At 39.1% G+C, this 115,343-nt stretch carries 75 protein-coding genes, 2 tRNA genes and 1 riboswitch (1 of these 78 running past the window's edge); of the genes, 30 read left to right on the top strand and 47 right to left on the bottom strand.

Annotated elements, in window-relative coordinates:
* Nucleotides 1–4,383: the 3' portion of a hypothetical protein gene (locus tag ABXG83_RS00385; protein ID WP_353549542.1), read on the top strand. 657 nt of this gene lie to the left of the window's left edge; 4,383 of the gene's 5,040 nt are visible here — the last part of the coding sequence; its start codon lies off the left edge, out of view; it ends in the stop codon at nucleotides 4,381–4,383.
* A gap of 51 nt (nucleotides 4,384–4,434) precedes the next feature.
* On the opposite strand, the gene ABXG83_RS00380 is transcribed toward ABXG83_RS00385, so the two are convergent.
* The gene (locus tag ABXG83_RS00380; RefSeq protein ID WP_353549541.1) at nucleotides 4,435–5,499 is read right to left on the bottom strand and encodes a branched-chain amino acid aminotransferase; all 1,065 of its coding nucleotides are present in this window, start codon (nucleotides 5,497–5,499) and stop codon (nucleotides 4,435–4,437) included.
* 63 nt (nucleotides 5,500–5,562) lie between these two features.
* On the opposite strand from ABXG83_RS00380, the gene ABXG83_RS00375 reads away from it, so the two are divergent.
* From ABXG83_RS00375 to ABXG83_RS00360, 4 genes are read left to right on the top strand one after another with little or no spacing between them, the layout of a single operon-like run.
* Nucleotides 5,563–6,093: a hypothetical protein gene (locus ABXG83_RS00375; RefSeq protein WP_353549540.1), complete on the top strand. Its 531-nt coding sequence runs from the start codon at nucleotides 5,563–5,565 to the stop codon at nucleotides 6,091–6,093.
* A 1-nt stretch (nucleotide 6,094) separates the two neighbouring features.
* On the top strand, nucleotides 6,095–6,682 hold the full coding sequence (gene rdgB, locus ABXG83_RS00370) for an RdgB/HAM1 family non-canonical purine NTP pyrophosphatase (protein WP_353549539.1): 588 nt from the start codon (nucleotides 6,095–6,097) through the stop codon (nucleotides 6,680–6,682).
* Nucleotides 6,679–7,113, top strand: a complete 435-nt coding sequence (locus ABXG83_RS00365) for a thioesterase family protein (RefSeq protein WP_353549538.1) — start codon at nucleotides 6,679–6,681, stop codon at nucleotides 7,111–7,113. The genes rdgB and ABXG83_RS00365 overlap by 4 nt, the downstream gene beginning before the upstream one ends.
* Before the next feature lie 13 nt (nucleotides 7,114–7,126).
* Nucleotides 7,127–9,829 carry a glycoside hydrolase family 3 N-terminal domain-containing protein gene (locus ABXG83_RS00360; RefSeq protein ID WP_353549537.1) on the top strand — a complete coding sequence of 901 codons (2,703 nt, stop codon included), beginning with the start codon at nucleotides 7,127–7,129 and terminating at the stop codon, nucleotides 9,827–9,829.
* Between the two features lie 4 nt (nucleotides 9,830–9,833).
* On the opposite strand, the gene ABXG83_RS00355 is transcribed toward ABXG83_RS00360, so the two are convergent.
* The 3 genes from ABXG83_RS00355 to ABXG83_RS00345 all read right to left on the bottom strand — a co-directional run bounded on the left by ABXG83_RS00355 (nucleotide 9,834) and on the right by ABXG83_RS00345 (nucleotide 12,837).
* Nucleotides 9,834–10,565 (bottom strand): shikimate dehydrogenase, encoded by a 732-nt coding sequence (locus tag ABXG83_RS00355; protein WP_353549536.1) that lies wholly within the window; start codon nucleotides 10,563–10,565, stop codon nucleotides 9,834–9,836.
* Nucleotides 10,566–10,568: 3 nt separating this feature from the next.
* On the bottom strand, nucleotides 10,569–11,333 hold the full coding sequence (locus tag ABXG83_RS00350; RefSeq protein WP_353549535.1) for a phosphosulfolactate synthase: 765 nt from the start codon (nucleotides 11,331–11,333) through the stop codon (nucleotides 10,569–10,571).
* A gap of 82 nt (nucleotides 11,334–11,415) precedes the next feature.
* A complete protein-coding gene (locus tag ABXG83_RS00345; RefSeq protein ID WP_353549534.1) occupies nucleotides 11,416–12,837 on the bottom strand; it encodes a tetratricopeptide repeat protein in 1,422 nt (473 codons plus the stop codon).
* Between the two features lie 133 nt (nucleotides 12,838–12,970).
* Between ABXG83_RS00345 and ABXG83_RS00340 the strand changes: the two genes are divergently transcribed.
* Complete coding sequence (locus tag ABXG83_RS00340) at nucleotides 12,971–13,327, top strand: hypothetical protein (RefSeq protein WP_353549533.1); 357 nt, start codon at nucleotides 12,971–12,973, stop codon at nucleotides 13,325–13,327.
* A 12-nt stretch (nucleotides 13,328–13,339) separates the two neighbouring features.
* Here ABXG83_RS00340 and ABXG83_RS00335 read toward each other — a convergent pair whose 3' ends face one another.
* Both ABXG83_RS00335 and yidC read right to left on the bottom strand, forming a co-directional pair.
* A complete protein-coding gene (locus ABXG83_RS00335) occupies nucleotides 13,340–13,969 on the bottom strand; it encodes a hypothetical protein (RefSeq protein WP_353549532.1) in 630 nt (209 codons plus the stop codon).
* A 112-nt stretch (nucleotides 13,970–14,081) separates the two neighbouring features.
* Nucleotides 14,082–15,929: a membrane protein insertase YidC gene (gene yidC, locus ABXG83_RS00330; protein ID WP_353549531.1), complete on the bottom strand. Its 1,848-nt coding sequence runs from the start codon at nucleotides 15,927–15,929 to the stop codon at nucleotides 14,082–14,084.
* A 194-nt stretch (nucleotides 15,930–16,123) separates the two neighbouring features.
* On the opposite strand from yidC, the gene ABXG83_RS00325 reads away from it, so the two are divergent.
* A complete protein-coding gene (locus ABXG83_RS00325) occupies nucleotides 16,124–17,320 on the top strand; it encodes a DUF4407 domain-containing protein (protein WP_353549530.1) in 1,197 nt (398 codons plus the stop codon).
* Nucleotides 17,321–17,436: 116 nt separating this feature from the next.
* Here the strand turns inward: ABXG83_RS00325 and ABXG83_RS00320 are convergent, their stop codons facing one another.
* On the bottom strand, nucleotides 17,437–19,083 hold the full coding sequence (locus ABXG83_RS00320; RefSeq protein WP_353549529.1) for a CTP synthase: 1,647 nt from the start codon (nucleotides 19,081–19,083) through the stop codon (nucleotides 17,437–17,439).
* Between the two features lie 331 nt (nucleotides 19,084–19,414).
* Between ABXG83_RS00320 and ABXG83_RS00315 the strand changes: the two genes are divergently transcribed.
* Nucleotides 19,415–20,293, top strand: a complete 879-nt coding sequence (locus tag ABXG83_RS00315) for a dienelactone hydrolase family protein (RefSeq protein ID WP_353549528.1) — start codon at nucleotides 19,415–19,417, stop codon at nucleotides 20,291–20,293.
* 121 nt (nucleotides 20,294–20,414) lie between these two features.
* Here ABXG83_RS00315 and rfaD read toward each other — a convergent pair whose 3' ends face one another.
* From rfaD to ABXG83_RS00295, 4 genes are all read right to left on the bottom strand, one after another.
* Nucleotides 20,415–21,413, bottom strand: a complete 999-nt coding sequence (gene rfaD / locus ABXG83_RS00310; protein ID WP_353549527.1) for an ADP-glyceromanno-heptose 6-epimerase — start codon at nucleotides 21,411–21,413, stop codon at nucleotides 20,415–20,417.
* 1 nt (nucleotide 21,414) lies between these two features.
* Nucleotides 21,415–23,622, bottom strand: a complete 2,208-nt coding sequence (gene purL / locus ABXG83_RS00305; protein ID WP_353549526.1) for a phosphoribosylformylglycinamidine synthase subunit PurL — start codon at nucleotides 23,620–23,622, stop codon at nucleotides 21,415–21,417.
* A gap of 147 nt (nucleotides 23,623–23,769) precedes the next feature.
* Nucleotides 23,770–24,495, bottom strand: a complete 726-nt coding sequence (locus tag ABXG83_RS00300; protein ID WP_353549525.1) for a head GIN domain-containing protein — start codon at nucleotides 24,493–24,495, stop codon at nucleotides 23,770–23,772.
* Between the two features lie 100 nt (nucleotides 24,496–24,595).
* Nucleotides 24,596–25,120 (bottom strand): hypothetical protein, encoded by a 525-nt coding sequence (locus ABXG83_RS00295; RefSeq protein ID WP_353549524.1) that lies wholly within the window; start codon nucleotides 25,118–25,120, stop codon nucleotides 24,596–24,598.
* 250 nt (nucleotides 25,121–25,370) lie between these two features.
* On the opposite strand from ABXG83_RS00295, the gene ABXG83_RS00290 reads away from it, so the two are divergent.
* Together ABXG83_RS00290 and ABXG83_RS00285 are read left to right on the top strand one after the other, a co-directional pair.
* Entirely contained in the window at nucleotides 25,371–27,554 is a 2,184-nt protein-coding gene (locus tag ABXG83_RS00290; RefSeq protein WP_353549523.1) for a glutamine synthetase III, read from the top strand.
* 284 nt (nucleotides 27,555–27,838) lie between these two features.
* Complete coding sequence (locus ABXG83_RS00285) at nucleotides 27,839–28,231, top strand: hypothetical protein (protein ID WP_353549522.1); 393 nt, start codon at nucleotides 27,839–27,841, stop codon at nucleotides 28,229–28,231.
* 72 nt (nucleotides 28,232–28,303) lie between these two features.
* On the opposite strand, the gene ABXG83_RS00280 is transcribed toward ABXG83_RS00285, so the two are convergent.
* Together ABXG83_RS00280 and ABXG83_RS00275 are read right to left on the bottom strand one after the other, a co-directional pair.
* The gene (locus ABXG83_RS00280; RefSeq protein ID WP_353549521.1) at nucleotides 28,304–29,185 is read right to left on the bottom strand and encodes a proline iminopeptidase-family hydrolase; all 882 of its coding nucleotides are present in this window, start codon (nucleotides 29,183–29,185) and stop codon (nucleotides 28,304–28,306) included.
* 77 nt (nucleotides 29,186–29,262) lie between these two features.
* Nucleotides 29,263–30,228 (bottom strand): hypothetical protein, encoded by a 966-nt coding sequence (locus tag ABXG83_RS00275; RefSeq protein ID WP_353549520.1) that lies wholly within the window; start codon nucleotides 30,226–30,228, stop codon nucleotides 29,263–29,265.
* Between the two features lie 295 nt (nucleotides 30,229–30,523).
* Between ABXG83_RS00275 and ABXG83_RS00270 the strand changes: the two genes are divergently transcribed.
* A complete protein-coding gene (locus ABXG83_RS00270; protein ID WP_353549519.1) occupies nucleotides 30,524–31,933 on the top strand; it encodes a DUF4932 domain-containing protein in 1,410 nt (469 codons plus the stop codon).
* 55 nt (nucleotides 31,934–31,988) lie between these two features.
* Here the strand turns inward: ABXG83_RS00270 and accC are convergent, their stop codons facing one another.
* From accC to efp, 3 genes are all read right to left on the bottom strand, one after another.
* Nucleotides 31,989–33,326 carry an acetyl-CoA carboxylase biotin carboxylase subunit gene (accC, locus tag ABXG83_RS00265; protein WP_250685023.1) on the bottom strand — a complete coding sequence of 446 codons (1,338 nt, stop codon included), beginning with the start codon at nucleotides 33,324–33,326 and terminating at the stop codon, nucleotides 31,989–31,991.
* Nucleotides 33,327–33,434: 108 nt separating this feature from the next.
* Entirely contained in the window at nucleotides 33,435–33,920 is a 486-nt protein-coding gene (gene accB / locus ABXG83_RS00260) for an acetyl-CoA carboxylase biotin carboxyl carrier protein (protein WP_353549518.1), read from the bottom strand.
* A 240-nt stretch (nucleotides 33,921–34,160) separates the two neighbouring features.
* Entirely contained in the window at nucleotides 34,161–34,727 is a 567-nt protein-coding gene (efp, locus tag ABXG83_RS00255; RefSeq protein ID WP_353549517.1) for an elongation factor P, read from the bottom strand.
* Nucleotides 34,728–34,893: 166 nt separating this feature from the next.
* Between efp and ABXG83_RS00250 the strand changes: the two genes are divergently transcribed.
* The 3 genes from ABXG83_RS00250 (at nucleotide 34,894) to ABXG83_RS00240 (ending at nucleotide 43,436) form a co-directional block, all read left to right on the top strand.
* Entirely contained in the window at nucleotides 34,894–35,733 is an 840-nt protein-coding gene (locus tag ABXG83_RS00250; protein ID WP_353549516.1) for a DUF4198 domain-containing protein, read from the top strand.
* Between the two features lie 91 nt (nucleotides 35,734–35,824).
* Nucleotides 35,825–36,697: a succinate--CoA ligase subunit alpha gene (gene sucD, locus ABXG83_RS00245; protein ID WP_353549515.1), complete on the top strand. Its 873-nt coding sequence runs from the start codon at nucleotides 35,825–35,827 to the stop codon at nucleotides 36,695–36,697.
* A 376-nt stretch (nucleotides 36,698–37,073) separates the two neighbouring features.
* Nucleotides 37,074–43,436 (top strand): alpha-2-macroglobulin family protein, encoded by a 6,363-nt coding sequence (locus ABXG83_RS00240; protein ID WP_353549514.1) that lies wholly within the window; start codon nucleotides 37,074–37,076, stop codon nucleotides 43,434–43,436.
* 69 nt (nucleotides 43,437–43,505) lie between these two features.
* Here ABXG83_RS00240 and ABXG83_RS00235 read toward each other — a convergent pair whose 3' ends face one another.
* Nucleotides 43,506–44,051 (bottom strand): hypothetical protein, encoded by a 546-nt coding sequence (locus tag ABXG83_RS00235; RefSeq protein ID WP_353549513.1) that lies wholly within the window; start codon nucleotides 44,049–44,051, stop codon nucleotides 43,506–43,508.
* 154 nt (nucleotides 44,052–44,205) lie between these two features.
* Between ABXG83_RS00235 and ABXG83_RS00230 the strand changes: the two genes are divergently transcribed.
* The 3 genes from ABXG83_RS00230 (at nucleotide 44,206) to ABXG83_RS00220 (ending at nucleotide 46,360) form a co-directional block, all read left to right on the top strand.
* Nucleotides 44,206–45,261, top strand: a complete 1,056-nt coding sequence (locus tag ABXG83_RS00230) for an FAD-dependent oxidoreductase (protein ID WP_353549512.1) — start codon at nucleotides 44,206–44,208, stop codon at nucleotides 45,259–45,261.
* Between the two features lie 54 nt (nucleotides 45,262–45,315).
* Nucleotides 45,316–45,717, top strand: coding sequence for a hypothetical protein (locus ABXG83_RS00225; RefSeq protein ID WP_353549511.1), 402 nt, complete (start codon nucleotides 45,316–45,318; stop codon nucleotides 45,715–45,717).
* 505 nt (nucleotides 45,718–46,222) lie between these two features.
* Nucleotides 46,223–46,360, top strand: a complete 138-nt coding sequence (locus tag ABXG83_RS00220) for a hypothetical protein (protein WP_353549510.1) — start codon at nucleotides 46,223–46,225, stop codon at nucleotides 46,358–46,360.
* 74 nt (nucleotides 46,361–46,434) lie between these two features.
* Here ABXG83_RS00220 and ABXG83_RS00215 read toward each other — a convergent pair whose 3' ends face one another.
* On the bottom strand, nucleotides 46,435–46,881 hold the full coding sequence (locus tag ABXG83_RS00215; protein ID WP_353549509.1) for a hypothetical protein: 447 nt from the start codon (nucleotides 46,879–46,881) through the stop codon (nucleotides 46,435–46,437).
* A gap of 103 nt (nucleotides 46,882–46,984) precedes the next feature.
* Nucleotides 46,985–48,130: an MFS transporter gene (locus ABXG83_RS00210; RefSeq protein ID WP_353549508.1), complete on the bottom strand. Its 1,146-nt coding sequence runs from the start codon at nucleotides 48,128–48,130 to the stop codon at nucleotides 46,985–46,987.
* A gap of 136 nt (nucleotides 48,131–48,266) precedes the next feature.
* Here ABXG83_RS00210 and aspS point away from each other — a divergent pair, with 136 nt between their 5' ends.
* The 4 genes from aspS to ABXG83_RS00190 all read left to right on the top strand — a co-directional run bounded on the left by aspS (nucleotide 48,267) and on the right by ABXG83_RS00190 (nucleotide 53,488).
* Entirely contained in the window at nucleotides 48,267–50,096 is a 1,830-nt protein-coding gene (gene aspS, locus ABXG83_RS00205) for an aspartate--tRNA ligase (protein WP_353549507.1), read from the top strand.
* Between the two features lie 85 nt (nucleotides 50,097–50,181).
* Nucleotides 50,182–50,697, top strand: coding sequence for a hypothetical protein (locus ABXG83_RS00200; protein ID WP_353549506.1), 516 nt, complete (start codon nucleotides 50,182–50,184; stop codon nucleotides 50,695–50,697).
* 83 nt (nucleotides 50,698–50,780) lie between these two features.
* Entirely contained in the window at nucleotides 50,781–52,028 is a 1,248-nt protein-coding gene (locus ABXG83_RS00195) for a replication-associated recombination protein A (protein ID WP_353550747.1), read from the top strand.
* A gap of 98 nt (nucleotides 52,029–52,126) precedes the next feature.
* Nucleotides 52,127–53,488 (top strand): M28 family metallopeptidase, encoded by a 1,362-nt coding sequence (locus ABXG83_RS00190; RefSeq protein ID WP_353549505.1) that lies wholly within the window; start codon nucleotides 52,127–52,129, stop codon nucleotides 53,486–53,488.
* A 71-nt stretch (nucleotides 53,489–53,559) separates the two neighbouring features.
* Here the strand turns inward: ABXG83_RS00190 and ABXG83_RS00185 are convergent, their stop codons facing one another.
* Nucleotides 53,560–55,035, bottom strand: coding sequence for an NAD(P)/FAD-dependent oxidoreductase (locus tag ABXG83_RS00185; RefSeq protein WP_353549504.1), 1,476 nt, complete (start codon nucleotides 55,033–55,035; stop codon nucleotides 53,560–53,562).
* 103 nt (nucleotides 55,036–55,138) lie between these two features.
* Here ABXG83_RS00185 and ABXG83_RS00180 point away from each other — a divergent pair, with 103 nt between their 5' ends.
* Entirely contained in the window at nucleotides 55,139–55,603 is a 465-nt protein-coding gene (locus tag ABXG83_RS00180) for a GNAT family N-acetyltransferase (protein ID WP_353549503.1), read from the top strand.
* 21 nt (nucleotides 55,604–55,624) lie between these two features.
* On the opposite strand, the gene uvrA is transcribed toward ABXG83_RS00180, so the two are convergent.
* Nucleotides 55,625–58,522 carry an excinuclease ABC subunit UvrA gene (gene uvrA, locus ABXG83_RS00175; protein WP_353549502.1) on the bottom strand — a complete coding sequence of 966 codons (2,898 nt, stop codon included), beginning with the start codon at nucleotides 58,520–58,522 and terminating at the stop codon, nucleotides 55,625–55,627.
* A gap of 185 nt (nucleotides 58,523–58,707) precedes the next feature.
* A riboswitch (SAM riboswitch) is annotated at nucleotides 58,708–58,825 on the top strand.
* Nucleotides 58,826–59,002: 177 nt separating this feature from the next.
* Here uvrA and ABXG83_RS00170 point away from each other — a divergent pair.
* The 4 genes from ABXG83_RS00170 to ABXG83_RS00155 are packed head-to-tail and all read left to right on the top strand — an operon-like array spanning nucleotide 59,003 to nucleotide 63,414.
* The gene (locus ABXG83_RS00170) at nucleotides 59,003–60,184 is read left to right on the top strand and encodes a cystathionine gamma-synthase (protein WP_353549501.1); all 1,182 of its coding nucleotides are present in this window, start codon (nucleotides 59,003–59,005) and stop codon (nucleotides 60,182–60,184) included.
* 6 nt (nucleotides 60,185–60,190) lie between these two features.
* The gene (locus ABXG83_RS00165; RefSeq protein WP_353549500.1) at nucleotides 60,191–61,447 is read left to right on the top strand and encodes a homoserine dehydrogenase; all 1,257 of its coding nucleotides are present in this window, start codon (nucleotides 60,191–60,193) and stop codon (nucleotides 61,445–61,447) included.
* A 44-nt stretch (nucleotides 61,448–61,491) separates the two neighbouring features.
* On the top strand, nucleotides 61,492–62,094 hold the full coding sequence (locus ABXG83_RS00160; protein ID WP_353549499.1) for a phosphatase PAP2 family protein: 603 nt from the start codon (nucleotides 61,492–61,494) through the stop codon (nucleotides 62,092–62,094).
* Nucleotides 62,095–62,154: 60 nt separating this feature from the next.
* Complete coding sequence (locus tag ABXG83_RS00155; RefSeq protein WP_353549498.1) at nucleotides 62,155–63,414, top strand: ectonucleotide pyrophosphatase/phosphodiesterase; 1,260 nt, start codon at nucleotides 62,155–62,157, stop codon at nucleotides 63,412–63,414.
* A gap of 61 nt (nucleotides 63,415–63,475) precedes the next feature.
* Here ABXG83_RS00155 and ABXG83_RS00150 read toward each other — a convergent pair whose 3' ends face one another.
* The gene (locus ABXG83_RS00150; RefSeq protein WP_353549497.1) at nucleotides 63,476–64,945 is read right to left on the bottom strand and encodes a M28 family peptidase; all 1,470 of its coding nucleotides are present in this window, start codon (nucleotides 64,943–64,945) and stop codon (nucleotides 63,476–63,478) included.
* Nucleotides 64,946–65,096: 151 nt separating this feature from the next.
* On the opposite strand from ABXG83_RS00150, the gene ABXG83_RS00145 reads away from it, so the two are divergent.
* Nucleotides 65,097–66,137 (top strand): histidine kinase, encoded by a 1,041-nt coding sequence (locus ABXG83_RS00145; RefSeq protein WP_353549496.1) that lies wholly within the window; start codon nucleotides 65,097–65,099, stop codon nucleotides 66,135–66,137.
* Between the two features lie 12 nt (nucleotides 66,138–66,149).
* Here the strand turns inward: ABXG83_RS00145 and ABXG83_RS00140 are convergent, their stop codons facing one another.
* The 15 genes from ABXG83_RS00140 to ABXG83_RS00070 form a co-directional block, all read right to left on the bottom strand.
* Nucleotides 66,150–67,199, bottom strand: coding sequence for an aminoglycoside phosphotransferase family protein (locus tag ABXG83_RS00140; RefSeq protein ID WP_353549495.1), 1,050 nt, complete (start codon nucleotides 67,197–67,199; stop codon nucleotides 66,150–66,152).
* Between the two features lie 9 nt (nucleotides 67,200–67,208).
* Nucleotides 67,209–68,564, bottom strand: coding sequence for a Gfo/Idh/MocA family oxidoreductase (locus tag ABXG83_RS00135; RefSeq protein WP_353549494.1), 1,356 nt, complete (start codon nucleotides 68,562–68,564; stop codon nucleotides 67,209–67,211).
* 72 nt (nucleotides 68,565–68,636) lie between these two features.
* A complete protein-coding gene (locus ABXG83_RS00130; protein WP_353549493.1) occupies nucleotides 68,637–68,939 on the bottom strand; it encodes a hypothetical protein in 303 nt (100 codons plus the stop codon).
* A gap of 215 nt (nucleotides 68,940–69,154) precedes the next feature.
* On the bottom strand, nucleotides 69,155–72,421 hold the full coding sequence (locus ABXG83_RS00125; protein ID WP_353549492.1) for a PDZ domain-containing protein: 3,267 nt from the start codon (nucleotides 72,419–72,421) through the stop codon (nucleotides 69,155–69,157).
* A gap of 91 nt (nucleotides 72,422–72,512) precedes the next feature.
* The gene (locus tag ABXG83_RS00120; RefSeq protein ID WP_353549491.1) at nucleotides 72,513–74,636 is read right to left on the bottom strand and encodes an OmpA family protein; all 2,124 of its coding nucleotides are present in this window, start codon (nucleotides 74,634–74,636) and stop codon (nucleotides 72,513–72,515) included.
* Nucleotides 74,569–75,534, bottom strand: coding sequence for a type IX secretion system membrane protein PorP/SprF (locus tag ABXG83_RS00115; protein WP_353549490.1), 966 nt, complete (start codon nucleotides 75,532–75,534; stop codon nucleotides 74,569–74,571). The genes ABXG83_RS00120 and ABXG83_RS00115 overlap by 68 nt, the downstream gene beginning before the upstream one ends.
* Before the next feature lie 62 nt (nucleotides 75,535–75,596).
* Nucleotides 75,597–84,557, bottom strand: a complete 8,961-nt coding sequence (locus ABXG83_RS00110) for an Ig-like domain-containing protein (RefSeq protein ID WP_353549489.1) — start codon at nucleotides 84,555–84,557, stop codon at nucleotides 75,597–75,599.
* Between the two features lie 555 nt (nucleotides 84,558–85,112).
* The gene (locus ABXG83_RS00105) at nucleotides 85,113–86,738 is read right to left on the bottom strand and encodes a hypothetical protein (RefSeq protein WP_353549488.1); all 1,626 of its coding nucleotides are present in this window, start codon (nucleotides 86,736–86,738) and stop codon (nucleotides 85,113–85,115) included.
* 55 nt (nucleotides 86,739–86,793) lie between these two features.
* The gene (locus tag ABXG83_RS00100) at nucleotides 86,794–87,765 is read right to left on the bottom strand and encodes a type IX secretion system membrane protein PorP/SprF (RefSeq protein WP_353549487.1); all 972 of its coding nucleotides are present in this window, start codon (nucleotides 87,763–87,765) and stop codon (nucleotides 86,794–86,796) included.
* A 2-nt stretch (nucleotides 87,766–87,767) separates the two neighbouring features.
* On the bottom strand, nucleotides 87,768–89,111 hold the full coding sequence (locus tag ABXG83_RS00095; protein ID WP_353549486.1) for a gliding motility-associated C-terminal domain-containing protein: 1,344 nt from the start codon (nucleotides 89,109–89,111) through the stop codon (nucleotides 87,768–87,770).
* Between the two features lie 51 nt (nucleotides 89,112–89,162).
* A complete protein-coding gene (locus ABXG83_RS00090) occupies nucleotides 89,163–90,845 on the bottom strand; it encodes a hypothetical protein (RefSeq protein WP_353549485.1) in 1,683 nt (560 codons plus the stop codon).
* Between the two features lie 156 nt (nucleotides 90,846–91,001).
* Nucleotides 91,002–93,800, bottom strand: a complete 2,799-nt coding sequence (locus tag ABXG83_RS00085) for a hypothetical protein (RefSeq protein ID WP_353549484.1) — start codon at nucleotides 93,798–93,800, stop codon at nucleotides 91,002–91,004.
* Between the two features lie 9 nt (nucleotides 93,801–93,809).
* Nucleotides 93,810–95,255, bottom strand: coding sequence for a hypothetical protein (locus ABXG83_RS00080; protein WP_353549483.1), 1,446 nt, complete (start codon nucleotides 95,253–95,255; stop codon nucleotides 93,810–93,812).
* A 10-nt stretch (nucleotides 95,256–95,265) separates the two neighbouring features.
* Nucleotides 95,266–96,753 (bottom strand): hypothetical protein, encoded by a 1,488-nt coding sequence (locus tag ABXG83_RS00075; RefSeq protein ID WP_353549482.1) that lies wholly within the window; start codon nucleotides 96,751–96,753, stop codon nucleotides 95,266–95,268.
* Nucleotides 96,754–97,253: 500 nt separating this feature from the next.
* The gene (locus ABXG83_RS00070) at nucleotides 97,254–98,825 is read right to left on the bottom strand and encodes a M20/M25/M40 family metallo-hydrolase (protein WP_353549481.1); all 1,572 of its coding nucleotides are present in this window, start codon (nucleotides 98,823–98,825) and stop codon (nucleotides 97,254–97,256) included.
* Between the two features lie 256 nt (nucleotides 98,826–99,081).
* Between ABXG83_RS00070 and ABXG83_RS00065 the strand changes: the two genes are divergently transcribed.
* Genes ABXG83_RS00065 through ABXG83_RS00055 form a run of 3 tightly spaced genes read left to right on the top strand, consistent with a single transcriptional unit; the run spans nucleotide 99,082 to nucleotide 101,997 of the window.
* Entirely contained in the window at nucleotides 99,082–100,185 is a 1,104-nt protein-coding gene (locus ABXG83_RS00065; RefSeq protein ID WP_353549480.1) for a histidine kinase, read from the top strand.
* Nucleotides 100,172–100,891: a LytTR family DNA-binding domain-containing protein gene (locus tag ABXG83_RS00060; RefSeq protein ID WP_353549479.1), complete on the top strand. Its 720-nt coding sequence runs from the start codon at nucleotides 100,172–100,174 to the stop codon at nucleotides 100,889–100,891. The genes ABXG83_RS00065 and ABXG83_RS00060 overlap by 14 nt, the downstream gene beginning before the upstream one ends.
* The gene (locus ABXG83_RS00055) at nucleotides 100,888–101,997 is read left to right on the top strand and encodes a DUF5700 domain-containing putative Zn-dependent protease (protein WP_353549478.1); all 1,110 of its coding nucleotides are present in this window, start codon (nucleotides 100,888–100,890) and stop codon (nucleotides 101,995–101,997) included. The genes ABXG83_RS00060 and ABXG83_RS00055 overlap by 4 nt, the downstream gene beginning before the upstream one ends.
* Here the strand turns inward: ABXG83_RS00055 and ABXG83_RS00050 are convergent.
* From ABXG83_RS00050 to dnaA, 10 genes are all read right to left on the bottom strand, one after another.
* Nucleotides 101,994–103,394: a retroviral-like aspartic protease family protein gene (locus tag ABXG83_RS00050; protein ID WP_353549477.1), complete on the bottom strand. Its 1,401-nt coding sequence runs from the start codon at nucleotides 103,392–103,394 to the stop codon at nucleotides 101,994–101,996. The two genes, ABXG83_RS00055 and ABXG83_RS00050, sit on opposite strands and share 4 nt — an antisense overlap.
* Nucleotides 103,395–103,513: 119 nt before the next feature.
* The gene (locus ABXG83_RS00045; protein ID WP_353549476.1) at nucleotides 103,514–104,242 is read right to left on the bottom strand and encodes a hypothetical protein; all 729 of its coding nucleotides are present in this window, start codon (nucleotides 104,240–104,242) and stop codon (nucleotides 103,514–103,516) included.
* A 176-nt stretch (nucleotides 104,243–104,418) separates the two neighbouring features.
* On the bottom strand, nucleotides 104,419–104,874 hold the full coding sequence (locus tag ABXG83_RS00040) for a hypothetical protein (RefSeq protein WP_353549475.1): 456 nt from the start codon (nucleotides 104,872–104,874) through the stop codon (nucleotides 104,419–104,421).
* A 245-nt stretch (nucleotides 104,875–105,119) separates the two neighbouring features.
* Nucleotides 105,120–106,595: a RagB/SusD family nutrient uptake outer membrane protein gene (locus ABXG83_RS00035; RefSeq protein ID WP_353549474.1), complete on the bottom strand. Its 1,476-nt coding sequence runs from the start codon at nucleotides 106,593–106,595 to the stop codon at nucleotides 105,120–105,122.
* 15 nt (nucleotides 106,596–106,610) lie between these two features.
* Nucleotides 106,611–109,670: a TonB-dependent receptor gene (locus ABXG83_RS00030; protein ID WP_353549473.1), complete on the bottom strand. Its 3,060-nt coding sequence runs from the start codon at nucleotides 109,668–109,670 to the stop codon at nucleotides 106,611–106,613.
* A gap of 302 nt (nucleotides 109,671–109,972) precedes the next feature.
* Nucleotides 109,973–110,947 carry a hypothetical protein gene (locus ABXG83_RS00025; RefSeq protein WP_353549472.1) on the bottom strand — a complete coding sequence of 325 codons (975 nt, stop codon included), beginning with the start codon at nucleotides 110,945–110,947 and terminating at the stop codon, nucleotides 109,973–109,975.
* 472 nt (nucleotides 110,948–111,419) lie between these two features.
* Nucleotides 111,420–113,126, bottom strand: coding sequence for an amidohydrolase (locus ABXG83_RS00020; RefSeq protein WP_353549471.1), 1,707 nt, complete (start codon nucleotides 113,124–113,126; stop codon nucleotides 111,420–111,422).
* Between the two features lie 305 nt (nucleotides 113,127–113,431).
* Nucleotides 113,432–113,505: transfer RNA gene (locus ABXG83_RS00015), tRNA-Pro, on the bottom strand.
* An 83-nt stretch (nucleotides 113,506–113,588) separates the two neighbouring features.
* Nucleotides 113,589–113,679: transfer RNA gene (locus ABXG83_RS00010), tRNA-Ser, on the bottom strand.
* Nucleotides 113,680–113,812: 133 nt separating this feature from the next.
* A complete protein-coding gene (dnaA, locus tag ABXG83_RS00005) occupies nucleotides 113,813–115,243 on the bottom strand; it encodes a chromosomal replication initiator protein DnaA (protein WP_353549470.1) in 1,431 nt (476 codons plus the stop codon).
* Nucleotides 115,244–115,343 lie beyond the last annotated feature (100 nt).

Here is a 115,343-nt window from a genome sequence, read left to right as displayed (position 1 = left end):
CTTCGATGGGATGATCAGGATGAAAGTGGTAGTGATGATGGTATGGCTATTGATGACTTCAACTTTTCAGCAACAACAGAAATCATCGCCCCTGTTATTGGTAAACCTTTTATTGACAGTATTGGAACACAAACTGTAAACATCGTTACGAGCGTTCAGGATAACCTTTCGAACACGCAGGTCAAATTTGAATATGATACCACTCCTACCATGTACAACCCCATCAATGCAACTACTATCATACCTAATATCATTGCTTCTGGTGCTGGTAACACATTCGTAACACTACGATTGAGTGGACTTAGTCCCGGCAGAAAATATTATGTCAGAGCGATTGCAACTAATACAGCAGGTACAACCATCAGTGATACTATTCAATTTACAACAATCACATCCGTTCCCGATATCAGTACCCATAAGATTATCGCTGTTGATTTTGGCAGATGGGAGATATTCGGAGAGTTACTTTCAGATAACGGCGCTGTTATATTGGAAAAAGGATTTTGCTGGGCGATCAACGACACCCCCTTTATCCATCATAATCGATCACCTGTTTCTTTGACAGATGCAAACTTGAGAATGACTTTGAAAGATCTTCCATTGAATGCGATTATTCTTATTCGTTCGTATGCACGCAATGAAAAAGGTATTGGCTATGGTATTCCATTGAGCTTTCGAACGCCCGTTTCCGTTCATTCATTTACATCTTCACAAACGTATAGCAATAAGGATACTTTGGTGTATGAACTAATACTCCATCAGACAGTTGAAGCGATCAATACTTCACAGTTTACCGTCAAAAGCATTCCCGAAAACGGCGCAGCGATTTATTCAGTCGAAAGAAAAAATGACTCCAGTTATACTATAAAAATTCAATCCGGAAATTCAGATGCCATCATACAACCGATCCTTCATCGTGATGTCAACCAATCTCCACCTATTCATCCGCTATTCTATGAGGGAACTAAAACGATCATAGATAAGACCCCACCTGAAATATTGAATGTATCAATACCAGATCGATCTTATAAAATCAAAGACACCATTCAAGTAACGATCAGCACTAGACCAGATCCTTCTTCATTTATTTTATGGGATGGGAATGTATCCGGTTATCCTGTTTCACAATTACGTAAGAAAAACGATAGCACCTACACAGCCATTGCTATAGTCAACGCAGGTGGCGCTGAAATAAAGGCAAGTGAGACACATTTTATTTCCCTTCATCTTAAAGACAGTGCGAATAATAAAAACCAGGTCCATACTTTTAAAATCCAACAAGATAATGATGCGATCGATCACTCCAGACCAACCATCAAATCCCTAACCATTCCTCCACGAAAAAAATATAAAGCGTCCGATACTTTATATTTTGGATTACACTTCAATGAAAAGATCCAATGTGATACATCAATGGGCAAACCTGTTATATCCGTTACTATTGGAACACGCATCCGTAATCCGGCACTTAGTTTTTTCACTGATACCAGTTTATATTTCACTTATGTGATACAGCCTGATGAGTTTGATGCAGATGGTATCAGAATTGCAAATACCCTTTCACTGAATAACAGTGTCATTCAAGATCCTGCAGGAAATCTTGTATTAAACAATATTCCATCTGCTGGTATCCTAAGTGATATTTTAATTGATGCTATCTTACCCGAAGTGATCGGTGTAATTACTCCAACTCCCAGATCATACAGTATCAATGACACCCTTCGTTTTATTGTATTGTTCTCAAAGCCTGTTGTAACAGATCCCAAAAAGGATCCATTTCTTGAGACAGTAATTGGAGATAACACCTATAAAATCCCATATCGCTATGGAGCTCCCGGTAATTCATTGACTTTTGAATTGCCGATCCTAAATGGAATGTTAGATAAAAACGGAATCGGTTTATCAAATCAACTCTTTCAAGCAAATACAATCATAGATGATATTGGAAATGCTACCTTGCCGCTTTTGAAGAATATCGGCGCCTTAAGTAGTATTGATGTTGATGGCATTCCACCCAAATGGGTAACCAATTCTGATACAATAATTGCCGTATGCAAAAAGGGACAATTACGCTTAGACAAGTTTTTACTTGTAGATGATGAAGAAAAGGCCGGTGGACTCACATGGAATATCATCAGGAATTCTAAAAGAGGTAATATCACCGGACTTCCATACAACACTAAACTTACGATAGATATTCAGGAACCAAAAAATCTAATCTACAATCACACGAATGATGCATCACTGAAAGATACTGCTATCATAGAGGTATCGGATGGCATTAACAGTATTCGCAAACAATTCATCTTTCAATTCTTTCCTGAGATCACGAATAATATACTTTCCAAAGATCAAATCATTTGTTCCGGAACAGCTCCTGAGCCTATCAAGGGTGAAATGCCTGTTGGCGGAAATGAAATGTATGCTTATCAATGGCAGATGTCTAGCCAATCTCAATTCCAATCCATACCATCGAATAATCTTAGCATTCTTTATCCAGGTAGTCTCCAGCAATCTACCAGATTCCGAAGAATTGTTCAATCAGGTGGTTGTACAGATACATCGCAAAGTGTTTTGATCGAAGTAAAAACAAATGGTTTATGGCTAGGTAAACAAAATAATAGCTGGCATACCGGTAGTAATTGGTGTAGTGCCATGGTTCCCGATATGCAAACGGATGTGATATTGCAAACAAATGATTCACCAGTACTGATCACAGATAGCGCATTTTGCAGGTCTTTACAACTATTGAATCAGAGTCAACTTATTTTATCGGGTGTTTTGACATATGACAATACGATCCTTGCACAGCAAGCAATTCGATCTTCCAATGGAACCCTTGTAGCTGTAGGCAAAAGGCAACAATATTTACCTGCACAAGCTTTTATGAATAACCAATTAGATCATTTAGTAGCAAAAGGAACTGAATTATTATTATCAGATTCTTTATATATCAATCGATCTCTGCAATTGATACAAGGGAAACTTCTTACACAAGACATGTTGGTTCTAGATTCGCAGGCAATGATCGCTCCAAACGCCGCGGGAACACAAATCATCGGTCGGATTTTTAAGAAATTCAGATTAGAAAATAACTGGATCACTCACCCTTTTAAAGAAGATATTCTTGGAAGCAGTAAAAATTTTCAGCAGGTTGGACCTAACATATCTTATGCAATATTGAAAGAGCAGGAGAACGCGAACATGGTACCCATCACTCTGATGGCGCTAACCAATTTCGCCAATAAAAAAATTATTGACTGGAAACCACTTGAACAAGAAAACAATTATTCTTTATATCGGTGGAAAAGATCGTCAGGAATAAGCTTATTCAAACCTTTTGATAAAAAAGTGAAGGCAGACGTACTTCTATTTGGTCAACCTATCATTGGTGATGAAGAAATCATATTTCCAACGGGAAAAGACACACAATACCATCTGACCGGAAATCCATATTTAGCTAAGATACTTTCAAAGAGTATTTCGCGCAGTCAAAATATCGGACATAACTTTTGGGTTTGGGATAATAGTTTAGCAGAAACCGGCGGATATGCAGCCAAAGCTTTTGATGGTAACCATATTATCGAAGCTTTACAGGGATTCATTGTTAAGACCACTAAAGAAACAGATCTGTCCATCAGATTTTCAGAACAAACAAAGATCACAGAGTCATTACCCGATAGTATCAATGGCATTATTGAGAATCGTTATCAAGTAGCATTATCACTTCACAAAGAGCAACAACTATTGGATCGATTTTTATTGATTGATATAGACTCTTCCAACATTCATTTTGATGAAGATGATGCAGAAAAATTATTCAATCAATATTATAACTTTTACAGTTTGAGTTATGACCAGATACCACTGGCAATTGATGCAAGAAAAATCACTGATGAAACATATATCCCATTAGGGATTCAAACAAAAGCGCCAGGATATTACAGCATTCAGTTCAATAGGGTTTGGCTTCCATCTCATCTATCATTAGAGTTACACGATTTATTCAACGGTACTATCACAAAAGTAAAAAACGATAGTTTTTACCATTTTTATATAACTGCTGATACCACTAGTTTCGGAGAAAAACGTTTTGTGCTAAGGGCACCGATACCACCTGTACCACAGGAGGAGCCTATCATTTTAAAACTATCCCCTGTGCCTGCACAATATCAATTGAATGTTTATTTCAAGGCCTATAAACCAGGACACAGTTTTATCTTGATCAAGAATATAGATGGCGCTATCCTTCACAAACAAATACTCGGGCAACAAAAAGAAGGGAATTTTCAAGTGCCGCTGAACGCACTATTGAACGGCACTTATATTCTGGAAGTACACAGCGGCAATAAGTTTGCGGCTAGTACTTTTATCAAGCTGTAAATAAAAAAGGGACTTCAGTGGAAGTCCCTTTTGATATCTTGTACAGATAAATTACACACGAAACATCCATCCATGCGTATCGGCTGCTCTGCCTTCGCGTATATCATTTAATCTTTGTTTCAATTCAGGAGCCGTTTTCCATTTATCTGTATCAAAATGCATCACATAATCCTTGTAACGCAATTCCTTGATCAGAGAAATGGTGGCAGCAGTACCAGTACCAAATACTTCATATAAGATACCTGCACGATGTGCATCGATGAGATCTTCAATACTGATCTTCTTTTCGATCACTTCAAATCCCATATCCTTCAATACCGTCATGGCACTATCTCTGGTAACACCTGCTAAAATTGTTCCCTCTTCCAAAGAAGGCGTTACTGCTGTATTGCCAATAATGAAGAACACATTCATGGTACCTACTTCCTGTAAGTATTTGTGCTCAAAAGCATCTGTCCAAAGTACCTGATCATATCCTGCTTTCTTAGCCAATGCTGTAGCCAACATACTAGCACCATAGTTACCGGCATTTTTTGAAAATCCTACCCCACCCGGAGCCGCTCTTGTATATTTCTCCTCTACATAAATCTTCATGGGTGCAGTATAGTAAGGACCTGTTGGACTCAAAATGATCATGAATTTATATGACTCAGAAGGTTTTACACCGATCACAGGGTCAGATGAAAACATAAAAGGTCTGATATACAGTGAGTGATCTTTCATTGATGGTACCCAGTTCTTATCCAGATCGATCAGCATACGCATACCTTCCATGAAGATCTCCTCTGGTACCACAGGCATCTGCATACGCTCTGCAGAAATATTGAAGCGCTTGAAGTTATCCTGAGGACGGAAAATGGCAACATTACCTTCCTTGTCTTTATAGGCTTTGATCCCTTCAAAAATGGCCTGACCATAATGAAGTGCAGCTACTGATGGTTCTAACAACAAAGGTTGATAAGGCTTGATCTCAACATTCTTCCACTCTCCATTCTCATAGTCAGCTTCTAACATATGGTCTGTAAAATATTTTCCGAAAGGAATATTTTCCAGCGTCATATCGAGTAACTTACTTGTCTCAACTTTCGTGATGTTTATGTCTAGTGCTGCTGTCATAATTCTATATTTGGCGCAAAGAAACGAAAAAAAAGAAAACTAACAACTGTTAATATTTACCTAATGACCGAACCAAATTCTCCGATACTACCTGATTTCGTGCTACCTGACCTGTACAAGAATCATTTGGTCATTGTAAATGAACCATCTGTTGCTAATAAAATTGAGAAAAAAAAGGTGGATTCAGCTCCAAAAGAGCCTGAATTTTTGGGAAATAATCAAAAAAAGATCACCATTCTAGTAGCCGAAAAAGAGGCCGTTTTTTTGAACGACCATGCTCTGCAATTTTTATCCGCCATACTCACCGCCTGCAAGTTAAATCTGGGTGATGTTGCTATTGTAAATCTGTCTACACATCAACTCTCCTACACAGAGATCAAAGAATGGCTGACTCCGAAATATATGATCCTGTTTGATATTGAAGCTTCGGCGATTCAAATGCCCTTTAGATTACCCTTCTATCAGGTTCAAGCATATGATCAATGTAGCATTTTATGTGCCCCTCCCCTCCATACTATGATGGGAGATACCCGTGAAGCAAAACTTGAAAAAAGTAAACTCTGGTTGAGTCTGAAAAACATGTTCAATTTATAATATGCACCTACTTGTTTTTGCTACAAATAATCAACATAAAGTTGATGAGGTCAATACGATCATCGGAAAAAATATTCGCGTGGTCACGTTGAAAGATGCAGGAATTGATATCGATATTCCTGAACCACATGACACACTGGAAGCCAACGCAAGAGAAAAGTCATCCGTGATTTATCAACTTACCGGCCAAAATACTTTTAGTGAAGATACCGGGCTAGAGGTAGATGCTTTAAATGGCGAACCTGGAGTTAAGAGTGCCAGGTACGCCGGTGAATCGAAAAATTTTCAGGCTAACATTGATAAGCTCTTATTAAACCTGGGCAATAATCCATTAAGAACAGCTCGATTCCGCACGGTTGTTTCACTGATCTGGGAAGGAAAAGAATATCAGTTTGAAGGTATTTGTGAAGGCCACATTATATCTACCCAAAAAGGAGATAGTGGTTTTGGATATGACCCTATTTTTATTCCTGCTGGCAGTACTAAAACTTTTGCAGAAATGAGCATGGAAGAGAAAAATCAATATAGCCATCGGAAAAAAGCCATCGCACAATTGATTGAGTTTTTACAACAACAACCAGTACTATGAATCGTATCAAAATAGAGTTACCCGATCAGTTTCATTTCAGTACAGAAATCAAGATCCGTATTACAGATTTGAATTATGGCGGACACGTAGGAAATGATGTTTTTCTTGCGTTGATACATGAAGCCAGACAACAGTTTTTAATGAAGCATGGATACGGAGAACTTTCTTTTGCAGGAGTTGGACTGATAATGGCAGATGTGGCATTGGAATATAAAAAGGAACTTAACCATGGAGATTTGATAAGAATTTCAGTTTGTGCGGCGGATTTTGATAAACTGGGATTTGACCTATTTTATAAACTGGAAGTATTACAATCAGATGGCCCCGTTTTAGCCGGCAAAGCGAAAACCGGTATGATCTGTTATGATTATACAGCAAAGAAAAAAACTGCCGTTCCGGAAGATGCCATACAAAAACTACTTTCCCATTAAATCCAATCGGGATATGGTCAAACCCTCTTTTTTATCGTTATACTGTTGGATCATTACTGGTTGTATTTCACTAATCAGCGTTGCATCATTATCTGCGCAATCAGTCATCCCCTATAAGGATAAAACATTACCTACACAGGAAAGAGTGAAAGATCTATTGTCGCGGATGACAATGGAAGAAAAATTTTTCCAACTCTTTATGATACCGGGCTCGATCAAAAAGGGAGAAGAGACAACATACAAAACTGGTCTATTCGGCTTCCAGGTAAGCGCCGGTGTTGCTGATGAAAAGAATGCTGCAGAACAAATACTCCAATACGATACAAAAGAAAATGCATTGAGTCTTGCAAAGAAGATCAATCGCATTCAACAATTCTTTGTTGAAGAAACGAGACTGGGTATCCCGATCATTCCTTTTGATGAAGCATTACATGGCCTTGTAAGAGAGGGGGCTACCGTATTCCCTCAAAGTATCGGTCTGTCCGCTACATGGAATACAAAACTGATGGAACAGGTGGCAGATGCTATCGCGAAGGAAGCATCTATAAGGGGTATCAGACAAGTTCTTTCACCTGTGATCAATATCGCGACCGATGTTCGCTGGGGACGAACAGAAGAAACTTATGGTGAAGATCCTTTCCTTACTTCAGCTATGGGTGTGGCTTTCATTCAATCATTTGAAAAGAAAAATATCATCACCACACCCAAACATTTTATTGCAAATGTTGGTGATGGGGGAAGAGACAGCTACCCCATTTACCTAAATGAAAGAGCTTTAATGGATATCCACTTCCCTCCTTTTATTGCTGCTATCCATAAAGCAGGTGCCAGATCTATCATGACGGCATATAACTCAGTGGATGGAAGTCCGGCAACCGCTCATTACAATTTACTTACTACAACGCTCAAAAATAAATGGGGTTTTAAAGGTTTTGTCATCTCCGATGCCAGTGCTGTTGGAGGCGCTAATGTGTTGCACTATACCGCCAAAGATTATGCTGATGCAGGCAATGCTGCCATTACTAATGGATTGGATGTAATATTTCAAACACAACATGAACATCATCGATTATTCATTTCGCCCTTTTTAAATCACCAGATCGCACAAGCAAGAATTGATGATGCCGTTAGCAGGGTATTGACCGCTAAGTTTGAATTAGGATTATTTGATCAGCCATACATTGATGAAACCAAAGCTGCCGATACTAGCTTTAAAAAAGAACATCAGTTACTGGCCAAACAAGCTGCACTCGAGTCGATCGTATTGTTGAAAAACAAAGGATCGGTTTTACCACTCGATAAAAATATTAAGAAAATAGCCCTTATCGGACAAGACGCAACCGAAGCTAGATTAGGTGGCTACAGTGGTAATGGATCAGAAAAAGTATCCTTACTAAAAGGCCTGCAGCAACTGCTACCAAAAGCTGAGATCGCATATGCTGCAGGGGTACCAAGAATACAGGCAAGCACTGTCGCCATTCCGGATAGTGTACTCCACCATCGAGATAAAGAAAATAAAACGCAAATAGGTTTATTGGCGAGTTATTTCAATAACATAGATCTGAAAGGTCATCCTACGATTGAAAGAACCGATCGCAACATTGATTTTCACTGGACGCTTTATGGACCTGATACAAGTTTATCTGTTGATTTTTATAGTGTACGATGGACGGGTTTACTCACTGCCCCTACAACAGGTCAATATAAAATTGGATTAGAAGGCAATGATGGATTTCGTTTATACATTAATCATCAGTTAGTGATCGATCAGTGGGATAAACAGAGCTATCATACAATATTGCATGAAGTATCATTCCAAAAAGACAGTGTTTATTCGATCACGATTGAATTCAAAGAATCAAATGGCAATGCACATATTCGATTGATATGGAATCATGGGGTGATTGATGATCATGAAATACAAATACAAAAAGCCGTTGAACTGGCGAAAAAAGCAGATATCGTTGTGATCTCAGCTGGCATTGAAGAAGGAGAGTTTCGTGATCGTGCTTCTTTACAATTACCCGGTTATCAGGAAGCATTGATACAAAGTATCGCAGCTACCGGAAAGAAGATCATTGTAGTATTAACCGGTGGCAGTGCAATTACGATGAACAATTGGTTGGATAAAACAGATGCTGTTTTACAAACCTGGTATCCGGGAGAGCAAGGTGGACATGCCATAGCTGCAATTCTTTTGGGTGACTATAATCCATCAGGGAAATTACCTATCACTTTCCCGATCGCAGAAGCCCAGCTACCATTGGTTTATAATCACACACCCACAGGACGAGGTGATGATTATATCAACTTAACAGGGCTTCCCCTATTCCCATTCGGATATGGCTTAAGCTATACACAGTTTACTTATACGAATCTGTTTTTCGAAAGAGAAAGGATCAAGCGATCAGATAGTGTCTGGGTAACTTGTTCTGTTACCAATAGTGGTGCAAGAGACGGAGATGAAGTGGTTCAATTGTATATACGCGATCTTTTATCTTCTGTAGTAAGACCTGTTATGGAATTAAAAGGATTTCAGCGAATACACCTAAAAGCAGGTGAAACCAAACAAGTTCGTTTTTTGATCACGCCGGAATTATTGATGATGACCGATCTCTCTTTACAAAGAATAGTTGAACCGGGGAATTTTAGGATCATGATCGGATCTTCTTCAAGAGATATCAGACTTAAAGGAATCATTCAAGTAACAGAATGATCTTTTACAGATTCCAGATAAGCCAACTTTCTTCTGCCTGAATGATAAGCATTTCTGCACCATTTTGAACAGTAGCATTTTGTGCAGCTGCTTTTTGAAGAAACAATGTTTCAGCGGGATTATAGATCAGATCAAAACAATGGTGTTTTGAGGTAAGGTGTTCATAAGGCAATGGTGGACAATCATTGACCGCCGGATACATCCCGAGAGGAGTAGTATTGATGATGAGTGAATGATCTGTTATAGTTTGCTGGTCGATCTCAGCGTAAGTAATACTGTTAGGTGTTTTTTGTCTGGATACATACTGATATTGAATACCTAACTGATCCATCACATATGCAACAGCAACGGCAGCGCCACCGGTACCAAGGATCAATGCTGCAGTGTGTTCGGGTTTTAGGAATGGACGTAATGAACGTTCAAAACCGATCACGTCTGTATTGAATCCTAATAATTTCCCTTCAACTATTTTGATGCAATTGCAAGCGCCCATCGCTGCTACTGCGGGCGAACATTCATCTAAATAATCCAGTACTTCCTTTTTGTAGGGAATGGTCACATTCAACCCGAAAAGATCATGGTTCGAAGTGAGGACATCTTTCAATGCTGAAATTTCCTGAATCGGAAAATTCTCGTAGACATGATCATTCAATGCTTCTCTCAAAAATTTTTCAGTAAAATATTTTTGAGAGAATGAATGTGTCAGTGGATACCCGATCAGGCCATAGCGTTTCATGGATCAGAGCTTGTTCAGATACAATTCAAAAGTGTCTCCACGCAAACCGATACGCATAGCTTCCAATGCAAGAATTTCATGAGGCGCTATGTTTCCAAGGTTTACGTTACAACCAATCAGTTCCAGAAAATAAAGTTGTTGTGCTTTCTGAGGTGCTTCCCAAATGATTTTTTCTTCAGGTATCTGAGTAAGAATTTCCTGAACCAGACCTTCTCTTACTTCACCACTACCTCTGTAAATACCGACATTACCTGCTTCACGCGCTTCGGCAATAACATAAGAAGATCCTGCTTCCAATTCAGCACGCATCAGTTCGATCCATTTATAAGGAGGGATGATATGTGCAGCATCTTTACTTCCCACCTCACTTAATACGGTACCGTATTGCGTAAGCTTTTCGATATAACCACATTTTTCAGCATGCGGAATACTAATAGAGCCATCACTCACTTCCATGTACTTGATACCATAATCTTTACAAACACTGATATAATCTTCGAATTGATTTCTGATCAAGAAGGCTTCAAATAGAGTACCACCAAAATAAATGGGCATATTGTAAGAATGGTATACTTCTATTTTCTCACGTAGATTGGGGGTAACAAAAGAAGTACCAAATCCTAACTTCACAATATCTACATGCGGTCTGCCCACGCTCATGAAATTATGGACCTCATTGATGCTAAGTCCTTTATCCATGACCATGGTTAAGCCTGATGTACGGGGTTGCTGTGTTCTTACAGGTATCTGAGAAAGGTTAAAATTCATGAAGGTTGTTTTTTCGCACGCAAAAATAAGCTAAACAGCTCATTTAAGCATCCGTTAAAGAATTAGAAGAGGATTAGTCGGGTTATATTTTTTTCCCCTTCTTGTAACGGGCGACCAGATCCACCACCTGATTGTTCTGTAAAATGGAAGGGTTGATTTCAATAAATTTTTTCAACGAACGCGGCGCTTTCTCCATTGCTGCTTCCAGCTTCAACAATCCTTCTTTGGATTTACCCAGAATGAATAACATCGCACTTTGGTAAAATAAAAAGATCGGTTTGTCATCTGTGGCTTTAGCCGCTGCTATACATTGTTCAATGGCTTCTTCATGAAAACCGGCTTTGATCAGGCAGCGTATCAGCGCTTCCCAACCGGCTACATTTTTGGTTTTCTGACGAACAACAGTACCGAAATATTGAATAGCGTCTTTAAACTGGTTCAAATTCATTTTACACTCACCCATGGCCAGATTATACTCCGGAATCGAACGATGGATACGCATGGCCAGTTCCAGTTGCTTAACGGCGCTTTGCCATTGTTCTTCCAGCATATATGTTACTGCTATTTTATAATGCAGTTTGCTATCATCAGGATTCAGGTGAACTGCTTTTTTATAATGAAATCTGGCCTGAGCATAATTACCCATTCTATGGTAACAATGTCCAATCGCTTCGTAGATCACATCTTCCGGACGTGTTAGCTCTAAGACTTTTTCCAGTACATCAATGGCTTCCTTATATTTTCGTAAGCGTAGATATGCATCCCCCATATTTCGGTAGGCATAATCAAACTTTTCATCAATGGCCACGGCGTACTGATAAGCATCGATCGCTTTCTCATACAATTTTAAGCCCTGATAAGCGGCAGCCAGGTTAAACCATGCCAATTCACTGAAAGGCTGCTCTTCAATGATTTGCTGGTGCAGTCGAATGCTTTCTTCATTCCGGCCGGTAAAATCAGTCCAAAAACAGATCTTGTATAAGGCTTCTTCATTAGAAGGATCTTCTTCCAGGATAAGTTTTAAGCAATCAAAAACCTTATCAAACTCTTCATAATCGTCGTAGACATCTGCCAATTCGAATAACAGATCCAGGCGCTCCTCCCCTTCAAACATGCTCAATGCCGCTTCCAATAGCTCCACAGCCCTGGGTTGCTGGTCTAGGGCCAGGTAGGCGTCTGTTTTTAAAATATAGAGGTTAATATCGCTGCTATCGTATAGTTCGGCATTCTCCAATACATCCAACGCCTCCCTGTACTTACGAGATGCAAGCAATAAATCTGCTTTTTTGATCATTAATTGAGAAGAATAAGGATACTGCTCCAAACCGATATCAGCAGCCTCAAGTGCTTCATTGATATCATCTTTCTCATCGTAATAATCTATAATACGTTCAAAAGCATCTTCTTCAATAAAGCTGTGGTGACGACCTTGTTTGAGATTCTGGTACTGTTGGAGGAGTTCTTTGAGGGCTTCTCTGTCTTCGCGGTACGGATTTTCTCTCATCTTCAATGGGTTTACCTAAAATAGACTTAAAAAACCTTTTTTCCAAGTTTCCCGTAACTTTTTTTATCCAGAAACGTTAACTTAATAGTATGATAATTGTGTTTTTGTTTAACAAAATAGTACCTTTGTCCAAATGCTAGTCCGTAAACATATCAAGAAAATAGCGATTGCTGCCCTCTTTATTGCGGGTGTGCAAATAGCTTTTGCTGCGTTTACACTAACCGGAATCACTGAAAAGAAAGCAAAAGAAAGTAAGTATACATTGAAAAATATGCATCACTTATCTGCTAAAGCTGCTTCTTATTCTTCTCTTAAGTATTCATTACACTTGAAGAACTCTCCATCCGTAACAACACAATCAACGTTAAAAAATGGTGTTGAGGTTTCTTCAATCCTTCGTTATGATAACGGGAATACCAGCTTTGTGTATCCTTACAAATTCAAAGTAAAGGTTCCAAAATTCAAGACGCCTGCTCCGGCGCAACGTTAATCTTTCTCTCAATTATAATATTCTGTATCCACTTGTGGGTATATCAAATTTTGATGGCGGTACCGGATTAAAATTGATCTGTTTCGCAGTATAACGAATCTTATTTCCATCTGCATCTATACTCTCCGACTCCAATACTAATCCGGGAATATCTTTAAACTGGTATTCAAATTCTTTTACAGACGGAGCTATGGCAGGTGTATAATAAACTGAAAAAGTACTTCCATTAGACATGATCAAGTTTACTTTTTTACATTCATAACCTATAATGGTTTTGGTCTCAGCAGTTGGTTCAATACGTATCCCTTCAAATTTCTTATTTTCTTCTTTCCACTTTACAGGATCCAGTTTGGTCATGAATTTATTCGCACCGAATTCACGTAGAATCACAGCTGTACCGGTATTTTTCTGATAGATCATTGATTGCATAAAAGTTGGACTATTCAGATCTGTCCGACTATTCATTCCTTTGATAAATACTGTTTTACTGCTCGATTTCAGCGATGCGATGGCATCATCACTGGCTTTGGTATCATCGATATTGATGGCATAAGTAATCGTACATTCTGCTACCACACGCTGTTGTGCAGAGGCATTCCACCAAAATATCAGGAGCATCAACGATCCGATTATCTTTTTCATGCGAACAATTTACTATACTATAACATAATTCCATGCCAAGATTAACAAAAAAGCCCCACAACAAGTGTAGGGCTTTCTTAAAGTTTATAAAAAGCTGAAAATCAACAGAACATTATTTATTTCTCTTTTGATTTTTTTCTTTTAGTTCTTGTAGTTTCTTCTGGCTCTCCATCATCTGCTCATAACGTTCCTGCCACTTGCTTTTCTTCTTTGGAGCTTTTCGCTTTTCTTCAATTTTAGCAAGGATCAGATCATGATTAATGATATAATTCTGTATCACAAACTGCAAACCAAGCGTTACGAGGTTTGATACTGTGTAATACCATGTCAATGCTGACGGCAATCTGTTGAAGATGAACAATAGTATAAAGGGAAAGATATACGGCATATACTTCAACATCGGATTATCCTGTGTTGGTGTCATGCTCATATTGTATATAGAGATCAGGAAGCTGGTAATAACAGCGGTGATAGTAAACAAACTGATATGATCTCCAAAACCCAACGGAATAGAGAATGGCAATGTCGCAATCACATCATAAGAAGAAAGGTCATCACTCCAAAGGAATGATTGCCCACGTAGCTCAATGTTTGCATTAAAGAAGCTATACAAGGCAAAGAAGATGGGGATCTGTAAAAGCGCCGGTATACATCCACCCAATGGATTTACACCTGCTTCACGGAACAATTTCATCTGCTCCATCGCAAATCCTTGCTTATCGTCTCCAAACTTTTCACGCATCGTATCCAGTTCAGGTCTCAGTGCTTTCATTTTAGCACCACTCAGATAACTGCTATATGTTAATGGTGATGTTACTAAACGAATGAACAGTGTTAATAGCAATACGACCCAACCATAATTGCTTACAAAACCGGCAAAGAAATCAAATACCGGCATGATGATATACTTATTGATTGGACGAACAAACGAATACATATCACGACCTAAGTTCACGATACGATCCATTTCCGGTGCCTGCTTTTTCAAGATCGAATAATCACTAGGACCATAATACAACTGGAATGGAACAGTGACTGCTGCCGCTACCGGCAATTTCATCTGAAGATTTGTTTCTGTAGTTGCTAATGAATGCGTCGTATCTGTTTTACGCTGCCACTTAACATCACCAGTATTAAAATTATTTTTCGCGATAAGGGTATGATTGAAAAACTGCTGCACTACACTCACCCATTGTACCGGTTTTTCAAATTGCTTTTCAGTATTCACTGAGATATAATCAAACTCACTATCTTCTGAGAAGCAGATATTAGACATCTGACGCTCATACTCAGCAGAACGTTCCAGTTGCGTGGTTTCCAGATTCCACTTCATATTCAATGCACCCTGACTCAGCAATTTATCTGCACCTGTTAACGCAACATTCCAGTCGATCATATAAGCATCAGGGCGAATGATATACTGATGCTTGATCTGTTGTCCATTCGCAGCTGATAATGTGAAATTGATCACCTGGCTACCATCTGATTGCTTGACCGGCTCATCAGCTGTAAAGAAAAGATCTGTTGTATTAGCAGATTGGTTAGCACCAGTATTAATGGTATATCCCAATTTGTTTTTATCAGAAAGAACAACTGGCGTGCTATCAGCTTTGCTGTATTTTTTTAATTCGATCCCTTTTACTTGTCCACCTTTATTGGTGAAAGTAATCTTCATTACACTGTTTTCGAGTGTAACCAAAGATTCAGTTCCGATAGCTGCAGCAGTAAAGTCTCCTGCCATGATCACTTTACTCAATGAATCTCTTTTCAGAGAATCTAATTGCAGTGTTGCACTATCAACAACAGGTAGCTTTGCCGCGTTCACTCTGGCAATCGAATCTTCCTGCCTTTTTTTCATTTCAACCAAGGCCGTTTGCTGTTTATTGCTGTACCAGAAATACAGGAAAAATAAAATACCCAATAAAACAAAGCCAATGACCGTATTCTTGTCCGTCTTCATACTAGTTTCAAATTGAGGGGCAAAGGTAATATTTGCGGGGAAGATTAGAACCCTAAGTTTCTTTCCGTTAAAATCAGCCCAAAATGGGCTCAAAATGTAGAAATCAGGCAAAATCGTTGTTTCTTTATAACCTCTCACACTTCAACCAAAGGCGGATCCCCAACTTCTACCCATTTATTGATTAAAACCTTTGTATGTCTGAAAATGCAAACATTTCCGAGAGGGAGAATCATGTGCCCAATAGATGGCATCGATTTTTATGGTGGCTTTCCACTGCCGAAGTGGACCTGATCAAAACCTGTGTTATTGACCGAAACAGATATGCGATCGTTGGAATGACCGTATTGGGCACCTGGTTATTCGCCACTTTGGCCTGGACCTATTTCTCTTATACGGTAACCAACTCATGGATACCAGCAATGCCGTTGGGATTGTTTATGGGTGGCATCATTCTAACCATCGACAGGGCCCTGATCAAGGGTATTTCTCGCAATAATAAAAGAAAGGTCTTACCGCTGATCTTTCGCATCGTACTGGCATTAACGATCGGATTGTTCATGGCGCAACCTGCACTCCTGTATTTATTTGATAAAGAAATCAAGGTGCAGGTGTCTATCGACAATGAAAAAAGAAAGAGAGAAAAAAGAGCAAGTCAAGACACTGTGTATGCAGCTGCAAAAAAAGAATTACTGACTCAAAAAAATCAACTAGAAGCACAATTAGATACAAGATACCGCGAAGTAAGTATCGCAAGAGATCGATTCATTGCTGAAACCGATGGTACCGGCGGTAGCGGCAAAATAGGTTTGAAAGATATCGCGCAAGCCAAACAAAGAGAATACGTACAACTTGATGCAGATTATCGGAATCTGACAAATCAGATAAGACCACAACTATTGTCTATAGATAGTTCGCTATCAGCCATCGAAAATAATATCAAAACAGAACAAACGAATTTCGAGGCTTTACTCAATAATGGTTTTATTACCAGAATAGAAGCACTGAATAATCTCGTAAGCGATAATACAGCCGTGGCGATCAGGTATTATTTATTAGTGGCCATCCTAATGCTCATAGAACTCATGCCGGTAATCGCAAAAACATTATTACCCAATGGCAGTTATGATGAAAAAGTAAGATTACGTGAAGAATTGGAAACAACACTCACTCAAAACAATCACAAAAGAGAATTGGCTTTGAAAGAGCAATTCAACCAAACTGCTTTTGAACAAGACGGACTATTTATTCAGCAATTTTTTGAAGCATCTGCATCTGAAAGGAAAGAAAAAATGAAAGAACAGATCTCTGTTTGGAAAAAAGAAAATCATCAATCCTTAGATGATACCTGGACCGACTTAAAAAGGAATATGACGATGAAGCAAGAAGAGTGAAGGGAGAAGAAAAAGGAAGTGCTGTTCCACAACCTCTGCATTTGTAGTTGACATACAAAAAGGCCTGGTTTCACCAGGCCTTAATAGATATGTGCTTGACAATATTATAATGAGTATTACTTTTCGCTTTGTAAAACTGTCTTTTTACTCTGACCACGTTGCTCATTATATTTCTTGGCTGCACCAATAAAATGTACAAATAACGGAGCAGGGTTTTCAACCGTACTTTTTAACTCAGGATGATATTGCACCCCAATGAAGAACGGATGTGAAGGTATCTCCATGATCTCAACCAATCCTGTTTCAGGATTACGACCGCTGGCTATCATTCCTTTTGATTCAAACTGATCAAAATAATCATTGTTGAATTCGTAACGATGGCGATGTCTTTCTGAAATGGTTGTTTGTCCGTAGATCGTATGAGCCAGGCTTCCCGCCTTGATCTCGCATGGATATGCTCCTAATCGCATAGTGCCTCCCATCATTTTGATCTTTTTCTGTTCTTCCATCATATTGATCACAGCGTGATCTGTAGAAGTATCCATTTCAGTAGAGTGCGCATTCTTTAATCCCAGAATATTTCTCGCAAACTCGATGACCGCCATTTGCATACCTAAACAAATACCAAAGAATGGAAGCCCTTTTTCTCTTGCATATTGTACCGCAATGATCTTTCCTTCGATACCGCGATGTCCAAAACCCGGAGCCACTAATAATCCATCCAATCCTTCCAGTTTCTCAGCTACATTTTCTTGTGTGATATATTCACTATGAACATTTACGACCTGTACTTTTACTTCATTCATGGCACCTGCATGAACAAAACTTTCTAGAATAGATTTATAAGCATCTTGTAACTCAATATACTTACCGATCAATCCAACCGTAACTTTACTCTTCGGATATTTCAGTTTGTCCAGGAATCCTTTCCATTTATCCAAATTAGGTTCACTGTATTGGGTAATATTTAATTTCTTCAGGCAGATCAGATCAAGTTTTTCACGCAACATCAATAATGGAACTTCATAAATAGTAGATGCATCCATTGCCTCGATCACCGCTTCTGGTTTTACATTACAGAAGAGTGCGATCTTACGTTTGATATCATTATTCAATGGTTCTTCTGTTCGACAAACAATGATATCCGGATGAACCCCTGTTTCGCTCAGCATTTTTACACTGTGCTGTGTAGGCTTTGTCTTTAGTTCTTTAGCTGCGCGCAAGTATGGAATCAAAGTAAGATGCACTACCATTACATCTTCTTCAGGAAGTTCCCATTGCAGTTGACGTACTGCTTCAATAAAAGGAAGACTCTCGATATCACCTACCGTACCACCGATCTCTGTAATGATGATATCGTATTTATTATCTTCTCCCAGTAATAACATTCTTCTTTTGATCTCATCGGTGATATGCGGAACCACCTGAACTGTTTTACCCAAAAATTCACCAGCTCTTTCCTTATTGATAACGGTCTGATAAATTCTGCCGGTGGTAACATTATTGGCCTGAGAAGTATAAATATTTAAGAAACGTTCATAGTGACCAAGATCCAGATCTGTTTCTGCGCCATCTTCTGTTACATAACACTCCCCATGCTCATAAGGATTCAAGGTACCTGGATCAACGTTGATATAAGGGTCAAATTTTTGGATAGTCGCCCTCAACCCTCTTGCCTGCAATAATTTAGCGAGAGAAGCCGCAATGATCCCTTTTCCTAAACTGCTTGTTACGCCTCCTGTAACAAAAATGTACTTGGCCATGTTTATCGTATTGTTTATTCGTTTCAAACTTATCCGTTCATTTTTTTTATTGCATAAAGAACTGTCGCATAACACAACGAAGTCCGATCGATCGGTCAACAACACAGATCAGGGTTCATGAAACAATAAAAAACCGATATCTATTGTATTGAATTACAAGCAGATAACGGAAAAAACTATTTGACCTTGTAAATGAACGGTGTAAAAAAATTCAGAGGTCGTACAAACGTACAGTAAAAAGGCGGATTAAAAAAACAGCCTGTTTATTTTGAACCTCTGGCGCAAGAATGTGTTAACTTGACGTGAACATCTTTATCAAAAAAAATTTGCCATGAAAAAGATCATTGCTCTGACATTCGCTGCATTCTGTACGGCAGCATTTCTCAGCCATAGTTACAAAACACCTGCCCCACAACCTTTAACACCGGAATGTTATGTGAGTTGTTTTACCAGCGAGATCATGGACCAATTCAAAGCAGAAGCTTCAACCGCTTCTTTTGCTATGATGCATGATAATCCGATACCTTATACTGTAGCCGATCCATTGGGTAAGCCAGTCACTTTTAAAGCCGCCGATGGAACCAGTGCAATGGGCTATGAGATCCGCAGTAAGAAAAAAAGTAATAAGTGGTTATTCGTGATCCAGGAATGGTGGGGATTGAATGATTATATCAAAAAAGAGAGTGAAACTTTTTATAGTGATCTGGGAGATGTGAATGTGATCGCTTTGGATTTGTATGATGGTAAGATCGCTGCTACTGCCGATAGCGCTATGAAACTGATCCAGTCTGCAAAAACAGAAAGACTCGAAAGCATCATCAAAGGTGCAATTGCTTATGCAGGAACAGATGCGAAGATCTACACAGTAGGTTGGTGTTTCGGCGGTATGTGGAGTTTACAAAGTGCTTTATTGGCCGGCAAACAAGCAGCAGGTTGTGTGATGTATTATGGCAGACCTGAAAATAATGTAGAGAAACTCAAAACACTCAATTGTGACGTGATCGGTTTCTTTGGGAACAAAGATCGTAGTCCATCTCCTGAAGTAGTAAACAAGTTCGAAGCGGATATGCAGGCAGCCGGTAAGAAATTATTTGCCAATAAATATGATGCAGGTCATGGTTTTGCCAATCCAAGTAATCCTGTTTTTAATAAAGAAGCTGCAGCAGATGCACATGCTAAAGCAGTAGCTTTTTTAAAGGAGAGAATGTAGGTTGGAGGCATACGCTACTAAACACAGATTGTGTAGTGGCTGATAGCAAATGGGTCATAGCTTATAGTATTTCTTTTGTTTTACTATACGCTATGACCCATTTGCTATAAAAACTGTATCGCTAAGGCAGTTTTCTAAGATAGTTTCTCACGTAATCATCCACCCCTTGTTCCAGTGAATAGAAGTCATCGGTATATCCGGCCTTGCGTAGTTTTTGCATATTCGCCTCTGTGAAGTATTGATATTTATCGCGAATATCTTCCGGCATATCAATGAAATGAATGGAAGGTTCCTGATCTAATCCTGCAAATGTGGCTTTAACGAGATCCGTGAATGATCGGGCTTTTCCGGTACCCAGATTATACAATCCATTTTTATCTGCAGACCAGCGACCCTGCACCATGGTCTCTCTCATCCACGCTACCACTTTCACTACATCTTTCACATATATAAAATCACGGAGTTGTTCGCCATCTTTGAAATCAGGACGATGACTCTTGAATAAATTAACGACTCCATTTTTTCGGATCTGATTAAAGGAATGCCATATCACACTGGCCATTCTTCCTTTATGATATTCATCAGGACCATACACATTGAAGAATTTGAGTCCGGCCCAGAATGGTGGGCATTCATTTTGTGCTAAAGCCCATTTATCAAATTCATTTTTACTGATGCCATAAGGATTAAGTGGTTGTAATTTGGATACTACCTGATGATCATCATCATATCCGAAAGCCCCATCTCCATAAGTGGCTGCGGAAGAAGCATAGATAAGTGGTACTTGATGAAGCGTACAATATCGCCAAACCGCTTTTGAGTATTCGACATTGAGTGTTTCATGAATAGTGTAATCAAACTCAGTGGTATCGGTCCTCGCACCGAGGTGTATCATGCATTCGATCTTAGGCTCATGGAGTTGTAGCCAATCAATTAGATTGTATCTTTCTACAATATGTGCGTAGGCAGACTGTTCCCAGTTTTTCCTTTTGGCTTCGATTCCAAAATCATCGACGAGTATCAGATCCCGATACCCTAATTCATTCAGGTGCTTCACCATACGAGAACCTATAAATCCTGCTGCTCCTGTAACGATGATATAGGAAGGATGTTCTGCCATATTAATTGATCAATTTTTCAATAGCAGTATCATAGCGTTGTTTCCAGACATCAATGGTTCCCCATGCATCGCCATTCACTTCAATATTACCTGAAGTTACCTTACCCAATACTGTTATCGCGATATCAGCTTTTTGTGCAGCTGCTTCAATGGCTTTTAATTGATCAGCAGAACAACTTACTACCACACGACTTTGCGCTTCACCAAACCAGAAAGCATCTTTACGAATAGCAGTTGTATCCGCTTGTACACTAAAGCCCAGATTACGGTGAAATCCGCTTTCCAGTAATGTGATCGCTAATCCACCTTCGCTGATATCATGGGCGCTATTGATTTTTTTCTCTTTGATCAATGATGAGATCAACTGCTGTACTTTAAATTCTTGGTCCAGATCAAAATATGGAGCCGGCGAAAATTCAACCTGCTTGAGTTTATGTAAGTATTCGGAAGAAGCGATGTCATTTTGTTGTGACCCGATCAGTACGATCATATCTCCTTCCTGTTTGAAATCAAGTGTCATTTTATCGTTGACATCATCTACAATACCTACCATTCCAATGGTAGGTGTAGGATATACCGGACCATCAGGATTTTGATTATAGAAACTCACATTACCACCGGTTACAGGCGTATTGAATTTTCTACAAGCATCTCCCATACCGGTAACTGCTTTTACAAACTGATAATACACTTCAGGATCGTAAGGATTACCAAAGTTGAGACAGTTGGTGACACCAATGGGTTCACCACCACTACATACGATATTTCTGGCGGCTTCTGCCACAGCGATCATTCCTCCTTTATAAGGATCTGCAAAAACATAGCGACTATTGCAATCAACTGTCACTGCCAATCCTTTTCCTGTTCCTTTAGCGAGAACAACTGTTGCATCGCTAGGTGCATTCGTGGAAGTATTAGCAGCTCCTACCATGCTATCGTATTGGGTATACACCCAACGCTTAGAAGCGATATTAGGAATCTGAACCAATTGTTCTGCTACGGATTTAAGATCCGTTACGTCAGCAATGGTATCAATATTAAATGCGTTGATCTTTTCAAAATACTTAGGCTCGCGGTATTCACGCGTGTATTGAGGAGCCCCGCCGCCTAGTACTAATTCATGTGCAGGGATTTCAGCTTCCAATTCTCCATGCATATAAAATTTAAGTAAGCCATCTCCTGTCACTTCTCCAATATTACTTGCAGAGAGATCCCATTTTTCAAATACTTTCAATACTGCTTCTTCTTTTCCTTTTTCCACTACGATCAGCATACGTTCCTGACTTTCACTCAGCAACAACTCCCATGCTTTCATATTTTGTTGACGGGTAGGAACTTTTTCCAGATCAATGCGCATCCCTACTCCCCCTTTGGCACTCATCTCTGCAGTGGAACAAATGATACCTGCAGCACCCATATCCTGCATACCTACTACAGCACCAGTATCGATCAATTCCAAACAAGCTTCCAATAATTTTTTCTCCTGAAAAGGATCACCTACCTGAACTGCAGGTAGCTCTTCCGCACTTTCTGCTGTGATATCAGCAGATGCAAATGAGGCACCGCCGATTCCATCTTTACCCGTTGCACTTCCTACGAAGAAAACAGGATTGCCGATACCTGCCGCAGTAGCACTGATCATGTCACCTGCTTTCATAATACCCACACTCATGGCGTTCACCAATGGATTGGTATGGTAGCAATCTTCAAAATATACTTCACCACCAACAGTAGGTACACCAAAGCAGTTCCCATAGTGACCGATACCATGTACCACGCCACTTAGCAGACGTTGTGTTTTTTTATCTTTTAAATTTCCAAAGCGAAGACTATTCAGTGAAGCGATGGGTCTGGCACCCATGGTAAAAATATCTCGCTGGATACCACCAACTCCTGTTGCAGCTCCTTGAAAAGGTTCGATCGCACTCGGGTGGTTATGGCTTTCGATCTTAAAGACCACACCGAAACCATTTCCCATATCCATTAAACCTGCATTTTCTTCACCTGCTGCTACGAGCATTCTTCCACCATCACGAGGAAGTGTCTTCAACCACTTGATGGAGTTCTTATAACTACAGTGTTCACTCCACATACCACTGAAAGCACATAGCTCTGTGAAGTTGGGAGTTCTTCCTAATTTTTGCTTGATGAGTTCGAATTCTTCTGCTGTAAGACGCAGTTTTTCGGCGGTTTGAACGGTGATTTCCATGATGCTGCGAAGGTAAGTAAGAAAGTGAGAGGGGAAAAAGGAAAAGTTGGGGACTGACGAATAGTCCTTTGTCCATGGCTAATGGTAGGACAAATTAGACATTGATAATCTACCCCTTTTCATTTTTCCCCTTTCACTTTTCACTGCTCAATTTCCCTTCACGATTCGACCGCTGCCATTTTTGTGGGTACGAACGTTTTGGGCGTTGCCGGAATAATGAACATTCCCGCTACCGGAGATATTTACATCGATCGAAGTAGTTGCATGTACTTTGATATTACCGCTTCCACTAATGCGTGCACTGGCATCATCAGCAATCACTTCTTTACAATCAATATTACCACTTCCACTAACCCGAGCTTCGATCTCCTTGGCTGTACCTTTCATTTTAATACCACCACTTCCGGAAACTGATGCATCAATTTCATTGAACCGATCAAATTCAAAACGGATATTCCCTGAGCCGGATACAATTACATTGGTATTTCCATTGTTCACAAACTCTCCTTTCCCAATAATATCACCACTACCGGAAAGCGAAAGATGCTGAAGTCTGGTGGCAGTTACATAAACAGTGATCTTATTTTTAGAGCGGATATTTCCATATTTTTTGGCGCGGATATATAACTTCCCATTCTCTACTACTGTCTCAATATGTTCCAATAAGTTTTCATCCCCTTCTACTTCTATATCGGTACTGTTACCATATGCAACCATGACATCCCAGGATCCGGATGAACTGATGCCGGTGAAGGGTTCCACTTTTCTGGTTTCTTTTTTGAGAATACCATTACCATCGATACGCTTCCAATTCCATTGAGATGATGCTCCGATACTGATCATCAGTAAGGTGATTACCCATATTTTTTTCATAATCAGATGTTTTTTCCGTGGAACGGAGCAGCTTAGAATTTGTTACAAAAAAAGCCATCTATCAGAGACAGATGGCTTTTTTAATTTGATCGGTACTAGACTATTCAGCGATCGTCAATGAATTAAAGTATTTGTCACGCAATTCTTTGTTTTCTCCATTTTTACCCGCTTTGTATCCAAGCGTAATAGCATAGGTTTTATAGAAAATCATTCTATTGGTAGAAACAGAAGGTTTCCCGTCTTTTTCAGATTTGATCTCAAACTGATAATACAAGTACTTGTCTTTATATTTTCCTTCTGACTCACTCAAAATCTGTCCGCCGCCTTGGGTCATACCCATTTTAAGCTGCTCTTTAAACTCTTCTGTGTCTTTCAAACCTTCAATTTGTTCTTCAGTCATGCCAAAAGCAGTGAAATCGATCAGGATGGTAGCCATTTCTGTAGAGTCAGCTGCTGTACATTTTTTTACTTTTTGAGGTGCACCATTGGTATTTATTTCAACGGGTTCAACAGGCATTTCAACCGTTACCTTATCGGTTACGTTAACTTTTTTCCAGTCTTCTGCAATCATGGTGAAAGCGGATGTTCCTAAAGCCACCAGGCAAATCAGTGCAAGTTTTTTCATTTTTTCAGTTTTGATATAGGTTACGAAACTGCTGAAAAGATTACATAAACCGAAAAATATTTCCAGAAAGATCTTAATAAACTAGTAATCAATACTTTGTAGAAATTTTCTTAGAAATTTCAAACAAATTAAAATAAATTCTATATTAATTTTTTTCCACAAAATGATCAGTTTTTAGTACTCAAACTCAAATAAATTGACATTTTTTCATTTTTACGCCTAATTTTACGCTGTCAAAAAAAACAACCCTATGTCTTTACGCTTCAATGCAATCAGTAACATCAACAACACTGAAACAGCCGTTCCGGCCAGTGCCAAGATCACAGGTATCTTCGGAACCAATGTATTTACCCTGAAAACAGCTCGTGAATACCTGAGTGATGAAGCCTACAAAAGTTTGATCACCAGCATCCGCGGTGGTAAAAAAATTGATCGTAATGTAGCCAACCAGATCGCGAATGGTATTCGTGCCTGGGCGGAAAGCAAAGGCGTTACGCACTACACACACTGGTTTCAACCCCTGACTGGAACAACTGCTGAAAAGCATGATTCCTTTTTTACATTGAAAGGAGACGGTACTGCAATCGAAGAATTTGATGGAGCTGCATTGATCCAGCAAGAACCAGATGCTTCATCTTTCCCTAGTGGTGGTCTTCGTGCTACTTTCGAAGCGCGTGGTTATACCGCATGGGATCCTTCTTCCCCTGCTTTTATCATTGAAATCGGACAGGGCAAGACCTTATGTATTCCTACAATTTTCGTGGCTTATACCGGTGAGTCGTTGGATTACAAAGCACCGTTATTGAAAGCTATCGAGGCATTGAATAAATCAGCCGTTGAGGTTTGTCATTATTTTGATAAAAACGTTACCAAAGTAACTCCTACCCTTGGTTGGGAACAAGAATATTTCGTGATCGATGAAGCATTGGCAACTGCCCGTCCGGATTTGATCCAATGCGGAAGAACCGTTTTTGGTGCTGCACCTGCTAAAGGACAGCAATTAGAAGACCACTATTTTGGATCAATCCCTGAGCGTGTGTATGCATTCATGCGCGATTTCGAGCAAGAATCGTATAAACTGGGAATTCCTTTACGTACCCGTCACAATGAAGTGGCGCCTGCTCAGTTCGAGTGTGCTCCGATTTTTGAAGAAGTGAACATCGCAGTTGACCACAATACATTATTGATGGATGTGATGACACGTGTTGCTAAACGTCATAAGTTGGTTGTCTTATTACATGAAAAGCCATTCGCAGGTATCAATGGAAGTGGTAAGCACAACAACTGGAGCATGGCAACAGATACAGGTGTGAACTTATTGGCACCTGGTAAAACTCCAAAAACCAATCTCATGTTCCTGACTTTCTTCGTGAATACGATCAAAGCAGTACATGACTATGCAGATATTATGCGTGCAGCTATCGCTTCAGCTCCAAACGATCACCGTTTAGGTGCCAATGAAGCTCCACCTGCGATCATTTCTGTGTTCGTTGGACAATACCTCGCTAAGGTGTTATCCGATATCGAAACACGTGTGAGCACTAAATTTGATGAACAAGATGAAGCGATCCTGAAATTAGACCTTCATCGCAGTATTCCTGAACTGTTATTGGATAATACAGATCGTAACAGAACTTCTCCTTTTGCCTTTACCGGTAACAAATTTGAATTCCGCGCTGTGGGCTCTTCTGCCAACTGTGCGATTTCAATGACCGTATTGAATACCATCATGGCGGATACTTTGAAGAAATTCAAAGCAGATGTTGATGCATTGATCGAGAAAGGTGATAAAAAAGAGATCGCGATCATGCAAGTCATCCAGCGCTACATCGTTGAAAGCAAAAATGTTTTGTTTGAAGGTGATGGTTACAGTGATGAATGGCATAAAGAAGCAGAACGCAGAGGTTTACCAAATCTGAAAACAACACCTGTTGCATTGGATGCTTTGGTAACTGAAAAAGCCAAGAAACTGTTTGAAAACAATGGCGTATATACACATGTTGAGTTGGAAGCTCGTCACGAGATCGAACTGGAGAAATACATTAAAAAAGTACAGATCGAAGCAAGAGTAATGGGTGACTTGGCAATCAATCATATTATTCCTGCTGCTATTTCTTATCAGAATGAATTATTGACCAATATCAATGGATTGAAGTCTGCAGGATTGGCCGAATCAGCCTATAAGAGTCAATTGAATATCCTGAAAGAAGTAAGTGAGCATATTCAGGTAATTCATGATAAAGTGAACGCAATGGTAGAAGCTCGTAAAGTTGCCAATAACATCGAGCACTCTCGTGAGAAAGCCATCGCATATGAGTCTATTAAATCAACTTACTTCGATGAGATCCGCTATCATGTCGACAAACTGGAGCATCTTGTTGATGATGAAAAATGGACATTACCAAAGTATCGTGAGATGCTGTTTTTAAGATAATCGTTCTTTTTGACTTGAGCAATCATAGCCCTGTGCCGTTCCCGGCGTGGGGCTTTTTTTGGTCCATGGTTGATGGTCCATGGCCCATAGATGATTTTTGGTAAACAGGATTCGCAAAATATATTCTTCCTTTGAGGCTCTCAACTATGGTGTATTCACCATGGACCATGGACCATCAACCATTCCCCCATTCACCACCCACTATTCACCATTCACCGAAAATTTCTTTTGTGGAATAAACCTATACAATAACTTAATGTCTCATAAAAACTAAACTCATAAACATGAAAAAAGTATTTGCCCTTTTAACGATTGCTTTCTGCTGTTCATTGACAGTAGCAATGGCACAACCAGGCGGCGGACAACAAATGGATCCTGCTCAAATGCTGGAAATGATGAAACAGCGTATTAAACCAGGATTGATGGAAAAAACAAAACTCACCGATGCTCAGGCTGATAAAGTATTGGAAATACAAATTTGGGCCCAGCAGCAAAATCGTGGATTGCGTGATCTGAGTGAAGAAGAACGCACAAAGAAAATGAAAGAGACAAACGAAGAAAGAGAGAAAAAAATGAAAGCGATCCCTTTGACTGATGACCAGATCAAAGCAGTGAATGAATATTACGCTGAAATGAGAAGAAATCGTCCTGGTGGCGGTGGTGGAGGCGGAAAATAATTACAGCCTTAATGATTTTAGCCACAGATGCACAGATTAGTACCCAAACAAGCTGTGCATCTGTGGCTTTTTTTATTTTATTCCAGCGAGGAACTCTTTCAGTACTCTAACATTCTCTTCGTTATTATCATGCATGGTAGAATGACCCGCATTGGGTATCACCGCAAACTTTGATCCGGGTACTATCTGCTGGAAACGCTGAACAGTTTGTGGTCTCGCTTCATCAAATTCTCCGGTAATAAAAAGAACAGGCACTTGTATCTTACGCAAGCTTTCTACACGATCATAATTTAACAAGGTCCCCGTAGCAGTAAACTCCGTAGGTCCCCACATGTATCGATAAATGAATTTATTACTTTTCACATTTGCTGTATCCAATTTACTTTTTCTTCTTTCTGTTCTCAACCCGAAGTTCTTAACAAAATAAGCATTGGCCCTCTGGTATTCTGGAGAATCAAAAACTTTGGTTTGCTCTCCGGCTCTTATGTATTGTTGAATAGAATCAGGTAAAGATGCGATTAATGTATCTGCATCAGCTTTCCACACTTTTGTACTGAAGTAGGGACTATTGAATGAAATAGCTTTAACTGCTTGCGGATAGGCAAGATAATATTCTAAAGCAAGCGCTGTGCCCCAAGAATGACCATGTAAAAAGAACTCATTCAATCTTAATTCTTTTCGCACAGCTTCCACTTGTGCTACAAACTGCGCTACAGTCAATAAGGTAGTATCCTCATGATAATCAGACCGCCCACTACCTAACTGATCGAAAATAATAATGGGCCGATCTTTTCCGATCTCTTCAAACTGATAAAAAGATCTGCTAGTACTACCCGGTCCCCCATGCAACATCATAACAGGAGTTCCAGTGCCTTCCCCGAAAACGCGATACCAGATCCTGCCTCCTTTCACTTGAACATACCCTTCTTTTGGCTCTAGCCTCGTCTTGTTCAAGCATCCTGCACATAATAACAAAACAAAAAACAAGGAGAAATAAGTGCTTCTCATTTTTTTTCTTCGAATATAGATCATTATTTCTCTCTTTCTTTTTTTCCAAAAACCCATAGATCATTACTATACACAAATTCTGTGTGCTCAGGTGTACCTCCGTACTTACCTCCTGTCATAAAGATCTTATTATGATGGACAACAGCTGCGATACCGCCCCTGGGTGACCAAGGAGCATTCATACCCTTCCAGTTCTTGCCATCACTACTCACCAATACCTGACTTGAAAACTGACCATTTCGATTACAACCTAATAACCAAATCTGATGATCATATACCACCGCTGCATACCCAAAAATCTGTTCTTCTTGAACGATCTCATCGGCCTCTTTTACCCAGTTGATTCCATCTACTGAACTCCATACATCGTTGTTAAGCAAAAACAACTTGTCATTCAATTGAACGATCTGGCTTCCACTTCTTTTACCAAAATTTACCTGGTCTTTTTGTTTGACCCAATGAATACCATCATCACTATTCCAGATATCTGCGTACTGTTGTTGCTGATCTTCGCCGCCTATGATCCATAATTTATCCTGAAAAACAAAGGGGTGATAAAAAAATCGGCTGGGTAAATTAGATTGCTCAGCAACCATTTCCCATGTACGCATATTTGATGTTCGAAAGATAGTAGGCCTAAAGGAATATCTTTCGATATTCCCATTAAAATATCCCAAACCATACATATGATTCTTGAATACCACATAATCTAAAAAAGCGTGGTTATTGATCACATTAGGTAACGTAGATGCGGTCCAATGCTGTCCATCGTCCACAGAATACCAATTCGAATCTGGGTGAAATGTCCAGAGTGTATCTCTCAGGCTGAAAAGTTGGAAATTATAATTTTTCCGCCAAGGTGAAGAGTCATTAAGCTGATACCAGTCATCAATAGGTTTTTGTATTCGCACTTCATCTTTGGATTCTAATTCTGATGGAAAGCCACAACCAAAACAAAAGATTATGAATAGAAAATGTAATTGCTTCATGATATAATTATAAGGTTGATTTAGATAAAGATGTGAAAAGCCTAAAAAACCATAACTGATATCTGTGAAATATGACCTTCTACAAAATAATTAGCACGTATTTAACACAAAACCTATAAACGATAAAAACAAGATAACTAACAGGCAATAAAACAGTACGAGTTACATCAAAAAGTATTGTTTTCCTTACTCCATTTATGATTGGAAATGCATATGCATCTGTTGCCGCCGACTGAAAAAAATTATTCTACAATTTCTTTCCTTCCTTTATACATAGTCATTAAACAAGACCTGTATGAAGTACTTATTATACTTTCATGTATTCATCTTATTGATCACAGGAATAGTTACACCTGTAGAAGCGCAAGAACCCCTGCCTTTCATTCGTGCAGCTAATGCATCAGCTAAAATAAGAATCGATAAAAAATCAACAACAGAAAACTGGGGCATTTCACCGGAAACAAAACCTGATGTATATAAAGTCGCGTGTAAAGCCGGAAAAAAAACACAAGTGACCTTCATTACCGATTTGGATTCTATCAGTTATACGATCACCGTAGGACAAAAAATCTACTTCAATATTATTTTGAATGAAAAGGATACTGCATTGACTGGCATTGAAGGTGCTTTTATACCCGATGCCGCATCATTTTCTTCTAGTTATATCAAAAAGAATCAATCAAAAGTATCTGTGAATATTCCTGAAGCAAAAGAACTATTACAAATCATTTTTGCAATTACACCTACAGGGCTGGCAGATACCAAATCGTACATTATTAATCATGATACTACTGCATATTATCTGGATGTACTCAAACATTTTACACCATATAAAGAAGAGCCTATTGTTGGGAAAATGGATAGTTTATTAAAAAAAGGGTACTATATCAATTTAAAGATGGATATCTGCGTATATCAATTTAATACAAAAGATCAACTGCAAAAAGATGGCGTGTATGATCGATTAAATATCACCGGCATAGCTGTCAATCTGATTGATCCATTCATTCAAGAACTAAATGAATTCTCAAAAAAATCCGGGTTCCGTAATTTTTATAAACATCACAAAAAATTATATGACTCATTAACTTCTGTGTATCTAAGATATGTACCTGTCAAACAAATGTGGGATTGGTGTGAACAACAATTCAGTAGCAGGTATAATAGCTATCGGGTATTTATGTCGCCACTGGTTAAAGGAAATCATTCCACTATTCATTTGGAGTCCAATGGTTTCCATGAAACAAGCATGTTCATCAGACCTACATATAATATTCCAAATGTTACTGAAGACGTTCAACAGGCATTATTATCCAGAATTGTTTTTACAGAAATCGATCATAATTATGTAAACCCTGAAACAGAAAAATACATCAAATCCATTGATACAATTTTCAACAGGAGAAATATCTGGGCTAATGGAAAAGAATCTAATGGCTATCGTGATCCTTACAACCTATTCAATGAGTATATGACATGGGCACTCTATGTTATTTACTGCTATGACAAATACAAGCCGGTAGATTTTTCTTTTGTCCAGGATCAAACTGTCAAATACATGACGAGAGTTCGGGGATTTCCTCAATTTGAAGCATTTACAAATACTTTACTCGAATTGTATAAAAAGAAAATGAATAAACAGAAGGTAGCAGACTTATATTCAGACCTGATTAGCTGGTGTAACCATTGGAAGCCTACTTCATAAAAAAAGGGAAGTCTGTTTAACAGTACTTCCCTTTTTATTTATTATTTCATTCAATTTACTTCATCTTGAAAGTTTCCAGAAACTTAGTGGTGAAATTACCTTTTCGGAAATCTTCATTCTGCATCAGTTGTAAATGGAATGGAATGGTTGTTTTCACGCCTTCGATCACATACTCGCTCAGTGCACGATACATGGTATCGATGGCTTCTTCACGTGTCTGTGCAATGGTGATCAACTTACCGATCATAGAATCATAATAAGGAGGAATCACATATCCAGCATACACATGACTGTCTACACGAACACCATGTCCACCGGGAGTATGCAACACCGTGATCTTACCAGGTGAAGGTCTGAAATCATTGTATGGATCTTCTGCATTGATACGACATTCTATCGCATGCATTTGTGGTTCATAGTTTCTACCACTGATCTTCTCACCCATTGCAATTTTGATCTGTTCTTTGATCAAGTCAAAATTGATCACTTCTTCAGTTACACAATGTTCTACTTGAATACGGGTATTCATTTCCATGAAGTAGAAATTGCGGTGTTTATCTACCAGAAATTCAATGGTTCCAACGCTTTCATAATTAATGGCAGCAGCAGCTTTACAAGCAGCTTCCCCCATTTTTTTACGAAGCTCAGGGGTCATGAATGGAGAAGGAGATTCTTCTACGAGTTTTTGATGTCGACGCTGAATCGAACAATCACGCTCACTCATATGACACACAGTTCCATACTGGTCGCCTGCTACCTGAATTTCAATATGACGAGGCTCTTCCACGAATTTCTCCATGTAAACACCATCATTCTTGAAGGCAGCTGCAGCTTCTGTACGAGCGGTTGTATACGCACGTTCCAGTTCACTTTCTTCATTTACCACGCGCATCCCTTTACCACCACCACCGGCAGTAGCTTTCAGGATAACGGGATAGCCTATTTCTTTAGCAAGTTTTTTAGCTTCTTCCACACTTTCCAGCAAACCTTCTCCACCAGGTACAACAGGTACACCGGCTTTGATCATGGTTTCTTTCGCTGTAATCTTATCTCCCATTTTATTGATCATCTCAGGAGTAGGACCAATAAATTTAATTCCATGATCCGCACAGATCTGAGAGAAACGGGCATTTTCAGCAAGAAAACCATAACCGGGATGGATAGCATCCGCATTGGTGATCTCTGCTGCTGCCATGATATGCGGGATATTCAAATAAGAATCAACTCCATGGGGTTTACCAATACAAACAGCTTCATCAGCAAATTTTACATGCAAACTGTCTTTGTCTGCAGTAGAATACACCGCTACTGTTTTGATCCCCATCTCACGACAGGTACGAATTACACGTAGTGCAATCTCTCCCCTGTTAGCAATCAGTATTTTTTTGAACATGTAGTTAATTTGAAGATTTGAAGATTTGAAAATTGAACGACTGAACAGTTTTTAAAGCCCTGTTCATTTTATCTCATGAAATGCGAGATCGGATCGTCTTATTTCAAATTACTTAGGTTCTACCAGGAATAAAGGCTGATCATATTCCACCGGACTAGCATCATCTACCAGTACTTTCACGATGGTACCACTGATCTCACTTTCAATTTCATTGAACAGTTTCATGGCTTCAATGATACAAACTACTTTTCCAGGTGCGATTTCTGTACCTACATCAGCAAGTACTGGCTTATCTGGAGAGGCCCTGCGATAGAAAGTACCGATCATTGGACTTTTAATAGTGATCAGATTGTCTGATTTAGGGGCAGGGGCAGCAGCGGCAGGTGCCGGAGCAGCGGGTGTTGCCGCAGGTGCCGGAGCAGCAGCGGGAGCAGGAGCAGTATGGAAAACCTGAGCAGGAGCAGCAGCTACCGTTACGGCAGGCTCTTCTTTCTGCTTGATGGTTACCTTACCATCCTTATCTTCTATACTGATTTCACCAATATTACTCTTATTGATGATCTTGATCAACTCGTGAATTTGCTTTAAATCCATAATGGCAATTTTTGGGGTAAAATCGGTTAGTTTGGGTCAAATCGGGGGGCAAAATAGCCTTTTTTTGATAAAAACAGGGGATTTCTTTGAATTCGGGGATATTCATTTCCAGTTTACAGGGAACTATTGACAGTTGATAGGAAAACAATATTCAGCTTACTGTCAACAAACATCTGTCTTATATAATCTGTCAACTAAAAAAGGCACTAAAAGTGCCTTTTCTATTATTAACGAATTAAATTATTCTTTTACGCGTTCCACATAATCACCAGTCTTGGTATTTACGCGGATCAACTCCCCATCTTCTACGAACAAGGGAACCATTACCGTAGCTCCTGTTTCTACAGTAGCAGCTTTCAAAGCACGCGTAGCGGTATCTCCACGAAGTCCTGGTTCACAATAGGTGATCTTCAAAACGATTTTTTCAGGTAACTCAGCACCAATTGGCTGATCTGTTTCCGTATTGATGAACACAAACACTTCTGAACCATCTTTCAGGAACTGTGGCGCATCGATCATTTCTTCTGCCAATGCGATCTGTTCGAAAGTCTCATTATTCATCAGATTAAATCCACTCTCATCCTTATACAGGTATTGGAATGCTTTTTTCTCAACACGTACCGGGAAAATGGTTTCACCACTATTCCAGGTTTTTTCAATGGAACGCTTGTTATCCACGCCTTTCAGCTTGGCCCAAACCTTCGCTGCTGCACGAGCAGTTTTATTTTCTCCAAATTCTACCACTGAATATAAGCTGCCGTCTAGCTTTAAGATCATGCCACGGCTAATGTCTGATGTAGTTGCCATAATAAGGTTTATTTCTGCCGCAAAAGTAGGGGTTTGATGCGATTTTAATGATGCCAGCTACCGGATGTCTGATTTTTTTGATTTCCGCATTTGAGTCAACGGCTTATAAGGCGATAGTTCATAGCTTTGGTTATCGGTCTTTTATTACTGACATTATTCTTAGCCCATGAGAAAGAAATCCTTACTCATCTGTCTTCTTTTTGTGACTTTTTCGTTGTTCGGACATGAGTTTTGGTTACAGCCAGCCAAATATTTCTATACCATTCGTGAGATCGCAGATATCAGTTTTAGGGTGGGTGAAAATTTTACTGGTGAAAATTGGAGTGGAAATAGAGAGAAGATCAAAATGCTTGCACATATTCAACCAAGTGGTACCAGCATTGATATCGCTGATAGGGTCTCTCTGACAAAGGGCGATTCCATTAAGTTACCCCTTCAGCAGGAAGGCACCCACATGATTTTATTCAATAGTACCAATTCTTTTATCGATCTCGAACCTGATAAATTCAAGGCTTATCTGGAAGAGGATGGATTACAAGAAGCACTGGCTTATCGATCAAAAAATGGTGAATCCTTGAAAAATGGGAAAGAGTATTACCAGCGTTCTGTTAAAACCATCATTCAGGTTGGCAATGAGAGAACAGATGCCTGTACCGAACCGACCCCTCTTCCTTTAGACATCATTCCTATTGAAAACCCATACAAACCTGTAGGATCAAGGCCATCTCAAGATCTCCCTACCATGAGGTTCCGTATTTTGTTCAAAGGAAAAGCCATACCGAATCTTTTGGTGAGAACTTGGTTTCGCAATGAAAATGGACAAATCGCGATGGAAACCTATCGTACCAATGGACGGGGATTTGTTGCGGTAAAAAGACACAGCGGAAAATTCATGGTGAGCACTGTTTACATGGAAAGACTGAATGGGGATACAAAAGCAGACTGGCAGAGTTATTGGGCAAGTGTAAATTTTGAGTATTCTTCATTTTTTCCGGTTACGAAATAACCATGATCCGGAACATTCTTTGAATCATTGATGACGGCAGACCTTTTTCACTTATTTTTGCCGCAAATTTCAAATACAAGAAACCATTACCATGGCAGTATTAGTGAATAAAAACTCGAAGATCATTGTTCAGGGCTTTACCGGAACAGAAGGTACATTCCACGCTACCCAAATGATTGAATATGGTACCAATGTAGTTGGCGGTGTAACTCCCGGCAAAGGCGGTTCTACACATCTGGATCGTCCCGTGTTCAATACCGTAGCGGATGCAGTGAAAGTTGCTGGAGCCGATGTAAGTATCATTTTCGTTCCGCCTGCTTTTGCAGCAGATGCCATCATGGAAGCAACAGATGCAGGTATCGGACTTATCGTGTGTATCACAGAAGGTATTCCGGTACAGGATATGGTGAAAGTGAAAAATTATCTTTTAGGCAAAAACACCCGACTCATCGGACCTAACTGTCCGGGTGTAATAACAGCCGGTGAAGCAAAAGTGGGTATCATGCCCGGCTTTATCTTCAAACCAGGCCGTATTGGTATCGTTTCAAAAAGTGGAACCCTTACCTATGAAGCAGCTGATCAGGTAGTAAAAGCCGGCTTGGGTATCAGTACTGCGATCGGAATTGGAGGAGACCCAATCATTGGTACTCCAACGAAAGATGCAGTTGAATTATTGATGAATGATCCGGAAACTGATGGTATCATCATGATCGGTGAGATCGGCGGTAGCATGGAAGCGGAAGCGGCTCGCTGGATCAAAGACAATAAAACAAAACCTGTTGTGGGTTTCATTGCCGGACAAACAGCGCCTCCGGGTCGCCGTATGGGACACGCAGGTGCGATCATTGGCGGCGCCGATGATACTGCTGCTGCTAAGATGAAGATCATGGCTGAATGTGGTATCGATGTTGTTGCAAGCCCGGCTGATATTGGAAAAACAATGGCTGCTGCACTCAAGAAATAATTAACTGATAAATATATTGCTATCTAAAACACCCGAAATTTTCGGGTGTTTTTTTTATCTGCTGATTTTAGTTTTATCTCTTCAACATCATCCACCGTTCTTATTCCTGATTGCTTACCATCATTATCTTATTGTTACCTACTTAAAATACTCAATTACAGGTATTGCAGCCTCATAAAAAATAAAGAAATTGCACTCGTTGGAAATCAATCCGTAAGGATAAACAACAACTACAAATTGGGGGTAAGCTTGTAGCGACTGCTGCAAGCTTCTTTTTTGCTCTAAACTTTTGTTAATCCGACTTCTCTTCTGTGAATATTGCAAGATGTTTGCATCCCCATTAAATAGGGCGTATTTTTCTACCAAATTTCAATGCATGATGCTTAGGATTTCAGTTTTACTCGGATTTCTCGTTTTTTCATTTACTTCTTTCGCACAACAAAAAGATACCAGCTTTACCAGGGAATGGATTGATATCGACACATTGGTACTAAATGATGGAATGACGAAAACCGCTTTGGAAAAAGTAAACATCCTGTATGAAAAAGCTGCTCGTCTACAACTCAAGGCCCAAAAGATCAAGTGTTTGATTTATCGATATTCATTGGAAAGTATTGTAACAGAGAAGGGACCTGTTGAGATCGCTACAGAGCTGCAACAAGAGATCAAAAACAGCTCTGATCCTATTAGTCAGAGTATATTCAGATTGATGTTAACCCAACAACTTGAAAGATATTTTCTTGAGAATCGTTGGGGCATCTATGACAGAAAGACGATCAACAACAATCAGAACCTAGATATCAATACATGGACGATCGATGATTTCAGAAAAAACATCGACCTGCAATTCAAACAAATATTGCTATACATACCCCAGCTTCAACAAGTATCAACCGATCAGTATGATGCAATTTTAATCAGAGGGAATGACAAGAATATAAAACTTGATCTTGCAGATCTCTGTCTCCTTGCAGCGATTGAATTTTATAAGTCAGAAGATTATTTTGTCAGTAGAACAACAGACTTTTTAAGTCTTCAAGATCCTTCAGCGTTAAGTGAATTAGAAACATTCATTCAAACTAAATTCCCACTCACGGATAGCAATGCGCATCATTTGATCACGCTGCAGTTATTTCAGCAATTACTAAAGAAACATAAACAAGATCATAAACTTGAATCGCTGCTGAAATTCAACCTGAATAGAATAGAATGGGTTTATCAACAAGCCAGATTCCCTGAAAAAGATATTGCTTACGAGAGTGCCTTAAAAATTATAACAACTACCTATCCATCCAATATTGCTACCGTTGATTATTGGCATGCATTAGCATTAAGAGAAGTGCAAAAAGGACAAACCTATAAGCCTTTTTCAGATACAACACACCGTTATGGACTGGTAAAAGCTAAAAAAATATTAACGGATGCCATCGCTACTTTTGATCGATCTACAGCACCACTTCAAAAAATAAATTCGCTTCTAAGAGATTTAAATCAACCGAATTGGCACATCAAAACAGAACGCGTCAATCTTATTCATAAGAAATTCAGAGCCCTTGTCTCTTATAAAAATATTGACACCCTCTATCTAAGAATTCTAAAGGCAGATTCAAACCGAGATAACCCATTATTTTGGGAATCGAAATTCTGGCAGGAACTGGTTTCTGCAAATCCAATAAAAACGATCATTCAAAAACTGCCAAGAACTGATGACCTGCAACAACATGCTGTTGAAATAGCTTTACCAGCATTACCTGCAGGTGAATACGAATTAGTTTGTTCAAATAACTCTGAATTTAATAATGATAGCACTTCGAAACTTAGCTTTCAGCGTTTTATTGTTTCGAATATCAGCTATATCAAAAATAAAAATGATCTATTCGTTGTTCATCGAGAAACAGGTAAACCATTAGCGAAAGTAAAGGTGAGCATATTCGAAAATGTCTATAAAAAAGAGTTGAAAAAATACCAGTTTCAATTATTGGCTGTCAAACAAACCGACCAAAACGGACATGTGAATTTCACCGAAAAAAAAATCAGCAACGCTTATAAATACATTTTTGAAACCAAAAATGATAAACTTGCTTTTAATCTTCCCGAATACGAAAATATTTACGAGCCGATCCATAATGAAATAACTGATCCAGAAGAAATAGCAGCGTCTGAAAACAAAGCGAAGAGGATTTTATTTTTTACTGACAGATCTATTTACAGACCAGGGCAAACAGTATTTTTCAAAGGAATTGGTGTTACAAAAAATCCATCCACCCAACAAAGTAAGATCATTAGTAGCAGAGACTCTGTATGGGTCTTCCTTCAGAATGTAAACAGAAAGAAAATCGATTCCGCACGTTTTCAGCTGAATAGCTTTGGATCATTTGCCGGTCAATTTAACTTACCCTTACAAGGACTTACAGGCAATTATTCGATCTATGTAAGACTACACCAAACAAATACAGAGACTTACTTTTCGGTAGAAGAATATAAGCGACCGACATTTTCAGTATCACTGGAAAAACCGACCTATTCATATCAGCTTAATGATACCATTGTGATCAAAGGAAATGCGAAAGCATTTGCTGGCAACGCTATTGATGCCGCTAAAGTGGTATATGCTGTTACAAGAGAAGAGAGATATCTGTATAATGATTATTGGAGAGGTCCAAGACCTTCGTATGATAGAAGAGAGATCAGTAATGGATCATTAATAACAGATGCTACCGGAAATTTCCAGATCAAGTTTAAAGCCCACGCTGAAGATATCATCATAGATAAAGAAGCAACACAGTTATTTGATTTTTCCATCAGTGCAACAGTTACTGATAATAATGGGGAAACCAGAACAGCACAAACAGAGATCACTGCGGGATCAAGATCCATCCTACTCGCAGTTAAAGCCCCCGAAAGCATTGATGCAGGCGACCTAAAAGACATATCAGTATCAACCACCAATCTTAGCAATGAAAAGGAACCTGCCATAGTTCAGTTAAAACTCACCGCCCTTCAACAACCCAATAGACTCATCAGAAAAAGGTTATGGGAAAGACCCGATCTTTTTTTAATGAGCGAAAAAGAATTCTTATATGAATTCCCTTATGATGAATATGCAAATGAATCCAATCCTTCTTCATGGCAAAAGAGTAGCGTATTTCAGGAATTCACTATTGATACGAAAATATCTGATCAACTAACCTTATCTAGTACTCTTGCGGCCGGACATTATGAAATAGAAGCAACTACAAAAGATAAAAATGGGGCTAGTATAAGATCGGTATCCTACTTCAAAGTATTTGACCATACATCGAAGAAGTTACCTTCTCAGGAATATGAATTCACTTTCACTAAAAAAGAAACTGCTGAGCCAGGAGATACCGCGCTATTCATTCATGGGGTCTCAGCTAATGAAATTTATGTCATCAGGAAAAGAGATCAGGCGAATAAGAGAGCTGTTATTAGTTATGAAATCCGAAAAAAAGGATTATCCGATATCAGTTTTATTCCAACAGAATCTGATAGAGGTGGGATGATGATCACAGAAGCATATGTGATACACAATAGAATGTATTCTCAGGCCTATCGCATTAATATTCCATGGAGTAATAAACAGTTAGAGATTCAATATCGCTCCTATCGCAACAAGACTGAGCCGGGTAGTAAAGAAACCTGGACCATACAAGTGAAAGGTCAGAAAGGAGATAGCACAAATGCAGAAGTATTAACAAGCATGTATGATGCATCTCTTGATCAGTTCAAACAACACAGATGGAGAATCCCTGCACTATGGCCGGAAAACAGATGGGCAAATGATTTCCATAGCGGAAGTAATTTTACTACACAACAATCAGCTGATAAATTCACAAATACGATCTATTTAGATCCGGGACAAGAAGCAGATATAGATAGACTCCCCTTGTACGCACAAGAGTTAATGCAACAAAATCTGTATCGTTGGACAACTGATTCATCTACGCTACCAGTTCAGCTGAAAAATCATTTAATCAAAAAATTAGATCGTTCTTTCTTTTTTGCTTATCAGCCTCAACCGGTTAAAACCATGAGCCCTGCATTAAATGAAACCATAACAGTCAGCTCAAGAAAAACCAATATTACTTCTGATGTTGCTTATGGCACGATGGCTGGCGTTCCGGTAGAATATGATGCAGTAAGAATCAGAGGTAACAGTAGTACTCCTATCGCAACGGGCAGTTTGCTGATCGTAGATGGTGTGGTCGTTTCCAGCATTGCAAGCATCAATCCTGCTGACATAATTTCTATTGAACAATTAGCTCCTGCAGAAGCCATGAAACAGTATGGGCAAAAGGCTGAAAAAGGTGCTATGATCATTGTTACGAAGAATGCAGTACCGCCTGTTGTCATTCGAAAAAACTTTAATGAAACAGCTTTCTTTTATCCTCAGCTACACGCAGACAGCAGTGGTAATTATAGTTTCAGCTTTACAATGCCAGAAGCGGTTACCCAGTGGAAATGGATGACCCTTGCACATAATAAGGATCTTGCTTTTGGTAATGCTCAAGCAGATATCATCACTCAAAAAACATTGATGGTACAAGCCAATCCTCCACGTTTTATGCGGGAAGGTGATAAAATGGAGTTCAGTGCTAAGGTTACTAACTTAAGTGGTGAGGAACTATCCGGACAAGTGATGTTGGAGCTCATTGATGCAAATGCCGGATCTTCAGTGGACGGATGGTTTCAGAATGTTTTCCCTGTACAATATTTTACCGTACTTGCTAAACAGAGCACTACTGTAAAATTTCCTATTCAAATACCATTTAGTTTCAATCGTGCACTTACCTGGCGATTGGTGGCTAGAGCAGGGAATTACAGTGATGGAGAAGAAAATATACTTCCGGTACTTACCAATAGGCAACTTGTTACGGAGAGTATGCCGATCTTGATCACAAAAGACACTACACAAACATTTCGTTTTGAAAAACTCATCAATGCCAATAGCCCTAGCCTCACACATGAAGCATTGACCATGAGTTATACTGCCAATCCAATTTGGGAGGCCATACGCGCACTCCCCTATTTGATGGAATACCCATATGAATGTGTAGAACAAACATTTAATCGTTTTTACGCGAATAGCTTAGCGCAGTATATCCTGAATAGAGATCCTAAAATCAAAAAAGTATTTGAGGCATGGCAAAAAGATACTGCCGCACTAAAAAGTAAGCTTCAACTGAATCAAGCGCTTAAACAATTGATGCTGGAAGAAACACCATGGGTATTTGAAGCGGCAACAGAAACTGAAAAAAATAAAAATTTGGCTTTACTATTTGATGTTTTCCGATTGAATCAACAAGCAGAACAATTCATCAACAAATTACAGGAAATGCAGTTACCGGATGGGAGCTTCAGTTGGTTCAAAGGTGGCTATTCAGATCGTTACATGACGAATTATATCTTGACGGGCATTGGCAAGTTGAAAAGACTGGGCGCTATTACTTCTGATGTCACGATCAGATTACAGCCGGTGATCAACAACGCTTTAGCATTTCTGGACGCAGCTATACTGAAAGATTACCGTACTATCAGATCTAATAAAAATGATTCTACAAAAATGATATTATCCGGCATACATCTTCAGTACTTGTATATGAGAAGTTTCTTTCGTGAGATCGCATTAAAAGAAAATGATGAAGCATATCGATATTTCTATGACCTGGGTAAGAACAATATTCAGAAACAAAGTATCTACAATAAAGCGCTATTAGGATTGATTTATTTCAGAAATAATGAAAAAAGGTTTGTCAATGTCAATATCCTTAACCCAATTCTTGAAAATGCGGTAGAGGACAAATCAAAAGCAACTATTTACTGGAAAGACCGTTCTGCATATTCATGGTTTACTTCTTCCATAGAACATCAAAGTACAGTAATCCAATTTTTACAAGAGATACTGAAAGATCAAAATTTTTCAGGGGGACAAAAAAGTATTGATCATGCCAGGAACTGGCTATTGCTTAATAAACAAACCAATCATTGGAATACTACTGTTGCAACAGCTGATGCTGCATATGCACTGATCATAACCGGTTCAGATCTATTACATACAGATAAAAGAGTTAGTATCGAATTAGGTAATGTAGTTTACAATAACCAAGGCACGAATAGAGAAGCAGGCACCGGATATTTCCAGCAACGTATAGAAGGAAGACTGATAAAACCTGAAATGGGAAACATTCAAGTCACAGTACAAACAATCGGAAATGCATCTAAGGAATCCATATCATGGGGTGCTGTACATTGGCAATATTTTGAAGACATGGATAAGATCACTCCCTCTTCTACCCCATTATCTATCAGCAAAGAACTATTCATCGAAAAAAATAGCAATACAGGCAAAGTGCTGGAATCATTGAAGGAGAATGATGTGGTAAGACCCGGAGATAAAGTGATCATCAGGATGATCATTAAAAGCGATCGTGTAATGGAATATCTCCATTTAAAAGATACCAGATCTGCAACTATGGAACCCGTAAATGTATTAAGCGGGTTCAAATGGCAAGACAGACTTGGTTATTATGAAAGCACAAAAGATGCCAGCACCAATTTCTTCATTGGTCAGTTGAACAAAGGCACTTATGTCTTCGACTACCCTGTTTACATCACTCATACCGGTGTTTTCTCAACAGGCAATGCCAGTATTCAATGTATGTATGCACCAGAGTTTACTGCGAATTCGGGAGGAATGATATTACGAGTAGAAGAATAAGTTTATTTTTTTGATCTTTGATTTCTTGAAGGAAATAAGTCAAGAAATCAAAGATCAAAAAATCAAAGATCACTTGACCAAAGGTATTCCCACCTGAATGGTATAGAATCCCATTCGGGAACGATACCATGTTCCCACTTCACTTCCTTCAATTGATTTTTGGTATTGAGCTCTGAGACCAACTGATACAGCCTTCCATTCATACCTTACAGCCAAAGCTGAAAATAAAGAGGCGATTGATGGACGAGCAACAACTCCTGACAATGTATACTTACCCCCTAATTCACCCAATCCTAATTGAGGTTCCACTCTGAAATTTCCGATCGCATGTTCATAACCAACCAATACCGGTATAGAGCGAATGGAATAGTCTTCTGAGGAACCAACAAGTTTTTTCAAAGTTGCCCTGCCCATACCTGTTGTAAGTGTCAAGGCTCCTGTAGGGCCTGTAACAAAAGATGCTTTTGCATACAATCCCCAACCACTTCCACTTTTTCCGTCAAAACTTACCAACCCTGCTTCCGGAAATAATGTCAACTTCATTTTTCTTGACTGTGCCCTCGCTGTTAAAGAACAAATAGATAGCAATAATAAAACGATCCACCCTTTTCGCATGGTATTGATTTTGGATGATGACACTTATACAACAAAAATCGATGCCTGAAAGCCGGTCTTTTTGGACTGGCGGTTAGATCAAAGGATAAAAGATATTCGATGCACAAGAATGACTGTATTTCATGAAATTTGCAGTTCATCACAGATTACGCATATGGTTGTAGACTATATTATTATTGGACAGGGGATTTGTGGAACGATGTTAAGTCACCGATTACTAAAGGCAGGTAAAACAGTAGTGGTCATTGATGAAACAAAGCCCTTTACTGCTTCGAAAGTAGCCAGCGGCGTGATCAATCCGGTCACCGGAAGAAGAATTGTAAGGACATGGGAGATTGAAAAGATCATGCCATTTGCAGTGGATGTTTATCGGGAATTTGAAAAGGATCTGAATATTGCTTTGATCAGACAAACTAATATTCTGGATTTTCATCCTACCCCACAAATGATGCTGGCTTTCAAAGAAAGACTACCTGAGGAAAAGGAATACCTGCGTATACCTGATCAAAGCGAACAACTGTCTTCATATTTTAATTTTTATTTTGGCGTTGGAGAAATCGATCCTTGCTGGTTGATAGACATCAATCGTTTATTAAAAGAATGGAGAAAAAAATTGCAGCTGGATGGAAGGATAATTGAACAAAGATTTGAATGGAAAGATTGCAGTATCAAAGCATCAGAAGTACAATATCAACATATCACTGCGAAGGCGATCATTTGTTGTGAAGGGGCTGCCGGTTTTCACAATCCATATTTCCATTTATTACCCTATGCGCCAAATAAGGGACAAGCGATCATTGCGGCGATCGACGGATTGCCTGCTACCAATATTTATAAACAAGGTATCAATCTGGTTCCTTGGCAAGATGGATTGTGGTGGATCGGTTCTACTTATGAGTGGGATTTTACAGACCTGAATCCATCTGAAGCTTTCAGAATGAAAACAGAAGAACAGCTTAAACACTGGTTGAAATTGCCTTACCGGATTTTAGACCATATGGCTGCTGAACGTCCGGCCAATATGGAAAGAAGACCTTTTGTTGGTCTACATCCCGTACACAAAACAGTTGGTGTATTCAATGGAATGGGCACAAAAGGCTGTTCATTAGCTCCATTTTTTGCCAATGAGTTAACCCACTATCTGGTATCAGGAAAAGAAATGACCCCTGCCGCGGATGTCACAAGATTTACCCGCATTTTAAGCCGCTGATTGATGACAAAAAATTAATATTGCAGCCATAATTATCCACTAACACTGAAATCAATGGCTGAACCCGCCGCGAGCAAACAAGACTATACCATTCCACTGCGTTATCGCAAAATGGAAAATTTACATATCGTATTTTGGTTGTTCAAAGATGTAGCCTGGTGTTTGGGATTTTCCATTCTTGGTATCACCATGATCTTTCCAACACTGATCATAGCGATCATCATCAGTTGGAGAACAAGAAATATTGTTTCAGAATTGTGTCATAATCTTGCAATCGCAGTTTGGATCAGCGCTAACTCTTATTGGATGATCAGTGAGTTTTTAGCATTTGATGAAAAGATACTTTTTAGTCATTACACTTATAAAGATCTTGCACTGATTCCATTTTTAACCGGCATTCTCATTCTCGCATTTTATTATCTGATCTGGAAGCCCAAACATAAAGAGGCATATTAAAGATCATAGCCACAAGTATAAGAACTGGGTCTGGATGACGATCCAATATGCAGGCTTTTACACCCGTTATTACAACTACCACTCATCAAGGCCTGCTGCCGCCGATACACTCATTTTGCCGCCAACGCACTCATTTTACCGTTCATCACAGGTACTTTACCGTTTGTGAAAGCGCAAGTCCCGCTTATCCCTGTTTTTATACAAGGATGTTCACCCCCCATATACCTTTATGTCTTCAAAGTAAATGGAGCCTCGCTCCCATGTAATATGAACCACCACACCGAATTTCTGTTTGCTCGTTTCCGCCAGCGCGTGAAGCCACCAGAAGTTCATCTGAACTAAATCTTCCCGTTCACCATTTCCGGACAAAAACCTGAATGCAGGAACAAAGATGCATAGCTGCAGCTATGCTGATGTACCCTTCATTTCAAGTTCCCAATGGTGCCGTCAGTGACGGTAAGGGTCGACGTATACCTTTTCCTAACCATTCTTATGCTTATAAAAAATGAAACCATTAGTAGTGGTGATTGCCGGCAGTGCCCTGTTATTCCTCTGCCTTGGCAACCCCAAACATCAAAAACGACAACAAACCGCTGCTAAAAGAGCAGCCATCGTGAACACCCTTAAAACAGTCCGTAAATAAACGGGTAATAACATGAAAACAATTCCACCTTAAATCTGTGAATCTGTGTCTAGTTATTGCCACAGATTCACAGATTATATTCTTCGGAAAATATATCGTTGAATATAGTAGCCATCATAATGTGTAGCTATGATGCGATCATTGTACACTACGATCTCATCAAAAAACATATCAATAGACGTGCGGTTATAAGGATCACGGACATTTACTTCCCAGATGTCATGCACTCGATCATGATAATTGCCGTATTGGTCATAATATCCGCCTGCAACTGTTCGGATACGCCATGTACCACGCATAAGGCTATAACCATCTTCGTATTCAGCATCTCCATTCCGATAAAAATCAAAGACACCTTCTTCTAAGGCAGATCGAAAATACTGCCATCCGAATCCATCACTACGTGATGCTTCTGATAGTACCCAGGTTCCGGCGATGGATCTTTGTTCGGGAACAATCACAGTTTGTGAACAAGAAGAAAGAAAGACAATAAGTGTAGAAAAGAGTAAAAATCGTTTCATAGAACATCATTTTCAGGGTTAAGAAAAATGTTTCATAGAACAACATTCAATTCTTCGACCAAAAAATGATTTTACAGAAGAAACAAATCCTTTTAGATTTTATTTAACGATCCCATTTCATGAACGTAGCCATGATCGTAGTAGATAATCCGACCATGGCAATGACAGTAAATGACCATCTCAAACCGGCTATCTCTGCGATAAAGCCGATCAATGGAGGACCGATCAGAAACCCAAGAAATCCAATGGTAGATACTGCTGCCAAAGCAACTCCAGGAGACATGGTTGTTGATTTTCCAGTTGCGCTGTATACCAAAGGAACAACAGAGGAAACGCCAAATCCTACGAGAAAGAACCCGATCGTTGCCGGTATCAATGTTGGAAATAAGACTGCGACAGATAATCCACTACAGATCACGATACCACTGATCTGCAACATCTGCTGTATACCAAATCTAGTAACCAGTTTATCGCCCACGAATCTACCTGTAGCCATCGTTCCCATAAAAACTGAGTACCCAAGTGTCACCAATTCCTGTGGTGCTTTGACCACCTTTTGAAAATAAACACCACTCCAGTCGAACATAGTTCCTTCACATACCAAGCAGCCAAATGCGATTAAACCTAATCGTAAGATGGTAGCATCCGGTTTAGCGAAGAGCGGTGTTTTATCTGCTGACTTGGCGTCTTCCGGCAAGATCTTTCCTTGTGCCAGTAATACAACCACTAAACAACAAATACAAACGATCATAAAATGATGCAAAGGCGCTATGCCTTGTGCAATCATAAATGTACCTACAGCTGCACCTGAAAATCCGGCCAAACTCCAGATGCCATGAAAAGTAGCCATGATGGATCGTTGGTATAATGATTCTACACCTACTGCTTGGGTGTTTGCTGAGATATTATATAGGTTCCCGAAAATTCCGAATACAAATAATACTCCTGCCAGTTGCCAGGTGGCACTTACCAACCCTATTAAGATCAATGTGAGTGGATATCCTACCGCAGCTATCGTGACCATGGTCTTACTGCTGAAACGAGTAACTGCCCAACCGGAAAGAGGGAGACTAAGCATCAATCCACAGGGTAAGGCTAATAATACAGCACCTAATCCTGCATCACTTAATCCTAGTTGTAACTTGATATCAGGTATCCGACTCGCCCAACTAGCGAAACAAATACCTGCCATAAAAAAGAAAACGGCGACAGAGATCCTGTTCACCTTGCGTGTTCGGCTTGCATGCATGTTGCAAAGATGATACAAAAACACAGGTTTTCCATCGCTAAATCACTACGGGGCTTGCGGGTTTTGGAGTATATTTGCGGCCTTGCGAGACTATGGTCCATAGACCATGGTCCATGGACTCAATAAAAAAATCTCTATGTTCCGTACACATACTTGTGGAGAGTTAAGAACCGGTGATGCCGGAAAACAAGTGACCCTGGCCGGCTGGGTACAAACCGTTAGAAAATTTGGGGCGATCACTTTTGTGGACCTGCGTGACCGATATGGTATTACCCAGTTATTGTTTGGTGAAGAACTCAATACCGAATTGGACGCTCAACCACTGGGAAGAGAGTTTGTAATACAAGCCACCGGTAATGTTGCAGAGAGAAGCAATAAGAATCCCAATATTCCAACAGGAGATATCGAAATACATATCAGCAGTTTTAAAATCTTGAACAAAGCAGCCGTTCCTCCTTTCACCATTCAAGATGATACTGATGGTGGCGATGACCTGCGTATGAAATATCGTTTCCTGGATCTTCGCAGAAATGCGGTTAAGAAAAACATCGAACTACGCTATGCTGTAAATAGAGCAGCGCGTAACTATCTCCATGAAAATCACTTCATGGATATTGAAACACCTTTCCTCATCAAATCTACACCGGAAGGGGCCCGCGATTTTGTGGTGCCATCCAGAATGAATCCGGGACAATTTTATGCTTTACCTCAATCACCACAAACTTTTAAGCAGCTATTGATGGTGAGTGGTTATGATCGTTATTATCAGATCGTTAAATGCTTTAGAGATGAAGATTTACGTGCTGATCGTCAACCTGAATTCACGCAGATAGATTGTGAAATGTCTTTTGTGGAGCAGGAAGACATCCTTACCATGTTTGAGGGCATGATCAAAAGTATTTTCAAAGAAGTCAAGAATATTGACTACACAGATAAGGTTGAACGCATGACCTGGGAAGATGCCATGTGGACCTATGGCAACGATAAACCAGATATCCGTTTTGGGATGCAGATCGCCAATCTGAAATCTGCTTTTCTAAAAGGCGGGAAGATCATTGCTACCGGCGAACTGATCAATGGTGCAGGGTTTGGAGTCTTTGATAATGCTGAAACAGTATTAGCCATTGCTGCTCCGGGTTGTAGTGAATACACCCGTAAACAAACCGATGAACTGACAGAATGGGTGAAGCGCCCTCAAATAGGAATGCAGGGGTTGGTATATATCAAGTGTAATGCAGATGGAACCTATAAAAGCAGCGTAGATAAATTTTATACGGAAGATAAATTGAAAGCGATCGCTGATGCAGCTGGTGCAAAAGCAGGAGATCTTGTATTGATATTGGCAGGAAGAGAAGAAAGAACACGTAAAGCCATTAGCGAACTTCGACTCGAAATGGGAAAACGTTTAGGGCTAAGAAAAGAAGATGAATTCAGATTATTATGGGTACTCGACTTCCCATTGTTTGAATATGATGAAGAAGGGAACAGATGGGTAGCTAGACATCACCCTTTTACTTCTCCCAAACCAGATCAGATCAGTGTGATGATCAATAACAATCCGGTAATTGAAAATGCGGATAAATATCTCGAACATCCTTATTCCAATATCAAAGCGAACGCTTATGATATGGTATTGAATGGTAATGAGATCGGAGGTGGATCTATTCGTATCTATCAGCGAGAGTTGCAAGAGAAAATGTTTGCTGCTTTAGGTATGAGTGAAGAGGAAGCGCAACATAAGTTTGGTTTTCTTTTAGGTGCTTTCGAATATGGTGCTCCTCCACACGGAGGTATTGCATTTGGCTTCGACAGACTTTGCGCAATTCTTGGTGGAAGTGAGAGTATCCGCGACTTTATAGCATTCCCTAAAAATAACAGTGGCAGAGATGTCATGCTTGATGCACCGAGCACTATTGATGCGCATCAGTTTGATGAATTACAAATTAAACTAGACCTCAAAAATTAGTATTTTTTTTAGCCGCAGATTCGCAGATTTTAAGTAGCGAATCTGCGGCTTACAATCAATCAAAATAGTCAGTCAATCTAATACTATGAAACAACTAACCATTTATCGAATACTGACTTACATCCTTATTCCGGTGGCCTGTTTCTTTGGGTTGATGGGTTTTCTGATTTTGATACCTGCCATCGGTAATCCACCCATGTGGTTCATGTTATTCATGTTTGCTAGCTTGGTCATTTATACTTTTTCGAGTCTTAAATTCATATCTAACGGAATTGAGAGAAACGCTCCTTGCAAAACCTCACTTCGTGATTGGATACGTGTGAATGCATTTGTTTGTTTGGGCATGGGCGCACTTTTCTTCTTAAATGCTGTTGGTATTTTTATGTTGGGGCCTGTTGCACTACAAGACTTTGTTGAAAAAGCCATGGAATCACAGCCTAATCTTCCTGAAGGAATAGATTCAGGCTTTTTCGTTTCTATTCTGCGTGGCGTTGCCGGATTTATGCTGGTCGTGAGTATTTTGATCCTTGTCCATGTGATCTTAGGTTTCAAAATGCTGAAAAAATTCGGACATCTTTTCAGCCAATCTACCCTATCCTAGTGATTGAGGATTAACAGCTGTAAAACATCTTTTCTTTTCTGTAATTTACAAGTGTGAATAGCAGTACACCATTAGCAGAAAGAATGCGTCCAACAACATTGGATGATCTTGTTGGGCAAGAACACCTGACCGGCAAGGGAAGTATTTTAAGAACCGCTATTGAGAACAAGCGTATTCCTTCTATGCTCTTATGGGGACCACCAGGCGTTGGAAAGACCACCATTGCCAATATCATCGCACATAGTTTACAAGCCCCCTACTTTCAACTGAGCGCTATTAGTAGTGGAGTGAAAGATGTACGGGAAGTCATAGAGGAAGCAAACCACAAACCCGGTGCGGTATTATTTATTGATGAGATCCATCGCTTCAATAAAGGACAGCAAGATGCATTGTTAGGCGCTGTTGAAAAAGGTATTATCACTTTAATTGGAGCAACTACAGAAAATCCATCCTTTGAAGTCAATAGTGCGTTGCTAAGCAGGTGTCAGGTGTATGTATTGAAATCTCTTCAGGATAATGATCTGATCCGTTTACTACAACATACGCTGCAAAAAGATGAACTACTGCATGATCTTTCCGTAGATATCAAAGAAACAACCGCATTGATCAATATCTCGGGTGGGGATGCAAGAAAATTATTGAACTTATTTGAATTGGTCATCAGCACAGAAGCCAGTCGTGTACCTCAGAAAAAAATCGTGATTACTGATGCACTTGTCATGCAAGTGGCTCAAAAGAAAATAGCCTTGTATGACAAACAGGGTGAACAGCATTACGACATCATCTCTGCTTTCATTAAAAGTATGCGAGGCAGCGATCCCAATGGAGCTGTCTATTGGTTAGCAAGAATGATCGAAGGTGGTGAAGATGTGAAATTCATCGCACGCAGAATGGTCATTTTCGCGAGTGAAGATATCGGTAATGCCAATCCAAATGCATTGTTATTAGCCAATACTACTTTTGATGCAGTGAATAAGATAGGCTATCCTGAAAGCAGAATCATCTTATCACAATGTGCTACCTATCTTGCATCTTCTGCAAAGAGCAATGCTGCTTATGTTGCCATTAATGAAGCCTTGGCTGCGGTTAGTAAGCATGGAGATCTTCCGGTGCCTATGCATATCAGGAATGCGCCAACACAATTGATGAAGAATATGGATTATGGAAAAGGATATCAGTACTCGCACATGGGTGAGGGCAATTTTATCCCACAAGAATATCTACCCGAAAAAATCGCAGGCACAAAATTTTATGAACCTGGCAATAATGCCCGTGAACTTGAGCTTCGGAAGTTTTTAAAAGATCGCTGGAAGGATAAATACAATTATTAAGTAATTCACCCCTCACCGGCAGGCTTTTACCGACTTATTAAAAGAACCCTCTGCTGAAAAAGCGCTTATACGTAGTTTTAAGACCCAATGCTAATATTATGAAAATCACAAAACGGTTATTGATCGCGGTAGTACTCATTACTTCCGGACTTTCCTCTTTCGCACAAACAACAATTCAGCGAGATCCTGAAATTGAAAAAATGGTCAAAGAAGTGAATGCTGATTCACTGAAATCATACATCCTGAAAATGGTCAGCTATGGTACCCGAAATACATTGAGTACGCAATCTGACCCCAATCGTGGAATCGGAGCAGCACGTAATTGGGTGTTACAGAAATTCAATGAGTTTGCTAAAAAATCGAATGGCAGGTTCTCTGCTTTTATCGATACCACTACACTTCAGCCAGTAGCTGGAAGCAGGGTTGAACGTACGGTCGTACTTGGTAACGTTGTAGGTATCCTCAAGGGAACGGATACCGCAGACAAAAGAATATTTGTGATCAGTGGTCACCTTGACAATATGCGCACCAATGTCAGAGACAGTATTGGTGATGCTCCCGGTGCCAATGATGATGCCAGTGGTTGTGCTGCAGTCATTGAATGCGCTCGCATCATGACGCAAAAAGGTTTTCCTGCCACCATCATTTTTGTTACTGTAAGTGGTGAAGAGCAAGGATTACTCGGTGCAAAATTTATGGCTACCAAGGCTAAAAGTCAGGGTTGGAATATTGAAGCGGTTTTGAATAATGATATCATGGGAAGTAATAATACCAGTGAAACCAATATCATTGACAATACTCGAATCCGTGTTTTCAGTGAAGGGCTTCCTGCTTATGAAACCGAGAAAGCTGCCAGAAATATTCGTCAGCTTGGTTTAGAGAATGATGGTAAGGCAAGACAATTGGCACGTTATGTAAAAGAGGTTGGCGAACGTTATGTAGATAATCTGGAAGTAGTAATGATCTATCGTAATGATCGTTTTCTACGTGGTGGTGATCATACTTCATTTGTAGAGCAAGGATATGCAGCTGTTCGTTTTACAGAAATGAATGAGAACTATTATCATCAACATCAGAATGTACGCGTTGAGAATGGTATCCAATATGGTGATTTACCTGAGTTCATGGATTTCGAATATCTGCGAAAGAATACCGCTATGAATTTAAGCAATCTGGCTAACCTTGCGAAAGCACCAGCTATGCCGGAAGATGTGAAGATCGAAACCAGACGACTAACCAATTATAGCTTATTGACCTGGGCTGCGCCGAAAACAGGAAAAGTAAAAGGTTATTATATCCTGATGCGTGAAACAACAAGTGCAGTTTGGCAGAAGAAAATATTCACGACTGATATAAGTTATCAACTACCCTACTCAAAAGACAACTATTTCTTTGCTGTACAATCTGTGAATGAATCAGGAAATGAAAGTTTACCTGTAGTGCCGACTCCCGGTAGGTAGAAATAAAATAGCCACAGATTCACAGATTTTGTTAATCAATCTGTGAATCTGTGGCTAAAAATAAAATACTACTAAGAACCCACTTTTGTCGGAATCATTCTCCCTGCCACTTTATCTTCTGCTCCGCGATTTCCTCCTTCATGGTATTCTGCATCTTCATTGACTTCCCAAACATCAAATAATTCATTACCGGCAATGATATTTTTTGCTGCTAACATTGCAGTCATCATGCTATGGTCCTGATTATTGTACTTATGCATTCCATTCCTACCCACTAAATACAACCCGGGATATGCTTTGATCCCTTCACGAACCAGTGCCACTCGCTCTTTATAGTCTTGATCATATACAGGATATGCTTTCGGCTGACGTACCACATAACCATCTACCACAGAAGTTCCTTTTGTCAAACCGATCTTTTCAATTTCTTTTTTACCCAGATTGATCAAATCTTCATCACTACTGGTCCATAATCCATCTCCTTCAAAACAGAAGTACTCCAACCCATAACATGACATAGCAGGATCGGGAACCATATATGGACTCCATGATTTGAAATTTTGCACACGACCCACTTTTACACTCGGGTCATGAATATAGATCCAGTTATCGCTAAAAGCATCTTCATCTTTACAGATCAATACCACTGTAAGAAAATCGCGATAAGACAAAGCAGCACCTGCTTCTAATACAGGCTTGGGGAATGCAGGTCGTACACTTGCGATCAGCTCTCTCATTGGTGCAGATGAAAGCACAAAATCAAACCCGTCTATTGCACCTTTTGATGAAGTATGGATCGTCCATTGCTGATTGATGTATTCGATCTGCTGAACGCCACAATTCATTTCTAATACCATCCCATTGGCTTTTGCTTTCTCAGCACATACTTCCCACATCATACCCGGCCCCTGCTTGGGATAACGGAATGAATCGATCAGGGTTTTGATCACTTTATCTTTATCGCCTGCTTTTTTGGATGGCTTGAATAAAGCATTCCAAATAGCACTGCTTAATGAAAGTCCTTTGATACGCTGTGCTGCCCAATCAGCGCTGATCTCTTTACAAGGAATGCCCCAAACCTTCTCAGTATATGTTTTGAAGAAAATATTGAATAGTCTTTTCCCAAATTGATTCGTTACCCAGTCTTCAAAATTGGTTGGATTTTTTATTGGGAAAGCTTTCGCTTTTAGATAGCTCAACACACATAAACCACTTTCAATGATGCCAAGTTTATTCAATGCCTCAAAAGCAACTAATGGATAAGAAAAGAATTTATGATTGTAATAAATTCTGGAGCTTCTGGGTCTCTCAAGCATTTCGTCGCCTAAGATCTCTGTCCAGAAATCTTCTACTTCTTTTGATTTTGAGAAAAAGCGATGTCCGCCAATATCAAAATGATATCCTTTATAAGACTCAGTTCTGGAAATACCACCTACATATTGCGGATCTTTTTCAAATACGGTCACTTGTTGTCCGTTTTTTGCCAACAAATAAGCTGCGGTCAATCCCGCAGGTCCTGCGCCAATGATGGCTATTCTTTTTTTCATATTCATGTAAAAAACAGGATAATTTTCCTGTTGCGCGTCAAAGTTGTGAAATAAATGTGGGACTACCATTATTTTTGCCCTCCATCATCATTTAATCATATCCATGAGCCAATATAACTGGTATTATAAGGTCTTTAAGGAATTAACACCCCATGAATTGTATGCGATCATGCACCTTAGGAGTGAGGTATTTGTGGTAGAACAGAACTGTCCATACCTTGATCCTGACGGAAAAGACCTATCCTCATGGCATTTAATGGGCTGGGATGGAAATAAATTGGTTGCTTACGCGCGCTTATTACCTGCCGGACTTGCATTCACCGAAGTTTCCATCGGGAGGGTCGTAAGCTCTCCTGCATACAGAGGAAAAGGCGCAGGTAAAGAATTGATGACAACCGCTATAAAAACCTGTAAAGATCTTTTTGGAGAGCAGCCAATCCGAATTGGAGCTCAGTTATACCTACAGAAATTTTATGAGTCACTTGGCTTTGTCCAAGTAAGTGAAATGTATCTCGAAGATGATATTCCACATATTGAAATGATAAGAGAAGTATCAAGCGAGAAATAACAAGAAAGAAAAAGTATTCGATTATTTTCTTCCTTGTGGCTTAGAATTCAATTCATCCTTTACAAACCTGGCTGTATGACTCTGTTTATTATGGATCATCTCTTCAGGTGTGCCTTCAAATAAGATCAATCCACCCCCATCACCTCCTTCTGGTCCAAGATCAATAATATGGTCTGCCACTTTTATTACATCCAGATTGTGTTCTATCACCAATACCGTATTACCTCTGTCTACTAGTTTATTCAATACATCCAGTAAATGCCTGATGTCTTGAAAATGTAGTCCGGTAGTAGGTTCATCCAATATATAAAAGGTCTTACCGGTATCTTTTTTTCCTAACTCAGTAGCCAGTTTTACACGTTGTGCCTCTCCGCCACTTAATGTCACAGCTGATTGTCCGAGTGTGATATAACCTAAGCCTACATCTTGTAATACTTTTATTTTTCGATACAAATAATGAACGGGTTGAAAGAAATCACAGGCTTCATCAACCGTCATATTCAATACATCACTGATTGATTTTCCTTTGTATCGAATCTCTAGAGTTTCTCTATTGTATCTTTTCCCATTACATTTTTCACAATGGACATAAACATCGGGTAAAAAATTCATTTCGATCACACGCATACCTCCACCTTCACACATATCACAGCGACCTCCCTTTACATTGAAAGAGAAACGGCCTGCATTATATCCCCTGATCTTTGCTTCCGGAACTGAAGCAAAGAGTGTTCTGATCTCAGTAAAAAATCCACAATAAGTGGCAGGATTACTCCTTGGCGTTCTTCCAATGGGTGATTGATCGATCTCAATGACTTTATCAATATGTTCTAAACCTTTGATGCTTTTAAACTCCATAGGAGTTACCCTGCTATTGTAACAATGCTTAGACAGCAATGGATATAAAGTCTCATTAATAAGCGTAGACTTCCCACTTCCACTTACACCACTCACGACAATGAGTTTACCCAATGGGAATTTTACGCTTACTTGTTTCAGATTATTACCTGAAGCACCTTTCAACTCCAATATTTTTCCGTTTCCTGCTCTTCTTTCCAAAGGCACTTCAATACTTTTTTTACCATTTAAGTATAAAGCGGTTTCGGAAGCACTTTTTAATACTTCGTGAGGAGTACCGGCAGCAACAATTTGTCCGCCATAACTACCGGCTCGTGGACCAATATCTACCAAATGATCAGCAGCCAACATAATATCTTTATCATGTTCTACCACCAAAACGGTATTACCGATATCCCTCAAATTTTGAAGTGCTTTGATCAATTGATGATTATCTCGTTGGTGTAATCCAATTGAAGGCTCATCCAATATATAAGTAATACCCTGTAACTGAGAACCAATCTGTGTAGCCAAGCGAATTCGCTGAGATTCGCCACCACTCAATGTTCTGGATGGACGATTCAGTGACAGATAAGTGAGTCCTACATCCAGTAAGAACTGAAGTCTTTCTCTGATCTCTTTCAGAATATCTTTTGCGATTACATTTTGTTTGGCATCCAATCGCTTTTCAATATCTGTAAACCACTGATAGAGTTTATCCAAGTTAAGATGACTGAGTTCTGCGATATTCTTCTCATTGACCTTGAACCAAAGACTCTCTTTTTTCAAACGGGCACCATTACATTCATTACAGGTTTTCAATTCCATGAATTGCTCTACCCATTCTCGTAAGGCTTCGCTACTACTGGTTCCGGTAAACCATCGCTTCAACATGGGTATGATCCCTTCAAATACTCCGTCATAAGGCATTCCGGTCGACACCTCATCCATATCTATGATCTCTTCCGTGATCCCATCAGGATTACCAAACAATAAAATATTGAGCGATTTTTCAGGAAGGTCTTTGATCGGTTTATCTAAGCTGATCTTATTTTTTTTAGCAAGGGTTTCTACATTCCGAAACATATAAGCATCACGTTGTTCCCCCAAGGGTGCTATACCTCCTTCCTTGATGGAGAGTGAACGATCAGGCAATACCGCTTCCATGCTGACAGAATATACATTACCTAGTCCTTTGCACACAGGGCATGCACCGTACGGTGAGTTAAAAGAGAATGCATTGGGCGAAGGCTCTTCATAACTGATACCTGTTTCTTCACACATCAGTTGCTTAGAATACTGAACGGTCTTTTGTGTATCATTCACCAATAAGAACATCAGATCCTTACCCATACGCAAAGTCTGCTGAACACTCTGGCTCAACCTAACTTTCATATCGGGTGTTACCTGTAACCGGTCTATTACCACTTCAATATCATGTATCTTATATCGATCAACTTGCAGTTTCGGTGTAAGATCAATGATCTCACCATCTACCCGAACTTTCAGGAATCCTTTTTTCCGAATATCTTCAAAGAGTTCACGGTAATGCCCTTTGCGTCCACGAATGAGTGGTGCAAGCAATGTGATTTTTTTCTGTTTGTATTTTTGAAAGATATTTTCGACGATCTCTTCTTCGCTGAATTTGACCATCTTCTTACCGGTATTATAACTATACGCTTCACCAATTCTTGCAAATAAAAGTCGCAAAAAGTCATACACTTCAGTAACGGTACCAACAGTAGATCTTGGATTCTTATTAGTGGTTTTTTGTTCAATAGATATTACCGGTGATAATCCGGTGATCTTATCTACATCCGGCCGCTCCATATCACCCATGAATTGACGTGCATAGGCGCTAAAGCTTTCCATGTACCTGCGTTGGCCTTCATTGTAGATGGTATCAAATGCGAGAGAAGACTTACCACTACCACTGACTCCCGTAAAAACAACCAATTTGTTTTTAGGAATGGTGATATCGATATTCTTTAAATTATGTTCGCGTGCTCCGAAAACGGAGATGGTTTCTTCCTGGTGTTGAACAGATTCAACGACTGCTTCCTTACTGATCTTTTTTGCCATGATGATAAGTAAAGATAAGAACATCTGATGAGCCATAAAGTTGAAACCGAACAGTTGTTAGGGAAAATTTTTAAAATTAAAACCCTTTGCTGTAAAGGGTTCTGGCGATTTAATATTTTTTTTCGAATCAGAATTTGGTAATTTGACAAAGCTGCTTATACATTTGCATTAGTTCTTTAAACAACAACTTATCAAGAAAGGCAGAGGGAATTGGCCCGATGAAGCCTTGGCAACCCATATCACCACTCGTTGATATGAAGGTGCCAAATCCGATTCCGTTGGTACAACGGAAGAAGATAAGTCAGAGTAAAGTTTGATTCATAACGGTTCGCCGTTCTACATATTTCAAGCTCATCTGACTTAACAGATGAGCTTTTTTATTGCTCCGCTGTTAAGTCCACTCCTTCTCGATCAGTTGCACAAAGACATTTTTAACAACATCATTCACCCTTTCGAAAGAAAGGAACAAAACTGTTTAACATGAGCAACGCAACACAACTCATTCACAGCATTCCTGTTGACCCGCAAACCGGCGCCATCTCAGTACCGATTTATCAAACTTCCACTTTTGTGCAGGATGCACCTGGTGTCAACAAAGGATATGATTATGCAAGAAGTGGAAATCCAACACGTGCGACTTTAGAATCGTTGATCGCTACACTTGAAAATGGACAGACCGGATTGGCTTTTGCCAGCGGATTAGCAGCCATTGATACTGTGATCAAATTGCTTAAAACAGGTGATGAAATAGTAGCAGTAGATGATATCTATGGTGGTGCATTTCGTTTGTTCAACAATGTGTACGAACAGTTTGGAATCAAGGTTCATTATGTTGATACCACAGATATTGCGAAAGTAGTGGATGCTATTACGCCTAAGACTAAACTGATCTGGTTGGAAACCCCTACCAATCCAACTCTTAAAATATCTGATATTGCTGCCATAGCACAAATCGCAAAAGCCAATGCCTGTTTACTTTGCGTGGATAATACTTTTGCTTCACCCGCCTTACAACAGCCTCTTTCATTGGGAGCTGATATTGTAATACATAGCGCTACCAAATATCTTGGGGGGCATAGCGATCTGATCGCCGGTATTGTGGTAGCAAAGGATAAACTGATCGGCGACAAATTGAAATACCTTCAAAATGCTTGTGGTGCGGTCTTGGGCCCTTTTGATAGCTGGCTGGTGATCCGTGGCATTGAAACCTTGCATTTACGCATCCGCCAGCATTGTGCCTCAGCATTAGAAGTAGCAAAATTTTTGGAACAACATCCTGCGGTAGACAAAGTGTATTATCCCGGATTAACCTCCCATCCGAATCATGACGTTGCAAAAAAGCAAGCAAAAGGTTTTGGTGGCATCGTTTCATTTTCATTGAAAGAGGATACTGAACAAGCCGCTATTGATTTTGTAACACAAACACAATTATTCAAGTTAGCAGAAAGCCTTGGGGGTATTAAAAGTCTCATTTCACATCCCGCCAATATGACCCACAAGTCAATACCTGCTGATAAAAGAAGGGCTGCGGGAGTATCCGACAGTTTGATTCGTTTGTCGATCGGTTTAGAAGAAACAGAAGATCTGATTCAGGACCTGGATCAAACTTTTCAAAAAATAATATCACGCAATCATAAATTCTCATTCACATTAACAGCATAATAAACTATGGAAGCTCACAAGCAATTAACGATTGGATTATTTGGATTTGGTGTAGTAGGCGAAGGTCTTTATAAGGTTTTACAAAAAACTCCATCATTAAAAGCATCAATTAAAAAAGTATGTATCCGCAATCCTGAAAAAAAGAGAGATGCTCCATCTTCTCTTTTTACAACTGATCGCACAGTATTGTTAAATGATCCTGAGATCAATGTGATCGTAGAAGTGATCGATGACGCAGTTGCAGCATTTGAAATCGTTTCAACAGCCCTTACGAATGGAAAAGCGGTGGTGAGTGCTAGTAAGAAAATGATTGCAGAGAATCTTTCTGCCTTATTACAATTACAGGAAGCAACCGGATTACCATTTTTATATGAATCCTCAGCCTGCGCATCGATTCCTGTGATCAGAAATCTTGAAGAATATTATGATAACGACCTGCTGCATTCTATTAAAGCGATCGTTAATGGATCCACCAATTTCATCCTTACTAAAATGTTTGAAGACAAACTCGATTTTCAATCGGCTTTGTTATTGGCTCAGCAACTTGGGTTTGCAGAGAGCAATCCCAAATTGGATGTTGAGGGATATGATGCTTTGAATAAATGGGTCATCCTATTGAACCATGCCTATGGTATCATAACCTCTCCGGAAGAATTGCTTTTTAGTGGTATCCAGAATATTCAGTTAAGTGATGCATTGGTTGCAAAAGAGAAACACTATGATATTAAATTAATTGCACAGGCAAAAAAACTGAAAAATGGCTCAGTGGCTGCTTTTGTATTGCCCCAGTTTGTAAGACAAGATGATCCATTATCCTTTGTAAAAAATGAATACAATGGAGTCGTTATCGAAAGCGGATTTGCTGATAAACAATTTTTTTATGGCAAAGGTGCAGGTAGCTTCCCAACAGCTTCTGCAGTATTGAGTGATATTTCTGCACTGAGATACAATTACAGATATGAATACAAAAAACTATACCATCATCAACCACATACATTAACAAATGAGTATTACTTAAAAGTGTATGTAAGTTTTGATGACTGGAAGTATATTCCCAAAGAAGATTTTGAATGGATCGAAGAATGGCATGCTGATGCTGAACGAAAATATCTTGTTGGCGTATTACATGTCAGCAAACTCACCGAAAATAGCTGGTGGAAGGAAAATAATACTTCACTCATTTTATCTACCGATCCTATCATAGACAATTTGGATATCATCAAACTCAAAAGGAAAAGTCTCGAATTGGCAGGAATTGTCTGATCCGCGTTGATGCAAAAGCGTTTTCCTTTTCTTAGCTTTGATCTATGACGCAATTAACAAAGAGAGCTATCTTGATTTCACTTGTTTTAGGGATCGTACTTTTTGTGCTTTCATATCAGCTAGGAAAGGAAAACGCTTTTTTATTGCTGAACAATGATCTTGGGACTATTGCAGATCATTTTTTCAGGTACTGGACTCATACAGCTGATGGCGCTGTATGGGTACCGATCACTTTACTGATTATTTTCTTTAAAAGAGACCAATTTTTACTCGTACTCAGTTCCATTGTTTTTTCGACTCTTTTTTCGCAATTGAGTAAAAATATTTTTTTCAAAGGAAGCCCTCGCCCCTCTTTGGCTATCTCAGATCATTCATTATTCCATAGTGTCAACGGGGTGGAACTACACAGTTTGAATAGTTTTCCATCCGGACATACCACTACCGCCTTCACCATATTTTTACTGGCCACTGTATTGATTCCTAGAAAATGGATCTTGCCTGTAGGGCTGTGCTATGCGATACTGGCGGGCTACTCTCGTATTTATCTGGCACAACATTTTCCGATAGATGTAGCAGGCGGGATCATTGCTGCGATCTTAACGATCTGTATATCAATATTTGTACAAAATAAATGGGCTAAGAATTGACAGTAAAGTCACACAGACTTTACCCATTATCTGATTAGCTTTGTCGTTCAACCTTCAGACATGATGAAAAAGACAATCTCTCTTCTGTTAATGCTTTGCGTGATACGATCTTTCTCTCAGGATACGACACAGCAAATCATGCCGGGCCGACAAAATGCCATTCACCAACAAGACAAACCATATGTGATCCTGATCTCTGCAGATGGTTTCAGAAGTGATTTTGCAAAAAAGTATCAGGCAAAAAATCTGATTGCTTTAGGTGAACAAGGAGTTGTTGCTGATTATATGCAGCCTTCATTTCCCTCTCTTACATTTCCCAACCATTATACGATCGTAACAGGCTTATATCCCGCACATCATGGTCTTGTAGATAATAGTTTTTATGACCGCAAGCGTCAACAGACTTATGGCATGCAGGATAAGAAAATGGTAGCTGACCCCTATTGGTATGGCGGAACACCATTATGGGTTTTGGCTGAGCAACAACAAATGATCGCTGCCAGCTTTTATTGGGTTGCTTCTGAAGCCCCGATTCAACAATTACCACCCACCTACCATTATTTCTATAATGAAAAGATCAGTATTGATCAAAGAATTGAAACAGTAAAAGAGTGGCTTGCTTTACCAAGAGATAAAAGACCTCATTTTATTAGTTTCTATTTCCCCGAAGTAGATCATGCGGCGCATAGCTTTGGGCCGGATAGTAAAGAAACAGCAGAAGCTGTTCAGTTTGTAGATGAAAGTATTGGCAAACTTCAGAAAGTTGCAGCAGCATCCGGACTACCTGTGAATTTTGTTTTTGTGGCAGATCATGGTATGGCTAAAGTAGATCAGCAAAATACCATTCCTTATCCTACCATCGATACTGCATTGTTTACGATCAATTCAGGGAGTGCGGTATTACAATTGTATGCGAAAGACAAAAATTCGATCCTACCTTTTTATGAGAACTTAAAAAAGAATGCGGTAGATTATGATGTGTACCTAAAAAGCACAATGCCTGCCAGTTTGCATTATAGCACGGATGATGATCGCTATAACAGAATTGGCGACATCATTCTTTTAGCACGATTACCCAAAGTTTTTAATCGGGGTGGACGACCTACCGGTCCGGGTAAACATGGCTTTGATCCTCATTATCCGGATATGCGTGCAAGTTTTCAGGCTTGGGGGCCAGCATTTAAAAAAGGTTTACAAATACAAGGATTTGAAAATATCCATGTATATCCATTGATCGCAGAGATACTCGGACTACAGTATGACGCAACTAAAATTGATGGAAAACTGGAAACGCTGAAGAAAATAATCAATACTAAATAATGAATGATCAATGTTGGCTTGATTTCACATTGATCATTCATCATTGATTATTCAATATTCTTTAGTCCTCCCAACGCCATTCACCCGCAATTTTCAGTGGTTCTTTCAGATTATTCTTTAATAGAAATTCTCTGGTTTCGGCGTCAGTGAAATGTTTGGCTTTAATGATATCAGCATCTGCAATACCATATAATAACATGGCATTGAATCGTACTGTGTTTTTCATTCCTTGTGGATCTACTAATTTAAAGTCATCACAATCTGCGTGATAACAAGGTCCGGCATTATTGGGTAACCTGCCCCCTGCCGCTCCGCCTGTAGGTACTCCATGTAACATGAACGGCTGATGATCGCTGTGTAGTCCAGCACCACTTCTGAATAAATTGGTAAAACTGGTATCAATACTTTTTGCAATGGCACCGATCGACTGAAACAATTCTTTGCTTTCTTCTGCAGTGGTTGAATATCCCTTAGGGTCATTGGTCATATCATAATTCAGCATATAACGCAACTGATCGATCGTTTTGTTCTTAATGGCTTGTTCTACATAAGCTTTTGATCCTAATAATCCTTCTTCTTCTCCCATGAACATAACGAACTCAATGGTTCTTTGTGGTTGTAGTTTTAGCACTTTGAAGGTGCGAGCCATGTCTAATACAGAGAAAGATCCGATACCGTTATCGATAGCACCTGTTGCCAGATCCCAGCTATCTAAGTGCCCACCAACTACGATCTTTTCATTAGGGAGTGTTTTACCTTTTATGGTAGCGATCACATTCCTGGCTTTGATCATGCCCGAGAAATTGGTCATTTTGATATGAGCATAATGCGTCGCTTTTGCTACTTCAGCTTTGAAAGCCATTCCATCCTCTTTACCAATACAAACTGCCGGAATAGGAATCAATTTACCTGTAACAGATGCTGTACCCGTTAACAGAATTCCCCCATCAGCGGTATTGATGATGATGATTCCTTTCGCACCATATTTGGTAGCCAATGCTGTTTTTTCAGAGCGATGCAAACTTCTGGTACCTTGTTTAGAGCCTGGCAACACACCTAAATAAACAAGCGCGATCTTTCCCGTTACTTTACCGGGATTTGCCAAATAATCTTCTTCTAATCCATTGCCCATATCAGCTACTTCCAGCGTAACATCGGCTGCTACGGGTGAATGAGCCAAGGAAACAGATTTTACTTCTTTTAAAGAAGATCGATCCGTACCGATCTGAATAGATAGGGTTCCTCTACTCCAGCTTTCTACTTCAAAAGGCTGATACTTCACATCTTTAAAACCATATGATTTCAGTAGGTTATATGCATATGCCTCGGCTTTCTCTCCATTTTTGGAGCCTGTAAGACGATGCCCGATGGTTTCGGTAGCTTCTTTTAAAGTACTATATGCTTTTGAACTTTGTTGTACTTCATCATTAATGGCTTTGAAAATTGTATTCCACTCTTGTTTTGCCTGTGCAATGACAACAGTATTGATTAACAGTATAGCTGTTAATCCGGTAGTGATTTTTTTGATCATAACAGGTATTTATGAACGTGGAATTTATAGATTATTACTGAAGATGAGGAGAATAATCTATGAATAGATCATTTACCCGATTTAACCGGTATTGGTCCGAACATCTATATAACCTGAGTGAATATGCACATATTTAATATCTTAGTCCCATATGAATAAACATCAAAGAACTTATTGGATCTTCCAAACAGCAGGCTGGTCACTCTACTGCTTGATCTATATTTTCTTTTATTTATCCATACGCGCTGCTCCTCAACCCTATTTTTTTGAACAATTACTTACACATGTTTTTATCGGGTTTTGGCTCACGCATATCATGCGCATGGTGATTCAGCGATTGAGGATCCTAAAACTCAGTTTACAAAAACAGATATTTTCGCTAACCGTTCTTTCCCTAGTATTTTCATTTTTTATCGGCGTCTGTATTGTAGCTACAGAATCATGGCTGGATATTCAATCGTTTAATCTCTCAGGATTCTCATTTTTAAATATAGCGATCCGATTTGCTTTTTCATATTTCCACTTTGTGCTGATCTGGAATCTTTTATACTTCACTTATCACTATGTACAAAAAACCAGAGAACAGAATATTGAACAGGCTAAACTCGAAAACCTATTAAGTGAACTGGAGATCACTACTTTAAAATCGCATATCAATCCTGAATTTTTATTCAACAGTTTGAATAGTATCCGTTCACTTGTTACAGATGATCCGGTGAGAGCTAGAAAGGCCATCACGATGTTGAGTAATATTCTACGTAATAGCATTCAGGTAGACAAAGCAGAAAAAACGCTATTCGAAAAAGAATTATCGATCATCAAAGACTATATCGCATTGGAGCAGATTCGGTTTGCAGATCAATTATTTGTTCAATACGATATTGAAGAAGATACATTAGACCAGCCTGTGCCTGCCATGGTGATCCAAAACCTTGTAGAAAAAGCGATCCGGCATGGTTTTGATGATCAGATCAAGACAGGTAGTATTGATATTTATTCTGAATACAAAGAGGACCTGCATTGTTTTGGCGTTATCAGCTCAGGAAATTTATCCAACTATCTGGAAATGGAAAATGAGCATCTGAGTGAGATCAGAAAACGCATCTACAGTGTATATGGACAAAAAGCCCGTATTCTGGTAGATACTCCTGAAGCTGGCATGATCAAGGCAGCGGTTTGTATACCCTTATAAAAAAAACTGATGCTAGGGTTGTAATTCATCTTTCTTCTGCAAATAGTCTTGCAATAAAGTTATCTGATTCTTGGCACGCTCGAAATTGTGTGCAGGGTATTGTATCTGATAATAAAGATCGCCGTTTAAGAAGTCTGTCATAAATCGTAGTGCCTGCATGTAGATCATGATAGCACCTGCATCAAAAAAAGAGTGCCGCTCTTTTTCTGTAAGTATATCTCCCATGCCTTTTGCATATCCATTTACAATGGCTTTATATATATCGCTACGCACCTGAATCAAACTCAAGTCTTGTTCTTCTTCATTTACGGGAGAAAGATAGGTTCTGAACATATCACCCAGATCACTGAAAAAATAACCAGGCATAACGGTATCCAAATCAATTACACATAGACCATTATCTGTAAGATCAAATAAAATATTACTGATCTTGGTATCATGATGTGTGACCCTGATCTTATAGTCTGTATCACTGAGCATATTCTTATAGGTCTGCTCAATGGATGACAATGATTGTAATTGAGTGATCCATGCACCAGCTTGCACGATACGATCAGCTAATCCATGTTGAAGCGACTGTTGAAATTGTTCATATCGAAAAGAAAGATCATGAAATCCCTTAATGGTTATATAAAGGTTTGAACAATCAAAATCCGCGAATTGTCGGGTAAAGTTACCAAACTGAAATGCCGCAGCTTCTGCTTGCCGGGCCGTTTCAACTACTGTGATTGTTTTTGAATCAGGTATATAGGAAAACAATCGATAAAACTCTTCTTTTATCTGCACCATGGTAGTACCACCCTTTGCCGGTAGCGGCATTGTGAATAGGTACTGAGGATGAACAGACTGGATAAAAGCACCTAATCGCTCTATATTTTGCTGAATGAACTGAGGCGTTTTAAAAACAGCAGTATTGATTCTTTGAAGGATCCATGCACGATCGCCGAGACTTAGTTTCCAGGTATGATTGATCAACCCATTACTGATAGTGATGATATCAACAGGTTTTTCATGTAAACCATATGCTTCTAAAACCGATATGGGAGGTGCAATATTTGTCATGATCTTTCATCAGAATTCATCATTCAAAGCAAATACAGGTTTACGATACATCCATTGTCCACCTGTGAAGTCCGGAAAAGGAATGGTTTGGTTACCCAAATCGATCGACTGTTCGCTTAATGGTGTAATAGCGCTCCAAGAGGCTGCATCATAGACATCCATAGGAGTTGGTTGTTTTCTTTTGATCGACTCAACAAATGAGTGGATCACAAAAAAATCCATACCGCCATGTCCGGCACCATCTGTTTCTTTACTCCATCTTTTCCATAACGGATGATCGTATTTATCGAGCCACTCTTTGCTATTATCCCATTGGTGTGCTTTAGCAGATTTTCCTTCCAGATAAATGCCTTTGTTAACATCCATCCAAATACCTTCTGTTCCCTGCACCCGAAATCCTAAAGAATAGGGTCTGGGCAAGTTTGTATCATGTTGTAATAATATGGTTTCGCCATTGGCACAAAGAATATTGGTGGTAACCACATCTCCCAACTTAAATTTCACTTTTGCGTTTGGATGATTCTCACCGCCATTTTTTACGATATGATTATGTAACCCTCTCGCTTTAGAAGCAAAAGAAGACAAAGAAATGAAGCGATTCCCGCGATTGATATTGATATAATGTGCAACCGGACCGATACCATGGGTTGGATATAGATCTCCATTTCTATTCACTGAATGTGCTGTACGCCATACAGCTTCAGAAAATCCTTTCTCCCCAAATTCTACACCATGACCATAAGGATGAACCCCGTCATTGAATTTCACTTCACGAAGATCATGCTGATAGCCTCCTTGTAAATGGATCAACTCACCGAATAAATTTTGTCGTACCATATTCAGTACCGCCATAACATCTCTTCTATAGCAAACATTTTCCAGCATCATAACATTTGCTTTCGCAGATTCAGCTGCACGCACAACTTCCCAGTGATCTTCTAAACTGATCCCGATCATTACTTCAGAACCGATATACTTAATACCTGCCTGTATCGAACCAATGATCATTTCTTTATGCCATTCCCAAGGGGTAGCAATAATGATTCCATCGAGCTGATGTGTTGTGATCATTTTCTGCCATGCATAAGCATCTCCTGTAAATATTTTAGGCATTGGCTTTCCACTCTTTGAGATCATTGACTTTGCTGACTCTAACATTTTATCATTGATATCGCAGATAGCAACAAGATCTGTATCTGCCCTGCGTAAAATCAAATCGAGGTGATTCTGTCCACGCAAACCTGTACCAATAATAGCAAGGCGAACTTTTTCTGCGGGCGTTGTGGCCTGTATCGCAATAGAGGGAAATGCAGTCATGGCAGCAGCCGTTAATCCGGTCTGTGCAATAAATTTTCTTCTTAACATGGCAGTCGTTTTTGGCAACCGCAATGTAAGGGATAAAAATAAAAATACTACGCTAAAGGATGAGAATACCTATCAGGGTTTAATACAAGTAACGGAACAAGTGCCCCATTGGTCACAAACAGCGGCCGGTTCCTCGCCGATACTACAAAAAGGCAAAATCTGATCACCGGTCGGGTTTTCTCTTGTAGTAAGATGGATACTCGTGATCACAAAATCTGATAATCCATGCTCTTTCATCAGTTGATCAAATGCCTGTAAGAGTTCAGTGGCGTGTCTATTGATAGTCTGAAGCTGACGCTTGGTGAATACCTGATCTGATTGCATGTTATTCAATTTTAAGCTTAAGTAAGTATCATCAGGAAAGATTTTGATCATGAATCTGGTAAAGTAAATCGAATCGCATACTACATTCTTTATATACACAGATGCATCTGTAAAAACCTATGAACAAAGTTATCCGTCCATCATACTGTCACTTCAACTATTAAATCAATAACCAATATCGACACATATAAATACACTACCGTTGTTTAAAAAAATCGCCTGTTCTTGTTGAACAGGCGATGTATGAATGATATTAATAACGATATCTAATTCTTCGGACGGAATGATCGAATGGGTGGAGATGGTTCTTTCTTTAGTTCAATTCCTTGTGTAGGCATCAAACGTAAAGCTTCTTGTACAGCTCGCTCCAGTTGCGGATCACGACCTTCAATGATCGCTTTTGGATCATGGAATACTTCAATATCCGGGGCTACTCCTTCAGCTTCCACGGCCCATTTCCCATCAGTATCAAAAAAGCCACCTCTGGGTGCTACCATTCTTCCTCCATCAATAAATGGTGGCGTATCCCAAGTACCAACCAATCCTCCCCATGTTCTTGTACCCACTAATGGTCCTAATTTCATTTTTCTGAACATATAAGGTAACAGGTCACCGCCTGAACCAGCATTCTCATTAATGATCATCACTTTAGGTCCCCAGATACCAGCCATCGGAGTTGTAGACACGCGATGTCCTTCTACCCTATTATTGAAATATCCTTGCAACTTTCTACTCATCACATCGATCATATAGTCAGCTGCAGATCCACCTCCGTTGTTTCTTTCATCAATGATCGCACCTTGTTTATCTTGTTGTGAAAAATAATAACGATTGAATGAAGTATATCCAGGATCACCTGTATTGGGTACATATACATAAGCCAATTTTCCACCTGAAAGCTCATCCACTTTTCTACGATTTCCCTCTACCCAATCTCTCGAGCGAAGTGCACCTTCATTGGCTATAGGAACTACTGTAATCAATTGTGAGCCTTCCCAAGTAGGTTTACTGTTCACTCGAATCTTGATTTGTCTATTTGCCGTACCCTCAAACAAGCTATACAGATTCATGGACGCATCTAGTTTTTGTCCATTCACTTCCAATAAATAATCTCCTGCTTTTACATTGATCCCCGGACCACTTAATGGTGATCTTAATTCAGGGTTCCAATTTTCACCGGTATATATTTTCTTGATTTTGAAATAGCCATTTTCGACTTGATAATCCGCTCCTAATAATCCACCCGGAATTGTAGGTACATCGGGGAAGTCTCCACCATTCACATAAGAATGTCCGACAGCGACTTCTCCACTGATGATATCAATGATATAATTCAAATCTGATCTGTGTTTCACATGTTTTACCCAAGGTTTGTACCAATCATAGATCTTATCCCATGGAGCACCATGTACGTTATCCACGTAGAGAAAGTCTCTTTGTAAACGCCAGCCCTCTTTGTAGATCTGCTCAGCTTCTTTACCCGGATCTACATACACTTTCATTCCATCTGTTGCTAAGCGACCTTCCCCCGGACGAGGTGCTACAGCGGTACCAACGATATACCAACCTGGTCCTGAGCGATACAATAAATTTTTGCGGTCTTCACTCGTCGTTGCAGCATTGACAGATCTTGCGAACTCGGTTGTTTTCTGATCTTTAGTACTGTATCGGTTCAAAACAAGACCCGGCTGATTAGGAACACTTTCCAAATAGAAAACGGTACCATCCGGGCCTGCAATCAATCCGGTATAATCACGCATCGGTATGTTCGCTGCGATGATGCGTTGATCTAAGCCTTCAAAATCAATTTTAACCTGTACCCCTTTTGATGCAGTAGCAGGTTTGGTTTGCTTGGCAGCAGTATCGGCAGGATTCTTAACGGGCTCATCATCACTTTTTGGTTCGAATGGAGATGGCACATCTTTACTAAGTACTGCGATATACAGTGCGCGTGTAACAGGATAGTTATAATTACTCATATCCAACCAACCGGTTGCTAAACCAAAATCTGTGCTAGCCAAAAAGTATAAATATTTTCCGCTTTCATCCCACTGCGGATCAATAGCATCGGATAATCCATTTGTGATTTGCTTACTAACACCCGTTTCCAGATTATACACTTTCACAGCTTTGAACTGATTGTTTTGTATTTGTACATAAGCAATCCATTTACTATCCGGCGACCAAACAGGTTTCATGGTTCTATTGGGATGCGCATAACGATCTGTATCCACTTTTTTGATGGCACCTGTTTTCACATCCATATACCAGATATTATAATCCGTATCTGTAAATGCGATGTATTTACTATCCGGCGACCAAGCTGGTGTGAAATAAAACTTCTTATTAGGAATAGGAAAAGCTTGCGCCTCCTGTAACCCAAATTGATCTTTTACCATTAACTGATATTCACCACTTGCATCAGAAAACCACGCGATCTTTTGTCCATCAGGCGACCAAACTGGAGCTCTGTCTGCAGCTCCTGTTGAGTTTGTGATATTTCTCCAATCGCCATTTTCCTTCGGAACAGTGAATATCTCACCCCTACTTTCAAATAATGCACGTTTTCCTGTTGGAGATAAACTAGCGTTGATCAAATTAGCACCGGTCAGGTTATTCCAACGTGCACGTCCCCAATTCAAATCACCTTTGACATGTATTTCCAGCTTTTGTGTTTTTTGTGTAGTGATATCGTAGCTATGCAAATAACCTCCCTGCTCATAGATCAATTTGTTATTAGCGGCTGAAACATTCTTGATATCAAAATCTTTATGGAACGTGATTTGCTTTTGCACTTTTGTCTTTGGATCATAAGACCATACATTATTAATATAGTCTTGTTCAGATAAGAAATATAAAATACCATTGTTCCAGGTGGGACTGCTATGTCTTTCTTTATCACCTTGTTTGGTTTTAATGGTTTCAAAGGTTTTCATATTGAATAACCAGATAGGCTGCGCCTGTCCACCACGATAATTTCTCCATTCAGGATCCCATAAGCTATAAGGTAAGAATGCCATGGTCTGGCCATCGGGAGACAGAGTTCCGGAAAAGCCAAAAGGCAAAGGCATTGCAGTAGGTGTACCTCCTTTGATATTGACAATAAAGAATTTTGTATTCACCGTTGGGTATCCTTCCCTTCCTGAAGTAAAATAAATGCCACTTCCATCAGGTAACCAACCATGAACTACATCAGCACCGGGGTGCCATGTCATTCTTTTGGGTTCACCACCATCAATGGATACAACATAAACATCAAAGTTTCCATCATACTGACCTGTAAAGGCCACCCATTTACCATCGGGACTAATTTTGGGATTTAATTCTGTTCCAATAGCAGATGTTAATCTACGGGCATCACCACCGTTAATATTGGCAACCCAAATATCATCTGCATGAACAAAGACGATATGATCTTTACTGGCATTGGGTTGACGTAGTAACATCGTTCCCTGAGCCAATAAGGTACTTCCTGTGCATAAGAGCACGAATAATGAGAGTATCTTATGGATACCCGAACTCTTGTTTTTCATATGGTTTGTTTTCTGATAAGCAATTGGTGAATAGCCCCTTAAATTACTAAGGGGAATTAGAGAATACAAATGAAATATATAAAAGGTCATTTTAGTCAAGCGCCCTCACATTTGTCACCCGCACCTCAGTTCTTCTGTTCAATTGGTGTAAGGCTTCAGAACATTTAACACCATCTGCGCAATGGTTTCTAAGTCTTTTTTCGCCATAACCACGTGCCTGTAATCGTTTTTTGTCAATACCATGTTTAATGAGATAATTAACTGCAGAAATAGCTCTATTCTGGGATAATTTATCATTGTATGCATCACTGGCCCTACTGTCTGTATGAGAAGATAATTCAATATCAATCTCAGGATAAGTATTGAGAATCGTAACTAAACTATCCAATATTTTAGCCGCGTCAGCTCTGATATTGTACTTATCCAGATCATAATACAGATCATTTAATACGAATGTATCCCCTACTTTAAACCTGGATACTCTTTTAGCAGGACCTACAATTTTAGGTGTATCAATTTTTGGAGTAAAAGGATTGAGATAAAGAAGAACATCCATGGTATCTATTTTCGAGCAATCCGGAAAAATCAATCCGGAACTATCAGATTCATAAAAAGTTTTACTGGCCTTTACGCGATAGTGACTATTACAAGGCACAACATGATATGTCAGTCCGTCTTCATTTGTTTCATGATCTACCTTGCTATTTTCCAGCAAATTCGTCATTTGCACCAGTGATGATGAAATTGGTTCTTGGGTTTGTCGATTCAATACTTTAGTTCTGATAACGAGTGTTGTGGGTTTAGGTAATATTGCCTGCTTATCTTGTTTGGGTATTGGAAGCAGAACGGCATAAATATCGTCTGATCCCTTGCCATCCGGTCTGTTGGAAGACAAGTACATCTCATACTGATTCTTTACTACGAAATAGAAATCATCATATGTGCTATTGATCGGATAAAGAAGATTTTCGGAATGACTCCATGTGCTACGAGAACCAGAGGATTGAAATATATCATACCCCCCCATTCCTATATGACCCGTGCTGGCAAAGTAAATGTCCCCGGAATTTGGATCAATGACAGGAAAAGCTTCTTCGTCTGGCGTATTGATCAAGGCGCCACAATTTTTAGGAGCACTCCAATTACCATTCGCTTCTTTTTCACAATACCAAATATCTGTTTTCCCGTATCCACCCGGCATATCAGAAGCAAAATATAATACGTCTCCATTTTGTGATAAAGTGGCATGACCTATACTAAACTGTGTCCCTTTACCACTGATCAATTCTTTGGGTTTACTCCAGGTATTTACGCCTGTTTTGAAAATGTATAATATTTCAAGGTGTCTTGTTGCTATCCTGAATCTCTTAAATGGTTTTTGAAAATGATCATTTGCTTTTCTATATGTTCTTGTGTAATAAAGTGTGTCGAGATTTTTTGTGAATGCAACAGGTCCGACATGATAATCATAATCATTCATTTTTTGAATGATCTCATGAATCAGCGCACCTTGCTTCAATCGATTGGTGACTTGCAAACTGAGATAAGGGTTATCATTCCAGCTATAGATCCTATTATTGTTTGCATAGGCTCCATTGATCTTTCTTTTTTGTTCTGAAACATAGATCAACTCATCTTTATATAAAGAGCTTCCCCAATCAGATAAGTTTGTATTAATATCGATCTTATTCATGATTTCATGCCGGGTAGGATGATTCATCCATTCGATACCCTTTACAGTTCCTTGTATTCTTTGCAAGGCTCTTATCGAATCACCACTTTTTAATAAATATTGTTGGTACCAGTATATAGCAGTATCAGCTTTCTGTAAGGTTTTCATCAGGTCGGCTGCATGTAAAATAAGATCTGGTTCTACTATAGTATCTTTTTGTAACAGCTGTTGGTACCAATAAACTGCTCTTTCATATTGCAGCATAGATTCATAGCAAAATGCAGCCTTGAACAACCAGTCATTTTTAATTTTTCGTTGATCAAGCAGTCTTTCGTAGAGAGGCACTGCTAATGCGTATTCATATTTTATAAAATGTCTGTCAGCTATTTTATCTAAGGAAGGTTGTTCCTGAGCGCTGAGGGTGTAAGAAATGAAGATCAACAAAAAAAGAGAGTACTTCATAGAATAAGCAGCATTAAAAATATCTTGGACTAATTGTTCTTCCCTGAGGTTTGGTAAATCGAATACCAATACTAAGTTCATGAGAACCGTTTTGGTAATTATTCAACCCATTCAGCATCTGATCATATGAATAGCCTACCCGTAATTTATCTGTCAGGAATATTTCTGCGATCAAGCTAAACGCATCACGTTTATCAAGATCTCTGGCTAAATATTTTTTATCCCAGATAGATATTCCTGTTCTGTAAGACCCCCCGAGCCAGAGTTTCTCATCAAGTAAAGCAAAAACGGTAAAGTCAAAATTGCTAGGTCCTTTAAAATCTTCTTTCCACATAAAAGAAGGTTTGAGTTTTACCTGATCTGATAAAGTAAACATGGTCCCTGCATTCAGATAAATATGCTGTGATCTGGTCATTGTTGCATATCTGTTATTATTGAAGCTATAACCGAAATCAACATTATATCGACTCAGCAAATCCATTACTGATATCCCGATATAAGATTTAGGTGTATAATAAAAGATGCCAAAATTGGCGTCAGGAACAATACGTGTATGGCTTTGAATGGGTATGGCCTGATCATTATCATCCACGAACTTTAATGCACTTCCATCAATACGATATTGGGTTGCACCAAAGCCTAATCCCAAGCAAAATCTTCTGGTATCTTCATGATCAAGTTGAATACGGTAGGCATAGTTCGCGTATAGATTTGTAGCTTCCTGAGGACCTAGCTTATCTGTTGCGATCTGAAAGCCCCATCCAACAGATTCATTGTTTTTTAAACGAAGTCCATCAACTGATACTGCTCCACTTTCAGGAGCACCCGGAATGTTGACCCATTGTTTTCTAAAAACAGCACTGAGGTATACATCTCCTCTGTAGCCAGCATAAGCAGGATTCACTGTCAGTGGATTAAATACATACTGACTGAACTGAATCTGTTGCTGCGCATTCACTTTCTGAATTATGCATACCATTACTAGATATGCAATCAACAAACACCTTTTCATCACTTTCATATCAATAGTTACCATAAACATCATCTCAATATCTGAACCCATCCAGCCATCTTTTGAATACCAGATGTTGTTTTAAGGTTCAGGGTATAGTAATAAGTAGCTTCATTCAATCCATTCCCTGTCCAATCATTTTTATAATCTTTTGATTGATACACTACATTGCCCCATCTGTTATATATGATTAATTCAGATCCTGGAAAGCGGTTAAGCCCCAGGATGACGAACTTATCATTCTTACCATCTCCATTTGGAGTAAAGACTGAAGGAATAAAAAACTCTTTTCCTTCTACTAAGACTTGTCCACCTGTAATATTTGAAACTACTGATCCATTATTGCCGGAAACAGGATCCGACTGTTTAGCACGAACGGTAGCGCCATTCTTGATTTGTCCACCCGATAGCACTTTTACACGAATCACTAGACTATCTTTTTGTCCAACCAATAGTGTATCGATACGCCAGGTTATTTTTCGAGTAACCGGATCGTAACTCACTTTCCCAATATTCACCGTCATACTTCTTGGATCACTTAGATTGGCATATAAGCTATCTTGTACTACTACTTCAGTACCGATAGCAGGACCAAAATTTTCTGCAATCATTGTAAATCCGATCTCATCATTCACACTAATGACTGCAGGTGCTCTAAGGAATTTGGATATCTTGATATCCGCCTGATTGACAACCAGAATAGATAATGAAGCTGTATCACTTATGCCTGGGATCATTGGAGATGAGATCGTAGCTACATTTTTCAAGACCCCTGAATCTGCGAGTACCAATGTATACTTTAATATAGCTGAGTCACCTACACCCAAAAGCGGAATTGACCAGAATATTATGTTAGTAATGGATTCATAAGATGCAGTTCCAGCAGTTGGACTACCATTATTGATTTTTACGTTGGTAATTTTTGTAGCTACCGGAAGTATATCCAGTACCGAGATATTATGAACCGCTGTATTACCCGTACTCTTTGCAACAACAGTGTAAGTAACAGTTTCCCCAGTTCCATATTGAATCTTCGAAGGATCGATCCTTTTTTCAATTTCTAATTTTGGCTGAAGTGAAGGGGGCTCATTGATACTGATGTATACTGTGGCAGTATCACATAAAGCAATGGCATTACAGATTACATATTTAAATGAATCAAGACCGGTAAAATTATGGGCAGGTGTATAAGTGAATGTACCATCAGCATTCAATAAAACTGTTCCGTTTGCAGGAGGTAATACAGGTGTCGTTGTAACTGTTAATCCTGTATTCGTATTTGTTCCAAAATTATAATCGTTGGTCAAAACGTTTCCATTGACGGGAGTATTCTTGGTAGTGATCAGTGAATCATTAATGGCTACTGGAGGTTTCGGCGTGCCAGTAACGTTGATATATAATTTAGCTTCAGCACAAAGACCGTCAGTATCACATACACGATAAGTAATAGAATCAGTTCCAACATAATCGGTTGTTGGTGTATAAGTGTATGTACCATCAGTATTGAATACAATTGTTCCTCTAGTGGGTGAAACAATTAATGAAAGTGTTAAAACATCACTATCCGGATCAGATACTTTTGGCTTTAAGGTTCCGGTAAGTATTTGATCATTTCTAACTGTTTGTGTATCATTCAAAGCAACAGGAGGACAATTATTTTTTGTCACAGTAATAGTTGCGGAACAATTGGCATTGGCCAATGTAAACTGGTAAATACCTTTTTTAATCAGACCGATTATTTCACCATTACTATTGATCGAGGCTGCAGAAGGATTTGAAATTGATGTTGTCCAAACTTGTCCACTTAATGCAGGAGAAAGTTTAGCAGTAGTAACGCAGTTAATAATAATATTCGATCCTGCATTTACGGATTCAGCATTGGTTAAAATAATGTCAGCGACTGAAGCCGGACAAAGTCCATTGTTCACAGACCACCGTAAGGTAGTGCTGGTTCCTACAGGAATACTTGTAATTAATGTATTAGTAAGATTTGAGCTTATAATAGTGGCTAATCCACTTATGATACTCCAACTACCTGTACCCACAGTAGGAGTTAAAGCTGCCATGGTAAAAGAACCATTATTACAATTGACCTGATTAGTACCTGCATTGGCAACAGATGGAGCAGCGTTGTTGATCAAAGTGATATCAACTGTTGATGGTGTGCAGGTTCCGTTGCTTACTGTCCATCTGAGTACCACTATCTGTCCGGCCGTTACACCCGAAACATTTGTTGTCGTATTCGTTAAATTAGCAATCGTTGCTGTACCACTGATCACACTCCATGTACCGCTTCCTGTTGTAGGCACGGCTGCTTGAACCGTAAAGTTGCTGTTGTTACAATTGGTCAATGTTGCAGCGCTTACCAATGCTGCTGTGGATGGTGATGCATTGTTCACCAAAGTTATGTCCACTGTTGATGGTGTACAGGTACCATTGCTCACTGTCCATCTAAGTACAACCGTTTCACCTGAAGCTACACCCGAAACATTCGTTGTAGTATTCGTCAAATTAGCAATCGTTACAGTGCCACTGATCACACTCCATGCTCCACTTCCTGTCGTTGGTACTACTGCTTGAACAGTGAAGTTGCTATTGTTACAATTGGTCAATGTTGCAGGACTTATCAATGCTGCTGTAGATGGCAATGCATTGTTCACCAAAGTGATATCTACTGTTGATGGTGTGCAGGTACCATTGCTTACTGTCCATCTAAGTACAACCGTTTCACCCGCTTTTACACCAGAAACATTCGTTGTGGTGCTTGTCAAATTAGCAATCGTTGCAGTGCCACTAATCACACTCCATGTACCGCTTCCTGTCGTAGGCACTACTGCTTGAACTGCAAAATTTCCATTATTACAATTGGTTATGGTTGCAGGACTTATCAATGCGGCGGTGGATGGCGTTGCATTGTTCACCAAAGTGATGTCCACTGTTGATGGTGTACAAGTTCCATTACTCACTGTCCATCTAAGTACAACCGTTTCACCCGCTGTAACACCCGAAACATTCGTTGTAGTATTCGTTAAATTAGCGATCGTTGCAGTGCCACTGATCACACTCCATGTACCGCTTCCTGTCGTAGGTACTGCTGCTTGAACTGTAAAGTTGCTATTATTACAATTGGTCAATGTTGCAGGACTTATCAATGCTGCTGTAGATGGCAATGCATTGTTCACCAAGGTAATATCCACTATTGATGGTGTACAAGTTCCATTACTCACTGTCCATCTAAGTACCACTGTTTCACCTGAAGCTACACCAGAAACATTCGTTGTCGTATTCGTTAAATTGGCGATCGTTGCTGTACCACTGATCACACTCCAAGTTCCACTTCCTGTTGTAGGTACGGCTGCTTGAACCGTAAAGTTGCTATTGTTACAATTGGTCAGTGTTGCAGCGCTTACCAATGCAGCTGTGGATGGGGCTGCATTATTCACCAAAGTGATATCCACTGTTGATGGTGTACAAGTTCCATTACTCACTGCCCATCTAAGTACAACCGTTTCACCCGCTGTTACACTCGAAACATTCGTTGTCGTATTCGTTAAATTGGCGATCGTTGCAGTACCGCTGATCACACTCCATGTGCCACTTCCTGTCGTAGGCACGGCTGCCTGAACTGTAAAGTTGCTATTGTTACAATTGGTCAATGTTGCAGGACTTATCAATGCAGCTGTGGATGGTGATGCATTGTTAATTAAAGTAACATCAACAGTATTAGAAGTACAACCTGGACTGCTCACCGTCCAACGAAGTACTGCTGTATTTCCTGCAGTAACATTGGATACAGATGTACTTGTAGCATTTGCATTTGTAATAGTTGCTGTACCACTCACAACCGTCCAGACTCCCGTTCCTGCGGTTGGTGTTACTGCGCCTATATTAAATACATCATTATTACAATTCGTTAAACTTGCAGCTGTAGTTAAAGTTGCAGACGAAGGACCTAAATTATTGACTAGGGTAATGTCTACTGTTGATGGTGTACAGGTTCCGTTGCTTACTGTCCATCTGAGTACCACAGTCTGTCCGGCCGTTACACCCGAAATATTCGTTGTCGTATTCGTTAAATTGGCGATCGTTGCTGTACCACTAATCACACTCCATGTGCCACTTCCTGTCGTAGGCACGGCTGCTTGAACCGTAAAGTTGCTATTGTTACAATTGGTCAATGTTGCAGCGCTTACCAATGCGGCGGTGGATGGCAATGCATTGTTAATTAAAGTAACATCAACAGTATTAGAAGTACAACCTGGACTGGTCACCGTCCAACGAAGTACTGCTGTATTTCCTGCAGTAACATTTGTTACAGATGTACTTGTAGCATTTGCATTTGCAATGGTAGCAGTACCACTCACAACCGTCCAAACTCCCGTACCCACGGTTGGTGTTACTGCGCCTATATTAAATACATCATTATTACAATTCGTTAAACTTGCAGCTGTAGTTAAGGTTGCAGACGAAGGGCCTAAATTATTGACTAGGGTAATGTCTACTGTTGATGGTGTACAGGTTCCGTTGGTTACTGTCCATCTGAGTACCACTGTCTGTCCAGCCGTTACACCCGAAACATTCGTTGTCGTATTCGTTAAATTAGCGATCGTTGCAGTGCCACTAATCACACTCCATGTACCGCTTCCTGTTGTAGGCACTACTGCTTGAACTGTAAAGCTGCTATTGTTACAATTGGTCAATGTTGCAGCGCTTACCAATGCTGCTGTGGATGGGGATGCATTGTTCACCAAAGTGATATCTACTGTTGATGGTGTGCAGGTACCATTGCTCACTGTCCATCTAAGTACAACCGTTTCACCCGCTGTAACACCAGAAACATTCGTTGTCGTGCTTGTCAAATTTGCGATCGTTGCAGTGCCACTAATCACACTCCATGTACCGCTCCCCGTCGTAGGCACTACTGCTTGAACTGCAAAGTTGCTATTGTTACAATTGGTCAATGTTGCAGCGCTTACCAATGCAGCTGTGGATGGGGATGCATTGTTCACCAAAGTGATATCTACTGTTGATGGTGTGCAGGTACCATTACTCACTGTCCATCTAAGTACAACCGTTTCACCCGCTGTTACACCCGAAACATTCGTTGTGGTACTTGTCAAATTCGCGATCGATGCAGTGCCACTGATCACACTCCATGTGCCGCTTCCTGTCGTAGGCACGGCTGCTTGAACCGTAAAGTTGCTGTTGTTACAATTGGTCAATGTTGCAGGACTTATCAATCCTGCTGTGGATGGCAATGCATTGTTAATTAAAGTAACATCAACAGTATTAGAAGTACAACCCGGACTGCTCACCGTCCAACGAAGTACTGCTGTATTTCCTGCAGTAACATTGGATACAGATGTACTTGTAGCATTTGCATTTGCAATGGTAGCAGTACCACTCACAACCGTCCAAACTCCTGTTCCTGTGGTTGGTGTTACTGCGCCTATATTAAATACATCATTATTACAATTCGTTAAACTTGCAGCTGTAGTTAAAGTTGCAGACGAAGGACCTAAATTATTGACTAGGGTAATGTCTACTGTTGATGGTGTACAGGTTCCGTTGCTTACTGTCCATCTAAGTACCACAGTCTGTCCGGCTGTTACACCCGAAACATTCGTCGTCGTATTCGTTAAATTAGCAATCGTTGCAGTGCCACTAATCACACTCCATGCTCCACTTCCTGTCGTTGGTACTACTGCTTGAACAGTGAAGTTGCTATTGTTACAATTGGTCAATGTTGCAGCGCTTACCAATGCAGCTGTGGATGGGGATGCATTGTTCACCAAAGTGATATCTACTGTTGATGGTGTGCAGGTACCATTGCTCACTGTCCATCTAAGTACAACCGTTTCACCCGCTGTAACACCAGAAACATTCGTTGTCGTGCTTGTCAAATTTGCGATCGTTGCAGTGCCACTAATCACACTCCATGTACCGCTCCCTGTCGTAGGCACTACTGCTTGAACTGTAAAGTTGCTATTGTTACAATTGGTCAATGTTGCAGCGCTTACCAATGCAGCTGTGGATGGGGCTGCATTATTCACCAAAGTGATATCCACTGTTGATGGTGTACAAGTTCCATTACTCACTGTCCATCTGAGTACCACTGTCTGTCCAGCCGTTACACCCGAAACATTCGTTGTAGTATTTGTCAAATTAGCAATCGTTGCAGTGCCACTAATCACACTCCAAGTACCGCTCCCCGTCGTAGGCACTACTGCTTGAACTGTAAAGTTGCTATTGTTACAATTGGTCAATGTTGCAGCGCTTACCAATGCGGCGGTGGATGGCAATGCATTGTTCACTAAGGTGATATCTACTGTTGATGGTGTACAAGTTCCATTACTTACTGTCCATCTGAGTACCACTGTCTGTCCAGCCGTTACACCCGAAACATTCGTTGTAGTATTTGTCAAATTAGCAATCGTTGCAGTGCCACTGATCACACTCCAAGTACCGCTCCCCGTCGTAGGCACTACTGCTTGAACTGTAAAGTTGCTATTGTTACAATTGGTCAATGTTGCAGCGCTTACCAATGCGGCGGTGGATGGCAATGCATTGTTCACTAAGGTGATATCTACTGTTGATGGTGTACAAGTTCCATTACTCACTGTCCATCTGAGTACAACCGTTTCACCCGCTGTAACACCAGAAACATTCGTTGTCGTATTCGTTAAATTAGCAATCGTTGCAGTACCACTGATCACACTCCATGTACCGCTTCCTGTCGTTGGTACTACTGCTTGAACAGTGAAGTTACTATTGTTACAATTGGTCAATGTTGCAGCACTTACCAATGCGGCGGTGGATGGCAGTGCATTGACAGTTGTAGTGAGGTTTTTAATATTATTACATCCAACCCCTGAAGGCGCTCCATTACATTCCGTAGTAGGGTCTGTGGGCGGGGATGTATCATCATTCGTAGCGTCTGGATCTGTCACATCCGCAGCTCTTAAAATTCTCGCTGATGTATTTAAGTTTCCACCTGAAGGATACGATCCAATGGTTCCCTTTACCACGTAGGTAACTACAGCACCATTATCCATATTTAAAACATCTGTAAAAGTTGTTCCACTAAATGTACCTCCTACCCCCGTTGCAGTGCCACTAGTTACAGAGGCGGAGACCACAGATAAATTGGTTAACTCAGTGGGAACAACGAAACTAACAGTTACATCTCCCGAATTATTCGGGCCATTATTTCTCGCGATAAAAGTGTAGGTCACTTCCGTGCCTACACAAATATTGGTGAGGTTTCCGACTAAGCTCACAATTTCAAGATCCGCTACCTGACTTGTTATAGTTACATTTAGATTTTGATCTGCACTGAATACATTCGTCCAAGTATCAATAACTGCTTGATCTCCAAAAATACCTGCACCAGAGCCACCACCGGATGTACCCCATTTGTGTCCATTCGTTATACTTGATTGTCCCGATCCATTATCAAGATTTGTTAATGGCGATGAGGCTCCGACATCCCCGGTAAAATTCAAAAATTGATCATCCCAGTATACCGTATAATTGGGCGAACCAGTGCCATTCAATCTGGTAATCTGAATCCCGTTCAGATTCTTCTCTGCATCCGCCAAAGGAAAGTGAACTTCTCCGGCCAGTGTCACAGCGTTTACCTTAATCGTTGTTGTATTTGTTAACAAGTTTCCGAGTCCATCTTTACCATCCCATGCAATGGAATTTGCTCCGGCTACAGCATCGCCTCTTAACGTTAAATCAACATTATCCGTATAGTCGCCATCATTATTAGCATCAATTAAAATGCGGTAAGCTCCAGCCTGATTGGAATTAAAAGTGATAAATCCTCCCGTCAATGGAGCTGTAGTACTAAATTTTCCAGGTGTTCCCTCTTTCCCAACTAAAGCCAAATCAGTTAATGTTGGTATAACGGGTGCTGATGGAAAAAGCCAAGTAGATGAACTGCCATATATAGAATTCGCAATACTAGCTGTATCAGGTAGATTAACATTATCCGGAGTATTATAAAAAAGTTTATAAGTAATATTTGTCCCATCATCCGCATCGGAAGGAACATGATAGTCGTAAGGTTTGGAGGGATCACTGAAAGCATTTTCGACATCCGTATTTTTAGCACTACGGTATGCGGATAGTCCTGCATTCGCTCCTGTATTATATCGTACACCTTTATTATTTGCAAAAAAAGCAAACTGAAAAGGTCGAAATCCAGCTTTAGGTTCAACTAAGTATTGATATCCATCTTTTGATACTACATAAAATTTCGCCTTATCACAAAGAGAGTTTGCGCCTAATCCAAGATCAGCAGAAAAAACAGTCTGATACACTCGCCCAGTTTGACGAACTCCTGCAGTAACAACTGTTACATCCCATGCAACAATATACCTGCTTTTTGTTTGTTGATGGATGGTGGAAGTAAATCCATTTGCAACGGCTAAAGATGTCGCATTAAGGTCAGAATTTGCATCTGATCCGGGAATAGCAGTCTGATTAGGTGCTACAAAATCAATAACCCATATGCCTTCTTCGCCAAGTCCTACTGTTCTACTATAAGAAGTATAACCACCATCTCCTATTGTCAAACTTGGACCAACTTCTTCTTCAGATTGAAAATTTATTTTCCCAACAGTAGTGCTTGTCCCGCTTGTATACGTTGTTCCGTTAGGAGCAACCAGATTAATGGTTCCTGTTTGTGATGAAAATCCATCTCCTACAACACCTTGCGCACTTGAACCGACATGAATAACTTCACCGAATTTTGCATAAACAAATTGACGACCTGGATTAGGAAAACGAATACCTACTGCTGAGTTACTGGAAATAACTGCATTGGGTCCTGTTGTTGGCGTGCTTAATAATGAAGCCCGAAAGCCTGTACTACCCGTTTTAGGATACAAATCCTTACTCCCCTCCCCAAAAACCATCACAGTAGAAAAACAAAAAAATACAACACCTAAAAAACGCTTTACTATATTATTACGATTACCCATGAATCTCTCCAATGATTAAGTAATACAATGTTTCGTCCATTTAAAAAAGGACATTGGATTTCGTGGTCGATCAGGAAAGTTGGATGATTTTCACAGGAAATAATGAGACTACCATGTGAGTAATGATCCTATCTCAACATAGTCTTCCGGTAAAATTTGTGTAGTATTACAAGGGATATCGAAAGATGAATTCGCTTACGAAAATATTCTTTAAAGAGATTCCTTTTTCTTGCAGAAATAACCGAACAGATTTTAATAAAACAATTGCCAGTAAAGGATTTCAAAGAAAAAAGATAGATATTAAATAGTAGTATTTTTATTGCATTTCGTACTTAATAAAAAGCATTTGAACCTATTTTTATTACAGTCTTAATTGACAGTATTTTTTAATTTCTTTTTAAGACTCATCTCAGTCAAACAGACTTAATAGCTTTATGAAATACCTTACTTGTATTTGGTAATTAGGATGATGTATTTTGTAGAATATTTTTTGATTTTTTGTAAAATTCGAATACAAAAGAACACTTTTCGGCTTTTAGTATCGATATGAAAATATCAAAATCGTTTTTTCTTTCTTGGGATACTTGTATCAATAGTATTCATCCATATTTCTTGTGCCCTATTATTCTTTTCATCGGCATCCGGATAAACAGGCATCGGGTATTTTTTTATTATCCCATATGAAGGATAAGATGGATGATATTGAATGGTATCATTGATACTATATTTATTCCCATTCACAGAATAATAAACAATTCGTTGTATCGTACTATCAGTCACGGGTATAATAATTGATCCTGCAGCAGATAACATTTGTATGGATTCATTTTTTGTTCGTACATCTTCCACTTTTATAAAAGGCTGTGATACTAGACTTCTCGCATCAATACTGTCTTTATAATTGAAATCCAATCTAACTACAGGCTTTTTTACTTGTTTTACTTCATAGATGTCATCAAGACCCTTTCCTCCGCTTCGATTAGAACTGAAATATTTATTCCCCGGATCTCCATCAATCAGGTAAAAATCGTCTGCATATGAATTAAAAGGATAAGGTAAATGAATCAACAGCCCCACAGCCGTGTCTTTTGTAAGCAGCGTAGAAAGTTCATAAATATCCAAAGCCCCTCTTCCCATGACCCGATTACTTGAAAAGCGAAGTTTCCCATCTTGGTCAAAAACAGGGAATACTTCATCTGCTTCACTATTCACTACTGCTCCTAAATTACAGGGAGGCGACCAAAAGCTATCACGTTCTTTTACACTATAATAAAGATCCAAGCCTCCGTATCCGCCTGGCTGATCACTGGCAAAAACCAATACATTTCCCGTTTGATCAATTGCAGGATGCATCACCTGATACTTATTCTGGTTATTATATAAAAAAGCAACAGGTTTCTGCCATGTATGATTCTTTCGTACGGAAATAAATATGCCATTTCGCACGTCGACAATCTGCTCTTTTTTCTTATAGACTTTTTGTGGTGACTGATTGACGGTATCGGTCAAAGTAAAAAAAAGGGTATCACCACTTGGAGAAAGTGTAAGTGCGCCAACATTGGAATAGTTATGGTTAATAAATGCCGGCAATGTATCTATCACTATTGAATCTCTATTTTTATTAATCCGAACATTGAATATTTTCTGATACGGCAGCCCTGTCCATTTATATTTACTATTGTTCAATGTATCCACATGTCTGTCAGAAGTAATAAAAAATCCACTATCAGATCTTATCCAACCAAATTCCGACGCATCTGTATTTATTTCTAACATATTTCGAATCGCCCAAGCAGAACTATCTACAGTTTGTATCAAGGCGTTTTTACAAGAAGACACTAAGCCAGATATTGGTAGTAATCCATTTCGCAACTGATAGTCTTTAAAATACGATATCGCTTTCTCGTATAGTCCATTATTCTTTAAACAGATTGCGTAGTAGTAAAGGTCATCCAAATAAGTATTGTTGGGGTGAATGAGTTGCGCATACCAGTGTAAGGCCAATTGGTTCTTTCCCATTTTCTCATAAGAGCGCGCGATCGTTCGGATAATATTGAATTTTTCCGACGTGAACTCTTTTTGATAAGCCTGTAAGCTTTTTTCTAAAGACAAACTATACTCAGCTGATCGCAAATGAAATGCGGCTTCCTGCATTAAAGACTGGCTTCGTAATTGCATCATTGGTAGCAATAGAGCTAGCAGAAAGTAATATCTTTTCATAATTGACCATCGGATTTTAAAAGTATCTGGGACTGCTGATCCGCAAGGAAGTGAGAAGGGGCATTAAAGCATATCCAATGGATATCTCATGTGTTCCGCCAAAATAACTATTCAAACCTCCTATGCTGAAATCATATGAATACCCCAATCGCATTCCTTTTATAGGATAGATCTGTGCACTTGCAGATGCCGCTGCTCTTTGGGTCAGATCACTTTGTAAGTAGTTTTTACTGATCAATTTAAAACTGGTTCTATATGAACCTCCAATCCAAATTTTCTCGTCGATCAGTATAAACGCATTGATATCTGCATTGGTTGGTTGATTGAAATTTTCTCTGATAAGTAACGAGGGATATAACTTGATCTTATCACTTATAGGTAAAACGACACCTGACATCAAAAAGAAATGCCTTTTCTGCGGAACAATAATATTTCTTTTGTCCCCAGTATAATTCACATTATTATTAAAAAGATTAGCAGCAGATAATCCCACATAGAAATCATCATTACTCAGGTAAAATCCGAATTTTCCATCCATCAGTATCGTACTACTAAGTTTTGCTTGTAAAATCGGATCCGCATTGGATGATGCTACGAACCCAGTACCATCTAATTGATATTGAGAAAAACCTATCGCTATTCCGGATGACAAAACCGTTCTTTCTGAAACAGGGATTCGATAAGCAATGGAAAGAAATGGACTGATATTTTTTTGTAGCCCGATCGCATCTTTGGTGATATGAAATCCAAGTCCCAGATTTTTTTCATGTATCCCTTTTTCCACCGTAAACAACATTGTTTTAGGTGCTCCTTGTAATTGGGTCCACTGATGCCGATAAGTCATATTAACATTGAATTCTTTATTGCCGGCATAACCAGGATTCAGCGCCAATGCATTGAACATATATTGTGTATACAAGACTTCTTGCTGTGCACAACCATCTTGTATACATCCAAAGAATAATATCGTGTACAAGAGATATCGCATTGCTAGCGGAGAATGGTAATAAAGCCTTTAATAATTTCGGTTGCTGCACTTTGACTCCTGGAATGATTGATCTTAATGATATAGAAATAAGTGCCATCAGGCAATCCAACACCTTTGAATCTGTTTGTTGCCGAGTATTTACTGGTTTTAAATACTTCGTTACCCCAACGATTATAGATGATCACTTCATTATCCGGGAATTGTTCTATATTGATTATATCGAAAAAATCATTTTGCCCGTCTCCATTAGGAGTAAATACATTGACTGGTTTTAAAATCTGCAAGGCAGTACCTGCAGCCAGTCCTGAAAATTTAGATAAATAAAATTGTGATGGCCCACTTACTTCAAAGGATGCATTGTTTACTGCGGCATGTCCAATAGGACTACTGGTTGTAATATTACCCGGCATACTTACAGGTGTTGAAACTGGCACTGCTTTCCAACTACCATTGACATATATCCCCACATAAGAATTAGCTTTTAGTGATGCGAATATGGGTCCCTCATTGGGTAGGTTATGTTGAAGACTCAATACAAACTGATTGGGGTTGATACTTTTTTTCTCAAAATGCCATGTCGTATTTACCGTAGAGTCACGTAAGGCTGATCCTGAAGTTGCGGAAGAATAAGTGCCTATGAATACACTGGCAGATATATCTTCCAGTTGATTTTTACTGACAAGCTTGACCGGATGGTAATAAAACTGATCATCCTTTTCGCCCATTGGAAAAACATATTCCTGATCTTTTTTCATGTTCCGTATCATGAGATGACTGCCACCGGGCGTTTCTCCTGTTACAAAAAAACTCTTATGGTGATAGCCTAATACTGAAGCAGCAGAGGTATCAGATCCTAAAACAGCTGTTTTACCTGATAAGAATAAATGGCCAGACTGAAAAGCAAGTGTATAGGTGATATTGATATCTGATTCTAACTGTACACCATCTGGATTGTTAATGATCAAGTTGGCAAATGACGGACCATTGAAAGAAGCAGCACTATAATAACTATTGATGTATTGACGTCTATAAGTATTGTTGAATAATTGAGTAGGCAAAAATTCAATAGTGGCGCCCTTAACTGAATTCATATGACCGTCTTCGTCTAAGAGCTTAGATCCTGGATGATTCATCCAACGTTCACCCATGAAATTTACTTTGGCGGTCGTAGAAGTAATGATTTCAGATTGATTGATAAGGTTACCGAAGATTCCAATATTCACTTTTGAGCCTATATACACAGAGCCATGATGCACAAAAGTTGCCTGTTGTGCTGGTACAGGCATTGTATTGATAAGAAAAAAAATATAAATACCTATTAATCTTTGATATAAAATAGATAGCATATTAATGAATGATTAGTTGCTTATTCAATAGTTCTTATTTATACACCACCTTTACTTTGAATAATTAAATCGTCGGACCATACCTATAGCAGATACCAATAACCTACTTTCTCCAACATCAAATTGATAATCCGTATCTGAGTTGTTGTAAAATCTTATATAAGCATAGAAATAATAGTTATTGATTGTCTTAGCGACTCCCAATTGAAACCCCCTGACAGAAAAAACTTGAATAAAATCAGGAAAAGCATTCTTTTCAAGAGCAATAATCGCTGCTGCATTCGCGGGATCGAATATTGATATCGTTTGTGGAATAGTCACTATTGGTCCTACAGCAATTTCTGTTTGCTCTGACCATAAAGCCAATTGTTGTTGTGACTCCCCTTGGTAGGTCCAGTGGATAACCATTCCTATCAAAGTATCCAAATATCCTCTTGCAGGAATTAGTCTCTTATTAAGATCAAACTCTCTACTCATTCGTACATACTCAGACATAGGCTCTACCAATGCCAGTGTATTACTATCACTCATCCCCAAAAGAAATCTTCGAACTGGTGGCGCTGTTCCATCGAGGTCAAAACGGTTGGGATCCCAAGTACCATAGCGAGAAAATGGAAGTTTGATTTTACTATCTATTACTACCATCTCTCCATTCGAGGTAACAAAGTCTCCCGGATTATTAAAGATGACCGAGTCTGAAAAAGTTTGTTTGAACTCAATGATATCACCACGCCAGCCATCTTCTGCGAAAATATTCCATTGAACTTGTTGCGTAGTTGGATTATACGCCCAGAAAAAACTTTTACGCAGGGTTGTATTTCTATACGCTTGAAAAGGTGCGGTTGCTGTTGGCTCATAAGATAGCTCTCCTAACCACATCAATACATGTCCATCTTGAGCCAGTATTTGCCATTGACTACCATCCCAGATAAAACTTTTTCGTTGTACTTGATCATAATATGCTGAATTGATAGCGATGGGTTCACCGTGTTCATTTGGAGCACTTGCGAACATACCTAACCAAATCATTACACCGCTGGTCACTTGCCCCGTTGGACCGGGCGGACCTTGTGGTCCCATTGGTCCTTCATCACCTGCGAGACCGTCTTTTATAAATAATTTCCATGCTGACCCATCATAAATATATACCAGCCCTGCATCCGGATCTCTATACAATGTATTAACAACGGGATTTGCAGGAGGATTTGTAGGAGGTGGCACCGTACCCCAATCAGGATCAAAATCAGATCCTACAAATAAAAAACCAATTCCTCCGGGAGCTAACGTATCCCAATTGTTTGTATTGGTATTCCATATAAAACTCACTCGTTTTATGATATCGTAGTAAGCCCAGTTTTGCATAGGTGATACGGGAGCAACTGTTTGATTCCCTTTCCATACAATACTATTTTCTCCTTGTGGTCCTTGCATTCCTGCAATACCATCCTGACTCAGAATATTCCAGCTACTACCATTCCATATGTAGCTTCTTTTATCAAGCGTATTATAATAAGCCCAATTTTTGAGGGGATCGGCTGGCGCAGCAGATAAACTACCTTGCCATTCTATACCTGTACTTCCCGCATCTGATAACTTATACTTTGTCCAAAAACTATTGAGTATTCCTCCTTTCAATTGATACAAACTATCTGTTTCTGCTACATATACAAGCATACCTTCCTTTCTTCGTAATGGAGGAATATTATCTCTGATGATTTTTGTTCGTACAGCCATGAAACCACCGTGCCCTAGCGTATCGATATGCGTGGGATATAAGTCCAAGGGAGAACTTGGATTGATTGGTGCGATTACCCTTACCTGTGCTTTTGTACTTATTAAGCTAGCTAAGCATATACATAATAGTATTGGTTTAATTCTTCTCATTCTTTTCTATTGAACCGTTATTGAAACAGAGCCATTAGTATTCGTTTTCCAGGTATACACAACATAGTTTTCTGTAGCACCACTTGCATTTGTCAATGCTATCACTTCTCTTCTGTATGCATCAGTATTGATCGCAAAGCCTCCAACAGAAATTTGCGCTGATGTACCAACACCTGGGTCGAGTGAAACAGGATAGGCAATCACTAATCTTTGAGCACCACTCGGAGTAATGGTAGCCGTTAAATTTCTTGATGAAGCAAATGGTTGATTTGTCAAGGCAAGAATATCGGATACCGTAGGTGAAAATTCTTGCCCTTCCGTTACACCGCCGGGCTGTGTCATAAATCCATAGTACTTTCTAAAAGCAAAATTTACAGTCACATCAGACTGCGCTTGTTTTCCATCTGCTGTTACTACTATATTGCTAAAAACAGTTGTTGTATTACGAGGAAAACTAACAGCTTGTGTACCATTGACCGATGGTCCATATGGACTACCCTGCGAAGGTTGTGTAAATGTTTGTGACTGGCCTCCCACTGTAACTGTTGTAATCTCAGCAGTGGTCGGGCCTCTTCGAATTCCCCAATTGAGGGTTGCTGCTAAAGAAGATCCGGTCGACATTCGTTCTATTGTGAAGTTAGAACCACTGGTTTGACCATTGTAGGTCATTGTCAATGAGGCATCTGGAGCATGTGTAGGATAAAAAAGTCTTTCTATCCATTGTACCAGATCATTTGTACCTGGGTTTTGATTGGTGAATAACGAGGCCGTAATAGGACGATTCCCATTAAAAATTAATGAGGCCGAACCATCTACTCCATCTTGTGATAAAATCTCCCAGCTATCACCATCCCACACATAACTTTTCTTGTCCGTTGAATTGTAATAAGCCCAATTCAATTGAGGAGAAGATGGTGATGATGATAAACTTCCCTGCCAACTGAGACTTACTCCATTCGTGCCCGCAGGTCCTTGAATACCTTGTGGGCCCTGAGCACCTTGTGCACCGGTACTTCCATCTTGTGATAAAATTTCCCAACTGTCGCCATCCCACACATAACTTTTTTTGTCCGTTGAATTGTAATAAGCCCAATTCAATTGAGGAGAAGATGGTGATGATGATAAACTTCCCTGCCAACTGAGACTCACTCCATTCGTGCCCGCAGGGCCTTGGATACCTTGTGCACCGATACTTCCATCTTGTGATAAAATTTCCCAACTGTCTCCATCCCACACGTAACTTTTTTTGTCCGTTGAATTGTAATAAGCCCAATTCAATTGAGGAGAAGATGGCGATGATGATAAACTTCCTTGCCAACTGAGACTTACTCCATTCGTGCCCGCAGGGCCTTGGATACCTTGTAGACCCTGAGCACCTTGTGCACCGGCACTTCCATCTTGTGATAAAATTTCCCAACTGTCGCCATCCCACACATAACTTTTTTTATCCGTTGAATTGTAATAAGCCCAATTCAATTGAGGAGAAGATGGTGATGATGATAAACTTCCTTGCCAACTGAGACTTACTCCATTCGTGCCCGCAGGGCCTTGAATACCTTGTAGACCCTGAGCACCTTGTGCACCGGTACTTCCATCTTGCGATAAGATCTCCCAACTGTCGCCATCCCACACGTAACTTTTTTTGTCCGTTGAATTGTAATAAGCCCAATTCAATTGAGGAGAAGAAGGCGATGATGCTAAACTTCCTTGCCAACTGAGACTTACTCCATTCGTGCCCGCAGGGCCTTGAATACCTTGTAGACCCTGAGCACCTTGTGCACCGGTACTTCCATCTTGTGATAAAATTTCCCAACTGTCTCCATCCCACACATAACTTTTTTTATCCGTTGAATTGTAATAAGCCCAATTCAATTGAGGAGAAGATGGCGATGATGCTAAACTTCCTTGCCAACTGAGACTCACTCCATTCGTGCCCGCAGGGCCTTGAATACCTTGTAGACCCTGAACACCTTGTGCACCAGTACTTCCATCTTGCGATAAGATCTCCCAACTGTCTCCATCCCACACGTAACTTTTTTTATCCGTTGAATTGTAATAAGTCCAATTCAATTGAGGAGAAGACGGCGATGATGCTAAACTTCCCTGCCAAATGAGACTCACTCCATTCGTGCCCGCAGGTCCTTGAATACCTTGTGGACCCTGAGCACCTTGTGCACCGGTACTTCCATCTTGCGATAAGATCTCCCAGCTATCTCCATCCCACACATAACTTTTTTTATCCGTTGAATTGTAATAAGCCCAATTCAATTGAGGAGAAGATGGTGATGATGCTAAACTTCCCTGCCAACTAAGACTTACTCCATTCGTACCCGCAGGTCCTTGAATACCTTGCGGACCTGCAATTCCACCTTGTGCTAGCACTTCCCATGCTGTTCCATTCCAGATATATGTTTTTTGATCAGTTGTATTATAGTAAACAGTATTCACTGTTGGTGTAACAGGTGCAACTCCACTACCCCCCCATGTAAAGCTGTTACTTACGGTTCCCAATGGTATTGCTACCCAATTACTATTGGTTTCGCCGCCTTTGAGTTGATACAGCACATCATCCGCTGTTACGTATACCAACATCCCGATTTTTCGTCTTAATGCATTGATCGCATTTCTTGTTGCAATATCAGAGACTGACATAAACCCACCTTTTCCATAGATGTCTGTATGTGTAGGATATCCATCTGCTGATGAATTAGGCACAATTGGTCCTGTCACTTTTACACCCTGTGCATCCACTATTTGTGCGTACAACAATAGGAACAGTATCAAGATGGTAATATTTTTTTTCATGCACATATACTATTCAACTATAAATGAAAGTTGTCCGGATGTATTATTCAGTAAAACATATACTACATAATTGGTACTGGCTCCGCTTGCATTAGTAAAACTGACTACCTGTCTTTGGAAATTTCCTGAGCTCTCCAATCCTCCTATCCAGATTTTTGTAGTTCCTGCATCCCATATTGCGGGATAAGCAATCACCAATCGTTGACCAGCTGTTGGTATCAAAGTAGGAGAACTCACGCCTCTAGATGATCCAAACTCTTTATTGGATAAAGCCAGAATATCACTCGCAGAAGGTGTAAATCCGGTACCATCTGCAACACCAACCGGTGCGTCTATAAAACCATAATATCGTCTCCATGAAAAATTCACAGATACACTTGGTGTACCAGATATTGATTTACCATCTGTTGTAAGCACCTGATTTGAGAAACTTGTATTGGTGTTTCTAGGAACACTTACAATAACACTACCGTTTATTGATGCATTTTGAGCAGGCTGTGTAAATGTCTGCGCAACTCCACCAACAGTAACAGATGCAAGTGGTTCTGTAGAAGCCTGTCTTCCTGCAGTCCATGATAAAGTCACAGGAATATTGACACCAGATGCCATCATTTCTAAATTGGCAGAGGATCCGGAAATAGTAGCACTTGTAATGGGATGTACCAGTGACATGGTCAATGTACCTATCGGACCTTGAGAAGGATAAAATACTTTCTGAATCCACTCGGCGATATCATTGGTACCTGGATTAACATTTGTAAAAGGACTTAATCCTAATGTAATCGGTCTGTTTCCATTAAAACTTCCCAAAGAAGAGCCGGAACCATTGATACCATCTTGTGATATCATTTGCCAACTGCTTCCATCCCAGATATAACTTTTTTTATCTGTTGAATTATAGTAGGCCCAATTAAGTTCCGGAGCACTTGGCGCAATAGGTAAACTCCCTTTCCATGCGATTCCAATACCTGCTGGTCCTTGTACGCCTGCCGGACCAGGATTTCCATCTTGTGCAATGACCATCCATGAGCTTCCTGTCCAGATATAACTTTTAAAATCGGTCGTATTGTAATATGCCCAATTTACTTGCGGGTTAGAAGGATGATTCGCAAAACTTCCTTGCCAACCCATTGTTTTGGGAGATGGAGTACTTGTGAGCTTGAAGTCTATCCAATTCGTATTGGCAATACCTCCGATCAATTGATATACACTGTCTGTTTCACTCACATATACCAGCATACCTATTTTTCTGCGCTGGTTACTCAACTGATCACGAATCAGTTTTGTAGGCACTGCCATAAAGCCTCCTTTTCCCAAACTATCAACATGCGTTGCATACAGATCATCCGGTGAGTTGGTAGTGATATTGGACATCATTTTCACGCCTTGGGCATCTGATATGTAATACATCAGTAAGCTTGTAAGGAATAATATGAGATATCTGATCACTTTCATCTTACACATTTTATAACACACTGAATGTTACTCCGGCACTGGTATTATTTTTTGCTGTGTATACCACATAATCTGTGCTGCCTCCACTCTCATTGACCAGTTTGATCACTTGTCTATCAAATGCACCTTTCTGATCGAATCCTGAAATTTTTATTTCCATATCATTACTATCCATTGAAAGCGGATAAGCAATCACTAATCTTTTAGGACTACCCGGATTCACTGTTTTGGTAAATCCTCTTGCAGAAGCAAACTCACTGGATAGATCAAGAATTTCTTTATTGGTAGGTGTTAGCATCACTTCGTTAGCCAAGGAAGTGGAAACAAAGCCATAATATCGCTTCCATAGAAACCGAAAATTGACAGTACTTGTAGCCGCTTTATTGTCTTCAGTAAGAGCCCTAATTGTAAAAGAGCTATTGACATTTCGAGGAACTGAGACATTCGCTATTCCTGTCACTGATGCATTTTGATGAGGCTGTGTAAAAGCAACTGTATCTCCGGCGACAGTGATAGCGCTCAACAATTTGGTTGATGCCTGTCTGCCCGCCTCCCAATTCATTGTTGCCATTAAATCAGCACCATCTGCTATTTTTTCTATTGTAATGGTATTGCCCGTATTACTGCCATAAGTAATTGTCAGGCCGGCTGTTGGACCTTGAGAAGGATAAAAAAGATATTCGATCCATTTCACCAAATCATTGGTGCCGGGATTTTGTCCATTGAATACACTCGCTGTAATAGGCCTATCCCCATAGAATGATGCTAATGAGCTATCCTTTGAATGGATCCCATCTTGTGAAAGAATCTGCCAGTTTTGTCCATCATAGATAAAAGACTTATGCTGAGCCGAATCATAATACGCCCAATTGGTTTTTGCTTCAGCTGGAGCCGCATCAAACATTCCTTTCCAGTAGATCCCCATTCCATTCAATCCATCTTTTGCAATGACGCGCTGTGGAATGTTGGTCTGTGTATCATCCGTGTAATGGATCGTTAATGTGGAATCTTCATTCAACCGAATATCTTTTACACCTTTCCCTGCAATCCCTGTTTCGCCTTTATCACCTTTATCGCCCTTGTCACCCTTTGGTCCGGTTTCACCCACTAACTTTTGAGTAGTAAAGGTTGTTCCGTCACTATAAATGATCGTTAAGCTACCATCCGGATTGGATTGAAAATTGATTCCCAGCCTACCTGATCCATTGGAAACGTTGAGCCAGAACCCTCCTTTACGGATGTACAAACCCGGATTAGTATTGGCGAGATAAATCAAAGTACCATCAGGCGGATTTAATGTGTTAATAGCAGCTGTATCCGTAATTCGAGGTAATAATAATCCTTGAGATGTACTCTCTAATTCAAGTATCGAAGACTTAGCAATGCTGGTTGGATTCGTTCCGATCTTTACTTGGGCAAATAGCTGATGAGACCTTGTAAAACAAAGTAAGAAACAAGAAAGGAATACTATCTTTTGTATAATATTTTGACTCAGCATATCAAATGGGGTTAATATGACTGCACATATTCTAACACTGCTATAACTACTAACCATAGTGCCATTCAATCAATAATAATTTTCGTTGAACGATATGATCCAACTCTTCTCTCATGTAAAATGCATGTCCAGAATTCAGATTGGTTTTAGATAAATGCCAATTGTGTACCATTTTGATAACAGTACAGTCTTCAACTCTTCAACATTGGCAAGTCAGGCACATTCTTATTGCGGATATTGATTCAGTAACAGAACTGAGGCAACCTTTCCGACATTTTACAAAAAATAAAACGATAGCGGATGATTGTAATAGTTGATACTGATGATCATAAGAACATACTGAAATTATATAGTTTGTTCAGACGAAAAGTGAAAATTCAACTAACGACAATCATCGAAATGTAGAATACAAATAACAATGCATGAATTGCAAAATCAAGCAGAATACATTATTGATTCCCAGGAATCAAAATTTGATAAGATGGTAAATATCTAGAGGATCATTTAAATCCTGTTTTCAAAATTTCATAGGTCAGTTGAATCCCTTCAAAATAGTTTGCCAGTCGTAGGTTTTCATTGGCTGCATGCTGACTATTATCCGGATTCACAGTTGGCACCAATACTGCGGGAATGGCCAGCTCTCGAATGAAAGGTGCGATAGGTACCGTTCCCCCGGACATTCTGATCTTTACAGGTTTGACTCCAAATACTTGCTCAACAATACCCGAAACCCATGATCCGGTTGGAGTATTCGGCTCTGTTACAAATGCCAAAGACGATAATCTGAAGAGAAATGAAATGATCTTTGGGTACTTCATTCTTTCCTCTTCGGTTGGTTTTCGGTTTTCAATGATATGAAAGCCTTTCTCCTGTATGAATTTTCTGATGATTGCTTCAATATGTTTAGGATCACTTTCAGGCACAAGCCTGATATCAACATTCGCTTTTGCGAATGAGGGCACGATATTTCTAGTTCCGATCTCTGGTTCTCCGGATGTAAAATTTAAAATATTGAGTGATGGATATTGTAATGATTCCTGATAACTCAACTCGGGATTCACTTCTTTTGCTATACCGATCTGCTGATTGATGATTTCTTTTTTATCCGGCACCGCAAGCAGATCTTTTCTAACCGCATCATGGATCGTTATGTCCTTGTAAAATCCAGGGATCAGCACTTGTCCCTTTTCATCTTTCATCGACACCAACAATTTAGAAAGCTCAAATGCCGGATTAGGGGCATAATTTCCATAATGACCACTATGTTGGTCGAACCGTGGTCCAAATACTTCAAGAGCGATATCGGCCACACCTCTGCAGCCAAATAATAATGTAGGTTGATTGGAATTATGTCTTGGACCATCAAGGATCACGAATCGATCTGATCGAAGCAAACCTGCATGTTGTTTTACCATGGCAGGTAAATTGGGAGAGCCTTTTTCTTCTTCGCTATCCAATATCACTTTTACATTGTATGCAGGCTTTTTTCCTTCGATACGAAGCATATCCATTGCAAAAAGAAACATGGCAATAGGACCTTTATCATCCGAAGCCGAACGAGCAAAAACTCGCCATTCAGGGTTATAGGGCTGCCCCGAATGAGGAGTTGGAATAATACTCCATCCCGTATCTGTTTTCTCTTTGAATACAGGCTTGTATGCATTCTTTTGTTTCCATGCACTTGCTGCAACAGGCTGTCCGTCAAAATGCATATAATACAAAACCGTAGGTAATTTTTCATCTACATGGTATTCAGCAAATACAAACGGGCGGGCTTTGGAAGGTAGTAATGTGACTTTAAATCCTCTCTTTGATAATTGCTGATCCATCCATTGAATATTACGATCGATGTCAGCAGGAAATGCCGCATCATTTGGAATAGACAAAATATCCATCAATACTTGAATCGAACTGTCCAAATACTTCTTTTCCGGCCAGGCTTGAGAATAGACCTGAGCGGTTAAATAAAGCGGCTGCAATAGCTGGAATAAGATTATTGTGCCAATGATACGGATTGAAAACACTGTATGCTGGTACTTCATAATAGGTTGTTCAATGAAGGTTAAAGTCATTTGGTGATTTTATCATTTTTGCGATCTCTCCAATGATTCATCTTGAATAAGTGAGCATCACCAAATGAATGAACCATATGTATGTTCTGAAAGTAGTCTCTAATATTTTATATCCTTAAGTATTTCTACCAATTACGTATTAAGATATACAAAATGAAATAATTTACGCATTAAATACATTGATTCGGCACAAATTGCTGTTTAGACATACTTATTGATTTTTGGTATATTTAGTAAGAATTCATCACTGATTTATATGAATTTTAAAAATGCTCTACCCCTGGTCATTAATACAACCTCAGTGAAAAAAAGAATCATACACCATACCTTATTCTGGCTAGCGTATGTGTCTTATAAAACCTACCTCAATATCGCTTCCTATCCACGAGGCAAGGACCCAATCCCATTTATAGATATTTTCAATACATCTGTAAAAGCGCAACTGTCATTTTTGCTCATCAAAGTACCATTGGTATATACTCTATTTGCTATAGTTAATCAATTCAACACAAAAAACTGGGGAGTCGTTAAAACATTTTTTTGCTCTTTGATTTTATTATTAGCCGGAACATTTCTTTTTACGGTTTTTAATGACCTTTTTGTTCTGCCCTATATCTACGGACTACCCGGTGATGATTTATTGGATATTGGTATATCATCTATCTTATACAATGCATTTGTGCTGGCATTTCTCTGTGGTACAGCTTTGGCAATTAAACTGGTACGCATCAATCTTCAAATTCGAAAAAGAGAAGAAGAAACTGCTCGAAAAAAATTATTAACAGAGTTGCAATTTCTTAAATCGCAGATCAATCCACACTTTTTATTCAATACGCTAAATAATATATACGGACTGGCTCGAAAAAAATCAGATGATACCGCAGAAGTCGTGATGAAATTATCCAAACTGCTTCGTTTTATGTTATATGAAACAGCGCAATCCTCTATCAACATAGCTGATGAGCTAAAAGTGGTAAAAGATTATATTGAATTAGAACAACTTCGATACGGAACTCGCTTGGATATTGAATATACAGAGGACATAGATCATCTTGAACAACAGATCACACCACTGATTCTGATTCCCTTCGTTGAAAATGCATTTAAACATGGTCTAAGTGAGACCAGGTTTCACTCCTATATTAAAATTCATACATTTTTAAAAAAAGGACATCTACTGTTTTCGATTGAAAACTCTAAATCAGAGAATGAAGGAAAAGCACCTGAAAGAATTGGCTTGAAAAATGTAAAAAGACAACTTGAATTACTATATCCTGAACATGATCTAAAAATTAATTTAACCCCTGAGACGTTTAAAGTAACCCTAACCATAAACCTTTCAAAAAATGCAACTTTATAACACCATCATCGTAGAAGACGAACCCATCGCTGCTGAGATACTGAGTGATTATATTTCTCAAGTACCCTTTCTGAAAAACATCGCAATATGCTCGGATGCTTTGTATGCAATGGAAATATTACAGAAGGAAAAAGTAGATCTGATGTTCCTTGATATACATATGCCAAAGATCAAGGGTATGGAATTCATCAAAATGATCAAGAATCCTCCACAAATCATCATCACTTCTGCTTATAATGAGTATGCCTTACAAGGTTTTGAACTAGGCGTACTTGACTATTTATTAAAACCAATAGAGTTCAATCGATTTTTGATGGCTGTAAATAAGTTGACACATCAAAATAACATGACGTCAAGCAATCAGCCTGTATTTCCGAATGAGAAACCGTCTATCTTTTTTAACGTCAATAAAAAAAGAATCAGGGTATTGCTAGATGATATCTTATTTATTGAAGGATTAAAAGAATATGTAAAGATCTATACCACCAATGGAAAGACAATCGTTACTAAAACCCAACTTTCACATCTGGAAAACGAATTAGGCAAGAGCGGTTTTTTACGTATCCACCGATCTTTTATTGTTCCAAAAAATAAGATCGATGCCTATAGTGCAGCTGATGTAGAAATTCAAGGGAGAAATATTCCAATCGGAAGAGGTTACAAGGAATTGATACAAAGCTTAATGGAAGCAACTAATAACCGATGAGCTTTGCTAAATATCATTACAGCTTGAGAAGTCGGTTTACAAAAATGATGATCATTGCACTATTAATCCTTTCAATCAATAAATCGCCAATACAAGCACAACAAGTAAAAATTGATTTTACAGGCGTTCAACTATTTTGGCCAATTGAAGCGCTATTATCTAAAGATCTGCTTCCGGATAGTACCACTTGGAAACAACTATTTGATGCTCCGTTTTATTCATTTTATGCCAAATGGGGGCAAGAACGCTATATGAAGAGAATGATAATGACAGCGTTTATGCCTTCTAGGAAAAATATCTGTGACAGCCTCGTAAGAGAAAATAAATGGGAAAAGCAGGTATTAGAACACTTGAAAAAGGCTAAAGCAAAAAAAAATCATATTGATTCATTTGCACGAGAATTGCAAAAGAGAAATTTATTTGAAGAAGCAAAAGAAAAAGCCAGTCCTTATCTTACTAAAGTTGCACTATCACAAGAAATAAAACCAACAATTGGATTCGGTTTGTTTCATCCCCAATCTAATGCAAATGATCAAGCCATAGTAATAGATCTATTGTCTGTTGATGAAGACAATCTTATTGCTGTATTAGGTCATGAAATACATCATTTTTATACTTATTCTTTCAGAAAAAAAATACACCTGAATGAAACAGACGATGCTGGACCATTACTCAATGCTATTTTTCAACTTCAGCTCGAAGGGATAGCCGATCTCATCAATATAGAATGGTTCTTGTCACATCCCAATACTAGTAACAGTTTTTTGTATAACTTGTACTCAGAACATTATAATAACCCTTATAAAAATTTAGAAAAAGTAGATACACTCTTAATAGCTATTGCTGATACTCCCTCTCTCATGAAAACAAATGCTGTTATCATTCGCAGTCTATTTCCATTGGGCGCTCATCCGCATGGTTATTACATGGCCAAGACAATACTACAAGTAAAGGGAAGGAAGAGCCTATTAAGGGTTTTATACAATCCATTTGATTTTATCAGACTTTATAATAAAACAGCTAAAAAGTCTAAAAGCCGATTTCATTTCTCTGATAAATCAATGATCTTATTTGCTCAATTAGAGAAAAAATATATCAGCAATTAATGCTGCAGAAGTAGTTGTTGATTAGAAAAATCAATCTGGATTCTTGTAAACTGATGAAAAAAGTCCATTCCTAATATAGCACTGCTAGCAGATAACCCGTAAGAACTCAATGCAGCTACATTACCCAAAATCATTCTTGTATCCTTCATCATATAATTTCCTACTGCTACATCTTTTAAAGAAATAATGCTACTCTTTTGAGGTTTTCCATCTATACCAGTAATCATTTTATCAGTAGACATAGTTTTATAAGAGATATTAGTCAAGGTTACAAACGACTGACTTAAAATACTTTCTCTTGCTCCAGTATCCATCACAAATTTCAATGGCTTTCCTTGTATTTTACCATCAATGAATAATAATCCTCCGGCTATGTTGAATGGCATTCGTGTTGCGGCGACATTGGTTCCAATTTCACTTTCGCCAAGGACAATAGTTCCTTCTGTTTCTGAAGTAAATTGAATTGTACAAACTCCCGACTTTTTTAAGATATCAGTACCAATGATACCAACTACACCAGCTTTTTTAAGCTTTTCAGGAAAAGATTTCAAAACGCTAGCATTTACATCATTCATCAAAAGATCATTAAGACGAAAATTTTGTAACAATGCTTTACCTAAAAAAAAATCTGTGTCTACCTGTCCGGTCGCACCTTGCATGCTAGCACTAGACTTTGTAGTATCTTTATCAGAGTAGGCTATTGTTTCCATTTTTACGATCTCGGTATTTGACGGCAAGACGGATGCGTCAATAACTGTAGAGGTTGCGGCCATATCTAGTACAAATTCAAGTCGATTTCCATTATTCAGCTGCACAGGTAACATCATCCAACCATTTTTAAATTGAAAAGGTATTTTTCCTTTCAACAATGTTGATACTGTACTAGCTTTTCTGGTTTCAGTAGTTAAAATAAAATCTCCATTTTGTATAGGAATTTTTCCACCAAACATGTCCATAACCGGTCCATCTGCATCTTTAACCTGATCATATTTTTCAATAAGAAAAGCTTTCTTAGTGCCGTCTCCGGATACAACATTAATACGAATATTCATTTGTCTCAGCACCCGAATATCCATATCAGGTAAAGGTTTTTCTTCTCCAGAAGCAGTCTTAAATTTCAATTTGAGTTGATTGTCCTTACACTGCGCAATGATCATACCACCCCTTCTTTCTTTTTTTACCATATCTCCATTCATGCCTTCACCCATACTAAAAACTGGTGCTACTATTGATGGATCACTTAGTACTTCTACACGATTATTATCAATGGTAACTTTCTCAACTGCCAACTTACCTTTCTGTTCGGTCAGAAGAAAACAACTACATGCTGATTGTGATAGGACTACATCTGGTATACAAATACCCAATAGTAGCATTGCGTAAATGAATTGTTTCATAATTGATTGTATTAAGGATAGAAAAAATAGATTCAGTATTTTTTATTACTAGCCAATAAAACACCTACTAGAAATTTTCACATTAAACTTTTCATCGATCAAAACGATGCAGTTGGAGGCTAAAATTTTGTCTCAATTGCTTCTTTTGAAGCTTGTTTAAGCGTACGCATTGTTTCTGCGGAAACTTGTTTTGACCATGAAGCATTGTTAATTTGCCTATTCCCAAAACTGTATTTTCCGGTAAGTGTTCCGTAAATTACCATGGCAGCGAGTAAACTACCCTTCATATTTGGATGAAATCCATCTGGCCCATACAAAGACAAAGACGAATCAATACTCCAGGCTATTTTCCAAGCCAATCCTGCAGCACAAATCAAAGCACTATGCGTTTTTCCTGCTTTGCTATAAGAAAAAATAACGTTATCAAGATCAAACAATCTTGACTGAAAGGGCCACACCATATAAACAGCTAATTTCGTATTGAACTCTTTACATAAAGCCTTATACTTTGCTATTGCATGCATTAAATTAGCTTGAGATTCTGGCAATGCTGATGGACCTTGCTGTACTACTACATAATCATATTTCCCTGTTTTTATTTCCTGCTGAACCATCCCTTCTGCTAAATGGTCATCCAATCCATAATTTGGTCCTGATATGGTTTTATAATCAATGGAAATACTATCTAGTTTACCTAGTTCTTTTACCAATGCGGGAACATCATTGATATAAGTAAGACTATTTCCAATAAATAGTATATTCAAAATATTTCTTTCACGACCAGCTACTTTATTCTTAGTACATCCTAGCACTAATGCTAAAAAAATGAAGAGACAACTTCTTTTCATAAAATGCTGAATTCATTCTACTCAAACTACTTTGGCTTTAAAACCCAAAAGAGAAATTTACTGCCATTTAACAAAGCTACCATGCTGAATGTTAATAGAGGTTAAATAGCAATTAGCTACATTAAAGTATGTTCAATTAAGCTTCTCCACTGTTTAAAAAACTAAATCCTTTACTATTATCCTGGGAAGATTGAAAAAAGTGAAATAACAGCTACAATAGTAAGTACTCCGAATCCAATCCATGCAGACTTGTGAAGATTTCTGTCTTTGGAAAAAATATAGGTTAGTCCAACTCCGAATATACCAAGAAACAAGCCTGCTGCAAATCCTATCAACTTAAATCTAAATCTTGCATCATCCATCATATGATCTAAAACAGGGGCAATATTAATAGCACCATTGCCTTCTCTGGCTTGCTGCTTCATTTCTTTCTTTAACATCAAAAAAGCCATTCGATTTTTAAATCCAGACTTATGAATAGTATGCTTTCGAAACTCTCTAAAGCTCATTTTACTTATCGCATCAATCGTTACTTCTTTTTTTGCTACGACTGTAGATGAAATTGTAAATGAAGCAAACAATAATTCACTAGCAAAAAAAATGGCGACAGTCAGTATTAGTTTCTGTATCATAAAAATTAATTAATCAATATCAGATACTTATTTTAATGGTTTTGTTGCCTATAAGAACGATAAAATAACTTACTCATGACGCTATCTCAGTAAATCATATCAGAGGAAATTTCAACTATATTATTTAGTGTATAATACTCATCATTACTAATGAATTATTTCTGAAGAACATAGAAAATATGGGGATGACAATTTGATTGTCACCCCCATAGAACCAATCAAATATTACTAATAACTATTTGCTATTAGTATCCAGAATTTTGAATTAATACACCATTACTTTTATCAACTTCTCCTTGAGGTATAGGAAAAACAGATTTATTTGCCCCAAATGCCTGTGCTGGTAAAACCGTTACACCATCACCATCAAATTTATTGGTAACAGTTCCTTTGATACGCATTATATCCCAAAAGCGATGACCTTCAAATGCTAGTTCAATTCTTCGCTCACCAAGTATTGCATTAATTAAGTCAGATTTAGAAGTAAAGCTGGCAACCGTATATTGAGGTGCACTCACTCTAGCGCGGTCTCTAACCAAATTAAGTTTTGCAATAGCATCAGCATCAACTACTGAAGCTACTTGTGCAGATGCCTCAGCATATGTTAACAACACTTCAGCATATCTTATTACTGGAGACCAATCAGATCTAGTAGCCACGTCTGGATATTTGTTCGTAAATAAACTCGAAGCAGTGGTTGGTGTCGTGCCTGAAATGATCATACTTCTTCTTCTATCATCTAACGCGAAATAAGTATTTGTTGCTATGTTAATAAAGTTTGACGAAATAGCGAGATCACCTCTGCCACTAGGATAATAATGTTGCGGAAGTGCATTATTGGTATTAGGGTTATCAGTAGCATTATTGGGAATACTCCAGATAGTTTCAGCTGTTTGATAATTTCCCGGACCAAAAGCACCATTGGGAGAAGAATTCAATGTAAATGAACCATATTGACCATTGATAACATTTAAGCTCATTGATTTAGCATTGGCATAATCTCCTTTATATAAATATACGCGAGCCAACAGAGAAGCTGCTGCTGCCTTAGTAGCTCTTGTTTTTGATGCATAAGATGATGATGCACCATACGTAGCAGGTAAATCTGCCAAAGCAGCATTCAAATCACTAATTATAGAAGTATATACTTGTGCAACAGTTGAACGAGGTTTATTTGCAGCTGGATCATTTGAAGTGAAATTTTCAGTAATCAATGGAATCCCAATATGAGATCCATCAGCTGTGAAACCATACGGTTGTGCAAAGAAGTTAACTAAATAAAAATGACTTATTGCACGAACAAATAAACATTCAGCAATAAACTCCTTTGCTTTAGCTGCACTAACTACTCCTGGGTTTGCTGTAACACCAGCAATTGCCCTATTAGCAGTTGCGATCGAAGCATACCCTGCATTCCAAATACCACCTGGTATCCCTGCATTAGATAACAAATTGAACCTAGGAAGATCTCCGAAGAAGTTAGAACGATCATAAATATCATTCCCAAGAAGATCTACATATACTAATGCACGCCCAGATAAAAAATCAGCACTTTGCAAACTATTATAAGCACCCATAATAGAGGCCTCCATTTTAGTGGCAGTGCTAAATGCTAGACTTGATGATATACGATCAGGAGGTACAATTTCAGTAACCTCTTTTTGACAGGATGAGAAAATAATTCCTACTGTCAAAAATGAAATAATTATAACTCTTTTCATTGTATTTTTTTTAAATTATAAACCTAAGTTGATTCCAAATGTGAACGTTCGAGCCAGATAAGGTCTGAAAGCATCTATTCCTAAACCAATATTCACATTTCCATTTGCATTACTCTCGGGATCCATACCTCTATAACCAGTAATTGTAAACGCATTCTGAATTTGCGCGTACATTCTCAAATTCGAAATTTTCGCTTTATCCAATAGTTTCTTTGGTAAAGTATAGCCAACTTGTATATTTCTCATTCTAACAAAGTCTGCTTTCTCTAAGAATCTAGTTGAAGCTAGTGTAGACTGATTTTCTCCAAAATACCATCTAGGTACATCAGTTTGATCTCCCGCTTTTTGCCAAGCCTTTAAAATCTCTACACTTTTATTTCGTGTTCCGGTCATCAATACTAAATTCTGAAGCGTGTTGTTATAAGTATAAGCACCAAATGAATACTGTAAGTCAAATGAGAGGTCTAACTGCTTATATGTAAAGTTTTGAGACAATCCTCCAAAAAACTTAGGATATGGTGTTTTATCATTCAAAACAACTCGGTCTACCGCTGTGATAGCAGAAGTCACTGTACCATCACTAACTCTTGTCCATCTACTTGCAGTAGGTGCTGAATGATTATATTGTTTAACTGTTCCAGTTGCATCATAGAATGTTGGGAATCCATTAGCCGGATTCACACCTGCCCAACGAATTAGATAAAACGCACTCATATTGTAACCTGGTCTGACAATGCTGTTTCCTCCAAATATGTCATTATTAAATGCATTTGTCGAAATCACCTTTGTCTTATTAGTAGCCCCATTGAAGTTGATGTTCCATTTAAAATCTCTTTTATTAATAACAGGAACACTTAAAGCAAGCTCAAACCCTGATGATTGAATGCTTCCTATATTTTGGGTAATCGTATTCCCAGGAAATCCAACTGTTGCCAGTATTGGATTATCTAAAATCAAATCTTTTGTTTTTTTCCTGTAATAGTCTACAACAACACTAATGCCTTTTCCAATCATTGCATCAAAGCCTATATCGAATTGTCCTGTCTGTTCCCAGCGAAGATTACTATTACCAGGATTATTTAAATTCAATGATGCAATATTTGCATATTGTGTAGGAGTAAAAGTTGCGAGACTTGGATAGTTTCCAATATTTGAGTTACCTGTTATACCATAACTAGCCCTGATCTTAAGTTCATTGACAAATCTAGATTTCCAAAATGCTTCTTCTGAAATCTTCCAGGCTGCTGACCCTGAAGGAAAATAACCCCATCGATTTGTTTTACCGAATCCTGAATAAGCATCGCTTCTCATATTGAAGCTTGCCAAATATTTGTTCTTATAACTATAGTTCAACCCACCGAAATAAGAGGCTAACCCATTATTAACATCAATTCCATTTTCAGCTCCGGTAGACGCGAAATTTGCAGGAGTGATAATTCGAATTAAAGGATCATTTAATCCCGTCCCGAAGATGTAATTAAATGTCGCATAGCTTTTAGTATACTCAGCTCCGGCTAAAACTCCCAGATCATGATCGCCGATTCTTTTATTATAATTCAAGGTATTGAACCAACTCCATACTCTAGAATCAGTAGCCACCGTCTGAGCAACGCCAGCTAACCCTTGTCCATCTCCTACTGCAGGATCCCAATACTGATCAGTAAAACCGATTTGCATATCAGTATTGTATTGAGATTTCAACTTCAGCCCTTTTATAATTGAGATTTCACCATATACACTATTAATAAATCGTCTATTATCCCTTGTATCATAGTTAAGATTTTGAACAGCAACTGGATTAGGAGTATTTTGTGCAACCGTATTTCCGCCATTTCCAATATAATAAGCACCTGATGCATCATATACTGGAACGTTAGGATAAGCGGTCAAGGGGCCAAAAGGAACACCACTCAAAGCTCCGCCTGTTCCTGAACCCAAACCATATAAAGTAGTCCTAGTAAATTGACTTTTAATTCCAATCTCAAACCAGTTTGTAACCTTTGTTGTGAGATTCAAGCGCGCTGCAGCTCTTTTTTGCCTATTCACAATCATATAATTTTCGAAGTCATTAAAGCCAAGGGAAGCATAGTAAGTAGTTCTTTCTGATCCACCACTGATACCTACCTGATGATCATGCGTAAGACCTTTTCTATAAATTTCATCTTGCCAATTTGTATTATCTGTTTTACCGTCTCCGTTATAGTCACCATTTGAAGCAGAAGGTGTTAAACCTGCATTAGTTCGCATTCCATTTATTACAGTAGTATATTGAGATCCATCTAAAACTTTTATCATCCTTGCAGGCTCACTATATCCAACATAGGCGTTATAGGTTACTTTAGGTGCCCCTGATTTACCTTTTTTTGTTGTAATCAGTAATACCCCACCTGAAGCTCTGCTTCCATAAATAGAAGCTGCAGAAGCGTCTTTCAGCACTTCTACACTTTCAATATCATTCGGATTAATATCTGCTAAAGCGTTTGTTGGATTATAAAGCTGTCCATTATCACCTTGAATCAAAGGAACCCCATCCATTACAATTAATGGCTGACTTCCAGAAGAGATAGAAGATGCTCCACGAACACGAATATTAACAGGAGCTCCGATTAAACCAGAGGAAGTACTTACCTGAACCCCCGCTGCTTTTCCGGTAAGTGCCTGATCAAAACTGAGGTTAGGCCTACTTTCAATTTCAGCACCAGCTACTTTAGCAACTGAACCTGTTAAATTTGCTTTTCGAAGAGTTGAATATCCCATCACAACAACTTCTTCCAAATTAGAATCAGATGAAGCTAGCGTGATTGTCAGCATACTTGCATTACCAATAGCTACATCTTTTTTGGAAAAATTGAGAGATGAAGCAACTAGCATTTTTGCACTAGAGGGAGCTGTTAACGAAAAATTACCATCTGCATCTGCAGTGGTGCCAAGTTTTGTTCCTTTTACTTGGATTGAAGCATTTGGTATAGGATTACCTTTTTCATCAATTACCCTCCCTTTGATTATGCGTGTTTGCGCGAGCAATAATGTGCTCGAAAGCAAGGCAAACCATAAGAGCATTAAGCCTTTTCTCATAGAGTTAATTTTAGTTTCGATTAAATGATCTGAATTTATTCAGTCAGTGATCCATTTAATGGTTCAACTAACTGAACAGATGTATAAGACAGTAAATTTTCGATATCTCTTGCTTGAAATTTGATCTATTCAACAAACGACAGGAAATCGTCTATAAAAAGATAGAATGTGCCCCAAATTGTTGTTGACCAAGGAAATTATATTTAGAACAGTACAAACTGCTATTGATAGATATCAAATTAATAGGGTTGCTTTTAGTATAGATAAAAGCAACCCCATTAATTTTTAGAATAAAGCTTATGTTATTTAATGCTTTCTAATACCTTCTCAAAACTGATCCAATAAATATCACCGCTTCCATTTTGTGGTGAACTGAATATCTTCTTTAATGCTTCAATTCCGATTTTGGTTTCGTAAGATTGCTTTAACATATTACGTTCACTGGTGAAGAAGAGTTTTTTCTTATCAAAACTCACAAATGGGCAATAATCTATACGGTTAGAGTTCAAAAGGGAGACATTCCTTGCAGGCATCCATTTACCGGAAGGATCTTTTTGACTTATATAAAGATCACTTCTACCCATATCATCTTTTCTTCCATAAGAAGTAAACAAAATAAAATCTTCATCCGGGGATACAAAAGCATTGAATTCATCCACTTTAGAATTCACTGCCGTATCTAATGGAACTGCATCGATGTATTTACCATCTTTCCAGGATGCCATGAATATATCTTCCCTACCTACGCCATTTTTGTAAGTAGCTGTATAATACAAATTCCCAGACTTAGTAATCGAAGGATAAAATTCATTACCTGCGGTATTTACCGGGGATCCGAGGTTGATGGGGGAAGTAGACCACTGTCCATTTTGCTTCTCAACATACCAGATATCAAAGTCTTTGGGCTTATCGCCACTGATGGGTCTGTTTGACGCGAAATATAATCGTTTACCATCCGCAGAAAAAGCTGGTTCAAGATCTGTGAATACTCCTGCAAAAGGTGCTATTTCCGGCTTACTCCAAAAACCTTTGGCATCTTTCTTCATGTAAACAATGGTTTGAAAATAACCCAGAGGTGACTGCAGGGTATAAAATATTTCTGACTCATCTGGCGACAAAGCAAAATCCCTTTCTGCAAAGCCTGTCGAGATCATTCCGGGTTGAAATAAAGACGGAGTTACTGGCGGTTCATTAAATGATATTTTTACTTGGGCCTCTGTTGTTATTGAAAATAACAAAACAATACAACTGCTTAAATAGATGAACAATGGTTTCATATGATTAGCATTTCAAAGGCAAAATAAACTTCGTCTCTTGCGAACAAATGCAAAAAAATACCAATAACATGAATCTGTCTACTGAAAACACTTACTACAGAATTGTGATGTTTCATACCCACATTCATACAAGCATAAAAAAACCCGGATAGAAATCCAGGTCGGTATGCATTTTACTAGAAAACACATGAGAAAATTGTAAGCTTACTTAGTGCGTTGTATGAAAACAAAAGACTAAGAATATCGTAAGAGAAACTAAGATTTAAAGAACGTATCACGATTATCTGTGATTGTACATCAAACATATCATACGGTTGACTTAGTTTTTGATGTATTCTACCAAATACACAAAACTGTAACCATACAGCTATTTACGAACTGTTAGAAATAGAGAAGGATGCGTAGTAAGAAGAACAGTCTCATGAGCCATCTAAAATAGAATGACTGATGTGACTGTTCTGCTAATTTTTTATCAAAAATTTTCTACGCGATATACTTCTTTTCCACCCACCACTGTTAACTGTACTTTTGTTTTGTGGATGTCTTCCGGATTGATACGAAATAAATCTTGTGAGAGTACAATAAAGTCTGCCAGATACCCTTTTTTGAGTTGTCCTTTTTGAGATTCATCAAATGAGCCATAAGCCGCTCCTGCTGTGTATGCGTATAATGCTTCCTGTAGACTGATACGTTGTGCAGGAATCCATCCTCCTGTTGGTTTACCATCGGTTGTCATTCTATTGACAGCATTATGGATGCCTCGGATAGGATTCAAACTGATACAAGCCGGCCAATCACTTCCAAACACCAATCTACTTTTTTGTTGTAAGAAAGAAGCCCATGGAAAAGCCAAAGGCAATCTTTGTTCCCCTACTGCTTTACTCCATATATCAATGGTTCCGGGATCAGCATGAATGGGTTGCATAGATGGCAATACGCCAAGACGATGAAATCTTTCGATATCAATCGTCGTTGTCATTTCAATATGTTCGATACGATGTCTTTTATTTTGTTGTCCGTTCAACTCCATGGCTTTTTCATAAGCATTCAACACAGCACGCACAGAAGCATCTCCGATCGCATGCGTATAGAGTTGGAAGCCCTCTTGATCCAATCTTTTTACCCATTTTTCATATTGTTCCAGTGGAATAGCATAACTACCTCTATAAATACTATCTGCTTTTAAGAGATCGGCATACGGATCAATCATTACGGCAGTATGAGACTCAATCACCCCATCCAATAAAAATTTTATAGCATCTGTTTTCAACCATTCAGGTTGTTTATTTTGAGATCGAATCTGTTTCCAGAGTTGTACATCTTCTTCTTTAGGGTTTCTTCCAGCACTGAATGCAATAGAGGTTCTGACTGTTAATTTTCCCGTCCGTAAAAGCGAATCATACAATTCATATTCTTCTTTAGACCCGCTGGCATTTTGCATACTTGTGATACCTAAACTTGCCGCATACTTTAATCCGGTAAGTAGTGCATTGTATTTTGCTTTTTTATCTGGACTAGGAATGAATTTTGTCACCAAACCGGTCGCACTTTCTTTGAAAGCACCTGTCGGCTCTCCGTTTTTATCTTTTACCAACTCACCAAAGCCTTGAAAATTGGTTTCTTTTGTAATGCCAGCAATAGATAATGCTTTACTATTGGCCCAACCGCTGTGACCATCATATGCTTTCAGATAAACAGGTCTATCAGGAACGATCGCATCCAACATTTGCTTGGTGGGTAATCCATTCGGAAACAGACTATACTGCCAGCCCCCTCCAGTGATCCAAGGTAACTCGGGATGTTTAGAAGCATAGTCTGCAATCATCTGTAAAGCTTCTTTCATTGTTTTGGCTTCAACAAGGTCGACTACCGTTAAACCCAGTGAGCCGGACAGAAAATGAACATGTCCGTCATTAAATCCCGGCATTATCATTTTACCTTTAAGATCGACCACTTTTGTACCAGCCTTTTTTAGTTTGTTGATATCGGCGTTTGTACCAACTTCTAGTATCTTATCCCCTTTTACAGCCATTGCTTCAACAAAAGGTTGAGAAGGGTCAGCCGTCCAAATATGTCCATTGATATATAGTTGATCAGCCGTATCAATAATGACTGTTTCTTTTTTCATTGACGATAAAACCAATACCGCTAATCCCAGCAGAAGTAATGTTTTTCTCATGTGTAAGATTTATAGGCATAACTAATGTATGCATTTTTACATCATGATAATGTAGCAGATGATTGAAAAACGATGTATTAGATCGAGTAAGATTTATTATTTCAAGCAACTTCTTCTTACTACTCTCTCAATAATTAAAGGCCAGATATGCTCTGCTATTGCAAATGATCTTTACGTGTAACACTTGGGTGATAGAAAGAATGGTATGATGATAGGAACAGATCATTTCCTATTTTTTGTTTTGCCTAACTGTAGTTGAATAGGACCTAAAAGAAAAAGAGGTTGATATTACTCAACCTCTTTTGTCGGGAAGACAGGATTCGAACCTGCGACCCCCTGGTCCCAAACCAGATGCGCTACCGGCCTGCGCTACTTCCCGGATCCTCCATCATTGCCTAGGCAAAGATGAATTATATTTTGTCAGTTTCCTATCCGCCTTCGCCAAAGCTTCGGCAGATGAAGCGGTGAGGGAGGGATTCGAACCCTCGGTACATCTTGAAGGACGTACGACGGTTTAGCAAACCGTTGATTTCAGCCACTCATCCACCTCACCGGGCTTTCTGTAGCCAAACTCTCCTATTGGAGAGGGCTGCAAAAATAGGTGCTGAACAGATATCTGCCAAAAAATAAACCCCGCAATTAGCGAGGTTTAAAAATATTTTCTTTTTCCTGTGTGCAGTAAGCTTTTACATGGCCGCCAGTTGTACTTTCTGGGTCAATTCCATGACATTTTCCCGAAAAATAGAGTCTGTATCCATCAAGTCTTTTACAGTTTGACAAGAATGGATCACGGTTGTATGGTCTCGACCGCCAAAATGCTCTCCGATCGTCTTCAAAGAATTCTTGGTAAATGCTTTGGCTAAGTACATAGTGATCTGTCTGGCCTGAACGATCTCACGCTTACGTGTTTTCTGTAACAGCTTATCGTATGGTACATCAAAATACTCACATACCATTTTCTGGATGGCATCAATGGTGATCTCTTTGCTGCTCGTCTTCACGAAATTGCGAAGCACTTTCTTAGCCAGTTCAACATCAATGTCTTTTTTGTTAAGTGACGATTGTGCCAATAAAGAGATCAATGCACCTTCTAATTCGCGAACATTGGTATTGATATTATAAGCCACGTATTTTACGACTTCCTTCGGCATATCCAAACCATCGTTCTTCATTTTACGCTCCAGGATCTCAATACGTGTTTCATAATCGGGCACTTGCAAATCTGCACTCAATCCCCAACGGAAACGACTCAATAAACGCTCCTGCATACCATCCAGATCTTTTGGTGGTTTATCAGAAGTTAATACGAGTTGCTTACCACTCTGGTGAAGATGATTAAAGATCGCGAAAAAGGCATCCTGACTTTTTTCTGCACGACTGAAGAACTGAACATCATCTATGATCAGTACATCGATCAGTTGATAGAAATGAATAAAGTCATTAATAGCATTATTGCGACTATGATCCTGGAATTGGTTGATGAATTTCTCACTGCTTACATACAAAACCACTTTACCGGGATGGGTACGCTTTACTTCATTACCAATTGCCTGCGCAAGGTGTGTTTTACCCAATCCGACCCCTCCATATATCACCAAAGGGTTGAAAGAGTTGGCTCCGGGCTTCTCAGCTACCGTTTTTCCGGCGCGACGGGCTACCCTGTTACAGTCTCCCTCAATAAATGAATCAAATGTGTACATATGATTCAACTGAGGATCGATCTGCATTTTCTTGAGACCCGGTATAACGAATGGATTTTTCACAGGATTATCGATCACCAGTGGAAAATTCATTTCATTGTTGTTATAAGTCTTCATGTTGCTAGCAGGAACATCCATGGAACCATTTCTTCCATTGTTGCCACTGTCTACCATGATGCGATATTCCAATCTCGCATCCTTTCCTAATTCACGTTTCAATGTTTTAGCCAACAGGTTCACATAATGCTCTTCCAGGTATTCATAAAAGAATTGACTGGGCACCTGAATCATTAAAACATTTCCTTTCAGTTCTACGGGATTAATCGGTTCAAACCATGTTTTAAAATGTTGCCATTCTACAATGTCTTTGATGATCTTCAAACAATTGCTCCAAACTGATTCAGCATTTTTAGCCATACAAAAAATGAACAATTTTATAATGAGTTAACGTATTCGTCTTTGCCTTCAAGTTATCTTATTTTTCCCACATGTGGAAATGTTGAAAAAAAACAGATAC

The sequence above is a fragment of the Sediminibacterium sp. KACHI17 genome (assembly GCF_040362915.1).
Classification (GTDB): Bacteria; Bacteroidota; Bacteroidia; order Chitinophagales; family Chitinophagaceae; genus Sediminibacterium.
Note: the sequence above shows the minus strand (reverse complement) of the source record. Positions and strands in the feature narration are given on the sequence as shown.

Coding starts and splice junctions, on each gene's coding strand:
- ABXG83_RS00380 (WP_353549541.1), bottom strand. CDS start 5,499: ATGACAGCAGCACTAGACATAAACATCACGAAAGTTGAGACAAGTAAG.
- ABXG83_RS00375 (WP_353549540.1), top strand. CDS start 5,563: ATGACCGAACCAAATTCTCCGATACTACCTGATTTCGTGCTACCTGAC.
- rdgB (WP_353549539.1), top strand. CDS start 6,095: ATGCACCTACTTGTTTTTGCTACAAATAATCAACATAAAGTTGATGAG.
- ABXG83_RS00365 (WP_353549538.1), top strand. CDS start 6,679: ATGAATCGTATCAAAATAGAGTTACCCGATCAGTTTCATTTCAGTACA.
- ABXG83_RS00360 (WP_353549537.1), top strand. CDS start 7,127: ATGGTCAAACCCTCTTTTTTATCGTTATACTGTTGGATCATTACTGGT.
- ABXG83_RS00355 (WP_353549536.1), bottom strand. CDS start 10,565: ATGAAACGCTATGGCCTGATCGGGTATCCACTGACACATTCATTCTCT.
- ABXG83_RS00350 (WP_353549535.1), bottom strand. CDS start 11,333: ATGAATTTTAACCTTTCTCAGATACCTGTAAGAACACAGCAACCCCGT.
- ABXG83_RS00345 (WP_353549534.1), bottom strand. CDS start 12,837: ATGAGAGAAAATCCGTACCGCGAAGACAGAGAAGCCCTCAAAGAACTC.
- ABXG83_RS00340 (WP_353549533.1), top strand. CDS start 12,971: ATGCTAGTCCGTAAACATATCAAGAAAATAGCGATTGCTGCCCTCTTT.
- ABXG83_RS00335 (WP_353549532.1), bottom strand. CDS start 13,969: ATGAAAAAGATAATCGGATCGTTGATGCTCCTGATATTTTGGTGGAAT.
- yidC (WP_353549531.1), bottom strand. CDS start 15,929: ATGAAGACGGACAAGAATACGGTCATTGGCTTTGTTTTATTGGGTATT.
- ABXG83_RS00325 (WP_353549530.1), top strand. CDS start 16,124: ATGTCTGAAAATGCAAACATTTCCGAGAGGGAGAATCATGTGCCCAAT.
- ABXG83_RS00320 (WP_353549529.1), bottom strand. CDS start 19,083: ATGGCCAAGTACATTTTTGTTACAGGAGGCGTAACAAGCAGTTTAGGA.
- ABXG83_RS00315 (WP_353549528.1), top strand. CDS start 19,415: ATGAAAAAGATCATTGCTCTGACATTCGCTGCATTCTGTACGGCAGCA.
- rfaD (WP_353549527.1), bottom strand. CDS start 21,413: ATGGCAGAACATCCTTCCTATATCATCGTTACAGGAGCAGCAGGATTT.
- purL (WP_353549526.1), bottom strand. CDS start 23,622: ATGGAAATCACCGTTCAAACCGCCGAAAAACTGCGTCTTACAGCAGAA.
- ABXG83_RS00300 (WP_353549525.1), bottom strand. CDS start 24,495: ATGAAAAAAATATGGGTAATCACCTTACTGATGATCAGTATCGGAGCA.
- ABXG83_RS00295 (WP_353549524.1), bottom strand. CDS start 25,120: ATGAAAAAACTTGCACTGATTTGCCTGGTGGCTTTAGGAACATCCGCT.
- ABXG83_RS00290 (WP_353549523.1), top strand. CDS start 25,371: ATGTCTTTACGCTTCAATGCAATCAGTAACATCAACAACACTGAAACA.
- ABXG83_RS00285 (WP_353549522.1), top strand. CDS start 27,839: ATGAAAAAAGTATTTGCCCTTTTAACGATTGCTTTCTGCTGTTCATTG.
- ABXG83_RS00275 (WP_353549520.1), bottom strand. CDS start 30,228: ATGAAGCAATTACATTTTCTATTCATAATCTTTTGTTTTGGTTGTGGC.
- ABXG83_RS00270 (WP_353549519.1), top strand. CDS start 30,524: ATGAAGTACTTATTATACTTTCATGTATTCATCTTATTGATCACAGGA.
- accC (WP_250685023.1), bottom strand. CDS start 33,326: ATGTTCAAAAAAATACTGATTGCTAACAGGGGAGAGATTGCACTACGT.
- accB (WP_353549518.1), bottom strand. CDS start 33,920: ATGGATTTAAAGCAAATTCACGAGTTGATCAAGATCATCAATAAGAGT.
- efp (WP_353549517.1), bottom strand. CDS start 34,727: ATGGCAACTACATCAGACATTAGCCGTGGCATGATCTTAAAGCTAGAC.
- ABXG83_RS00250 (WP_353549516.1), top strand. CDS start 34,894: ATGAGAAAGAAATCCTTACTCATCTGTCTTCTTTTTGTGACTTTTTCG.
- sucD (WP_353549515.1), top strand. CDS start 35,825: ATGGCAGTATTAGTGAATAAAAACTCGAAGATCATTGTTCAGGGCTTT.
- ABXG83_RS00240 (WP_353549514.1), top strand. CDS start 37,074: ATGATGCTTAGGATTTCAGTTTTACTCGGATTTCTCGTTTTTTCATTT.
- ABXG83_RS00235 (WP_353549513.1), bottom strand. CDS start 44,051: ATGCGAAAAGGGTGGATCGTTTTATTATTGCTATCTATTTGTTCTTTA.
- ABXG83_RS00230 (WP_353549512.1), top strand. CDS start 44,206: ATGGTTGTAGACTATATTATTATTGGACAGGGGATTTGTGGAACGATG.
- ABXG83_RS00225 (WP_353549511.1), top strand. CDS start 45,316: ATGGCTGAACCCGCCGCGAGCAAACAAGACTATACCATTCCACTGCGT.
- ABXG83_RS00220 (WP_353549510.1), top strand. CDS start 46,223: ATGAAACCATTAGTAGTGGTGATTGCCGGCAGTGCCCTGTTATTCCTC.
- ABXG83_RS00215 (WP_353549509.1), bottom strand. CDS start 46,881: ATGAAACGATTTTTACTCTTTTCTACACTTATTGTCTTTCTTTCTTCT.
- ABXG83_RS00210 (WP_353549508.1), bottom strand. CDS start 48,130: ATGCATGCAAGCCGAACACGCAAGGTGAACAGGATCTCTGTCGCCGTT.
- aspS (WP_353549507.1), top strand. CDS start 48,267: ATGTTCCGTACACATACTTGTGGAGAGTTAAGAACCGGTGATGCCGGA.
- ABXG83_RS00200 (WP_353549506.1), top strand. CDS start 50,182: ATGAAACAACTAACCATTTATCGAATACTGACTTACATCCTTATTCCG.
- ABXG83_RS00195 (WP_353550747.1), top strand. CDS start 50,781: ATGCGTCCAACAACATTGGATGATCTTGTTGGGCAAGAACACCTGACC.
- ABXG83_RS00190 (WP_353549505.1), top strand. CDS start 52,127: ATGAAAATCACAAAACGGTTATTGATCGCGGTAGTACTCATTACTTCC.
- ABXG83_RS00185 (WP_353549504.1), bottom strand. CDS start 55,035: ATGAAAAAAAGAATAGCCATCATTGGCGCAGGACCTGCGGGATTGACC.
- ABXG83_RS00180 (WP_353549503.1), top strand. CDS start 55,139: ATGAGCCAATATAACTGGTATTATAAGGTCTTTAAGGAATTAACACCC.
- uvrA (WP_353549502.1), bottom strand. CDS start 58,522: ATGGCAAAAAAGATCAGTAAGGAAGCAGTCGTTGAATCTGTTCAACAC.
- ABXG83_RS00170 (WP_353549501.1), top strand. CDS start 59,003: ATGAGCAACGCAACACAACTCATTCACAGCATTCCTGTTGACCCGCAA.
- ABXG83_RS00165 (WP_353549500.1), top strand. CDS start 60,191: ATGGAAGCTCACAAGCAATTAACGATTGGATTATTTGGATTTGGTGTA.
- ABXG83_RS00160 (WP_353549499.1), top strand. CDS start 61,492: ATGACGCAATTAACAAAGAGAGCTATCTTGATTTCACTTGTTTTAGGG.
- ABXG83_RS00155 (WP_353549498.1), top strand. CDS start 62,155: ATGATGAAAAAGACAATCTCTCTTCTGTTAATGCTTTGCGTGATACGA.
- ABXG83_RS00150 (WP_353549497.1), bottom strand. CDS start 64,945: ATGATCAAAAAAATCACTACCGGATTAACAGCTATACTGTTAATCAAT.
- ABXG83_RS00145 (WP_353549496.1), top strand. CDS start 65,097: ATGAATAAACATCAAAGAACTTATTGGATCTTCCAAACAGCAGGCTGG.
- ABXG83_RS00140 (WP_353549495.1), bottom strand. CDS start 67,199: ATGACAAATATTGCACCTCCCATATCGGTTTTAGAAGCATATGGTTTA.
- ABXG83_RS00135 (WP_353549494.1), bottom strand. CDS start 68,564: ATGTTAAGAAGAAAATTTATTGCACAGACCGGATTAACGGCTGCTGCC.
- ABXG83_RS00130 (WP_353549493.1), bottom strand. CDS start 68,939: ATGATCAAAATCTTTCCTGATGATACTTACTTAAGCTTAAAATTGAAT.
- ABXG83_RS00125 (WP_353549492.1), bottom strand. CDS start 72,421: ATGAAAAACAAGAGTTCGGGTATCCATAAGATACTCTCATTATTCGTG.
- ABXG83_RS00120 (WP_353549491.1), bottom strand. CDS start 74,636: ATGAACTTAGTATTGGTATTCGATTTACCAAACCTCAGGGAAGAACAA.
- ABXG83_RS00115 (WP_353549490.1), bottom strand. CDS start 75,534: ATGGTATGCATAATTCAGAAAGTGAATGCGCAGCAACAGATTCAGTTC.
- ABXG83_RS00110 (WP_353549489.1), bottom strand. CDS start 84,557: ATGGGTAATCGTAATAATATAGTAAAGCGTTTTTTAGGTGTTGTATTT.
- ABXG83_RS00105 (WP_353549488.1), bottom strand. CDS start 86,738: ATGATGCAATTACGAAGCCAGTCTTTAATGCAGGAAGCCGCATTTCAT.
- ABXG83_RS00100 (WP_353549487.1), bottom strand. CDS start 87,765: ATGCGATATCTCTTGTACACGATATTATTCTTTGGATGTATACAAGAT.
- ABXG83_RS00095 (WP_353549486.1), bottom strand. CDS start 89,111: ATGCTATCTATTTTATATCAAAGATTAATAGGTATTTATATTTTTTTT.
- ABXG83_RS00090 (WP_353549485.1), bottom strand. CDS start 90,845: ATGGCTGTACGAACAAAAATCATCAGAGATAATATTCCTCCATTACGA.
- ABXG83_RS00085 (WP_353549484.1), bottom strand. CDS start 93,800: ATGAAAAAAAATATTACCATCTTGATACTGTTCCTATTGTTGTACGCA.
- ABXG83_RS00080 (WP_353549483.1), bottom strand. CDS start 95,255: ATGAAAGTGATCAGATATCTCATATTATTCCTTACAAGCTTACTGATG.
- ABXG83_RS00075 (WP_353549482.1), bottom strand. CDS start 96,753: ATGCTGAGTCAAAATATTATACAAAAGATAGTATTCCTTTCTTGTTTC.
- ABXG83_RS00070 (WP_353549481.1), bottom strand. CDS start 98,825: ATGACTTTAACCTTCATTGAACAACCTATTATGAAGTACCAGCATACA.
- ABXG83_RS00065 (WP_353549480.1), top strand. CDS start 99,082: ATGAATTTTAAAAATGCTCTACCCCTGGTCATTAATACAACCTCAGTG.
- ABXG83_RS00060 (WP_353549479.1), top strand. CDS start 100,172: ATGCAACTTTATAACACCATCATCGTAGAAGACGAACCCATCGCTGCT.
- ABXG83_RS00055 (WP_353549478.1), top strand. CDS start 100,888: ATGAGCTTTGCTAAATATCATTACAGCTTGAGAAGTCGGTTTACAAAA.
- ABXG83_RS00050 (WP_353549477.1), bottom strand. CDS start 103,394: ATGAAACAATTCATTTACGCAATGCTACTATTGGGTATTTGTATACCA.
- ABXG83_RS00045 (WP_353549476.1), bottom strand. CDS start 104,242: ATGAAAAGAAGTTGTCTCTTCATTTTTTTAGCATTAGTGCTAGGATGT.
- ABXG83_RS00040 (WP_353549475.1), bottom strand. CDS start 104,874: ATGATACAGAAACTAATACTGACTGTCGCCATTTTTTTTGCTAGTGAA.
- ABXG83_RS00035 (WP_353549474.1), bottom strand. CDS start 106,595: ATGAAAAGAGTTATAATTATTTCATTTTTGACAGTAGGAATTATTTTC.
- ABXG83_RS00030 (WP_353549473.1), bottom strand. CDS start 109,670: ATGAGAAAAGGCTTAATGCTCTTATGGTTTGCCTTGCTTTCGAGCACA.
- ABXG83_RS00025 (WP_353549472.1), bottom strand. CDS start 110,947: ATGAAACCATTGTTCATCTATTTAAGCAGTTGTATTGTTTTGTTATTT.
- ABXG83_RS00020 (WP_353549471.1), bottom strand. CDS start 113,126: ATGAGAAAAACATTACTTCTGCTGGGATTAGCGGTATTGGTTTTATCG.
- dnaA (WP_353549470.1), bottom strand. CDS start 115,243: ATGGCTAAAAATGCTGAATCAGTTTGGAGCAATTGTTTGAAGATCATC.